This is a genomic window from Rhodococcus sp. WB9, from assembly GCF_007558985.1.
In the GTDB taxonomy this organism is placed as follows: Bacteria; Actinomycetota; Actinomycetes; order Mycobacteriales; family Mycobacteriaceae; genus Rhodococcus_F; species Rhodococcus_F opacus.
Genome location: NZ_CP041769.1, coordinates 1,065,145 through 1,178,728 on the forward strand (window position 1 = coordinate 1,065,145; position 113,584 = coordinate 1,178,728).

The 113,584-nt window shown below is 66.1% G+C and carries 109 protein-coding genes and 2 pseudogenes (2 of these 111 running past the window's edge); 52 read left to right on the top strand and 59 right to left on the bottom strand.

Annotated elements, in window-relative coordinates:
* Positions 1-924, top strand: the 3' portion of a protein-coding gene (locus FND50_RS05130) for an acetyl-CoA C-acetyltransferase (RefSeq protein ID WP_144284970.1). 225 nt of this gene lie to the left of the window's left edge; the window shows 924 of its 1,149 coding nt (coding positions 226-1,149); its start codon lies beyond the left edge, outside the window; the stop codon is at positions 922-924.
* Between the two features lie 39 nt (positions 925-963).
* Here the strand turns inward: FND50_RS05130 and FND50_RS05135 are convergent, their stop codons facing one another.
* The gene (locus FND50_RS05135; protein WP_144284971.1) at positions 964-2,226 is read right to left on the bottom strand and encodes an ATP-binding protein; all 1,263 of its coding nucleotides are present in this window, start codon (positions 2,224-2,226) and stop codon (positions 964-966) included.
* A 141-nt stretch (positions 2,227-2,367) separates the two neighbouring features.
* Here FND50_RS05135 and hypA point away from each other — a divergent pair, with 141 nt between their 5' ends.
* The 11 genes from hypA (at position 2,368) to FND50_RS05190 (ending at position 11,159) form a co-directional block, all read left to right on the top strand.
* Entirely contained in the window at positions 2,368-2,697 is a 330-nt protein-coding gene (gene hypA / locus FND50_RS05140; RefSeq protein WP_005244680.1) for a hydrogenase maturation nickel metallochaperone HypA, read from the top strand.
* 5 nt (positions 2,698-2,702) lie between these two features.
* Positions 2,703-3,536, top strand: coding sequence for a hydrogenase nickel incorporation protein HypB (gene hypB / locus FND50_RS05150; protein ID WP_186301239.1), 834 nt, complete (start codon positions 2,703-2,705; stop codon positions 3,534-3,536).
* A gap of 160 nt (positions 3,537-3,696) precedes the next feature.
* Positions 3,697-4,752: a hydrogenase expression protein HypE gene (locus FND50_RS05155; protein WP_144284973.1), complete on the top strand. Its 1,056-nt coding sequence runs from the start codon at positions 3,697-3,699 to the stop codon at positions 4,750-4,752.
* Positions 4,753-4,810: 58 nt separating this feature from the next.
* The gene (locus tag FND50_RS05160; protein ID WP_007300863.1) at positions 4,811-6,604 is read left to right on the top strand and encodes a nickel-dependent hydrogenase large subunit; all 1,794 of its coding nucleotides are present in this window, start codon (positions 4,811-4,813) and stop codon (positions 6,602-6,604) included.
* A 10-nt stretch (positions 6,605-6,614) separates the two neighbouring features.
* A complete protein-coding gene (locus FND50_RS05165; protein WP_186301240.1) occupies positions 6,615-7,571 on the top strand; it encodes a NifU family protein in 957 nt (318 codons plus the stop codon).
* Positions 7,571-8,215: a DUF5947 family protein gene (locus FND50_RS05170; protein ID WP_144284975.1), complete on the top strand. Its 645-nt coding sequence runs from the start codon at positions 7,571-7,573 to the stop codon at positions 8,213-8,215. The genes FND50_RS05165 and FND50_RS05170 overlap by 1 nt, the downstream gene beginning before the upstream one ends.
* A complete protein-coding gene (locus FND50_RS05175; protein WP_144284976.1) occupies positions 8,212-8,859 on the top strand; it encodes a DUF6084 family protein in 648 nt (215 codons plus the stop codon). Before FND50_RS05170 ends, FND50_RS05175 begins: the two co-directional genes overlap by 4 nt.
* A complete protein-coding gene (locus FND50_RS05180; protein WP_144284977.1) occupies positions 8,856-10,265 on the top strand; it encodes a hypothetical protein in 1,410 nt (469 codons plus the stop codon). Before FND50_RS05175 ends, FND50_RS05180 begins: the two co-directional genes overlap by 4 nt.
* Positions 10,262-10,381, top strand: coding sequence for a DUF6893 family small protein (locus tag FND50_RS37725; protein WP_016884051.1), 120 nt, complete (start codon positions 10,262-10,264; stop codon positions 10,379-10,381). The genes FND50_RS05180 and FND50_RS37725 overlap by 4 nt, the downstream gene beginning before the upstream one ends.
* Before the next feature lie 7 nt (positions 10,382-10,388).
* Positions 10,389-10,901: a hydrogenase maturation protease gene (locus FND50_RS05185; protein ID WP_144284978.1), complete on the top strand. Its 513-nt coding sequence runs from the start codon at positions 10,389-10,391 to the stop codon at positions 10,899-10,901.
* 3 nt (positions 10,902-10,904) lie between these two features.
* Positions 10,905-11,159, top strand: coding sequence for a HypC/HybG/HupF family hydrogenase formation chaperone (locus FND50_RS05190; protein ID WP_144284979.1), 255 nt, complete (start codon positions 10,905-10,907; stop codon positions 11,157-11,159).
* Here FND50_RS05190 and FND50_RS05195 read toward each other — a convergent pair.
* The 7 genes from FND50_RS05195 to FND50_RS05225 all read right to left on the bottom strand — a co-directional run bounded on the left by FND50_RS05195 (position 11,156) and on the right by FND50_RS05225 (position 17,523).
* Entirely contained in the window at positions 11,156-11,950 is a 795-nt protein-coding gene (locus tag FND50_RS05195; protein WP_144284980.1) for a hypothetical protein, read from the bottom strand. The two genes, FND50_RS05190 and FND50_RS05195, sit on opposite strands and share 4 nt — an antisense overlap.
* Before the next feature lie 12 nt (positions 11,951-11,962).
* A complete protein-coding gene (locus FND50_RS05200) occupies positions 11,963-12,616 on the bottom strand; it encodes a hypothetical protein (RefSeq protein WP_260850910.1) in 654 nt (217 codons plus the stop codon).
* The gene (locus tag FND50_RS05205; RefSeq protein ID WP_144284981.1) at positions 12,616-13,353 is read right to left on the bottom strand and encodes an SDR family NAD(P)-dependent oxidoreductase; all 738 of its coding nucleotides are present in this window, start codon (positions 13,351-13,353) and stop codon (positions 12,616-12,618) included. The genes FND50_RS05200 and FND50_RS05205 overlap by 1 nt, the downstream gene beginning before the upstream one ends.
* 10 nt (positions 13,354-13,363) lie before the next feature.
* Positions 13,364-14,146 carry an SDR family NAD(P)-dependent oxidoreductase gene (locus tag FND50_RS05210; protein WP_144284982.1) on the bottom strand — a complete coding sequence of 261 codons (783 nt, stop codon included), beginning with the start codon at positions 14,144-14,146 and terminating at the stop codon, positions 13,364-13,366.
* Between the two features lie 31 nt (positions 14,147-14,177).
* Complete coding sequence (locus FND50_RS05215; protein ID WP_144284983.1) at positions 14,178-15,530, bottom strand: MFS transporter; 1,353 nt, start codon at positions 15,528-15,530, stop codon at positions 14,178-14,180.
* 80 nt (positions 15,531-15,610) lie between these two features.
* The gene (locus FND50_RS05220; protein ID WP_005244664.1) at positions 15,611-16,492 is read right to left on the bottom strand and encodes a polysaccharide deacetylase; all 882 of its coding nucleotides are present in this window, start codon (positions 16,490-16,492) and stop codon (positions 15,611-15,613) included.
* Positions 16,493-16,503: 11 nt separating this feature from the next.
* On the bottom strand, positions 16,504-17,523 hold the full coding sequence (locus FND50_RS05225; RefSeq protein WP_144284984.1) for an asparaginase: 1,020 nt from the start codon (positions 17,521-17,523) through the stop codon (positions 16,504-16,506).
* Between the two features lie 130 nt (positions 17,524-17,653).
* Between FND50_RS05225 and FND50_RS05230 the strand changes: the two genes are divergently transcribed.
* Positions 17,654-18,679: a LacI family DNA-binding transcriptional regulator gene (locus FND50_RS05230; RefSeq protein WP_144284985.1), complete on the top strand. Its 1,026-nt coding sequence runs from the start codon at positions 17,654-17,656 to the stop codon at positions 18,677-18,679.
* Positions 18,680-18,693: 14 nt separating this feature from the next.
* Here the strand turns inward: FND50_RS05230 and FND50_RS05235 are convergent, their stop codons facing one another.
* Positions 18,694-19,671: an NAD(P)-dependent oxidoreductase gene (locus tag FND50_RS05235; protein ID WP_144284986.1), complete on the bottom strand. Its 978-nt coding sequence runs from the start codon at positions 19,669-19,671 to the stop codon at positions 18,694-18,696.
* Positions 19,672-19,706: 35 nt separating this feature from the next.
* Here FND50_RS05235 and FND50_RS05240 point away from each other — a divergent pair, with 35 nt between their 5' ends.
* Complete coding sequence (locus FND50_RS05240) at positions 19,707-20,354, top strand: ScbR family autoregulator-binding transcription factor (RefSeq protein WP_144284987.1); 648 nt, start codon at positions 19,707-19,709, stop codon at positions 20,352-20,354.
* Here the strand turns inward: FND50_RS05240 and FND50_RS05245 are convergent.
* Positions 20,351-21,298 (bottom strand): ScbA/BarX family gamma-butyrolactone biosynthesis protein, encoded by a 948-nt coding sequence (locus FND50_RS05245; RefSeq protein WP_144284988.1) that lies wholly within the window; start codon positions 21,296-21,298, stop codon positions 20,351-20,353. The two genes, FND50_RS05240 and FND50_RS05245, sit on opposite strands and share 4 nt — an antisense overlap.
* Positions 21,299-21,393: 95 nt before the next feature.
* On the bottom strand, positions 21,394-21,966 hold the full coding sequence (locus FND50_RS05250; protein WP_144284989.1) for a hemerythrin domain-containing protein: 573 nt from the start codon (positions 21,964-21,966) through the stop codon (positions 21,394-21,396).
* Between the two features lie 442 nt (positions 21,967-22,408).
* Here FND50_RS05250 and FND50_RS05260 point away from each other — a divergent pair, with 442 nt between their 5' ends.
* From FND50_RS05260 to FND50_RS05270, 3 genes are read left to right on the top strand one after another with little or no spacing between them, the layout of a single operon-like run.
* Entirely contained in the window at positions 22,409-23,428 is a 1,020-nt protein-coding gene (locus tag FND50_RS05260) for a hypothetical protein (RefSeq protein WP_144284990.1), read from the top strand.
* Positions 23,429-23,437: 9 nt separating this feature from the next.
* Positions 23,438-24,598: a phosphotransferase family protein gene (locus FND50_RS05265; RefSeq protein ID WP_186301241.1), complete on the top strand. Its 1,161-nt coding sequence runs from the start codon at positions 23,438-23,440 to the stop codon at positions 24,596-24,598.
* A gap of 8 nt (positions 24,599-24,606) precedes the next feature.
* Entirely contained in the window at positions 24,607-25,116 is a 510-nt protein-coding gene (locus FND50_RS05270) for a hypothetical protein (RefSeq protein ID WP_144284992.1), read from the top strand.
* Positions 25,117-25,145: 29 nt separating this feature from the next.
* Here FND50_RS05270 and FND50_RS05275 read toward each other — a convergent pair whose 3' ends face one another.
* The 6 genes from FND50_RS05275 to FND50_RS05300 form a co-directional block, all read right to left on the bottom strand.
* On the bottom strand, positions 25,146-25,937 hold the full coding sequence (locus tag FND50_RS05275) for a helix-turn-helix transcriptional regulator (protein ID WP_144284993.1): 792 nt from the start codon (positions 25,935-25,937) through the stop codon (positions 25,146-25,148).
* Entirely contained in the window at positions 25,924-27,069 is a 1,146-nt protein-coding gene (locus tag FND50_RS37545) for a helix-turn-helix transcriptional regulator (RefSeq protein ID WP_313905304.1), read from the bottom strand. Before FND50_RS37545 ends, FND50_RS05275 begins: the two co-directional genes overlap by 14 nt.
* A 214-nt stretch (positions 27,070-27,283) precedes the next feature.
* The gene (locus FND50_RS05285) at positions 27,284-27,799 is read right to left on the bottom strand and encodes a hypothetical protein (RefSeq protein WP_144284995.1); all 516 of its coding nucleotides are present in this window, start codon (positions 27,797-27,799) and stop codon (positions 27,284-27,286) included.
* A complete protein-coding gene (locus FND50_RS05290) occupies positions 27,799-29,019 on the bottom strand; it encodes a phosphotransferase family protein (protein WP_144284996.1) in 1,221 nt (406 codons plus the stop codon). The genes FND50_RS05285 and FND50_RS05290 overlap by 1 nt, the downstream gene beginning before the upstream one ends.
* Positions 29,020-29,031: 12 nt before the next feature.
* Positions 29,032-30,033, bottom strand: coding sequence for a hypothetical protein (locus FND50_RS05295; protein ID WP_260850911.1), 1,002 nt, complete (start codon positions 30,031-30,033; stop codon positions 29,032-29,034).
* A gap of 29 nt (positions 30,034-30,062) precedes the next feature.
* Positions 30,063-31,448: an MFS transporter gene (locus FND50_RS05300; protein WP_144284997.1), complete on the bottom strand. Its 1,386-nt coding sequence runs from the start codon at positions 31,446-31,448 to the stop codon at positions 30,063-30,065.
* Between the two features lie 369 nt (positions 31,449-31,817).
* On the opposite strand from FND50_RS05300, the gene FND50_RS05305 reads away from it, so the two are divergent.
* Positions 31,818-33,035, top strand: a complete 1,218-nt coding sequence (locus tag FND50_RS05305) for an IS701 family transposase (RefSeq protein WP_260850912.1) — start codon at positions 31,818-31,820, stop codon at positions 33,033-33,035.
* A gap of 139 nt (positions 33,036-33,174) precedes the next feature.
* Here the strand turns inward: FND50_RS05305 and FND50_RS37550 are convergent.
* The 8 genes and pseudogenes from FND50_RS37550 to FND50_RS05345 all read right to left on the bottom strand — a co-directional run.
* A pseudogene (locus FND50_RS37550) lies at positions 33,175-34,788 on the bottom strand (PucR family transcriptional regulator); the annotation flags it as partial.
* Positions 34,789-35,029: 241 nt separating this feature from the next.
* Positions 35,030-35,494, bottom strand: coding sequence for an SDR family NAD(P)-dependent oxidoreductase (locus FND50_RS05315; protein WP_144284999.1), 465 nt, complete (start codon positions 35,492-35,494; stop codon positions 35,030-35,032).
* Positions 35,491-36,426: an acyl-CoA dehydratase activase gene (locus FND50_RS05320; RefSeq protein ID WP_144285000.1), complete on the bottom strand. Its 936-nt coding sequence runs from the start codon at positions 36,424-36,426 to the stop codon at positions 35,491-35,493. The genes FND50_RS05315 and FND50_RS05320 overlap by 4 nt, the downstream gene beginning before the upstream one ends.
* On the bottom strand, positions 36,426-37,700 hold the full coding sequence (locus FND50_RS05325) for a 2-hydroxyacyl-CoA dehydratase subunit D (RefSeq protein WP_397494134.1): 1,275 nt from the start codon (positions 37,698-37,700) through the stop codon (positions 36,426-36,428). The genes FND50_RS05320 and FND50_RS05325 overlap by 1 nt, the downstream gene beginning before the upstream one ends.
* A gap of 95 nt (positions 37,701-37,795) precedes the next feature.
* Positions 37,796-38,938, bottom strand: a complete 1,143-nt coding sequence (locus FND50_RS05330; protein ID WP_397494136.1) for a 2-hydroxyacyl-CoA dehydratase subunit D — start codon at positions 38,936-38,938, stop codon at positions 37,796-37,798.
* 165 nt (positions 38,939-39,103) lie between these two features.
* The gene (locus tag FND50_RS05335; protein WP_144288977.1) at positions 39,104-39,934 is read right to left on the bottom strand and encodes a PaaX family transcriptional regulator C-terminal domain-containing protein; all 831 of its coding nucleotides are present in this window, start codon (positions 39,932-39,934) and stop codon (positions 39,104-39,106) included.
* Between the two features lie 62 nt (positions 39,935-39,996).
* A complete protein-coding gene (locus tag FND50_RS05340; RefSeq protein WP_144285002.1) occupies positions 39,997-41,049 on the bottom strand; it encodes a nitronate monooxygenase family protein in 1,053 nt (350 codons plus the stop codon).
* Positions 41,050-41,117: 68 nt separating this feature from the next.
* Positions 41,118-42,746 (bottom strand): AMP-binding protein, encoded by a 1,629-nt coding sequence (locus FND50_RS05345; protein WP_144285003.1) that lies wholly within the window; start codon positions 42,744-42,746, stop codon positions 41,118-41,120.
* Between the two features lie 345 nt (positions 42,747-43,091).
* Between FND50_RS05345 and FND50_RS05350 the strand changes: the two genes are divergently transcribed.
* Complete coding sequence (locus tag FND50_RS05350) at positions 43,092-43,883, top strand: SDR family NAD(P)-dependent oxidoreductase (RefSeq protein WP_144285004.1); 792 nt, start codon at positions 43,092-43,094, stop codon at positions 43,881-43,883.
* A gap of 81 nt (positions 43,884-43,964) precedes the next feature.
* Here the strand turns inward: FND50_RS05350 and FND50_RS05355 are convergent, their stop codons facing one another.
* From FND50_RS05355 to FND50_RS05380, 6 genes and pseudogenes are all read right to left on the bottom strand, one after another.
* Positions 43,965-45,662 carry an FAD-dependent oxidoreductase gene (locus FND50_RS05355; protein WP_144285005.1) on the bottom strand — a complete coding sequence of 566 codons (1,698 nt, stop codon included), beginning with the start codon at positions 45,660-45,662 and terminating at the stop codon, positions 43,965-43,967.
* Positions 45,663-45,699: 37 nt separating this feature from the next.
* Complete coding sequence (locus FND50_RS05360; RefSeq protein ID WP_260850914.1) at positions 45,700-47,298, bottom strand: molybdopterin-dependent oxidoreductase; 1,599 nt, start codon at positions 47,296-47,298, stop codon at positions 45,700-45,702.
* Between the two features lie 413 nt (positions 47,299-47,711).
* Positions 47,712-47,813 (bottom strand): annotated as a pseudogene (locus tag FND50_RS37730) (hypothetical protein); the annotation flags it as partial.
* Between the two features lie 47 nt (positions 47,814-47,860).
* On the bottom strand, positions 47,861-48,739 hold the full coding sequence (locus tag FND50_RS05370) for an acyl-CoA dehydratase activase (RefSeq protein WP_144285007.1): 879 nt from the start codon (positions 48,737-48,739) through the stop codon (positions 47,861-47,863).
* 20 nt (positions 48,740-48,759) lie between these two features.
* A complete protein-coding gene (locus tag FND50_RS05375; protein ID WP_144285008.1) occupies positions 48,760-50,085 on the bottom strand; it encodes a 2-hydroxyacyl-CoA dehydratase subunit D in 1,326 nt (441 codons plus the stop codon).
* Between the two features lie 30 nt (positions 50,086-50,115).
* Entirely contained in the window at positions 50,116-51,279 is a 1,164-nt protein-coding gene (locus FND50_RS05380; RefSeq protein ID WP_144285009.1) for a 2-hydroxyacyl-CoA dehydratase subunit D, read from the bottom strand.
* 423 nt (positions 51,280-51,702) lie between these two features.
* Between FND50_RS05380 and FND50_RS05385 the strand changes: the two genes are divergently transcribed.
* Genes FND50_RS05385 through FND50_RS05400 form a run of 4 tightly spaced genes read left to right on the top strand, consistent with a single transcriptional unit; the run spans position 51,703 to position 56,640 of the window.
* Positions 51,703-53,085 (top strand): MFS transporter, encoded by a 1,383-nt coding sequence (locus FND50_RS05385; protein WP_144285010.1) that lies wholly within the window; start codon positions 51,703-51,705, stop codon positions 53,083-53,085.
* Entirely contained in the window at positions 53,082-53,894 is an 813-nt protein-coding gene (locus FND50_RS05390) for an SDR family NAD(P)-dependent oxidoreductase (RefSeq protein WP_144285011.1), read from the top strand. Before FND50_RS05385 ends, FND50_RS05390 begins: the two co-directional genes overlap by 4 nt.
* 1 nt (position 53,895) lies before the next feature.
* Entirely contained in the window at positions 53,896-55,785 is a 1,890-nt protein-coding gene (locus tag FND50_RS05395) for an AMP-binding protein (protein WP_260850915.1), read from the top strand.
* A gap of 9 nt (positions 55,786-55,794) precedes the next feature.
* The gene (locus tag FND50_RS05400; protein WP_144285012.1) at positions 55,795-56,640 is read left to right on the top strand and encodes a PaaX family transcriptional regulator C-terminal domain-containing protein; all 846 of its coding nucleotides are present in this window, start codon (positions 55,795-55,797) and stop codon (positions 56,638-56,640) included.
* 14 nt (positions 56,641-56,654) lie between these two features.
* Here FND50_RS05400 and FND50_RS05405 read toward each other — a convergent pair whose 3' ends face one another.
* The 5 genes from FND50_RS05405 to FND50_RS05425 all read right to left on the bottom strand — a co-directional run bounded on the left by FND50_RS05405 (position 56,655) and on the right by FND50_RS05425 (position 62,175).
* Positions 56,655-56,909 (bottom strand): hypothetical protein, encoded by a 255-nt coding sequence (locus tag FND50_RS05405; RefSeq protein WP_144285013.1) that lies wholly within the window; start codon positions 56,907-56,909, stop codon positions 56,655-56,657.
* 74 nt (positions 56,910-56,983) lie between these two features.
* Positions 56,984-58,420 carry an aldehyde dehydrogenase gene (locus tag FND50_RS05410; protein WP_144285014.1) on the bottom strand — a complete coding sequence of 479 codons (1,437 nt, stop codon included), beginning with the start codon at positions 58,418-58,420 and terminating at the stop codon, positions 56,984-56,986.
* Between the two features lie 35 nt (positions 58,421-58,455).
* The gene (locus tag FND50_RS05415) at positions 58,456-59,562 is read right to left on the bottom strand and encodes an NAD(P)-dependent alcohol dehydrogenase (RefSeq protein WP_144288979.1); all 1,107 of its coding nucleotides are present in this window, start codon (positions 59,560-59,562) and stop codon (positions 58,456-58,458) included.
* Positions 59,563-59,620: 58 nt separating this feature from the next.
* Positions 59,621-60,850 carry an NAD(P)/FAD-dependent oxidoreductase gene (locus FND50_RS05420; protein WP_144285015.1) on the bottom strand — a complete coding sequence of 410 codons (1,230 nt, stop codon included), beginning with the start codon at positions 60,848-60,850 and terminating at the stop codon, positions 59,621-59,623.
* 2 nt (positions 60,851-60,852) lie between these two features.
* A complete protein-coding gene (locus tag FND50_RS05425) occupies positions 60,853-62,175 on the bottom strand; it encodes a cytochrome P450 (protein WP_144285016.1) in 1,323 nt (440 codons plus the stop codon).
* 334 nt (positions 62,176-62,509) lie between these two features.
* Here FND50_RS05425 and FND50_RS05430 point away from each other — a divergent pair, with 334 nt between their 5' ends.
* Positions 62,510-62,830: a 2Fe-2S iron-sulfur cluster-binding protein gene (locus FND50_RS05430; protein WP_144285017.1), complete on the top strand. Its 321-nt coding sequence runs from the start codon at positions 62,510-62,512 to the stop codon at positions 62,828-62,830.
* 15 nt (positions 62,831-62,845) lie between these two features.
* On the opposite strand, the gene FND50_RS05435 is transcribed toward FND50_RS05430, so the two are convergent.
* Together FND50_RS05435 and FND50_RS05440 are read right to left on the bottom strand one after the other, a co-directional pair.
* Positions 62,846-63,823 (bottom strand): LuxR C-terminal-related transcriptional regulator, encoded by a 978-nt coding sequence (locus FND50_RS05435; RefSeq protein WP_186301242.1) that lies wholly within the window; start codon positions 63,821-63,823, stop codon positions 62,846-62,848.
* Positions 63,816-64,946, bottom strand: coding sequence for a LuxR C-terminal-related transcriptional regulator (locus tag FND50_RS05440; RefSeq protein ID WP_144285018.1), 1,131 nt, complete (start codon positions 64,944-64,946; stop codon positions 63,816-63,818). Before FND50_RS05440 ends, FND50_RS05435 begins: the two co-directional genes overlap by 8 nt.
* Positions 64,947-65,195: 249 nt before the next feature.
* Between FND50_RS05440 and FND50_RS05445 the strand changes: the two genes are divergently transcribed.
* Both FND50_RS05445 and FND50_RS05450 read left to right on the top strand, forming a co-directional pair.
* Complete coding sequence (locus FND50_RS05445) at positions 65,196-65,975, top strand: enoyl-CoA hydratase/isomerase family protein (protein WP_144285019.1); 780 nt, start codon at positions 65,196-65,198, stop codon at positions 65,973-65,975.
* Positions 65,976-66,083: 108 nt separating this feature from the next.
* On the top strand, positions 66,084-67,769 hold the full coding sequence (locus FND50_RS05450) for an AMP-binding protein (protein ID WP_144285020.1): 1,686 nt from the start codon (positions 66,084-66,086) through the stop codon (positions 67,767-67,769).
* Positions 67,770-67,833: 64 nt separating this feature from the next.
* Here the strand turns inward: FND50_RS05450 and FND50_RS05455 are convergent, their stop codons facing one another.
* Both FND50_RS05455 and FND50_RS05460 read right to left on the bottom strand, forming a co-directional pair.
* A complete protein-coding gene (locus tag FND50_RS05455; protein WP_144285021.1) occupies positions 67,834-68,250 on the bottom strand; it encodes a MaoC/PaaZ C-terminal domain-containing protein in 417 nt (138 codons plus the stop codon).
* A complete protein-coding gene (locus FND50_RS05460) occupies positions 68,247-68,699 on the bottom strand; it encodes a MaoC family dehydratase N-terminal domain-containing protein (protein ID WP_144285022.1) in 453 nt (150 codons plus the stop codon). Before FND50_RS05460 ends, FND50_RS05455 begins: the two co-directional genes overlap by 4 nt.
* Before the next feature lie 62 nt (positions 68,700-68,761).
* On the opposite strand from FND50_RS05460, the gene FND50_RS05465 reads away from it, so the two are divergent.
* On the top strand, positions 68,762-69,937 hold the full coding sequence (locus FND50_RS05465) for an acyl-CoA dehydrogenase family protein (protein ID WP_144285023.1): 1,176 nt from the start codon (positions 68,762-68,764) through the stop codon (positions 69,935-69,937).
* Positions 69,938-69,939: 2 nt separating this feature from the next.
* The gene (locus FND50_RS05470; RefSeq protein WP_144285024.1) at positions 69,940-71,895 is read left to right on the top strand and encodes an AMP-binding protein; all 1,956 of its coding nucleotides are present in this window, start codon (positions 69,940-69,942) and stop codon (positions 71,893-71,895) included.
* A 65-nt stretch (positions 71,896-71,960) separates the two neighbouring features.
* On the opposite strand, the gene FND50_RS05475 is transcribed toward FND50_RS05470, so the two are convergent.
* On the bottom strand, positions 71,961-72,722 hold the full coding sequence (locus FND50_RS05475) for a FadR/GntR family transcriptional regulator (protein WP_012691748.1): 762 nt from the start codon (positions 72,720-72,722) through the stop codon (positions 71,961-71,963).
* Positions 72,723-72,839: 117 nt separating this feature from the next.
* Here FND50_RS05475 and FND50_RS05480 point away from each other — a divergent pair, with 117 nt between their 5' ends.
* The 15 genes from FND50_RS05480 to FND50_RS05550 all read left to right on the top strand — a co-directional run bounded on the left by FND50_RS05480 (position 72,840) and on the right by FND50_RS05550 (position 88,492).
* On the top strand, positions 72,840-73,919 hold the full coding sequence (locus FND50_RS05480; protein WP_144285025.1) for an acyl-CoA dehydrogenase family protein: 1,080 nt from the start codon (positions 72,840-72,842) through the stop codon (positions 73,917-73,919).
* Positions 73,920-73,991: 72 nt separating this feature from the next.
* Positions 73,992-75,158, top strand: coding sequence for an acyl-CoA dehydrogenase family protein (locus FND50_RS05485; RefSeq protein WP_016882310.1), 1,167 nt, complete (start codon positions 73,992-73,994; stop codon positions 75,156-75,158).
* Complete coding sequence (locus FND50_RS05490; RefSeq protein WP_144285026.1) at positions 75,158-75,907, top strand: SDR family NAD(P)-dependent oxidoreductase; 750 nt, start codon at positions 75,158-75,160, stop codon at positions 75,905-75,907. The genes FND50_RS05485 and FND50_RS05490 overlap by 1 nt, the downstream gene beginning before the upstream one ends.
* A complete protein-coding gene (locus FND50_RS05495; RefSeq protein ID WP_144285027.1) occupies positions 75,907-77,100 on the top strand; it encodes a thiolase family protein in 1,194 nt (397 codons plus the stop codon). Before FND50_RS05490 ends, FND50_RS05495 begins: the two co-directional genes overlap by 1 nt.
* Positions 77,100-78,338 carry an acetyl-CoA hydrolase/transferase family protein gene (locus FND50_RS05500; RefSeq protein WP_144285028.1) on the top strand — a complete coding sequence of 413 codons (1,239 nt, stop codon included), beginning with the start codon at positions 77,100-77,102 and terminating at the stop codon, positions 78,336-78,338. The genes FND50_RS05495 and FND50_RS05500 overlap by 1 nt, the downstream gene beginning before the upstream one ends.
* A gap of 19 nt (positions 78,339-78,357) precedes the next feature.
* Positions 78,358-79,275 carry a hydroxymethylglutaryl-CoA lyase gene (locus tag FND50_RS05505; RefSeq protein ID WP_144285029.1) on the top strand — a complete coding sequence of 306 codons (918 nt, stop codon included), beginning with the start codon at positions 78,358-78,360 and terminating at the stop codon, positions 79,273-79,275.
* Positions 79,276-79,320: 45 nt separating this feature from the next.
* A complete protein-coding gene (locus FND50_RS05510; RefSeq protein ID WP_144285030.1) occupies positions 79,321-80,079 on the top strand; it encodes an SDR family NAD(P)-dependent oxidoreductase in 759 nt (252 codons plus the stop codon).
* A gap of 103 nt (positions 80,080-80,182) precedes the next feature.
* Positions 80,183-81,040 carry a 1,4-dihydroxy-2-naphthoyl-CoA synthase gene (gene menB / locus FND50_RS05515; RefSeq protein WP_144285031.1) on the top strand — a complete coding sequence of 286 codons (858 nt, stop codon included), beginning with the start codon at positions 80,183-80,185 and terminating at the stop codon, positions 81,038-81,040.
* 116 nt (positions 81,041-81,156) lie between these two features.
* A complete protein-coding gene (locus FND50_RS05520; protein WP_144285032.1) occupies positions 81,157-81,942 on the top strand; it encodes an enoyl-CoA hydratase/isomerase family protein in 786 nt (261 codons plus the stop codon).
* Between the two features lie 5 nt (positions 81,943-81,947).
* Positions 81,948-82,919 (top strand): EamA family transporter, encoded by a 972-nt coding sequence (locus FND50_RS05525; protein WP_144285033.1) that lies wholly within the window; start codon positions 81,948-81,950, stop codon positions 82,917-82,919.
* The gene (locus tag FND50_RS05530; protein ID WP_144285034.1) at positions 82,920-84,110 is read left to right on the top strand and encodes a CaiB/BaiF CoA-transferase family protein; all 1,191 of its coding nucleotides are present in this window, start codon (positions 82,920-82,922) and stop codon (positions 84,108-84,110) included.
* A gap of 78 nt (positions 84,111-84,188) precedes the next feature.
* Positions 84,189-84,998, top strand: a complete 810-nt coding sequence (locus FND50_RS05535; protein ID WP_112300226.1) for an enoyl-CoA hydratase/isomerase family protein — start codon at positions 84,189-84,191, stop codon at positions 84,996-84,998.
* 5 nt (positions 84,999-85,003) lie between these two features.
* Entirely contained in the window at positions 85,004-85,855 is an 852-nt protein-coding gene (locus FND50_RS05540) for an enoyl-CoA hydratase/isomerase family protein (protein WP_144285035.1), read from the top strand.
* 36 nt (positions 85,856-85,891) lie between these two features.
* Positions 85,892-86,926: a phosphotransferase family protein gene (locus FND50_RS05545; RefSeq protein WP_144285036.1), complete on the top strand. Its 1,035-nt coding sequence runs from the start codon at positions 85,892-85,894 to the stop codon at positions 86,924-86,926.
* Between the two features lie 36 nt (positions 86,927-86,962).
* On the top strand, positions 86,963-88,492 hold the full coding sequence (locus FND50_RS05550) for a long-chain fatty acid--CoA ligase (protein ID WP_144285037.1): 1,530 nt from the start codon (positions 86,963-86,965) through the stop codon (positions 88,490-88,492).
* Positions 88,493-88,510: 18 nt separating this feature from the next.
* Here the strand turns inward: FND50_RS05550 and FND50_RS05555 are convergent, their stop codons facing one another.
* From FND50_RS05555 to FND50_RS05570, 4 genes are all read right to left on the bottom strand, one after another.
* Positions 88,511-89,248: a PaaI family thioesterase gene (locus tag FND50_RS05555; RefSeq protein WP_260850916.1), complete on the bottom strand. Its 738-nt coding sequence runs from the start codon at positions 89,246-89,248 to the stop codon at positions 88,511-88,513.
* A 146-nt stretch (positions 89,249-89,394) separates the two neighbouring features.
* Positions 89,395-90,291, bottom strand: a complete 897-nt coding sequence (locus tag FND50_RS05560; protein WP_144285038.1) for an SDR family oxidoreductase — start codon at positions 90,289-90,291, stop codon at positions 89,395-89,397.
* A 29-nt stretch (positions 90,292-90,320) separates the two neighbouring features.
* The gene (locus FND50_RS05565) at positions 90,321-91,457 is read right to left on the bottom strand and encodes an acyl-CoA dehydrogenase family protein (protein ID WP_144285039.1); all 1,137 of its coding nucleotides are present in this window, start codon (positions 91,455-91,457) and stop codon (positions 90,321-90,323) included.
* Between the two features lie 88 nt (positions 91,458-91,545).
* Positions 91,546-92,352, bottom strand: a complete 807-nt coding sequence (locus FND50_RS05570) for an enoyl-CoA hydratase-related protein (protein WP_144285040.1) — start codon at positions 92,350-92,352, stop codon at positions 91,546-91,548.
* Between the two features lie 350 nt (positions 92,353-92,702).
* Here FND50_RS05570 and FND50_RS05575 point away from each other — a divergent pair, with 350 nt between their 5' ends.
* From FND50_RS05575 to FND50_RS05595, 5 genes are read left to right on the top strand one after another with little or no spacing between them, the layout of a single operon-like run.
* On the top strand, positions 92,703-93,947 hold the full coding sequence (locus tag FND50_RS05575; protein ID WP_144285041.1) for a phosphotransferase family protein: 1,245 nt from the start codon (positions 92,703-92,705) through the stop codon (positions 93,945-93,947).
* Complete coding sequence (locus FND50_RS05580) at positions 93,947-94,492, top strand: hypothetical protein (RefSeq protein ID WP_144285042.1); 546 nt, start codon at positions 93,947-93,949, stop codon at positions 94,490-94,492. Before FND50_RS05575 ends, FND50_RS05580 begins: the two co-directional genes overlap by 1 nt.
* Positions 94,493-94,528: 36 nt before the next feature.
* Positions 94,529-95,836: an MFS transporter gene (locus tag FND50_RS05585; RefSeq protein ID WP_144285043.1), complete on the top strand. Its 1,308-nt coding sequence runs from the start codon at positions 94,529-94,531 to the stop codon at positions 95,834-95,836.
* 27 nt (positions 95,837-95,863) lie between these two features.
* Positions 95,864-96,877, top strand: coding sequence for a hypothetical protein (locus tag FND50_RS05590; protein WP_144285044.1), 1,014 nt, complete (start codon positions 95,864-95,866; stop codon positions 96,875-96,877).
* 42 nt (positions 96,878-96,919) lie between these two features.
* Positions 96,920-97,714, top strand: coding sequence for an IclR family transcriptional regulator (locus FND50_RS05595; RefSeq protein ID WP_144285045.1), 795 nt, complete (start codon positions 96,920-96,922; stop codon positions 97,712-97,714).
* A gap of 144 nt (positions 97,715-97,858) precedes the next feature.
* Here FND50_RS05595 and FND50_RS05600 read toward each other — a convergent pair whose 3' ends face one another.
* Positions 97,859-98,380 (bottom strand): thioesterase family protein, encoded by a 522-nt coding sequence (locus FND50_RS05600; RefSeq protein WP_144285046.1) that lies wholly within the window; start codon positions 98,378-98,380, stop codon positions 97,859-97,861.
* 45 nt (positions 98,381-98,425) lie between these two features.
* Here FND50_RS05600 and FND50_RS05605 point away from each other — a divergent pair, with 45 nt between their 5' ends.
* On the top strand, positions 98,426-98,977 hold the full coding sequence (locus FND50_RS05605; protein ID WP_144285047.1) for a TetR/AcrR family transcriptional regulator: 552 nt from the start codon (positions 98,426-98,428) through the stop codon (positions 98,975-98,977).
* A 51-nt stretch (positions 98,978-99,028) separates the two neighbouring features.
* On the opposite strand, the gene FND50_RS05610 is transcribed toward FND50_RS05605, so the two are convergent.
* The 3 genes from FND50_RS05610 to FND50_RS05620 all read right to left on the bottom strand — a co-directional run bounded on the left by FND50_RS05610 (position 99,029) and on the right by FND50_RS05620 (position 102,705).
* Positions 99,029-100,045 carry a hypothetical protein gene (locus FND50_RS05610; protein ID WP_144285048.1) on the bottom strand — a complete coding sequence of 339 codons (1,017 nt, stop codon included), beginning with the start codon at positions 100,043-100,045 and terminating at the stop codon, positions 99,029-99,031.
* A complete protein-coding gene (locus FND50_RS05615) occupies positions 100,042-101,313 on the bottom strand; it encodes an MFS transporter (RefSeq protein WP_144285049.1) in 1,272 nt (423 codons plus the stop codon). The genes FND50_RS05610 and FND50_RS05615 overlap by 4 nt, the downstream gene beginning before the upstream one ends.
* A 129-nt stretch (positions 101,314-101,442) precedes the next feature.
* Complete coding sequence (locus FND50_RS05620; RefSeq protein WP_144285050.1) at positions 101,443-102,705, bottom strand: acyl-CoA dehydrogenase family protein; 1,263 nt, start codon at positions 102,703-102,705, stop codon at positions 101,443-101,445.
* Positions 102,706-102,855: 150 nt separating this feature from the next.
* Between FND50_RS05620 and FND50_RS05625 the strand changes: the two genes are divergently transcribed.
* Both FND50_RS05625 and FND50_RS05630 read left to right on the top strand, forming a co-directional pair.
* Positions 102,856-103,308 (top strand): MaoC family dehydratase, encoded by a 453-nt coding sequence (locus tag FND50_RS05625; protein ID WP_144285051.1) that lies wholly within the window; start codon positions 102,856-102,858, stop codon positions 103,306-103,308.
* Between the two features lie 20 nt (positions 103,309-103,328).
* Positions 103,329-104,360, top strand: a complete 1,032-nt coding sequence (locus FND50_RS05630; protein WP_144285052.1) for an NADPH:quinone oxidoreductase family protein — start codon at positions 103,329-103,331, stop codon at positions 104,358-104,360.
* Here the strand turns inward: FND50_RS05630 and FND50_RS05635 are convergent.
* Complete coding sequence (locus FND50_RS05635; RefSeq protein WP_144285053.1) at positions 104,323-105,369, bottom strand: phosphotransferase family protein; 1,047 nt, start codon at positions 105,367-105,369, stop codon at positions 104,323-104,325. The genes FND50_RS05630 and FND50_RS05635 overlap by 38 nt on opposite strands.
* A 123-nt stretch (positions 105,370-105,492) precedes the next feature.
* On the opposite strand from FND50_RS05635, the gene FND50_RS05640 reads away from it, so the two are divergent.
* Positions 105,493-106,278: an SDR family NAD(P)-dependent oxidoreductase gene (locus tag FND50_RS05640; protein WP_144285054.1), complete on the top strand. Its 786-nt coding sequence runs from the start codon at positions 105,493-105,495 to the stop codon at positions 106,276-106,278.
* Positions 106,279-106,301: 23 nt separating this feature from the next.
* Here the strand turns inward: FND50_RS05640 and FND50_RS05645 are convergent, their stop codons facing one another.
* From FND50_RS05645 to FND50_RS05685, 9 genes are all read right to left on the bottom strand, one after another.
* Positions 106,302-107,012, bottom strand: a complete 711-nt coding sequence (locus tag FND50_RS05645; RefSeq protein WP_144285055.1) for an SDR family NAD(P)-dependent oxidoreductase — start codon at positions 107,010-107,012, stop codon at positions 106,302-106,304.
* Complete coding sequence (locus tag FND50_RS05650) at positions 107,009-108,334, bottom strand: CdaR family transcriptional regulator (RefSeq protein ID WP_144285056.1); 1,326 nt, start codon at positions 108,332-108,334, stop codon at positions 107,009-107,011. The genes FND50_RS05645 and FND50_RS05650 overlap by 4 nt, the downstream gene beginning before the upstream one ends.
* A 5-nt stretch (positions 108,335-108,339) precedes the next feature.
* Positions 108,340-109,260, bottom strand: a complete 921-nt coding sequence (locus FND50_RS05655) for an LLM class flavin-dependent oxidoreductase (protein WP_144285057.1) — start codon at positions 109,258-109,260, stop codon at positions 108,340-108,342.
* 89 nt (positions 109,261-109,349) lie between these two features.
* Positions 109,350-110,132, bottom strand: coding sequence for an SDR family NAD(P)-dependent oxidoreductase (locus FND50_RS05660; RefSeq protein ID WP_144285058.1), 783 nt, complete (start codon positions 110,130-110,132; stop codon positions 109,350-109,352).
* A 45-nt stretch (positions 110,133-110,177) separates the two neighbouring features.
* Positions 110,178-110,501 carry a non-heme iron oxygenase ferredoxin subunit gene (locus FND50_RS05665; RefSeq protein ID WP_260850917.1) on the bottom strand — a complete coding sequence of 108 codons (324 nt, stop codon included), beginning with the start codon at positions 110,499-110,501 and terminating at the stop codon, positions 110,178-110,180.
* 42 nt (positions 110,502-110,543) lie between these two features.
* Positions 110,544-111,047, bottom strand: coding sequence for an aromatic-ring-hydroxylating dioxygenase subunit beta (locus tag FND50_RS05670; protein WP_144285060.1), 504 nt, complete (start codon positions 111,045-111,047; stop codon positions 110,544-110,546).
* 60 nt (positions 111,048-111,107) lie between these two features.
* Positions 111,108-112,421 carry a Rieske 2Fe-2S domain-containing protein gene (locus tag FND50_RS05675; protein ID WP_144285061.1) on the bottom strand — a complete coding sequence of 438 codons (1,314 nt, stop codon included), beginning with the start codon at positions 112,419-112,421 and terminating at the stop codon, positions 111,108-111,110.
* On the bottom strand, positions 112,418-112,705 hold the full coding sequence (locus FND50_RS05680) for a hypothetical protein (RefSeq protein ID WP_144285062.1): 288 nt from the start codon (positions 112,703-112,705) through the stop codon (positions 112,418-112,420). Before FND50_RS05680 ends, FND50_RS05675 begins: the two co-directional genes overlap by 4 nt.
* A gap of 11 nt (positions 112,706-112,716) precedes the next feature.
* Positions 112,717-113,584: the 3' portion of an NAD(P)/FAD-dependent oxidoreductase gene (locus tag FND50_RS05685; RefSeq protein WP_144285063.1), read on the bottom strand. Its footprint extends 329 nt past the window's final position; only the last 868 of its 1,197 coding nucleotides appear in the window; the start codon falls outside the window, past its right edge; the stop codon is at positions 112,717-112,719.

Genomic DNA, 113,584 nt, shown 5'->3' on the forward strand with positions numbered 1-113,584 from the left:
TACCCGGAAGAAGTCCCAGGGGTCACCGTCGACCGGCAGTGCGGGTCCAGTCAGCAGGCCGTGCACTTCGGTGCGCAGGCGATCCTGAGCGGCACCGCCGACCTGATCGTCGCCGGCGGTGTGCAGAACATGAGCCAGATCCCGATCGCCTCGGCGATGGTGGTCGGTCAGCAGTACGGATTCGACACCCCCTTCGGCGGATCGACGGGCTGGACGGAACGCTACGGCGACCAGGAAGTGTCGCAGTTCAACGGCGCCGAACTGATCGCGGACAAGTGGGACATCAGCCGCGAGGAACTCGAGCGCTGGGCGCTGCAGAGCCACCAGCGGGCGCGGACGGCCATCGCCGAGGGTCGCTTCGACCGCGAGATCGTCCCGTTCGGTGACGTGACGACGGACGAGGGGCCCCGCGAGACCAGCCTCGAGAAGATGGCCGCCCTGAAGACCCTCACCGACGGGGGACGTCTCACGGCCGCGGTCGCGAGCCAGATCTCCGACGGCGCGAGCGCGGTGCTGCTGGCCTCACCGGAAGCGGTCGAGAGGTACGGCCTGACCCCCCGGGCCCGCATCCACCACCTGAGCGCCCGCGGCGCCGACCCGATCTTCATGCTCAGCGCGCCGATCCCGGCCACGCGCTACGCGCTGGAGAAGACGGGTCTGAGCATCGACGACATCGACCTGGTCGAGATCAACGAGGCATTCGCACCGGTCGTCCTCGCGTGGATCAAGGAGATCGGCGCCGATCCGGCGAAGGTCAATGTCAACGGCGGCGCGATCGCCCTCGGCCACCCGCTCGGCGCGACCGGCACGAAGCTGATGGCCACACTCCTCAACGAACTCGAGCGCACCGGCGGCCGCTACGGTCTGCAGACCATCTGCGAGGGCGGCGGCACAGCCAACGCCACCATCATCGAACGCCTGTGAGTACTTGTTAACCGCCGGCGGTTAACAAGTACTCACAGGTCAGGTGCGGGCATGACCGGCGATGTCCTCCGTGAACGCCCGCATCATCTCGGCGGTGAGGGTGGGACGCACCGTGCCGATCACGTCCAGATAGTCCTGGGTGCCGGCATGGCAGCGTCCACCCGAATCGACGCTGCACTCGAAGGTCGCCTGCGCCACGGTCCGTGCCGCGTGCGCGACATCGGCGGGCGTGTAGCCCTCGGTCGCGGCGACGAGGGCGGACACGTCGACCTGCTCGTTGCCGAGGTACCGCTCCCACAGGGCGTGTCTGGCCTCCGCGTCCGGCGCGCCGATCGGCAGCACGTAGTCGAAACGTCCGTGTCGAAGGAACGCATCATCCAGTGCTCGAACGGAATTGGTGGCGCACACCAGTAGCCGCCCGCCGCGTTCGCGGAAGTTGACGATCGACTTCAGCAGTTCGTTCACCACCCCGACGGACTGCGACCCGGGCCGGCGCCGCGCCGCCACCTCCTCCACCTCGTCGATGAAGACGACGACGTGCTCGAGTTCGCCCATCGACGTGAACGCCTCCCCGAGGCCGGCGGCGAGACCGCTCTCGGCGGCCGCGAGCCGCGACGGGAACAGTTCGACGAACGGCCAGCCGAGCCGGCTGGCGATGGCACGCGCGAACGTCGTCTTCCCGGTTCCCGGCGGCCCGAACAGCACCACCGCGCGGGGTGCTGCCACCCCGTGGTCGGCGGCCAGCGCCGGCCGTGACAGTGGGAGCACGATCTTGCGTTCGATCAGCGATTTCTCCCGGGTCATGCCGGCGACCTGTCTCCACAGTCCGGCGGGCGGTACCGCACCGCCGAGCGTCGCCAGAAGCCCGGCCGTGCGGGGCGACACCGTTCCGAGCTTCTCGTAGTACGTGACTCCGGTGCGGGCCGTGAATCCGGAATTGGTCAGCGCCGTCGCACCGGTCTCCCCTTCGGGGAGGAGGGCGGTCACCCGTCGCACTCCTCTGGCGAGGAGCCGGTGCTCGAGCTGCGACAACAGGGCGCTGCCGAGCCCCTGCCCACGCCATTCGGGATCGAGGGAGATCCGCATGACCCAGGCGCGGTCCTCGTCGACGCGAGCGGCCGCCGTCCCGATGATGTGCCCGTCCCTCGTCGCGACGACCGCGGGGTGACGATTCAGCAGACTCCCGACCACGTCCGAGAGCGCGAACAGGGGCAGTTGGTCCGTGGTGGTGGAACTGCTGTCCATGCGCACGACAGCCTCGAGATCTTCCGGTTCGAAGTCTCGGATGGTCCAGGCGTCCATGCGCCCTCCCTGTAGTGGATGGCGGATTCCTCAGACTACGTCTGCCGTGAGTACTTATTAACCGCCCGCGGTTAATAAGTACTCACGGGCGGGAAGCGCTACGCTCGAATCCACAGGTGACGAGTCCTGAACGGGGCCGTGATGCACGAGTTGGCAATCACCCAGAGCGTCGTCGACGCCGTCTGCGAGACCGCCGCGGGACGGACGGTCCACAGTGTGCGCGTACAGGTGGGGGCGTTGACGGCCGTGGTCGCCGATTCGATGCAGTTCTGTTTCGAACTGGTCACCGAAGGGACCGTCGCGCACGGTGCCCGTCTCGACATCGACCACACCCCGGGCGGCGCGCACTGCCGTGAGTGCGGCGAGGATTTCGCGCTCACGGACCTGGTGTTGCTGTGCCCGTGCGGAAGTGCGGACGTGGAGGTCACGTCGGGTCGGGAACTACGAATCCTCTCGATGGAAGTGAGCTGACGCAAATGTGTGCCACCTGTGGATGCGGAGACGAGACCGGAACCAGGATCACGGTGCCCCACGAGCACCCGCACGACCACGATCATTCGCACGACCACCATCATTCGCACGACCACGAGCACCCGCACGACCACGACCACCCCCACGACCACGACCACGACCACCCCCACACTCACGAACACCCCCACGAGCACGCGACCGAGACGGTGACCCTCGAGCAGAAGGTGCTGGCGAAGAACGACCTCACGGCGGAGCGCAACCGGGGCTGGCTGGCCGGACGTGGGGTGCTCGCGCTGAACGTGATGAGTTCGCCGGGGTCGGGGAAGACGACGCTGCTCGAACGCACCATCGCCGACATCGGTGGGCGGCGGCGCGTCTCGGTGGTGGAGGGTGATCAGGAGACGATGCTCGATGCCAACCGCATCAAGGCGACGGGATGTGCTGTGGTGCAGGTGAACACGGGCGCCGGGTGCCATCTCGACGCCGAGATGATGCGGGACGCGCTGACCGCCCTCGACCCCGAGCCGAACTCGCTGCTGTTCATCGAGAACGTGGGGAACCTCGTCTGTCCGGCACTGTTCGATCTCGGTGAGAAGAGCAGGGTGGTGGTGATCTCGGTGACCGAGGGGACGGACAAGCCGCTCAAGTATCCGCACATGTTCGCGGCGGCGAACCTGGTGATCGTGAACAAAGCGGACCTATTGCCGTACGTGGACTTCGACGTCGATCTCTGCACGAAATACGCCCGGTCCGTGAACCCCGACCTGCAGATGATCACGTTGTCGGCGACGACGGGCCAGGGCATTGCGCAGTGGTACGACTGGATTGCGAAGCAATGACGCTCCTACACGACCGGGCGGAGCCGGGCGGTGCGACGCGCCGAGGACCGTTGACATCCGCTCGGCGGCGGAGCTAAATAAATATCAGCGCCACACAGGTGGGCCGACGGTCGACTCCGGTGGCGACAGGAGTTGTGTTCACTCCGGAAAGCGACCTGATATGCCGACACAGGAAGCAATCAACGCCGAGGACACCCTGATTCACGTGCTGTGGATCAATGCGGGACTCAGTTGCGACGGCGATTCGGTGGCCTTGACGGCTGCGACGCAGCCCAGTGTCGAGGAGATTGCTCTGGGAGCCCTGCCGGGCCTGCCCAAAGTGGCCGTTCACTGGCCGCTGATCGACTTCGAGAACGGCCCCGAGGGCGGCGCCGACGACTTCCTGGAGTGGTTCTGGAAGGCGGATCGCGGCGAGCTCGAACCGTTCGTCCTGGTGGTGGAGGGTTCCATCCCGAACGAGCAACTTCACGACGAGGGGTACTGGTGCGGTTTCGGCAACAATCCCGAGACCGGTCAGCCGGTGACGACGAGTGAATGGCTCGATCGTCTCGCTCCGAAGGCGACGGCGATCGTCGCGGCCGGGACGTGCGCCACGTACGGCGGTATCCACGCGATGGCGGGTAATCCGACCGGTGCGATGGGCGTTCCCGACTATCTCGGCTGGGATTGGAAGTCGAAGGCGGGCATCCCCATCGTCTGCGTTCCCGGCTGCCCGATCCAACCGGACAATCTGTCGGAGACGCTGACGTATCTCCTCTACATGGCCACCGAGCAGGCGCCCATGATCCCGCTCGACGACGCCTTGCGTCCGCAATGGCTGTTCGGTGCCACGGTGCACGAGGGCTGCGACCGCGCCGGCTACTACGAGCAGGGCGATTTCGCCACCGAGTACGGCTCGCCCAAATGCATCGTGAAGCTGGGGTGCTGGGGTCCCGTCGTCAAGTGCAACGTCCCGAAGCGGGGCTGGATCAACGGTGTCGGTGGGTGCCCGAATGTGGGCGGTATCTGTATCGGGTGCACGATGCCGGGCTTCCCGGACAAGTTCATGCCGTTCATGGACGAACCCCCGGGCGGCAGGATCTCCACCGCGGCGTCCGGACTGTACGGGTCCGCCGTTCGGAGTCTCCGCAAGATCACCAAGACCACCTTGGACAAAGAGCCGCACTGGCGCAGTCGCGGTACGAAACTGACCACGGGCGCCACACGCACCTGGTAGTCCCGCTCGGGGTCTCGGGCGGGTAGTCCGCCGGCCTCGAACACTGAGAGGTACGTCGATGACAACGATCATTCCGGAACCTTCGCACAAGTCGGAATCCGACGGCCTGGTCGAGATGGCGTGGGATCCGATCACGCGCATCGTGGGCAGCCTGGGCATCTACACGAAGATCGACTTCAAGCAGAAGGAAGTCGTGGAGTGCCACAGCACCTCGTCGATCTTCCGCGGCTATTCGATCTTCATGAAGGGTAAGGACCCGCGCGACGCCCACTTCATCACGAGCCGCATCTGCGGTATCTGTGGTGACAATCATGCGACGTGTTCGTGTTATACCCAGAACATGGCCTACGGCGTGCAGCCGCCGCACATCGGCGAGTGGATCGTCAACCTCGGCGAGGCCGCGGAATACATGTTCGACCACAACATCTTTCAGGAGAACCTCGTCGGTGTGGACTTCTGCGAGAAGATGGTCTCCGAGACCAATCCGGGGGTGCTCGCGCAGGCCGAGAAGACCGAGGCGCCGCACGCCGGTGAGCACGGCTACAAGACCATCGCCGACATCATGCGTTCGCTCAACCCGTTCACCGGTGAGTTCTATCGGGAGGCGTTGCAGGTCAGCCGGTGGACGCGAGAGATGTTCTGCCTCATGGAAGGTCGGCACGTCCATCCGTCCACCCTGTATCCGGGTGGCGTGGGCACCGTCGCGACGATCCAGTTGATGACCGATTACACGACGCGTCTGATGCGCTACGTGGAGTTCATGAAGAAGGTCGTCCCCATGCACGACGACCTGTTCGACTTCTTCTACGAGGCGATGCCCGGCTACGAGAAGGTCGGCCTGCGCCGGACGCTCCTCGGCTGCTGGGGGTCCTTCCAGGATCCCGCGGTGTGCAACTTCTCCTACAAGGACATGGAGAAGTGGGGACGGGCCATGTTCGTGACGCCCGGCATCGTGGTGGACGGAAAACTGGTCACGACGTCCCTCGTCGACATCAATCTGGGTATCCGAATCCTGCTGGGCAGTTCGTATTACGACGACTGGACCGATCAGGAGATGTTCGTGAAGAACGATCCGCTCGGAAACCCGGTCGACCGCAGGCATCCGTGGAACCAGCACACCAACCCGCACCCGCAGAAACGTGACATGGAGGACAAGTACAGCTGGGTGATGTCGCCGCGGTGGTTCGACGGCACCGATCACCTTGCGCTGGACACCGGCGGTGGGCCGCTGGCCCGGCTCTGGAGTACTGCCCTCGCCGGCCTCGTCGACATCGGGTACGTGCAGTCGACCGGTCACAGCGTGAAGATCAACCTGCCGAAGACCGCGCTGAAGGGCCCGGTCGAGTTCGAGTGGAAGATCCCGCAGTACGGCAGCAACACGATCGAGCGTGACCGGGCGCGGACCTACTTCCAGGCGTACGCCGCGGCGTGTGCACTGCACTTCGCGGAGAAGGCGCTCGCCGAGATCCGGGCCGGACACACGAAGACGTGGGAGAAGTTCGAGGTCCCCGACGAGGGAATCGGCTGCGGCTTCACGGAGGCGGTGCGCGGAGTCCTGTCGCACCACATGGTGATTCGCGACGGCAAGATCGCGAACTACCACCCGTATCCGCCGACGCCGTGGAACGCCAACCCCCGCGACAGCTTCGGTACGCCGGGGCCGTACGAGGACGCGGTGCAGGGTCAGCCGATCTTCGAGGAGAACGACCGGGAGCACTTCAAGGGCATCGACATCATGCGGACCGTCCGCAGTTTCGATCCCTGCCTGCCCTGCGGTGTGCACATGTATCTCGGTGAGGGAAAGACGCTGGAGAAGCTGCATTCTCCCACCCAGTCCGTGACCGGCGAGTGACGGGGTACGCATGGAGAGTGGCGGATCGGAGACGTGGGGGAGTGACGAAGTAGGAGACGACCCCGATCGGTGGCGGACAGCCGGCGAGAGGATCGACAGCCTGTTGGACGCGAGTTCGACAGGTGGCTCGGTGGCACGTGATCGCGCCGAGCAACTGGTCCGCGAGGTGGTCGAACTCTACGGCGCCGGGTTGCAGCGCGTCCTCGAGATCATTGGTGCCCGCGACGACGACCTCGTCGAACGACTGGCCGCCGACGAACTCGTCGCGAGCCTGCTGCTGGTGAACGGGCTCCATCCGCACGACGTCGAGACGAGGGTCGCCACCGCACTCGACAGTGTGCGCCCCTATCTGGGATCCCACGGCGGTGACGTCGAACTGCTCGGTGTGGTGAACGGTGTGGTGCGGCTTCGGCTGACCGGCAGTTGTCAGAGCTGCCCGTCCTCGGCGGTGACGTTGGAACTCGCCGTCAAGGACGCCGTGCTGGCGGCGGCACCGGAGACCGTGGACATCGAGGTGGTGGGTGCCACCCCCGCGGCCGGCTCCGGGCTGATTGCCGCGGAATCGCTGTTCTCCCATGTTCATCCGAACGGAACGGACGGGTCGAGTGGCACGGGGACGTGGATCTCGGTGCCCGAACTCGAGGACCTCGCGCCCGGGGAGGTGGCCGGGTTCGCCGTCGCCGGGCTCCCGATTCTCGTGTGCCGGATCGGGGAGCAGCTGTTCGCCTACCGCGACCGCTGCGCCGCCTGCACCAACTCGCTGGCCGGGGCCACCCTGCAACGAAAGGCGGGCGGGCAGGTGGGGGACGCGGTGCTGCGCTGTCCGTCGTGCCGGGCGCACTTCGACCCGCGCCGGGCAGGACTCCGTCTGGACGCTGACGCGGACGCCGAAACGCTGTCGCCGCTTCCGGTCCTCGTGCGTGACGGCGTCGTCTCCGTCGCGGTGCCCGCCGCGGAGGTGGCGTGATGAGCCCTTCGGGGAACGGGCTGCGCATCCTGCAGCGCATCGCGTCCGAGCGACCCAAACCGGTGGTCGGGGAACGGTGCGACATGTGCGCCGTGCCGATCGCCGACGCCCATCAGCACGTCGTGAACGTCCAGGACCGGCAACTGATGTGCGTGTGCCGCGGGTGCTACCTGCTGTTCACCGACGAGAGCGCGGAACTGCGCTTCCGGGCCGTCCCGGAACGCTACCTGTCGTTTCCGAACTTCGAACTCGCACCCGGACGCTGGGACGAACTGGAGATCCCCGTCGGGCTCGCGTTCGTGTTCCGGAACTCACTGCTGGCCAAGACCGTCGCGTTCTATCCCGGTCCGGCGGGCGCCACCGAATCGGAACTGCCCCTCGACGCCTGGGACGGCGTGCTCGCGGCCAACCCGGCGCTCGGCCAACTCGCCGCCGATACCGAAGCGTTGTTGCTGCGGGTTCCCGAGCACGGCGACGGCGATCCCGAGTGCTATCTCGTCCCCATCGACGCCTGCTACCAGTTGGTGGGCGAGTTGCGGCAGGTGTGGCGGGGGTTCGACGGCGGCCAGGACGCGCGCCGGGTCATCGACACGTTCTTCGAGACGGTGCGTGCGCGCAGTCGCGTCGCGAAGGAGCCGACGTGACCGAGTTGTCGTTCCACGTCGAAGACGTGTTCCCGGAACCGTTCGCGGTTGCGCCGAATCTCACTGCGCGCGTGGTGGTGACGGAGTCGAGCGGTGCCGCCGTGCATGCGATGGCCGTCCGGTGCCAGGTCCGCATCGACCCGCAACGCCGCCGCTACACGGACGGCGAGGCGGAGGGTCTCCTCGATCTGTTCGGGCCCCGCGAACGGTGGACGGCCACGCTCAAACCGTTCCAGTGGATGCAGACCGGCACCGTGGCCCAGGGGTTCACCGGGTCGAGTGTGGTGGAGTTGCCGCTGCCGTGCACGTACGACTTCGAGGTGACCGCCTCGAAGTATCTGCACGCCCTGGATCAGGACGGGTCGACGGTGCCGCTGGTGTTCCTGTTCAGCGGAACGGTCTTCACGCGGGGGGTCGCCGGGTTCGGGGTGGAACGGATCCCCTGGGACCGGGAATCGACGTTCGATCTGCCGGTCGCCGTGTGGCGCGAACTCGTCCAGGCGCACTACCCGAACACGGGGTGGGTCCGTCTCGACCACGACACACTGGCGGCACTGGCGAAATACAAGGCAGCACACGGACTGCTCGGACTGGACGTCGCCATCGCAAACCTGCTGCAGGGAGCCGGGGAGGTGATCGCGTGATCTCCCCGGCGTCCCTGCAGCGTGTACGAGCCGTCGCCGACGCGGTGCTCTACGAGGGCTACCTGCTGTATCCGTATCGCGCGAGTTCGTCGAAGAACCAGTCGCGGTGGCAGTTCGGCGTCCTCGGGCCGCCGGGTGCGGCGGAATCGGGAGTCGGCGAGGAACCGCGGCTGTCCTGTCAGACGCTGATGCGCCCACACCCGGGTCAGCGGCCCGGCGTCTGCGTGACCGTCCGTTTCCTGCAACTGCAGGTGCGTGAGGTCGAGAAGGCCGTCGGGTCCGGATTCGAACCGGTCGGTGAACTCACCGTCGCCGGCCGCAGCTGGCTGTCGTGGGACGAGGCGGTGGAACGCGAGATCGACCTGGGTGCGGCGTACCCGGGCGAGGAGCTCGAGGACTGCAGGCTCGATGTGGACGTCGAGGGTGGAGTGGACGTCGAGGAGTTGCGCGAGGACGACGGCACCCTCGCCGGGCGCGTGGTGCGGACCAGATGGCCGCTGCGCGCCGTCGTCCGGGTCGGCAGTGACCGGCACGGCGGATTGGACCTGCTGCGGGTGTCGATCGAAAACGTGAAGATCGACGCGATCGGCACGTGGTCGAAGGATTCGGCCATCAGGCACTCGCTGATCGGTGCGCACCTGATGCTGGCTGCGGAGGACGCCGAGTTCGTGTCCCTGCTCGAGCCGCCCGACGACGCCGCGCAACTCGCGTCGACCTGCAGGCAGGAACGCTGCTACCCCGTGCTGGCCGGGCTGCCGGGGGAGACGGACCTCGTCCTGGTGTCGCCGATCATCCTGTACGACCACCCGGAAGTGGCCGAGCAGAGCGACGGCGCCCTGTTCGACGCCACGGAGATCGACGAGATCCTCACGCTGAGGGTCATGACGCTCACCGAGGAGGAGAAGCGTCAGGCCCGCGCCACCGATCCTCTCGCCGCCCAGATCATCGACCGCTGCGAGCAGATGTCGCCGGCGACGCTCGCCCAGATGCACGGCGTCCTGCGAAACCCGCACTTCCCGGACCCCGACGTCGCCGAGCGCGGCCTCCCCGACATGGGTCTCGTCCCGGAATTGACCGACGACCTGCCGTGGTGGGATCCGGACGCCGACACCGCCGTACGTCCCGACGTCGACGGCGTGGTCGTGAACGGCGTCCGGGTGGCGAAGGGCACCGTCGTGCGGATCCACCCGTCGCGGCGCGCCGACGCCCAGGACCTGTTCTTCGCGGGACAGTTGGCTCGCGTGGTGACCGTGCACGCCGACGTCGACGGTGGCACCCACGTCGGCGTCGTGCTGGTGGACGACCCTGCGTCGGAGTTGCACGAGTGGTACGGGCGGTATCTGTACTTCGCCCCGGACGAGGTGGAGCCGGTCTCGGCAGACACCGGAAAGGATGGACAGCCATGAAGATTCTCGGAGAGATGACCACCGCGGCTCTGGCGTTGGTCGCGGTCGCGGGCGTTGCGGTCGCCGTCATCGCGATTCCCGACATCAGACGATATCTGCGTATCCGGAAAATGTGAGTCGCACGTGACGGTGGGCAGGCGGGTTCTGGTTGCCGGTGTGGGCAACATCTTCTTCGGCGACGACGGATTCGGTCCCGAGGTGCTGCGCGGTGTCGCGACGAGGTCGCTGCCGCCGGGAGTCCGCGCCGTCGATTTCGGCATCCGCGGAACACATCTGGCGTACGAACTGCTAGACGGGTGGGGTGCGCTGCTGCTCGTCGATGCCGTCCCCGATCGAGGTGAGCCGGGGGTGTTGAGGGCATTCGAGGTGGGTCCGGATACCGCCGCGGCGGCGCCGCTCGACGCGCACAGCATGGATCCGGGGGCGGTGTTCGCGAGTCTGCGCGCGCTCGGCGGAACCCTTCCGCGAACCGTGGTCCTCGGCTGCCAGGTGGAGAACACCGCTGAGGGAATCGGGCTCTCACCGCGGGTCCAGGCCGCCGTCGACGCGGCCGTCGACACGGTGTTCGAGATCGTGGATCAACTGCTGGAGTCCGAGTCCGCGGCAACGCTGCAACCGGACAGGACGGAGGGCTGAATCATGTGTCTCGGTATTCCCGGTCAGGTGGTGCGCATGCTGGAGGGCTACGGCAACCAGCTCGCGCTCGTCGACGTCGTCGGTGAGCAACGCAAGGTGAACGTCGGGATGCTCCCCGAGGACGTCCGCCTGGAACCGGGCGACTGGATCGTCATCCACATGGGTTTCGCGATGGAGAAGGTGGACGAGGCGGGCGCGGAGAAGGCGATGGCGGGTCTGGAGATGATGGGGCGCTCGCGGACGGCGGACGAGAGTTAGCCCTGCGTCCCGGCGTGATGGGGGTCCGGCGTCCCGGCGACGAAGTCGCGGGCCCGGTTCCAGCGCGCGTGGTAGCGCTCGTCGAACCGTGCCTCGGAGCGGGCCAGCCGCTTCGGCCGGGTGCGGTAGCGGCGCACCGCCCACCAGGAATCCGGCTTGGCCAGGCGGATCGCGCCGACGATCGCGACCGGCTGGAACACGACCCCGACGATCCCCGTGACGAACTTGCCCTTCAGCAGGCAGATCACCGAGATGCCGAGCGTGACGAACAGGTACCCGATCGACACCCACCATTCGGTGGTGCCGATCCGTCCGGTCACGAGTTCGGCGCCGCCGATCATCAGGCCGGTGATCATCAGCGCGCAGAAGATCGCGTCCACCGACTTCCGGCCGGCGGTGCTCCAGTACACGTCGTCGAGGTGCACCCACAGCGCGAACTCGTCGAACGTGAGCGCGAGGCCGACCCCGAACGCCGCCGCGAAGATGTTCAGCGCCGTGCCCTCCGGGGTGGTGGCGATGAGCGCCACTCCGGCGAGGGTCATGAGGAGGATCCCGAGCACCTGGTGGTGGACGTGCACGCCGCCGACGGTGATGTCGCCGATCAGACCGCCTTCCGGCTCCACCGCCTCGTCCGCGTCCGCTGCTCCCGTTTTCGCGCGGATCCGGCGGGTGATGATCCGGGTGACGACGAACGTGACCAGCACCGCGACGAACAGCCACATCACCGGATACAGCACCACTACGCGGCTGTCGCCTTCGGTGTCCACGATGATCTCGGTGTGAAGGGCCATCTCGACACTCCGTCAGGTGGGGGACATGATCCTCAATCTGGGTATACACCTCGTGCGGTGGTCGGCGGACGAAGACGGGACGTTCGGTGCGACGGCGAATCCGAGTCCGTGCCCGTCCCAGGTCTGGAGGGTGACCACCGAGTCGGCCAGAGTGATGCGGGCGTCCAGGCCGCGTCCGTCTCCGCGGCCGTGGGCCAGCATGCCGGACAGCACGATCGCGCCGCGGGTGGCGGAGTCGAATTCGAGGACGGCGGTGGGTGTTCCGGTGCCGTCGTGCACCTCGGCGACTCGCACGTGGAAGCAGTGGGGCGCAGCGAGATGTTGCCCGACCTGCTGCCGGGCCAGGGCAGGCGTGTCGGCGGTTACCGACAGGGGTGTCCGCCGGTCGGGGAGCGGCTCCGGCTCGTCGAATGACTCCGGCAGACGCATGTCTTCCCAGGTGGGTTCGGGCTGCCCGCACGCCAGCAGGCCCGACCACAGTTCGGTCATCGTCGCCGCGACCATCGTCCGCCCGGTGGGCGAGGCCACGGTCCAGCCGCTGGGGGTGGAGCGGACCCGCGCCGCGGCCGACCCGACGAGCCGGGCCACCGCCTCCCGCTGAGTGTGTGTGCGGATGACCGGGCTCAGCCAGTCGCCCGCCTTCGCTCCCGGGCATCCGCCACACATCAGGGCATCACGTCCCCACTGTTCGGGCCGAGGGTCTGGCCCACGTACAGGTTCCCGCCGGGGTCGGACGCGAGGAGCACGGCGGTGGGTGCCACCTCCCGGGGTAGTCCGAATCGGCCCAGGGGCAGTTCCGCCCGCTTGGCGACCTTCCAGTCCTCGGTGATGCCGTCGACGAGCGGGGTCTCGATCGGCCCCGGCGCGATGGCGTTGACCAGGACGTTGTGCTGCGACACTTCGAGTGCCAGCGATTTGGTGAGCGCGATCGCCCCGGCTTTCGCGGCCGCGTAGTGCGCGAGTCCCACCCCGCCCTTGATCCCGAGTTGCGACGCGATGTTGACGATGCGCCCCTCGCCCGCGGCCACCATCGCCGGAACAGCGGCCCGGCACATCAGGAACATCCCGGTCAGGTCGATGTCGATCGTGCGGCACCACAAGTCGAGTGACATGTCGGCGACCTCGGATTCCTCGAGGATCCCCGCGGAGTTCACGAGCACGTCCACGCGTCCGAGTGCTTCGACGGCGCCGGCGTAGGCCGCGCGCACCGACTCCTCGTCCGCGACGTCGACTCGGACGGCGGCCGTGGCCCCGAGTTCTTTCGCCGTCAGCTGCGCCGCCGCTTCGTCGACATCGGCGATCATCACGTCTGCGCCCTCGGCGAGATACGCCTCGGCGATCGCGCGGCCGATACCGCTGGCTCCGCCCGTGACCAGCGCCCGTCTACCGTCTAGAACTCCCATGATCGTTCTCCTAGTCCTGCATCTTGGTGGTGAGGCCGCCGTCGACGACGATGGACTGCCCGGTGAGATAGCGTGATTCGTCGCTGACGAGGAACCGGATGACGGTCGCGATCTCGGCGGCCGTCCCGACGCGTCCCCACGGAATCTTCGCCCCGGCCGCCACCAGACCGTCGGGGCCGAGTGAATTGACCGGATCGGACGACTGCGGAGTCTCGATCAGGCCCGGAACGATGGCGTTGGAGCGGATCCCGCGCGGCGCGAGTTCGACGGCGAGGGCGCGGCTGAGACCGAGCACGCCGGCCTTGGCGGCCGAGTAGTGCGCGTGCTCGCCCCACCCGTAGACGCCGCCCGCGATCGAGGAGATGGAGATCAGCGAGCCCGGCCCGTCGATGCGGGTGGCGGCGGCGCGCAGGGTCCGCATCACACCGGTGAGATCGACCTGCAGCATGTCGGACCAGGCGGCGTCGTCGAGTTCGGCGATCGCGTTCTTGCGTAGGACACCGGCGTTCGCGACGGCGAAGTCGAGCCGCCCCCATTCTGTCAGTGCCCGCTCGGTGAACGCCTCGACCTCGCTGGTGGACCGCACGTCGACGTCGTGGATCACGCCGTCGCCGCCGACGCTCTCGACGCGGCGCAGCGTCTCCTTCGGGTCGTGGGGGTCGCCGGGGAAGGTGCCGATGACCACCCGGACACCCACCTCGGCCAACGCGACCGCGGTCTCGCGGCCGATGCCGCTGGCCGCGCCGGTGACGACGGCGACCCGGTCCTTCAGATTGTCGAACGGATTGAGCATGAAAGTTCCTGTCGTAGTGCGGGATACACCGCTATCCGGCGGTGATCGCGACCTTCTTGGCGAACAGCATCACGAGGCCGGACGCGAAGGTGCCGAGAGCGCCGACCCAGAACGCCGCGGTACCGAACCCCACGTTGGCCGACACCATGGCGGTGAGGAGGAAGCCGCCGATGATCGCGCCCGGTTGGCTCATGGCGCCGATGAACGTGGCACCGGTGGCTCGGCAATCGGTGGTGTAACACTCGGCCATGAAGAAGTTCATCGCCGAGTACGGGCCGAGGAGGAAGAACAGGCCGAACATGTAGGTGGGCAGGACGAATGCCGCGGACGACGGCCCGAGCAGCATGAGCGCGAACAGGATTCCGCCGACTATCCAGCCGGCCACGATCGCGTTGCGGCGTCCGAATCGGTCTCCCGCCCAGCCGTGGAAGAGGTACCCGAAGATGCCGACGACGTTGGCGAACACGACGAGCAGCAGCGTGAAGTTACCCGAGAAGCCCTTGCCGTCCTCGAGGACCGTCGTGCCCAGCACGCTGAACGTCTGGATGCCGAACCAGTTGACCATCCACGCGAGCGACAGGACGATCGTGTTGCGGCGGTTGGCGCCGTGGAAGATCCGGGCGAGCGAGCTCGATTCGGAATGCTCGATGCCGTACTCCTCGGCCAGGACCCGGGCCTCGTCGGACTTTCCGGCCTTGCGCAGCCGGCGAATCCGATCCTGGAGATCGAACTGCGGCGACTCCTTCAGCCGTGCGCAGACGAACGCGATGACCAGGGCGGGGAGGGTGGCGACGAGAAAGACGATGCGCCAGTCGTCCGGTCCCACGATCGAACCCATCAAGGCGACGAATCCGGCGGCGAGGAGTGCGCCGAGGGGCCATCCGGTCTGGACGAACGAGTAGATGAATCCGCGGTGCTTGCGCACGGCGTCACTCTCGGAGACCGCGTAGATTTCGTTGAGATACGTGGCATTCACGGCCTGTTCGGACAGTCCCATGCCGCCGATGGACTTCGCGGCGACGAGGCTGAACGCACCGCCCGAGGCGGCTGTCGCGGCGGAGGACAGCGCCGTGCCGCCTACGGTGATCATCATGCCCTTGCGTCGTCCGAGCCGGTCGACGAGCGGGCCGACGCCGAGCACGACGATCGCCGTCCCGATGCTGACGAACGTGGAGATGAGCAGCGCGTGCGAGGAACTCCAGCCGAAGTCCTCCTTGACCCGGGGGAGCAGGGTGCCGAACAGGATGAAGTCGTAGACCGCGACCGTCCAGGCGAGGAACGCGATGATCGTGGACTTACGGGTTTCGCGGATGCTGAAGCGGGGGAGTTGCTTGGTGGGACCGCCGGTTTGCGATACTGGGATTCCCTCGGCTGTCTGGCTCATGGGTGTCCTTCCGGGACTGATGATGTCGGATGCTGGGGGCGGCGGTGGGAGTGCGGGCCTGCACCCCACCGCCCTTCAAATCAGCTCTGGCGCGGGAAGCGTTCCTTGAAGTCGTTCACCATGTGGTCGAACGTCACCCACTCGACGCCGTCGTGCTGGTTGATGTACTCGATGAGGCGTTCGAGCATCAGCAGCGACTGCGGCCGGCCCGACACGTCGGGGTGAATCGTGACGGGGAAGATCGCGTAGTCCATCTCGCGGTAGACCCAGTCGAACTGGTCCCGCCACATCTCCTCGAGGTGCCGCGGGCTGACGAAGCCGTGGCTGTTGGGGCTGGACTTGATGAACATCTGCGGCGGCAGATCGTCGAGCAGCCAGTTGGCCGGGATCTCCACCAGATCGGTCTCCTGGCCGCGCACGAGCGGCTTCATCCACGTCTCGGCCGGCTGGCTGTAGTCGATCTTCGACCAGGAATCGCCGACGCGCACGTAGTACGGCGTGAAGTCGTTGTGCATGAGGGAGTGGTCGTACTTGACGCCCCGCTCGATGAGCAGTTCGTTGGTGACCTTGGAGAATTCCCACCACGGCGCCGTGTATCCGGTGGGCTTGCTGCCGGTGAACGATTCGATCAGTTCGATGCTGCGATCGAGGATGTCGGTTTCCTGCTGGCGCGTCATCGCGATCGGGTTCTCGTGGCTGTATCCGTGGATGCCGATCTCGTGCCCGGCCGCGACGACCTGCTCGATTTCGCGGGGGAACGTTTCGATGGAGTGGCCGGGCACGAACCAGGAGGTGGTGATGTCGTACTTGTCGAACATCTTCACCAGGCGAGGCACGCCCACCTCACCGGCGAACATGCCGCGGGAGATGTCGCCGGGGGAGTCTTCTCCGCCGTACGAGCCGAGCCATCCTGCGACGGCGTCGACGTCGACTCCGAAGTTGACGTAGATCTTCTTGGACATGCGTACCTCTCCTACTGGTCGGTCTGGTTCGCCGTGGCGTGGGGCACCACGGTGGGGTGGGTATGGGTGCGGACGACGTCGGCGACGTCCGAGGGTGAGGACACGGCGACTGCCGCGGCGAGCAGGACCCGGGCCTGCGCCGGCCGCAGGAGACCGGCAGTGAGCGCGCCGACCTCGGCGAGGTCGGCGCCGCCACCGTTTCCGTAGCGGGGAACGATGTCTCCGTCGGCGACGCGCGTGGCGACGACCACCGGGATACCGGCCGCAATGCAGTCGCGGGCTCCGTCCACGAACGTCTTGTTCGCGTTGCCGATCCCCGTCGCCTCCAGCACGATTCCGCGGGAACCCGCGTCGACGGCGGCGTCGAGCAGGGCCCGGTCGGCGCCCGGATGCACGGCCACGATGTCGACCCGGGGGAGCGCGTCCGGTATCGGAAGAGGCTGGGGACGAACCGGTCTGGCGAAGAGCGTCAGGACTCCGTCGACGATCCGGCCGAGAGGTCCGGTCGCGCCGTTGTCGAACGCGTCCAGTGCGGTGGTGTGTCTCTTGCGCGTCCCGGCGGCCGTGAAGAGCCGGCCGTCGAACGCGATCGTCGTGCCGAGGTCGTGGGCGCGGTGGTCGGCGGCGACGGTGATCGCGTCCCGCACGTTGCGCGGCCCGTCGGAATCCGGCTCGCCCGCCGTAATCTGCGCACCGGTGAACACGACCGGACGCGGATCGGCGTGGTGGAGTTCGTGCAGGTACGCGGTCTCCTCCATCGTGTCCGTTCCGTGCGTGACCACCACGCCGGACACCGACGGGTCGCGGAGTGCGGCCACGATCTCGCGCACGATGACGAGTTGATCGGCCGGTGTCAGCAGGTAGCTACCCGTGGTGAGAATGTCGCGGCCCTCGATCTCGACGTCCGTCGGAGCGGACGTGCCCGCCGCGTCGAGTAACGCCGACACGTGATCGGAGGCCACGGCCTTTCCGGCCGGGTCGTTCCGGGACGCGATGGTCCCGCCCGTGCCCAGCACGACAACCTTGCTCATGACTTCCCTTCGGGTTGCGCAAACGTTTGGCTCAAACGTTTGGGTACATTAGATTCGTGACGGCGGCCACGTGTCAAGAGGGCCCGGGTTACGTTTCACAGCGTTTACACGGCGTGGAAGGATCGACATCGTGGGGAATCCGAAGAAGCCGCGCGCCACACTGCGCCTGATCGCCGACGAGCTGGGCGTCCATGTCTCGACGGTGTCGCGTGTGCTGAACGGAACCACCGAACCCGGAGTGCGCGCCGCGTCGGCCGCGACCACCGAACGCATCCGCGCACTGGCGGACAGTCTCGGCTACCGGCCGAACCCGCACGCCGCGAGTTTGCGCACCAACCGCAGCAACCTCATCGGCGTCCTCGTCCCCAGGCTGTCCGACTACGTGCTCGCCACCGTGTACGAGGGGATCGAGGAAGCGGCCGAGGAGGCCGGCCTGTCCACGTTCGTCACGAACTCCCTCGACGATCCGGACAATCAGTCCGCACGCACCGACATGCTCCTGGCGCGGCGAGTGGACGGACTCATCTTCGGCGATGCGCACATGGACCACCGCTTCCTCGACAGCGTCGCCGAACGGGGAACACCGTTCATGCTCGTCTCCCGGCGTTCGGGTGAGTACCCGTCGGTGACCTGCGACGATCGAACAGGGGGCACCCTCGCCGCCCGGCACCTCCTCGACCGCGGCCACGAACGGGTGGGCATCATCGCCGGTCTGCCGTTCGCCAGCACGACCGTCGACCGGTCCGGCGGTTTCGCCGAAAACTTCGCGGCGGCAGGATGTCCCGTGCCCGAAGAGAACATCGTCTACACGGGATTCGACGCGGCAGGCGGGCGCCTCGGCGCAGTGGAACTGCTCGCCCGCGAGCCCGCCCTGACGGCGATCTTCGCGACCAACGACTTCGCCGCGATCGGTGCGTACGGCGCCCTGCGCGACGCGGGACGCGAAGTGGGCCGGGACGTCGCGGTGATCGGCTACAACGACATTCCGCTGTCCGCCGAGATCACCGTCGCCCTGACGACGATCCGGTCACCGATGCACGCAATGGGCCGGCGCAGCGTCCAGAAACTCGTCGAACTGCTGGGCGGCGCCGAGGTGACGTCCGAGCGGCTGGCTCCGGAACTCGTCGAGCGGGCGTCGACGGACTTCCGCCTGTAAGCGGACGGAACCCGTCACGCCGGGAAGTGCTCCAGGGGACCGTGGCCGACGGTCGAACCCGTGGCGGTCCAGAGGCGGGTCGGGTCGTACCAATGGTCGCGGCCGATCAGGTCGAGGTGTCGGTCGGTGAGGCCGCGCCGGGCGCCGACGGTCGTCGCTTCGCCGAAGGTGAGACTCGTGGCCGGCAGCCGGAGACGACCCGCGTTCGCGAGTGCCTCCCCGAGTTCGCGGACGGTCACGGGGTCGGGGTGGCAGGCATGGAACACGTCGCCGGGGCGCGCTGAAGGCTGCGCGGCGAGGGCGGCGAGGAGCCGGGCGAGATCGTGCACTGCGATGATCGAGATCCGGGATCGTCCCTCGTCGATCCAGGCCCCCAATGCCTCGAGGATCCGGATGAGGCCGGGAACGAACCAACGGTCGCCGGGGCCGTGGACGAAGCCGGGCCGGACGACGCAGCCGCCGTGGGCGAGGACCCGGTGTTCGGCGGCGAGCCTGCTCGCGCTCAGCGCCGAGACGGGCACGGGCGCGGCCTCGTTCTCACCGATTCCGCTGTGCGGCCCGGACCCGTACACGCCGATGGTGCTGACGTAGATCACCCGGCCGACGCCGTTCCGGGCCGCGGCGGCCAGCAGATTTTCGGTGCCCTCGACGTTGACGGCGGCGCAGTGCGCCGGGTCGGTCCCGGTGTAGGAGGCGGCGTGGATCACCACATCGGCTCCGGCGAGCGCCGCCGTCAGACTTCCCGGGTCGGTCAGATCCGCACGCGCGAACACCACGCCCGGTATGTCCGGATGCTGCGGGCCGCGAGCGACCGCGATGCAGTGGATTCCGGCCGCTGCCAACGCCGTCGCGACGGTGGATCCGACGAAGCCCGTCGCTCCCACGACCGCGACACGCAACGGGGCCGACGGTGTTCGGCCATTCTCCGACACGGTCGACGCTGGTACCGTCTCTCCGGGCAACGGGCGAGTGTTCCGTCCTTGCATCGTCATCGTTCTTCTCTCGTGCGGCAGGGAAAGGTGTGAACGTGGTTCAGCAGGCGCGTGCTGCGGCGACTCGACAGCAGATCGTCCGCGGGGCGGCGGAGATGTTCGAGAAGTCGGGTTTCGAAGGAGCCAGACTCGGCAACATCGTCGAGAACGCCGGAATCACGAAGGGGGCCTTGTACTTCCATTTCCGTTCGAAAGAGGATCTGGCGCGTTTCATCATCGGTGAGCAACACCGGATCTCCATCGCGTCGGTCGAGGCGATCGGCCGCGAGCCGGTGTCGGCGATCGAGCAGATCGTGATGCTGTGTCACGAGATGGCCCGGCAGATCGTGAACGACCCGATCGTGCGGGCCGGTATCCGGATCACCCTCGAACTCAGCGCCGACGACCAGGGCCCCGCGGACCCCTATCTCGACTGGATCAACAGTTGCGAGATGCTCGCCACACGAGCCGTCGAGCAGGGGGACCTCCTCGCGGACATCGACCCGCCGAGGCTGGCACGGTTCGTCATCGGTGCGTTCACCGGTGTCCAGACCGTCTCCCAGGTGCTGACGCAGCGCACCGACCTCGAGCAGCGCGTCGACGACATGTGGGGGTTCCTGCTTCCGGGGATCATGCCCGCGACCCGGCACCTGGACATCGCCCGGGTCCGGCGGGCCCGCTGGATACCGGACGACGCCGACTAGCTGCCCGCACATGCGCTCACCGCGGTAGGTGCGAGCGCCGCGGTTCCGCGCACGACCGCCACGCCGCCCTGCCGTATCGACCCGGTGACGGACAACGCACCGTCGTCCACCGCGTCCAGCCGGATCGTGGTCCGTTCGTCGAGTTCGGCGAAACGGTGGAACGTGGCTCCCAGGGACGCGAGGTGCGCGTCCGGGAGCCCGAGCCGGGCACGGGCCGCCTGCCGGATCGCCTCGAACAGCAGCATCCCGGGAATGTGATCACACGGATGGTCGAACAGGACGGGGTGTGCGGTGTCGACCCGCAACTCCCACTCGTCCCGGGCGCGCTGCGGCCCGAGGACCACGTGCGCGTCGTCGAGATGACCGACCAGACCGGATCGGACGGGGTCCGGGCACCGGGGCGCCCCGACGGTCCGCGGCCCGCGATCACCCCACCGGGCGCGTGCGTACGCGGCCGGCGGGAAGATGGCCGCGTCGCCGGTAGCGGCGCCGACCTGCTGCCCGCCGCACCGGAACCGGAGGTCGACGCGGAACGCTGCGAGCGCGTCGCCCCGGTAGGCGTGCCGCGACACGGCGACCTCGACGATCACGTCGGCAGCCGCGACACCGACCTCGAGCGCGTCCGGCATCGCGGAAACCTGCAGGTGCTGCATGACGAACCGGTTCGGCAACGGGACCCGGTAGCGGGTGTGACCCAGGTAGATCGCGGTCTGCCGGAGCGTTTCCGCCAGCAGCATGGTGTCGTAGCGCCCGCCTCGGGCGCGGTAGAAGCCGTGCAGCCGGGGCCACTGCGCGGCGAGAACGAACCGATCCGGCTCCGGCAGCGGGACGCAGTCGGTGAGGAACACCTCGGACACGGATTGCCGGTGCACATACCTGCGCGGCACGGTCCGCTCGAACGACAGCGGGGGCAGATCGGGAACCGGCCGGGAAACTCGCGCCACAACCCCACTCCCCACAGAACCGGTCGGCCCGATGCCGCGGACCGCCGAACTATAGAACACAGACCGCGCGGTCTGTGATGTGGGGGAGTGCGTCGTTACCGGCCCTTCAAGCTTCCGATCCGAAGCGATCCCGCGCTGCTGTCCTCGTCGAGCCCCTCTTCGACCTCCCGGACGTACTCCTGCGGATCCTTGTCCGAGGTGTCCACATCCCTCGTGGAACGGTGAACGAGGAAGTACTCGGCGAAGCGTCGCCCGAGCGATTCGCGAAGTTCCGCTGGGGCGGTCCGGAAATCTGCCAGCCCCTCGCGTTCCTCCTCGGCCATGTGCTCATCGTTGGCCCGGCGCGTTCGGCCGACAGCCGCCCACCACTCCTCGGAGAGGATCGGATACCCCGCCGCCACACGGACGCCGTCGCGGATGTCGTTGTGGTCCCCGATCGCGTCGAGGGTTTCCTCCTCCGCGGCCTCCTCGCCGACGCGGAGAAGTTGGGGATAGAAGATTTCCTCTTCGGCCGCGGCATGCAGATCCAGGCGTTTCGCCAACGGGGTCCACACCGCCTCGACGGCAGTGATGTCCACCCGGCGGCGAGCCTTCAGTTCGTCCAGCGCGGCGAACTGTCGTCGGAACCACTCGTGGTCGTCGAAAATCAACTCGATGATGTCAGCCATGATCCGCCTCCGATCCAGCCACCGACAACAGGTACCAGCCATGGTAATTGGGAATCCGGCACCCTTTCTCGGTTCGCGCACGCGAAATTGCGCCCGAATTCGTGCGCGTGAGCCGAGAAGGAGTGCGTCTGCCGGATCACGCTCCGTCACGGAGCGGGCTGCTGCAGTCTCCGCAGCTGCTGCTCATGCTGTTCCGCGGCGATGGCGACGTCCGACGCCTGACCGGTGCAGGACGTCCGCGGTTCGCGCTAGTGGACCGCGGCGTGCGCGGCCGTAGGCGACCGGGCACCTCCCCGCTCCTCGTGTGCTTCGGCCCCTCACCCGGAGGGAGTAATCGCGATTCCGTACGGGGTAATTCCGGCAGGATTTGTAGCGTCGATCACATCGTGATGTTTACGGTCGCCATGACCAGATCTTGCGCCGCGAAAATTGAGGAGCCGTTGTGATCACCGCTGCTGATGTGGATTACCACCCGAGTGAGCCGTCGGCTCGTACCTGGGCCGAGACCATTGTCTTGGTCTTTTCTGTTCCGGAGGCCGGAATCCTCGGCAACGCTTATGTTTTGTCCCGGCCGAATGTCGGGGCGACCATCTCGTCGGTGGTCGTGCATTCCGGTATCTGCACCCAGCCCTACGCGATCGACTTCACGGACCCCCAAATGCATGTACCGGCCCCCGAGGTGTTCTCGAAGTTCACGCTCGAGAGCGGCTTGAGTCTCGAGGCGACGAACGCTCCCCGCGACTTCCGTGTGTCGTACGAAAACGCGCTCGGGGCCTGTCGTTTCGACCTCCAATTCCAAGGCCTGCACGAACCTTTCGATGTGCACGACGCCACGCAGAACCCGCTCGTGGCCGGCACGGACGGCCCCATCGACACCGGTCTGGGTGACGTGTGGGCCAACGGGCACTACGACATGATCGGGCACGTGACCGGCACCCTCGAACTGCGTGGGAAGGAGTACCAGGTCGATTGCTTCGACGGCATGGACCGGAGTTGGGGGCCGCGCGCGGAGCTCGGACACAGTGGCGCCGCCTGGATCCACGTGACGCTCGGTCCCGACTTCGGCCTGCACCTGGGGATGGCCCTGGGCATCCGGAACGGTGAGGTGTTCTACGACGGTCTGCGCTTCGGCTACGTCGTCGAGGACGGCGAAGTCTTCGGGATCACCCATGCGACCGTCGAGGCCTCCCGCGTCGACTTGATCGCTGTCGACAACCACATCACCGCGGTAGACGTCCGCGGCAAGAAACACGAATTCTTCGGTACCGCTGTCGGGGGCGCACCGTGGTACAGCTTCAGTCCCGCCTACGTCAGTTGCCAGAGTCTGTTCCGTTACGAGGTCGGCAACCGGGTCGGGTACGCCGAGGCGACGGACGTGCTGGGGCTCGAGTTCCTCGCGGAACGCATGTCGAGTTCTGGCCGGCTGCGCCCCGGTGCCGCATCCGACGCGAACGGAGCATGAAACATGGTGATGACAACGCCCACTTCCCGCGCGGCCGTGCGTGTGGAGCACACGATCGACGCCGTACTGCGTCGCAAGATGCAACGGCGGGGGACCATGGTCCACGAGCAGCCCGCGATCGACGCGGTGTCGGAACGTCTGCGGGAGTTCCTCTCCCAACGGATCGACGGCACATTCCTCATCGAGGGCATCGGCCGACTCGCGGGCGGTGCATCGAAGGAGCAGTTCGTCTTCGACCTGGACTGGGTGCGGAACGGGCAACGCAGGCAGGACCGCATGGTGTTGCGGATGGATCCGCCGGGATCGATGGTCGAGACTCCGCGGCTGCGTGAATTCGAGGTACTGAAGATGCTCGGCGGTGTAGTGCCCGTCCCGCGCGTGTTCTGGGCGACCGAGGACGCCGCCGAACTCGGTGCGCCGTCGATGATCTGCGGCTACGTTCCGGGATCGGCTAGCGCCAAGGCCGCCGTGAAGACGGCGTCGGGGCTCGGCACCGTGTATGGCGCGGCGTTGCGTCCGATCCTGGGACCCCAGTTCGTTCGTCACCTCGCGGAACTGCACCGGTTCGATTGGACTCCCCATGATCTCCCCTCGTTCGAGCGTCCGCGGGCCGGGACGACCGACGCGATCGACTGGCGACTTGCGGCCACCGACCGTGCCTGGCAGGAAGACTCGTTCGAGGCGCATCCGGTGATTGCCCTGACCCAGCAGTGGCTGTGGGAACGACGGCCGCCGGTCGATCACGTGTCGGTGATTCACGGCGACTACCGCAACGGCAACTTCCTGTTCGACGAGGACGACGGGACGATCACCGCCCTGCTGGACTGGGAACTGACGTATTTGGGCGACCGGCACCACGATCTCGCCTACGCAACGATGGAGGGATGGGGTGAGCACGACCCGGCGACAGGACAGTTCTACTGCTCGGCGTTGGTGCCCCGTGACGACATGATCGCGGAGTACGAGAAGTGTTCGGGTCTGTCGGTGGATTCGGAGCGACTCGAGTACTACACGGTCCTCAACATGTACTGGGCGGCGGTTGCTCTGGTCGGTACCGGGCCGCGAAACGCGGCCGAACGCCTCACCCACCTGGATTCGATGCAGACATTTCTCGGCGGGCTCGGCGCCTTCTACCTCGACCAGTTGCTCGCTATTGTCGGTAAGGACTAGGAGTTTCCATGATTCCCACTGTGGCACAGCAGATCAGCGCTGTTCGTAACACGATCGGGAAGTCGGTGTTGCCGGCGCTCGATCCGGGTGATTCCTTCGCGGCCGAGCAGGCCGGACTCGTACTCGCCTGCCTGGATTGGGTACTGGACGTGCAGGCGTTCGAGTACCCGTACGAGCTCGCCGAGCACACCGACACTCGTCGCACTCTCACGGCCCTCATGGAACTGGATTCCGAGTTCGCCGACGAGTGCCGCGCGCTGCTCGACGAAACGGATTCTCCCGCGACGGATTTGCTGGAACTACGACAACAGGTGCGTGATGTGAAAGAACTCGTTGCGCGCGGGTATCGGAATCTCGCCGCCGCCGATGGGCCCAACGCCGAGTCAGCTCATCGCATCGTGGCCGAGGCTGCCGCCCGGCAGTCCGAGCGGGAACTCGCCTGGTGCCGCATGACAGGTTTCCCCCAGGGCGACGTGCTCAACGTCGGTGAGGTACTGAGGGCCCAGCGGCGCGAATGACAGGTGCCGGGCCGCGACACTGGAGCGGTCTACGGCGTGTCCGTGCCGGCATCGAAGCGCGCGATGAGTTCGGTTCGATTGGCGACGCCGCACTTGCGGAGCACCCTTTTGACGTGGGACCGCACCGTTTCCACGGAGATGACCAGACCCGCGGCGATCGCGGCGTTCGAGGCACCGGTCAAGACGAGTGCGAGGACGTCGCGTTCCCGAGCGGTCAGCGGTTGGAGCACGATGGACGAGTTCGTGTCCGGGGTCGGGGAGGGGGCGGGAGCAACCAGCGTGTGGGCGGAGTCCTCGAGATTCCAGAGCGTGTGCAGAAGCTCCCGCTGACGGTGGTGCCGCCGGTCGAGGGCAGCGCATTCGAGAGCGGCGCCGACCAATCCCGCGAAGGTGAGCAGCGCGTCGACGACGACGTCGTCGGGTGTGGAGCCGACCTGGATCACGCCGGCCGGGAGGCCGCCGATGTCGACCCGGAACGCTGTATACCCATTGTGAGCGAAGACTTCGGGGATTCCGGTGCGCTCCGGACCGTCGAGTTCGGTGAAGACTACCTCGTCGCAGATGGCGATAGCGGCCGCGCCGGGGCACACCGCGCGGATGATGTCGTCGACTGTGTTGGCGCCCTGCAGGACGGATACTGCGGACTGCAGCAGGTGTGTTGCCGCTTGCAGTCGTTCGAGGTCTTCGGCTTGTGTGCGGTCCTGTCGTTCGATCAGCTCGACGAGCCGGATCGCCTCATCGTGCGGTTCGGCCGCGGATTCATCCGCGAGATCGGTGAGAATACGGTCGATCTCGTCGGTCAGCGCGTCATTGTCGGTCATGCGAACCTCGGCAGGTTTCTTGCCCGGGTCGGTGCAATGTCCTGTACAGGACTGCTGCTTCGGCGCGGGTGGCCACACCGAGTTTGCGGTAGATCCGCTGGACGTGGGACTTCACCGTGCCCTCGGAGACGAACAATGCTCCTGCGATGTCCGCGTTCGGTGTGCCGTGGGCGACGAACTCGAATACTTCGTGTTCTCGCACGGTGAGGGCAGCGCAGTGGGAAATTCCGACCGCGCCGCTCGCGCAGCCGGGACGGTCGGCTTCGGTGCCGAGCGCCTCGGTGAGACTGAGCTGTGACTGCTCGAGTTCCGCGAGAGCGGACAGGATCGCCGTCATCTGTTCTGTCACCCGGTGGCCGCGGGTCGTGATGGCAGACCGGAGGGTTTCCTGTTCCGCGGTCAGCGCGCACACCGCGGCCGCCGTCTGCAACGTGATCATGTCGGACTCGTCGACTTCGGCATCGTCATGGTCTGCATGAAGCAGTGCTGTCACTCGTCCGGCGGCAACCACCGGTACCGCGAGATATCCGCGTGGTCGCGACAATTCGACGAGCGGGCGATAGGTGTTGCGATAGATATCGATCGGATCCACGGCGATTCCGCGTCCGCTGCGGAACACCTCCTCCTCTCGCGGTGCGGCACCCGGGGGGAGTGACAGAGCGGCCACCGCACGGCGCAGAGGAGCGAACGAGTCTTCCAGTTCGGGATGAATCGCGATCGTGGTGGGAGACCAGCCGGAGGTCGTGGCCGGGGAGTACACCGACTTCCGGAAGCCCAGGTCACGGCACAACCGGTCGGTCACGACATACGGACGCTCGGCCCGCGACACCCCGCGTAGATTTGTGAGAAACGCGCGAAAGCCCGTGAGCTGAGATCGATGGTCCGCGATCCGCCGCGCCTGCCGCCGCCGCTGAATCACTTCGATCTCCTGGAGAAATTCTGCAGCATTGCGGATTTCGCCGGCATCTCGCAAGCCCGACCGCAGGTGCGAGAGAAGGGCCTGACGGGTCCATTCGAGAGTGAGGGAGTCCTCGCCGGATTGCGCTGCCAGTTCCGCCGCCGCTTGGGAGTCGCCTCTCCGGACGGCGAGGTCGAACAGCGGGGCGAGTCCGCCGTCAGCGGGTTGGTTCATCGCAATACCCATTTCCTGCGAACAGTGTCCAGCGACCTGCGGGGTCCTGCGACCTGAGGGCAGGAACTCCCGGGGCGCGTGGTCGTCCGATACGCCCTGCTCCTTCGAACTTTGGCCTGATCATAATGCCAAATGATGGGATGCGGCAAGGGCCACTCGTCCGACGCGGCGTCCGGGCCTCACGTCCTCACGGCGTGAGGCCCAGACCGCCCGCCTACAGGAATTCGTCGATACTCCGGAGTTTCTCCGGTGCGGCCTCGAACCCGAAGGGTGCGTACCAGGACCGCTCGAACGCGAGGAGGTCGCGTGACGCCGCGGAGACCCAGGTGCTCACCGCCAGTCGGACCTCGTCGGGAAGTGACTCGTCCTGCACGACGGTGCTGACGGCGGCGGCCAGGGTCGCGCCCAGCTCGATGAGCTCCGTCGTGCCGGTGGACGCGGACTCGCGAGCGCTCCGGCTTGCATCGATGTGTTTGGTGAGATCGACGATTGCCGGGATCGATCGGGTGGGGACCCGCGTCAGCACGCCCTCGGCCATCCGGAGATACTCGCCGAGTTCGAATCTCGACCGTTCGTGGATCCGGTAGATCCGCGTGCGCAGGAACTCCAGGTAGTCGGCAACGAGAGGCAGCTGCTCGGAGGCGAGCGGATCGGCCGGGTCCACGGCCGGCGCGACCGAGTCGAGTAGCGACTTGCGCAGGGCGCCGAGTGCGTTGCGCGAGTGATCCATCACAGCACCTCTTCCAAGAGAGTGTTCAGTTCGTCCGCTGCGACCGCAGACATGCCCTTGACGCGACACAGAACGACGTCTTGATGCGACTTGCCCAGCTTCGCAACCCGGTGTGCGGAGGCCATCGTGGAAACGACGATCTGGTACGCGTTGAGGATCTTGTAGAAGGTGAGTTTCTCGGAGTCCACCGGCAGACCGGTGGCGGCTTCGTAGCGTCGGTAGAAGTCGTCCTCCGGGATCAGCCCGCACACGAGGTACCGACCCTGCTCGTCGTAGTGGCCGAACGTGGATTGCGTGGTCCAGGCGAGGTCGCGGTGACGGTCACCGAGATGGCCGCGTTCCCAGTCGAGCCAGGCCGTGATCTCCAGGGCGTCCTCGTCGTACAGGAAGTTTCCGCTGCGGTAGTCGCCGTGAACGACACTCACGTGATCGAGGACGGGCAGGTGACCGAGCATCCAGTGCTCGGCCACGTCCATCAGCGGCACGTCGGCCGCACGGTCCTCCACCCAGGTCCGGCGGGCCTGATTGAGCAGCCACCGCGCCGCGTCGTCGGTTCCCACCCGGGGGCGGGCGAGGCTGGTGAACTCCGCCGAGGACAGATCGAACGTGTGGAGGGCGGCCAGGTAGGACACGAATTGATCGGCGAGACGCTCGCGAGTGCCGGCACCGAAATTCGTGCCCAGGCCGCTGATCCTGCCGGTGGTTGTCGCCGACGGCTTGGTGACTCCCGAGACGTAGGAGTAGATGAGCGCGGGCTCGGGAAAATACTCGCCGTCGACGTCGATGAAGCGTGGTTCCGGAACGGGAACGACGCCCCGTACCGCGCCGACGAGTTCGAACTCGCGCAGGCGACTGGTGGCGTTCGACCCTTCGGCCGGGTCCATGCGGACGACCAACCGCTCACTCGTCCATGATTCGGACTCCTTGCGGTGCAGTGTGAATCCCATCTGCACCTTGGACACACCGCCGGTGAACCATCGGGCATCGGAGACTCGGAAGGGGCCGTCGAGGCGAGCCGACAGAAACGTCTCGACACATCGGGTGAACTCGTCGAGGTCCATTCGCCGGTACGAACCGAGTGCGCGACGGTTCATCTTGCGGGTCAGTGTCCGGTCGACTTCGGGCTCGGTGGGGTACCGCGTACGGAGACGTTCGATCTGCGCATCGGTCGGGGCGTCGGCCCAGTCCCTGTCGGGCAGGGACACAGAAGTGCTGGTCATCTGAGTTCGCTCCTACTTCAGTCGGCCGTGACGGGACATCCGCTCGGCCAGGTAGTCCAATCCGAATATGTCTCCCATCTCGCCGTAGCCGACGGCGGAACCTCGCTCGTACCGGAACAACGACTGGTAGCAGACGTGGGACGGGTTGAACGTGTACCACGGGTGTCCCGCGATCGCGCTGCCGAAGAACTCGTGTTTCCTGCCGCGGACATCGGTGGCCGTGACGTGATTGCTGAACGCGAGCATGTCGACGCGCTCCGCCTCGATCGTTCCGTCGATCAGGCCGAAGACCTCACCGTTCTCGACGACGTAACCGAAGCGGATCTTGTCGTAGAACACCTGGCCGCGTTCGATCCGCATCGGCACAGCCATGTGCATCGCGAAGTCCTCGCCGAAGTTGATCGAGACCCAGGAGACCGACCGAGTGCCGACCTCGGGACGGGGTCCCCAGCTGTGGTCCATGCCCTCATTGGATTCGACCTGGTACGTCTTGCCCCGCAGTTCCAGTTCGCCGCGGATGCGGCCCTTGACTTCGAAGTGCCCGTTCTCCCACTCGTTGCCCTTGCGTGAGTCGTTCGCGGTTTCGCGGTCGAGTTCGAGGAGCGGATTCTGGTTGGGGTCGTGCGGGTCGAACGGCTCGTGCAAGCCCTCGAAGGTGAGGTCGAAACTTGCTGCCCCCAGGGCGTTCTTGTACTGCATGTGGTAGTTGCGGGGGCCGTCCGAGGACACGGTCAGGCCGTTCTGGAGGGAGTAGTTGCTGAACGAGTCGGGGCAGGGCAGGTGCATCTGGGGGTCGGTGAAGTCGACTTCGTACGGTTGGCGGCAGAATCCCTCGGCCAGGATGACCGAGGACAGGGTGACGCCGAGGTTCGGCCGGGCCAGCACGTAGGCGTTGCCGAAGATTCTCGCTTCGGGTACGGAGATGATCAGAACGGTGGTTTCGGTCCAGGTCTTGTCGGTGAGGTCTCGGGTATGGAATTCGGTATCGGCGTGCGTGATCACTGCATTGTCCAATCGTGTGTTCTGACGGTTCAGTCTGGTACTCAGTCGTGTTGCAGCTGTTTTGTTTTCGAGAGTGTTGGTGTGGTCGGTCGGAGGGTTTTCGAGACGGCGATCATGATGAGCCCGCCGATGCCGAGGATGATCGCGCCGACGAGAAACGACAGCCTGTTGCCGGCCTCGCCCGGGAAGGCGTCGCGGATGATGCCGAACATGTAGGGCGAGACGAACCCGCCGATGTTGCCGATGCTGCTGATCAACGCGATCCCGGACGCCGCGGCGGCGCCGGAGACGATCTTCGGTGCGGTGGTCCAGAAAGTCGGGATGGTGGCCATCGAGCCGATGGTGCCGACGCAGATCGCGATTGCTGCGATGTACGGACTGGAGGACACCGTTGCGGCCGCGATCACCCATGCGCAGGCGCCGGCCAAGGTCGGAACGACGAAGTGCCACATGCGTTCCTGGGTGCGGTCCGAACTCCGGGAGATCAGCACCATGGCGATTCCCGTGAACACGTACGGAACCGCGGCCAGGTATCCGATCCCGGTGGTGCCGACCGTGCCTCCGGTCATCTCCTTGATGATCGACGGGAGGAAGAATCCCATGAGATAGATGGGCACGACCATCGAAAAGTACACGGCAGCGAGCATGAGAACCCGGTAGTTCTTCAGTCCGGCCGTCCAGTGCGGATGGCCGGTGCCGCCCCCGGTGTCGGCAGGGTCCTCCTGATCGATCTTGGCGGTGAGCCACTGTGCCTCAGAGGCGTTGAGCCAACGCGCATCGCCGGGCTCGTTCGGGAGGAACTTGACGATGACGGCGGCGAGCAACAGGCATGGCAGGCCTTCGGCGATGAACATGAACTGCCATCCGGCCAGGCCCCACAGATTGACCGACATGAGAGTGCTGGTGAGGGGAGACCCGATTGCCGAGGCGACGGGAATGGCGAGGAAGAACAAGCCGAGGATTCGTCCCCGGTTCGCCGAGGGCACCCATCGGGTGAGGTAGTAGACCACTCCCGGTAGCAGGCCGGCTTCCGCGGCGCCGAGGAGGAAACGCATCCCGTAGAACATCCAGATGTTCTCGACCAGCGACATCAAGGCAGTCACGAGGCCCCACGTGATCATGATGCGGGCAATCCAGATCCGGGCCCCGATGCGATGGAGTGCGATGTTGCTGGGAACCTCGAAGAGGACGTAGGCGATGAAGAAGACTCCGGCACCGAGACCGAAGGCGGCTTCGGACAGGCCGAGATCGTTCTGCATCTGCAGTTTGGCCACGCCGATGTTGGTGCGGTCCACATAGCTGAGCAGCGCAGCGAGGAACAACATCGGAACGATCCGGAACGAGATCTTTCGCGAAATACTCGAACCGGGAGCGTAGTCGGTTGTGTGTTCGGCGGCGTTCGGCCGACGGTGGTTGTCCATGGTCATCTGAACCTTCTGAGGGTGGAAATCGCGGACTGGGTGCAGATCCCAGCGGAAGTGACGACGTCACCGCGAACCATAAGAACGGCGGGAATCGCAGGACAACGCTCTGCCCAGCCCCTATCGGTATCGCGGGTGAATCGCTGCTGTGGATGCCGACAGCACCGCCCCGCACGGATGCTTGCCAACCAGAGGCGAATGCAGTAATGGGGATTCCGGCCTTCCGATGCGTAGATTCGGACATTCGGTCTCGTGTCGCGAGGTAGGTGGGGCCGGCGGCGCGGTCGTGGACGCATCCGAGCTGTCGAGTGCTCGACATCACCTGTAATGGTGGGGTGTTCCGAAACTGTGGCCGATGTACTACAACGACAGATCGTGATGAATGAATCGGGTCAGGCGCACGACGCGGGAAGTCGCGACCGCGGACCGGCGCGTGCCCTCCCGCGGGGCTTCGCGGTCTTCTGCGCGCAGTTCGCCCCTCGATTCCCCCGTGTCGAGCCACGTCGACGGATGCCGGCCTACGTCTACGGACTCCTGGGTGGCGTCCGGCGCAAGAACGGGTGGACGCAAGCAGAGGCGGCGGGAGAGGCGCGCCCGGAGGGCATGCAGCGGTTGCTGAACGCGGCATCCTGGGACGAGGACGGCGTGCGCGACGACACGCGTGGGGTGGTGGTCCAGGCGGTCGGCGATGTCTGGCAGGGACGGTTGATCGTCGGTGACCTCTCATTCCGGAAGCGGGGCAGTCGGTCTGCCGGGGCGGCGCCTCAGGTGTCGGAGGAGACCGGAAGGTCCGAGAACGCCCAGACCGGAATATTCCTGGCGTACGCATCCGAGGCCGGTGTGGGCCTGATCGACCGCGAGCTGTACCTGCCGAAGGAATGGACAGACGACCGGGACCGCTGCCGAGCGGCGGGCATCGACGATTCGGTGAGATACGAGAGCCCGGCAGAATTGGCCCGGGCGATGATCGACCGGGCTCTCGACGCAGGGGTGCCGTTCGTCTGGGTCACGGCGGGCGTGACCTACGGCCGATCGGAGCATCTGCGGAGATCACTGGAGGAGCGGGGTGTTCCCCACATCATCGAGGTGCCGGGCGACTGCCGGGTGACCACGGCAAACCTCCAGGTCCGCACCGTCGACACCGTGATCGACGAACTGTCGGAGACGGTGTGGCACCGGCTCAGCCACGGCGACAGTGCCGGCGGGCATCGCGTTCGGGACTGGGCAGCCGTCGATCTGCACAGGTCCGGACAGCGTCACGGCAGCTGGTTGCTGGCCGGCCGATCGATCACCGATCCGTCCGACATCACCTATCACCTGTGTTTCGGGCCGGTCGGCAGCATCCTGTCCGAACTTGCCCGGGTAGCCGATGGGCATCGGGCAGCCGAGGGGTGCCTCCACGCGGCACGGACGGAGTCAGGTCTCGCGGACTATCAGGTCCGCGGGTACAGGGCGTGGTACCGGCACGTCACTCTGTCGATGGTGGCGGCCGCGTACCTGTCGGTCCTGGATGCAAGAACGACGGATGCGGGCGACTCCTCGCATGTGAGGACGGTTCGTTCCCGGCCGAACGCGGTGGCACCGTGGTGGTGAGACAGGGTTCGTCCGCCGCGTCGGCCGTGGTGGTCGTTTCGTCAGCGGTATCGAGCGCGGGGTGGCCCTGGAAGCGGAGAATCAGCAACGCCGTCTGGATGCTCAACTGATCCGCCGCGTCGCCGACCACGTCGAGGCCCGTCAAGGCGTGAACGCGCGAGAGGCGTAGCCGCACGGTGTTTTCGTGGACGCCGAGATGGCGCGCGGCACCACGCGGACTCCGGCCGGCGTCGAACCAGCACTGCACGGTACGCAGCAGACTGTCCGTGCCGGGCGCATCCCGGAGGAGGGGTCCGAGAAGGTCGTCGACGAACCGCCGCACGGCGTCGAGGTCACCGTTGGCCAGAAACACCCGGGCCGGCCCCAGATCGTCGACCGCGAGGATTCGGTGCGCCGCAGGTGGCGTGAAGCGGTCGGCGCACTGGACGACTTCGCGGGCCTCACGGTATGCGCGGGAGAGTCCGGCCGGTTCGCAGACCGCGGACACACCGGCGATCATTCCCGGGGATCGGCACACCGCCGCGGCCGCTCGAGTGAGCGCATCCTTGACCTGCGACACCGCAATCACGGACGCGACGTCACCTGCGGCCTCGACCAAGAGGATCACACCCTCCGACCCTCGGGTCGACAGCACCTCGACACCGAGGAAACGCTCGACGTGTTCGGTGACGGCTCGGTCGAATCCCTCGGGCTCCCCGTCCGTAGCCCGTACGAACACCAGCACGCGGTGTGCCTCGGTGTCGACGCCGAGGTACTCACCGCTCGCCGCGAGATCCTCGCGAGCGCCCGTACCGAGGATCATTTGTCGGGTCAACGTGGACTTCGCATTCCACGCGACGCGGGCGATACGTCGTTGGATCAGGAACTGGGCGCCGATACGACGTGCACATCGCGAGGCGGTGTACTCGTCCGTCGGGCGGAGCGGCGTGGGATGTTCGTCGATCACGAGCCAACCGAAATGCTCACCGCGCTCGGCAATCCGGGTGACGATCTTTCGGCGGATCAGCTCGGTCGTCGCTCCGGCGGCGAGAACGATGGGTTTCGATCCGGCAGCCGCATCCGACGGGTAGGACTGGAGAATCGTCGCGAGGGTGGGCATCGAGGCTCGTCCAGACGAGTGTGGACCGGCAGCGGCGATCATCCGCTCCCGCCTGTCGAACAGGACCACGGACTTCCCCGTCAACTCCGCGCAGACCTTCACGATCGCGGACATGGTGTCGGCGACGGCGACGGCATCGTCGAGCCGTTCCACCACCGCGGCACGCTCGTCGGCCAGCAGCCTGCCGTGCTCGAGGTCCCGCCTGCGACGGCGCTGCTCCTCTGCGTCGAGGACAGCGGCCGCTGCGGAATCGACAAGCGAGCGCATCGAGTCGAGCGCAGCAGAATGCAGGGTGGTGAACTCGGCATCGGGCCGCGGGTCGGTCAGGAGAAGGACCCGGACGGGATCCGATGATGGATCGGACAGCCGCAACACCACGATTCGCGCGGAATCGTGGAAGCAGGTGCCTGTCAGCGCACTGCCCGCGGCAAGGATCGGCTCGGTGGACGCCAACGCTCGACGAATGAGCGGATCACCCGGCGGCACTCGCAGTCCCGCGGCCGGGAGTCCGCTGTACGGAAGCGGAATGAACCTGCCACGGGCCCCGTCTTCCACCAGCACGCAGGCGGTCGCAAAATCAGCTTGCGCAGCGGTGCGACTGAGCAGTTCGTCGAGCAGACGCAGGTAAGGCGGAATCGACGGGCGATCAGTCATGGCTCCTCACTCGAGGCGGCGCACCAAGGCGGCAAGCCATCACCGTGTGATGAGTGCTCGTTCATGGCTCGATCGATTCCGGTGCGACAGTTCTTCCAGCATTTGGACTGACCATAAGTCCTGATCGTAGATACGGCAAGAGCGACTCAGCGAGTTCTACTCGGGTGACCGATACCGATTTCTGCGCGCCGCAACCGGGTGGCGTGTCGGTTCGGCCGCGGTCAATATTGCGGACCCGGAACTAGTTGTGTTCCAGTCGGGCGAGCACCTCGTTCGCAACGACGAGATCCTCGTCGACGGCGACCCACCGGACACGGACACCGCCGGAATCGGACTCGCAAGTCCCGCCGACGTGCACAACCGTTCCGTGGCCGAGTGCACGCATGGATTTCAGTACAACATCCGTGACGGCATTGTCGCCGGGTAGACAGTTGATGAGGATGTCGGCGTCACCGAGTGACGCTGCGAGTTCCGCGACCACTCGACCGGCGTCATCGTTCGACGACAGATTCCCGGCTCCAGACAGCGCCCAAATACCCGACGCCGATTCGAACAGCCCTCTCGCCGCAATTTCACCTTGCTTGACGTCGCAGCCGATCAGACCGATGCGCTGTGCACCGAGCTTGACGAGTCGATGCGCGATCAGCAAACCGAGTCCGTGATCACCACCCACGACGAAGATCGTGGAGTCATGCACGGGGTTCACGTCGTGGTCCGCACCGTCAGCGGAATCGAGACGTGGCTGTGGTCACCGGCGGTCCCGTCGCAACCGGCGCACTGGGGAACTATTCCCGCTGCCCGCGCGGCCAGTTGTTGCTTGGCAGCGCCGTCACGCGATTCGGTCGGGGCGACCGATCCTGCGTACTCGTCCCGTGCCAGAAGGCCGGCGCCGTAGGCCCCTGCGATCTGTGGCTGCTCGAGCAGTTCGAGAGGGTGACGCAAAGCCAATTCGAGGTAATGCCTGGCTGCCGCGTTCTGGGCGACACCGCCGGTCATCACGGTCGGCGTGGCCTTGCCGACCTGGGCGACCAAGCCGAGGGTTCTCGCGGCAACGGCTTTGTGGACCGAGGCGGCGATATCCGACTTGGCTTGCCCCTGAGCCAGGAGAGAGATCACTTCCGTCTCGGCGAAGGTCGCGCACATGCTGCTGACTTCCAGGCCGTCGGCACCCGCCAGCGCAAGACTGCCCACCTCCTCGACGTCGACTTCCAGTGCACGGGCGAGCACGTCGAAGAAACGACCGGTCCCGCTTGCACACCGATCGTTCATGGCGAAGCGATCCACCAAACCGTCGGAGTCGACTGCGATGACTTTGCTGTCCTGCCCGCCGATATCGATGACCAGACGGACCCCCGGGTACAGGGCTGCTGCTCCGCGGGCATGGCAGGTGATCTCGGTGAATGACCGGTCGGCGCCTGGAACGAGCTTGCGGCCGTAACCCGTGCTGACAGTCCGTCGGATGTCGTCCCGAGTGACGTCTGCTGCCGTCAGCGCCCGGTTCATCGCGCGTGTCACTGCATCTCTGCTGACCGCACCCATCTGTACGACGCTTGATCCGACCAACGCGCCGTCCTGGTCGACGATGGCAGCCTTCGCCGTCGTCGAGCCGAGATCAACCCCCATCACGTACCAGTTCATCAGGCCAGCGTCTTCATCCGCTGCACGTCGATGGCCTCCAACATCGCCTCGAGGCGGCTGTCGAACAGCTCATCGTTGTAGAACGACGCGTCCGCGACGTCGCCTTCGAAGACGAACGACTTGACCCCGCGTTCCCGTTCGGCTGCCTTGGCAAGCATCGACTGTGGATTCGTCATTGCTCGGCACGTGCGAGTCGAGTGGAACGCGATACCGTCGATGGAGTACTGGTCGAGGCGCTTGAGCAGCAATTCCTGAAGGTTCTTGAGCCCGTGGTTCAGTGGGCACAGCAGGTAATGCTGCCCCATCCCGCGCAGCGGAGTGTCGACATCGATGAGTTGCGGTTCCTGCCAGAAGGATTCGTGTGTGTAGCGACCGGCGACGACGGCGACGTCGTACTCGGCGAACTTGCGGGTGAGGAATCCGAGCTTGTTCCAGTTCATGATTCCGTCGAAGTACACACGGTACCGCTCATTTGCCACAGCGGAGACTCCGTCGACGATTCGCTGTTGGATCTCGGCCTTCACACCTGCGAAGTAGTCGACGAGTGCCTGATTGCCGGGGAGGAAATTGATGGGTGCGATGCTGGCAACCCAGTCCCAGTACGTCGCCGGAGTCGGTGCGAGCGTGCACAGTTCCATCGCTTCGAGACGTAGCTGAGATGCCTTCTTGATGTAGGACATGCTCTCGCTCAGCGCATCCCAGTCGAACGGGCGCCCGGTCTGATGCTCGAGGAAGCCGACCAATTCCCGTAGTTGGTCTTCTACGTAGGTGCTGACCTCGTTCCACTCCTCGCCCCGCATGTATCCGGCGTCGGGCTTGTTGCCCCACAGCATCGGAATCGACACGTTGAAGATGGGGAGCTTTCGGTCGAAGACGCGGTAGGTCATTGCGTCCCATTGCTGACCGGTGCTGCAGCCTGCGTACCCGTTGACGAAGAAGTCCGGTGCGGGAAGTTTGGCTGCCAGTTCCTGCTGATCGAGCATGCCGACGACGCCGCTCTCGCGTTCGTTGACGTTCTTCTGCGTCAAGACAGCGCACCCGAGATGAGTGCGAGCGTACGAGCAGAGCTCACCGATATAGCCGTACTCGGAACCAGCGGCCTGGGCCGGCTCTTCGAGGTGCTGCGCTGCGAGGCGGGCAGCGAAGGCCTCACCGTGGCACCACTCGAGGCCTGCGGCCTGGAAGATGGGGTTGAGGGCGGAACCGTTGTACCAGACGACGTGCTTGCCGCGCTCCTTGGCGGTGAAGATGTTCTCCCAGTAATCGGCGGTCATCTTTCCGCCGACTCGGGTGCTCGTCAATCGGTTGGTCTTGTCCTTCTGGGGTGTTGCGATCGACACTACGAACTCCTTCGAACGTGGGTTACGAATCAGGCAGGAACGGGTGCAGCATGACGACGGATGCGTTCGATGAATGTCTCCATCTTGGTCCGCAACGTCTCCACCGGAATGCCTTCGTGTTCGGTCTCGATCAACAGCGACGGAACACCGTGTTGGTCGAGCGCCTTACGTAACTCCGGGTAGTACAGCATGTGCGGTTCACAGAATTTGGCCATCAGTACGACAACTCCGACCGAACGGCTCTTCGCAAGCGAATCGAGCAGATATGTGTCCCAGTCAACCTCGCTGGTGACGCGAGTAGGGCACGGGGCGTTGATGTTTCGCTGCATGTACCACGTCGACAGCGCCTTCGACGGATCATCACTCTCGGGGACATCGGTGGAAATGTATCGGTAGCCGGTGTACAGGTCGTCGTCCACGACGAGTCCGCCGGATTCCTCGATGACGTCGAGGATCTCGGCTTTGGGTGCGTGGCAGAAATGGCCCGAAAGATGCAGTCGCACCAGGTCATCCGGAGCATGATCGCGCATCACGAGTCGATCGAGCAGTGTCTCGAGGACGGCTGTGTGCTCCTCGATATCCATGACCATGCTCGATTGGACGAGAAGTTGCATCTCGCCGGCAGTGATGCGTGCCAGGCCTGATCGGCGTAAGTCGTAGAACCGACGGAGCAGGCGACGGTTCGCATTGAACAGTCCGATGCTGTGTGCGAGGTCCTCGTCGGTCACGACAGTGCCGACGACGGTTTCGATCTCGGTCTTCAGCTCGCCGATTCGACTGTCGACGCGGGGTTTGGTCCAGGCATCATCCATCGCACTGGTGAACTGCGCGAAGTGCACCGGTTTTCCGGGCCGTGCATAACGGATGGCATCGACGGCACCGAGAAGTTGAACGCAGTGGTCGGCAGCGACGAATCCGTCGAACACGTCGAGTTCGCCGATGGCCGCCTGATCGGCGACGCTCCTGGTGTATCCGCAGTAGAACTCGGCGAGCATGCTGCGACCCTCGGTGATCGCTGTCTTGCTCTCTTGGACGATCACCGGCAGGGCGCCTGCTGCATGCACGATCTCCGACGGAAAGTTCATGGGGAACGAGCCGATGACGGGTCGTCGATGTGTGTCTTTCCAATTCTGTGCGTACGAAACCGGATCGTCGGCGACAGTTCGTAGCATGGCCAGCGAGGGTGCGTGGAGTTCGCTCACTGTTCTCCTTCAACTTCCTGAAGTGAAACGCACCGTAACGGCGCTGCCTAGAACTATACATTTCTGGACATGTGCTGTCGAGAAATGTAAAACGAAATCTGGGCAGACGTATGCCAGGACGCGGTGAGTCCGTGTTCAGTCCAGGCGCGCTACGGAGAGCCAATGTGCGTGGGCTGCCGGTGCCCACTCGGTGCGGAAATCCTGGAGTCGTTTCACGGCCCCGAGGCCGGGCCAGTCGGGCAGGAGGGCGTCCGGCAGGTGCGGATCCATGTAGGGCGTCTGCCGGAGCGCGTCCACCAACTCGAGGTGGGCGAACAGTGCAGCCTCGCCCGACAGGCCTTTTTTGTCTGCGAACCTGGTCAGCAGGTCGTCGTAGTCGTCGGCGATTTTCTCGAGGTCCCACGAACGGTGCACCAGCTCGTCCTCCGAGATGCCGGCGGCCGCGGGCGACCCGATGAAGGAGACGGTGTTCGGCGACAGTCCGAGGGAATCGATGACCTCCGTGGCTTCGGCCAGTCGATCAACGTGCGGCGTGACCCACACGCCGGGACTGGGGTTGCCGAAGCCGGCCCACCGGAATGCCGCATACAGTTTCTTGCGTACGGCGCGGTGCGACTCGGGAACAGGAGCGATGACGACGAGCCACCGGCCGTCCCATCGCCCGGCCCGTGACGCGTCCGGGAACACGCGCCTCGTGCCTTCGATGAACAGCTGATGGCCTCGCTCGGTGAGGCTCCACTTCGTCTCGCGACCGTCTCGTGTGGCGGTGATCAGGCCGGACGCACCTGCGCGAGCGATTGCCTGCCTACTGGCAGCCTCCCCGAAGCCCAGGCCGGTGAGGGCATAGAGCAGCGCCGCCGTCCGTACCGGTCGACGGTACGGAGCGACGAACTCGCCGAGAATCGAGATGAGTGCGGAACGCGCGCTGCCAACCGAGGTCGACCCCCCCGCCGCCGGCTTCGACATTGATTCGGTCACGGCGGACATGCTATCTGCGACCACGTGAACCACCGCTGCCAGGAATCTGCTCAGGCCGGCACCGGCACCGGTGTCGGCAACGCAGATGCGAGTCGGCGAAGGATATCGGCCGCCTCGGACGCCATGCGAGGGACGAATTCGGCGATATCGATGATGTCGTTGATCGCGGATGCCACCTGCCCGGTCAGGACCAGGCCGTCGGTGACATCGCCGTCTGTCTGAGCGCGCTGCATCGACTCGATCTTCCACCGTGTGAGTTCGACGGTATCGAGGATCTCACCCGCCGACTCCTGGTGGTTCGTGAGCTTCTTCGATGCAGCATTGCGCAGGCCTCGGCACGGTCCGTAGACACCGTCGAATGCGACGTCGTCTCCCTCACCGGCGTCGAGAAGCGCCTGGATATACGCGGGATGCCAGTCGGAGTTCGCGGTGCTGGCGATGAACCGAGTCCCCATCGCCACACCCTCTGCGCCCATCGCCAGCGCCGATGCGAGGCCCCGGGCATCGCGGGCACCGCCGGTGAGCAGAACCGGAACGTCGACGGCTTCGGTGACGCTGGGAATCAGTACATAGGAGTGAACGGCTTTGCTCGGTGCGTGGCCGCCCATCTCGAATCCTGCCGCAATGACCACGTCGACGCCGGCCTCTGCTGCCTTGACTGCCTGCCTCGTGGACCCCACCTTGTGTTGGTGGATCATGCCGGCGTCTTTGACCAGCCCGATGTAGTCGCCGGGGAAGCCCGCCGAGGTGGTGAGTACGGTCAACTGGTCGGCTAGTGCCGAATCTGATCGCCGAGCCTCGAGCACTGTGCGGATGTAGACGTCGGTGAACGGCAGTACGGTGCCGTTGCCGTCGACACCGACCGGAATGTTCACCGCGAACGGTTTGCTGGTCAGGGACGCACACTCCTCGATGTGTTCGCGGAACGTGCGTGCGCCTGCCTCGATGTCGGTGGGCATGCCGGGCATCGAGACCGTCCCCAACCCGCCTGCGTTGGAGACGGCGGCCGCGAGTTTGGGAGTCCGGAACGGGCCGAGTCCTTCCTGGACGATCGGGTGGTCGATTCCGATCAGGCGCGTATACCGGTTGGTGATGGGATGCATGAAGGGCTCCTGCCGGGAAGTGGGGTGTGAGTAGTTCTACAAAGTAGGTGCGTTGACACCTCGATACGTCAACTCACGTCCGCGCGCTCGGATGCCGACGCCAATTCGCCGGCGATGATTCGGTCGCGCAGCCGGAACTTCTGAATCTTGCCGCTCGGCGTCATCGGGAACTGGTCGGTGAAATACCAGAGTGAAGGCGCCTTGTGTGCCGAAATACGTTCGCGACACCAGGCTTTGAGTGCGGAAGGGTCGGGCTGATCGTGGCCGTCGTGAAGTCGGATAACGGCCCCCACCTGCTCGCCCCACCGTTCGTCTGGCACGCCAACGACGATGACGTCGGCGATCGACGGGTGCTGGAACAGTAGCTCCTCGATCTCGCGTGGATACAGGTTCACGCCGCCGCGGATTATCACCTCGGTCAGGCGTCCGGTGACCTTGATGAAGCCTCGGGTATCCATGGTGCCGAGATCTCCCATGTGCAGCCATCCCTCGGCGTCAATGGTTGTGGAGGTGGCATCGGGCATCTCGTAATAACCGAGCATGTTCTGGTAGCCGCGGCAACAGATTTCACCCTGTTCACCGATCGGCAGTGCGTCACCCGTCAGTGGGTCCGCGATCTTGACCTCGAGTTCGGGCAACGGTTGACCGACGGTGGTTGCTTGATCGACCGGATCGTCCGTGACGCGGGTCTGGCTGATCACTCCGTGCATCTCGGTCTGTCCGAACAGGATCGTGAACTGGCAGCCCAGGCGGTCGATGACTCGGTGGATCAGGCTCTCGGGCACGGTCGCGGCTCCGGACAGCACCGTGCGCAGGCTGGAAATGTCCCTCGTCTCCAGATCCGGGTGTTCGAGCAGCGCGATGAGCATCGTGGGGACCATCAGCGAGTGCGTGCCGTTGTAGGTTTCGACCATTTCCAGAGTCTGCGCGGCATCGAATGCAGGGAGTACGACGTAGGTGCCTCGCTTCGAGAAGGTGCCCAACTCGGTGACAGCGCCGCCGCCGATGTGGTACATCGGCATCGCATTGATGCACACGCCGCCCTCTTCCATGTCGGCGCGGTCGAATACGAAGTTGGCCTCGTTGATGATGCCCTTGTGGTGCAGTAGGGCACCCTTCGGGAAGCCCGTCGTTCCCGACGTGTATTGGATCTGCACGGGATCCATGGGGTCTACCTCGGGCAATTCCTTCGTGCTGTCGGCGGCATCGACGAACGACCGCCACGTGCTCGTGCTGACGATCGTATGCAGCCCGGGAAGATTGGGCCGGATCTCGTCGATGATCGACCGCAGATCGACTCCTCGGTAGGAATCGCGATAGAACAGCGCCACGGCGCCGGCCTGCTTCAGCACGTACTCGAGTTCGTGGGCGCGGTAGGCAGGATTCGCCGCGACGACGACCATCCCCGCCATCGCGACGGCCTGCTGCAGGATGACCCAATCGGCACTGTTCGGAGCCCAGATGCCGATCCGATCTCCGGGCTCGCACCTGGTCAACAGTGCCTTGGCGACCGACTCGACCTCGGCCAGCAGTTCGCTGTAGGTCCATGAGGTCCGCTCGCTGGGGTCCGGAACGGCATCGACCAGTGCGATACGGTCCGGCACTGTGCTTGCCGCTTCGCGAAGCAATCCACCGAGGGTGATGTCGCGAACTCCGGTGCTGGGAGTCGACGGCCACAGTGACAGTTCTGAGTGCATGGTGCGTAATCCTGTCGTCAGCGTTTGAGAGTGGACGTGTCGTTTCGATACGCGGTACACGAGACTTCTCGACCCTTTGTTGCCTCTATCACACACTGAAGTAATACATTGAAAACCGATTTGCGTCCAGCATTGTCATACAAGTATGTCGGCGAACCGCGCAGTGCTGTGAATGCCTCCGGTGCCGGCGATTACCTCATCATCGATCAAAAATGACCAAGCCATCCGAGTCTCTGGCGCCTCTTCAGGAATGTGTTGCACTGTGTTTATACTCTACATAAATTTCCATGACACATCAATATCTGTCAACCAAGGTGCGGTAGCACCGTCTCTGGAGGTAAGTGCATGTCCTCATCCACGCTGGTCCGGCCGTACGAAGAGTCCGGAGTACTGATCGCCGGTGGCACGTCGGGTGTCGGCCTCGCGACGGCTCTCGGCTTTGTTGACGCGGGCGTACGCCGCATCGTGTTGCTCGGTCGAAACGAAGAGCGAGGGAAAGCCGCAGAGCGAACGGTCCAGGATCGGTGTTCGGATGCCGACGTAACCTTCATCGCGACTGATGCATCCGACATCGGCCAGGTGGAATCTTCCGTCGCCGCGGCTCACCGGGCGTTGGGATCGGTCGACGTTCTTGTGAACTCCACAACCACGTCCTACCGGCCTGAGCTGCTGCACCGTACTCCAGTCGCCGACATCGGGGGCATCCTGATGGGGCAGGCCCTGCCCCCGATGCTGATGACCCGGACAGTGCTGCCGTTGATGCAGCAACAGGGAGGGGGAAGCATTGTCAACATCGCGTCGGATGCAGCCAAGGTGCCGACGCCCGGTGAGAGTGCCCTCGGGGCCGCGATGGCCGCGATCGTCATGTTCACGCGGGTTACCGCGATCGAAGCCAAGCGCAACGGTGTGCGAGTGAACGCGGTGACTCCCTCACTGATCGATGGCACACCAACAGCGGCCAATGTGCTCAGCGATGGTTTCAGCAAGTCGCTTTTCGAGAAGGCTTCAGCTCAAGCACATCTCGGGGTGGCTGTGCCCGAGGATCTCGCGTCCCTCATCGTGTTTCTCGGCGGGCCCGACGCAGCTCGTCTGACCGGTCAGACGATCAGCGTCAACGGCGGCATCTCTGCCTTCTGACACACCATGAACCTCACCCTCGCCACCCTGCCGGCGCAGAGCGATCGCCGCCAGGGTGGCTGAGGCGGTGATGGCGCAGCGTCAGGAAGATTGGGCCCGAACCAGCATGCCGTCGATGTCGACGATCTTGACCCGCGGGCGTCCCTCCCGCTTCCCCGCGGTCCGTTCGAACTGATCGATGGCCTGCCAACCTTCGAAGTCGATCGATTCCGGCCTGCGTTCTCGCACGAGATCCAGCAACGATCGGCGATCGTGCGCTGGAGCTGTGAGCCGTCCGTTCGCGTGGTCGTCGAGAAGACTGGTGACCGTTTCGATCGAGCAGCGCCTGTTCGTGCCGATGACGCCGGAAGGACCACGTTTGGTCCACCCGGTTACGTACACGCCCGTCCGAGTTTCTCCTGTACTCGGATCCACAACCCGACCGTTGTGGTTCGGAATGATTCCGTGGTCGATGTCGAAGGGAAGGCCGGGCACCGGGCGGCCCCGGTAGCCGACCGACCGTACGACGAGTCCGCACTCGAGCACATCTGTGATCTCGGTCGGCCGGATGCCGGAACGGCCGTCATCGTCAGCGACCATCTCATTGCGTCGCAGGCGAATTCCTCGAACGCGATCGTCTCCGAGGATCTCGACTGGGGATGCCAGGTAGCGCAGCACTATTCGTCGCGGGGCGCTACCTGCGGGTCGTAGGGCGAGCTCATCAGCAACCTGCGCCTTCAGGGTTGTCGGCGAATAGGCTGGATGGTCGATGTCGTTCTGTGTGGGGTGGACTTCCATCGCGGGACAGTCGAGGGTTAGCTCGACCTCGGATGTCAATCCGGCGAGCCCCAGCAACTCGGGTGTCGTGTACGCGGCGTGCGCCGGGTTGCGGCGGCCTACTACAACGACCTCACGGATGCCGCTGCCGGCCAGCGCCGACAGGGCATGGCCGGCGATATCCGTGCGTGCCAACTCCTTGACGTCGCGTGTGAGGATTCGTGCGACATCCAGCGCCACATTCCCGTTGCCCAGTATCACCGCCCGCTCGGTGGACAGGTCGAACTCATGGTCTGCGTGATCGGGATGGCCGTTGTACCACCCGACCAGGTCGGTTGCCGACATGCTTCCCGTCAGGTCTTCTCCGGGAATGCCCAGTCGCTTGTCGGCGGGCGCACCTACCGCGTAGATCACCGCATGGTGGTGGGCAAGGAGTTCGTCGTGGGTGAGGTGCGTGCCGATCTCTACCCCGAGGTGGAAGAACACTCCCGGCCGACGTGCCATTCGCTCGAAGGTCCGGGTCGCGGACTTGGTGTGCTGATGGTCCGGTGCAACTCCGTAGCGAACCAGGCCCCAGGGCGTGGGCAGACGGTCGAAGATGTGGACCTCGACGTCGAGACCCGGCGTGGTTGTCAACTCGTCCGCCGCGTAGCAGGCGCTCGGCCCGGACCCGACGATCGCCACGCGCAGCGGGCCGGCTGATGACCCGTTGCGGTCGGATCGTTCGCGCGCGACTCTTTCGCGCCTGTACTGCGTGCGTGTCGAGTCGCGGAAGTAGTGCGCGTTGAGGTCCGCGTACCGGGCGGTCGCGGGGGTGAGAGCCGAGTCCGGGACGATCGCGTCCACCGGGCAGACGTCGACATCCGTGCATGCCCCGCAGTCGATGCAGGTCGCAGGATCGATGTAGAGCATTTCCGCGCGAGCGTAGTCTGGCTCGTCAGGCGTGGGGTGGATGCAATTGACTGGGCAGACGCTCACACAGCTCGCATCGTTGCAGCACTGTTGGGTGATCACGTGTGGCATTGAGCGTCGATTCTGTCGATCGAGACGGGAATGTTCGTCATTCGCGGCTGCCCGGTGTATCGGTCGAACTTGTCGGAGACGGAAACGAGCCGGCTGGGGCTGCTGCCGACTGCCCATACTTCCTCGGCGTCACCAGGGGGTCCGTAGCCGAACGCCATCGACACCGTTCCGGTTCGTAGTGCTGATCTTTCATTGCCACAGCGGTGATGGAGGACAGGTCCGAACTGATACGAACGAGCGCGCCATCGGATACACCGAGCGCGGTCATGTCGTCAGGGTGCAGGTAGGCCGGGTTGTAGGGGACTCCGCGGTGGGTTCGATCGATGTTGCAGGAGGAGTTGTAGACATGGAGGTGTCGTCGGCATAGGAGACGGTACGGCCGGTCCGACCGGGGTTGCTCGACGACGCCGGCATGTCCGGCCAACTGGGCGAGCATCAGGCCGTTGCCTACGTCGAGGCGATCGAGCACGTCGGGGTCGCCTGGTTGCACCTGTAGGAGGCGGGTCGTCCGAGTCATTCCGTCAGGATGGGATTTGACCTCCGACAGGGGGATGGCGGAACCCTCGGTCAGGATGTCGATGAGTTCGTCGGTTGTCGAGACGCCGTCGATCGGCCGAGGGGGAGAAGACGGACATCCGAACGGCGATACCTCGACCGGATATCCGAGTCGTGTCATGAGCCCGTGGAAGAACCGCCACTCTTCGATGACATCGGACCCTTCGGGGCGCTCGACAACCGCAGGCGAATACTGTGCGTAGGATTGCCCGATTCCATAGCCCGTTCCCCTCGCCGCGAGTGCATCGAGAAACACGGTCGTCGACGGCGCCTCCAACGGCATCGTCGGTGCGATCACGTAATCGGCCACACGGGCCGAAGCGGAATACCACGGGTCGATCTGGACGAACAATTCCAGGGACTCGAGCGCCTCGACCGTCCGCCGCTGATCCGGGAACGCGACGGCCGGATTACCTCCCCAGCTGATCAGCGCACGCACCTGCCCCTCTCCCGGGGTGAGAATCTCCTCCGGCAACGTTGCCGTCGGCATCCCGGCCCGGGTCTTACGCAATCCGCGAACCCGCACCTCGCCCGGCAACCCCCAATCGGCATCCGGAGATGTGGCCTGGGCGACAGGAACGTAGGAGGGGAGCAACGTAGGTGAGGCCGAAACGGTCTCACCCGCTCGCAGCCAGCGTCCGCACAAGGTCTCGAGGACGAGCACCAGGTACTCGACCAGAGTGCCCTCGCCAGCCATGTTCGGTCCGGTTCCCGCCATGGTGTAGCCGCGTTTCGCGTTGGCGTAGCAGCGGGCGGCGGCGACCAGGTCCGAACCGGCTATCCCCGCACGCCGCGCCACGTCGTGAGGATCGAACCGGGCCACCGCCGCGGTCAACTCCGGAAGGCCGCGCACGTGCCGGGCTACGAAGTCCCGGTCGAACAGGCTCTCGTCGATGACGATCCTGATCATGGCCGCGAGAATCGCGACGTCGTGCCCGGGTGCCGCCTGCAGAAACCAATCGGCGTGTTGTGCCACATCGGTCCGGCGCGGATCGACGACGATGAGTTTGCACCCCCGGGCAACAGTGTCCAAGAGCCATCGTTTGGGTGAGCCCGCCGGAAAGCCCGTGCAGGTAACCATCGGGTTGATCCCGATGAGCAGGATGGCCTCCGGTGCGTCGAACCCCTGGGACGGGGCGGACCAGTACCCGAGGAGGGATTGCGCGACCTGTTTTCCTCCCTTGTCGATGGTATTCGGTCGAACCTCATATCGGAGCCGAGGGCATCGAGCAGGGCGTTGTGCAGTGGTGCTGCAGTCGGCGCGGTGGTGATGTGTGCCATCGTCCCTGCATAACTGGCGATCGCCCGAGGTCCGTACCGGTCGCGGATGTCCGCGAGTTTGGCGGCGATCTCGTCCATGGCCTGTTCGACGGGGACACACTCATGGCCGTCAGGGGCCCGCACCAGCGAATGCACGAGACGATCGGCGTGCCGGAGGTATTCGTGCTGCGATCGTCCCTTCACGCAGGTGTATCCGCCGTACACCTGATTGCGGCTGTTCCCGTGGATCGCGGTCGCGACTCCGTCGTCGACGTCGACGAGTATCGAACAGTGGTTGATGCAGATCCGGCAGAAAGAGTTTCGCGTGTGCTTCATTGATCTCCTGGTGCAGCTACGGCTGTTCAGCAGGTTGGGCGACCGCGTTATGACGCCCGTACGGTCGGCATGTGTAGCTCGATCGAGCCAGTGCAGTCTCCGCACGAGTGGGCCGGCGGTGTAGTGGGTGAGAGCTCGACGTCCGGGGGCGAAGCCGCGTTGCCGCGCGTCTCGAGCGCGAGGAGAGCTGCACCGTAGGCGCCGGTGATCCGCGGGTCCGGCGGGACGTCGATGCGCACCCCCAGTGCCGAGCTCAGGAAGTGGACGGCCGCGGCATTCTTCGCCACCCCACCGGTCATCACCACCGGTGTCTTCTTGCCTACCTGAGCAATCAAACCGAGTGTCCGAGCGGAAACCGCTCGGTGAACGGAGGCGGCTATGTCCGTCCGCTCGCACCCGCTTGCGAGCAGCGACACGATCTCGGTTTCGGCGAAGGTTGCGCACATGCTGCTGACCTCCAGGTTCTTGTCACCCGACATGGCGAGGTCGGCCAGCTCGTCGACCTCGCACTCGATGGCCCTCGCGAGTACCTCGAAGAATCGTCCCGTGCCGCTGGCACATCGGTCGTTCATTGCGAAGTCCTCGACGAGTCCATCTTCGTCCACAGCGATGACCTTGCTGTCCTGCCCACCGATGTCGACGATCAATCGGACACCGGGACAGAGTGCTGCGACGCCGCGCGCATGACAGGTGATCTCGGTGAACGTCCGCCCGATGCCAGGGACAAGCCGGCGACCGTAGCCGGTGCTGATGGTGGCCGTGATCTGCGACGGCGCCACCGAGGCCCGGCCGATAGCGTCGTCGATCGCCTGCCGCATTCCAGCTCGGCTCACGGCGCCCATCTGAACGGCGCTCGCGCCCAGAAATGCTGCGGACCCGTCGAGGATGACGGCCTTGGCGGACGTCGATCCCAGGTCGACTCCCATGAAGTATTCCGTCACCTCGATCAGACCCGGCTTCGGCGAAGGTCGATGCCCTCGAGCATGGCCGTCAGACGGCCTTCGAGGATCTCGTCCTTGTAGAAGGATGCGTCGGCGACGTCACCTTCGAAGAACATCGAGGGTATTCCGAGTTCTTTCTGTGCCGACTTCGCGAGTAGGTGCTGGGGATTGGTGAATGCTCGGCAGGTACGGGAGGCGTGGAAGACGATTCCGTCGATTCCGTAGTCGACGCAATCGCGGTTGGTGAGGTGCTTGAGCGTCTTGACACCGTGATTCGTCGGGCACAGCAGATAGTGCTGCGCCATGCCGAGAATGGGATCTTCCGTGTCGATCAGGTGCGGTTCCTGCCAGAACGCATTGTGCGTGTACCTCCCGCAGACCACGGCGACGTCGGCGTCGGCGAATTTGCGCGACAGCCAGCCGAGCTTGTTCCAGTTCATGATGCCGTCGAAGTAGAGACGGTAGCGTTCGTTGCGGACGCCGGGGACGGCGTGGTCGAGGCGGTACTGGACTTCGGCTTTGACATCGGCGAAGTACTGGACCAATTCCGGTCCGGCGGGCATGAAGTTGATGTGCGCGATGCTGGCGATCCAGTCCCAGTAGGTGGCCGGAGTCGGGGCGGCACGGCACAGCGCCATCGCCTCGCGACGTAGCTCCGAGGCGCGCTTGATGTAGGACATGTTCTGCCGTAGGACATCCCAGTCGAATGGCCGGCCCGTCATCGTCTCGAGGAAAGCGATCAGTTTGTGCAGTTGATCCGCCACATAACGGGACGCCTGCTCCCATTCCTCACCGCGAAGGTAGCCGGCGTCGGGCTTGTTGCTCGGCAGAAAGGGGATGGAGACGTTGAAGATCGGCACCTGCTTACCGAATACACGGTACGAAATCTCGTCCCACTGCTGACCGGTGCTGCATCCTGCGTACGCGTTGACGAAGAAGTCGGGTGCGGGCAGGCGCGAGGCAAGCTGCTGTTGGTCCACGAGACCCACGATGCCGCTCTCGTCCTCGGCCTTGGCTTGTTTGGTGAGGACTGCGCAGCCGAGATGCGTTCTCGCATATGAACACAACTCACCGATGTACCCGTACTCCTCACCGGCGAGCTGAGCCGGCTTCTCGAGCTGTTGTGCGGCCAGACGTGCCGAGAAAGCTTCTCCGTGACACCACTCGAGTCCGGCTGCCTGGAAGATCGGGTTCACGGCTGAACCGTTGTACCAGACCACCTGCTTGCCGCGTTCCTTCGCCGTGAACAGGTTCTCCCAATAGTCGCCCACCATGTTGGTGGCGGTCGGGATGACGATCTTGTTGGAATTGCCGAGCGTGGGGACTGACACAGTACATTCCTCCGGAGGTAGGTGTGGGTGCTAGACGGTGGACAGTTGCTTGCGTCTGATTCGCTCCACCAGCGCTTCCACCCGGGTGCGGACGGATTCCATCGGCAGACCCTCGTGTTCGGTTTCGATGAGAAGCAGTGGAATCGATTTGGATTCCAATGCTTTCCGCAGCTCCGGGTAGAAGAGCATGTGCGGTTCGCAAAACTTCGCCATCAGGACGATGACGCCCTGCGCGCCGCTGGCGTCGACCGAGTCGACGAGGAACCGGTCCCAGTCCACTTCGTGCTGAACCCGAGTCGGGCAGGGTACGGCGGTGTTGCGCCGGAGGTACACCGACGCGAGTGCTTCGAGTGGGTCGCCTTCAGGGTCTATATCCGTTGATACATAACGTGTTCCGTGGAAAAGGTCGTCATCGACCACAATGGCTCCGCAGTCCTCGATGACGTCCAGGAGTTCAGGTTTTGGGGCATGGCAAAAGTGGCCGGAGAGGTGGATGCGGATACGGTCGTCGCGGGGCACGTAGTTCGAGTCGCGCATCACGTCGCGAAGCAGTTCTGTGTGCTCCTCCTTGTCCATGATCATGCTGGACTTGACGAGGACCTGGAGCTGGGCGGACGTCAGTCCGGCGTCGCCGGACCGCCTGTTCTCGAAGATCGTCCGCATCAGGCGCCGGTTGGCGTCGAAGATGGCGATGCTTCGCGAGAGATCCGCGTCGGAGATCCTGCGATCGGCGAACCTCTCGATCTCGCTACGAAAATCTTCCATCTTTCCCAATACCTGCGGAAATGCCCAATCATCGCTCATCGAGGACATCAATTGGCCGAAGTAGACCGGCTTGTTCGATTCGTCCTCGCGCACGACATCGATGGCACCCAGCAACTGAATGCAATGGTCGGCATGGAAGAAGCCGTCGTAGACGTCCAATCGGCCGAGTGCTGCTTGATCGGCGACGTTGCGGGTGTAGCCACAATTGAACTCGCCCAACAAATTCCGGCCGACGGTGATCGGTTCACGGTCTTCTTGAATGATCACGGGAAGTACGCCTGCGGCGTGTGCCAGCTCGGCGGGGAAGTTCATCGGAAAGACGCCGAGTGCTTTTCTCCCGGTGCGTTCCTTCCACTGTGCGACATAGTCGGTCGGCCTATCGGCTACGGCGCTCATGGTGCGCATTGCCTGCGTGAATGTCGACGGCATGGTTCTCGCCCGTCCTTCTCTCGTGTAGCTCATGGCGCTGGACCCAGGTACGCGTCTTTGGCTGTGGCGTACCCGACAGGTGCGATCATGCGCCCAATTTTCACATCTTGCAACTAGATGTTCAAAAATATGTACAACGTTGCAGCTAGATGCGTTACTCTGATGAGCGCAAGGCTGATGTGGAGGGCTGCTGATGTGCGACCTGAGGTCATGGGAGGAGTGCGTGATGGCTAGCCGCAGGCTCGCACGAATGAGTGAAATCCGTTTGCCTGCAACAATCCTCGAGGAAATCCGCCCCAAACGTCCACTTGACGAGATGCACGTCACATTTTATGGTCATTCCATTCATGGACTGCTTCACAATCGATGCCGCGGTCGATACTTCGCCGCGATCCTTCCCCTTCCAGTGCTCCAGGAGAAGTTATGCCTTCGTCCCTGCCTCCCGACACAGTCACGCCACTATCGAAGACGACGTCCCGCCGTGCGTCTCTTGCGGCCTTCTCGGGATCGGCGATCGAGTACTACGACCTCGTCGCCTATGGAACTGCCGCCGCCCTCGTCTTCGGCGACCTCTTCTTCCGCGACGTCAGCACTCATGTCGCATTGCTGCTGTCCTTCGCCACCTTCGCCGCAGGATATGTAGCTCGTCCACTCGGCGGGCTGTTGTTCGGCTACATCGGTGACAAGTACGGTCGCCGGACCGCAGTGCTACTCACGATCTCCGTGATGGGCGCCGCGACCGTGTGTATCGGTATGCTTCCGACGTACGACTCGATCGGTTCATTTGCCCCGATCCTTCTGGTCGTTCTACGAGTCCTGCAGGGACTGGCGGTCGGCGGTGAACTGGGTGGAGCTGTCCTGATCTCGGTCGAACATGCCCCGAAGGGCAAGCGTGGCTTCTATGGCAGCTTCTCCACTGCGGGCGCGCAGGGCGGAACCCTCCTCGCGACGATCGTCTTCGCCGTCGTCACGCTGATGCCGGACGATCGGTTCAATTCCTGGGGTTGGCGGATTCCGTTCCTGCTCAGTGCCGTCATTGTTCTCGTCGGAATGTTGATCCGCCGCGGTCTGGACGAGACGCCCGACTTCAAGCAGAGTCAGGCCGACCGTGCTGCTTCGTCCTCTGACGCGGCTGCGGTCAAGCACAATCCGATCCGTGACGCGCTGTCCAAGCATCCTATGACGATCCTCGGTATCACGTTCATCATGGCCGGAATGATGTCCATCTGGTACGTCATCACCGTGTACAGCCTCAGTTATGCCGTCAACCAGTCGGGTATCCCTCGAACGAGCATGTTGTGGGTGGTCTCTGCAGCAACGCTGGTCGTCGTCCTCATGAACCCGGTATGGGGGGCACTCTCCGACAAGGTCAGCCGGAGCCGACTCATCGTCTTCGGTTTGCTCAGCGAGGCCGTACTTCTGTTCTTCTACTTCGCCATGCTCGGCGTCGGCAACCTGGCGCTGGTGTTCATCTCACTCATCCTCGTTGCGGGGCTGGGGCACGCGGTGGTCAACGGTATCTTCCCGGCCTTCGTCGTGGAGAGCCTGCCTGCCGCTGTGCGATATACCGCGGGGTCGTTCGGAATGCAGCTGGCGGCGCTGGTTGCCGGCTTCGCACCGCTGGTCGCGACCGCGCTCGAGCCCACCGCCGGCGGTGTCTGGACCGTCAGCGCACTGTGCCTCGCACTATGCGCTCTCGGCGCCTTCAGTGCCGCCTACATCGTCAAGATTCACGCTCCGCAGCAGGACTCGGCTATCACGCAGACATCTCCGTCATCTTCAATGAAAGCGAGCAACGTACAATGAACGCTCCCCACACATCCCAACTGTCCGCGCAGCGCGGGTACGACTTTTCCGGCTCGGGCATCCTCATCGCGGGTGGGACGTCGGGGGTGGGTCTCGCCACCGCGCGATACTTCGCTGACGCAGGAGCGACGAAGCAGGTGCTGGTCGGTCGCAACGAGCGTCGCGGGAAGGACGCACTTGCTCGACTCCAAGAGGCGAACCCCGAATGCGACGTCCTGTTCGTCGCCGCGGATGTCAACGCTGCCGGCGCAGCGGACGAAGTCGTCCGACAGGCGCAGGAACATCTCGGTGCAGTCGACATTCTCGTAAACTCCACTGTCGCTCAATATCAGCCCACGTTGCTGCACGACATCGAACCCGACAAGTTGATCGACATTCTGGTCCAGCAGGCAATTGGACCGATTCTGATGAGCAGGGCCGTCGTGCCCGTGATGCGCGAGCGCGGACAAGGCGCGATCGTCACCATCGCGTCGGACGCCGCGAAGGTCCCCACCCCCGGAGAGACCGGAATCGGTGCCGCGATGGCTGCGATCGTGACGTTCTCGCAAACGCTCGCCGTCGAAGCCAAGCGGTACGGTGTTCGTGTCAACGTTCTGACGCCGTCGCTCATCGTCAACACCGGATCGTACGATCGGGCCATGAGTGCGGATTTCAGTAGGAAGATATTCGACAAGATTGTCTCACAGGCTCAGCTAGGTCTCACCGAGCCCGAGGATCTGGCCGATGCGATTCTGTTCCTCGCATCTCCGCTTTCGCGCAGAATTACAGGACAGGTAATCAGTGTGAACGGTGGTATCTCCGTTGTCTGAAATGAGCACACGTGCGGCCTTGGTGCGCCGCCGTGTCTGGTCGCGCGAGGACATCCTCGACGTGGAACAGCACCGACACCAGCACCTGCTACCCGGCTCGACAATTCACGCATGCCTTACCGAATCGGCTCGTCGGCACCCGGACAAGAGCGCGTTCCTGCATCTCGATGGTCCGGACTTCCTGACCCCGACCCGAGATGTCACGTATCGCGAGCTGCTGATCGGGGTGGAGGCATCGGCTTCGGTGTTCCTCGAGCGTGCTGCGGACGCGCCGAGCGTGGTCGCCGTGATGGTTCCGATGGTGCCCGAGGGATTGTTCGCCACCTGGGGTGCTCAGCGGGTGGGTACGGCCGTGCCATTGAATCCCTTTCTCGAACTTGCCTCGCTCGTCAACATCCTGAATCTCACCTCTGCGACCGTCCTGGTCACGACCGGCGCGATCCTTCGAGAACGCGGTGTGGACGTCGCTGCGGTTCTGGCGAGTGTCCCGACACTGCGAGATGTCCTTCTCGTCGACGGCGACGACAGCACGTTCACCGCAGCATTGACCGAACACCGCGGCCGGACCGTCGACGTCGAGGACGACCCAGACCGGGACGCAATGGTCATGCCCACCGGGGGAACTACGGGAGCGCCGAAGTTGGTGCGCATGTCGCAAAGCGGCCAACTCGTCGTTGCGTGGAACGTCGGAGCCCTGATGGGTTGCGAGGAAGATGCCGTGGTCGGCCACGGGATGCCGAACTTTCACTGCGGCGGAAGCATCGCGCTTGCCCTTCGATCGGTTGTCTATGGACAGACGTTGCTGACATTGACGTCCGGAGGCTTCCGCTCGCGGGACGTTGTCGAGAACTTCTGGGCGATCGTCGAGCGATACCGTATGACGTCGACGATGGCCACCCCGACGACAGCATTCGCGATCTTGAACGCGGCGGGCGCGCCGAAGGGCTCGACGACGCTGACCGATTTCCACGTCGGTGGTAGCACAGTGTCCACAGCTCTGATCCGGACGTTTCACGATCGGTTCGGAATATGGCTGCGTGAATGTTGGGGAGGTACAGAGTTTCACGGAACGATCACCGGACATCCGAACGACGGTGTCGAGCCGCGCGTGGGCTCGGCCGGCCGGCCCCTGCCGCACTCCCAGGTACGCGCTGTCGTTCTCGACATCGACGGTCAATGGAGTCGGGACTGTGAACCAGGGGAACTGGGAGAGTTGCTGATCGGCGGGCCGACTGTCAGCCCCGGATACCAGGATGCGCACCTCGATGCCGGCTTCTTCGTGACCGGTGTGCCCGGCGGAGGCGTGTGGGGTCGGACGGGCGACCTCGGAACGGTGGACGACGACGGATTCGTCTGGGTGTCGGGACGCAGCAAGGATTTGATCATCCGTGGTGGTCACAACATCGATCCGCGAGACATCGAGGAGGCGCTGGGCTCGCATCCGGCGGTAGAAGTGGTGGCTGCGGTAGGTCGACCGGATCAAGCGAAGGGGGAGATGCCGGTCGCGTACGTTCAGCTCAAGGCCGGGTCTGTTGCCGAGTCCGCCGAACTGTTGCAGTTCTGCCGAGAACATGTGCAGGAGAAAGCGGCTACCCCAGTTCATGTCACGGTACTGGATCGGCTGCCGCTGACTCCCGTCGGTAAGATATCGAAGCCTGCGCTACGAGCACTGGCTTTTAAGGACGAGGTTCGTCACGTCGTTTCGAGCTCGAGCCGGGCACCCGTAGTCTGTGATGTCGCACTCGACGACACCGGTCTTCGTCGAGAAGTGACCGTGACGCTGACACCCGCGTCGGCGTCGAGCGTCGACATCGAGTGCTTGGAGGAGAAGTTGGGGGCCTACGAGTTCTTGTCGCGAGTCGAAGTGAGTACATTCGTTGCGACACAGTAGGAGGACTCGTTGATAGCGTCGAACCGTCTTGCACAGCAGCCACTGCCGCCGCCGAGTGCGCGGTCGATGCTGTTGACGGTCATCGGTGAGTTCTTGTACGACACCGAAGAGGGAGCGTGGACCGCCGCGCTGATGAAGGTCCTCGGCGGGATGGGGATAGAGGATCACGCTGCACGGCAATTGCTCTCACGTGCCGCATCCGCCAAATGGATCAAGCGTGAACGCATCGGCCGTGGGGTGCGCTGGCACCTCGCCGACCACGGTCGCGCGTTGGCCGCCGACGGCATCAAGCGGTCGCATGCGTTTCTCGACGGACCGTCGCCGTGGGATGAGGAATGGCTCGTGCTGACGATCACGGTGCCGCAACGCAAGAACTCGGTTCGCAACCGTCTCAACGGAGGCCTGACGTGGTTGGGGATGGGCAATCCCACGCCAGGAGTGTGGGTGACACCGCACGTCGACAGGGCGCGAGAACTGAGCGAATTGGTCTCGACGCTCGGTCTGTCCGAATCGGCACTTGTTCTCACCGGCAATCTTCGCCCGGGAGGGCTGGGCAACCACGAAGTCGTCGATCGGGCCTGGGATCTGACCGACCTTGCCGCGAGCTACCAGACACTGCTCACGCAGGACGGTGCATCCGAGCCGGGCGACGACGATGAACTGCTACTTGCCTACATCGAACTCGTAAGCCTGCAACAGAGGTTCATGCGGCTCGACCCACAACTCCCCAAGGAACTCTTGCCCGAATGGATCGGTCGTGATGGCGCTGTGCTCTTCCAGCGACGCCGCGAACAGTGGTCGGCGCAGGCGCATGCGCACTGGCTCAGGGTCGTCGAGGAATCCGCACCGAGATAGTTACGGTGGTCCGGTCACCCCGCAGCGCGGACGCGCGAGTACGACCTCTTCCTGCCCGGCCGTGGGGGTGCGAGTTTCGTCGTGCACAGTTCGTCGAGTCGGTGCTTGACGCTGTCGTCGATGGTGGGGTGGTGGGTGAGGAGACGGTGCAACCGGCGGTAGAACACGGCCGGGAACACGCCGAATTCGGGGAGGATGTGTTCGTCTCCGCCGCCGAAGGGTGCCCATTTGACCGCGAAGTCGAGCATGTCGAGTTCTTCCCTGGTCACGACGTCTCCTTCTCTCGTTTGTCGTGTATGCGGGTGCGGCCGTGCGAAAAGTCGCACGGCCGCACCCGGCCGGGTCATCTCACGTCGAGGTAGATGCTCTTGAGCTGCTGGTAGCTCGCGAGGCCCTCGGGTCCGAGTTCGCGGCCGAGGCCGCTGTCCTTGATGCCGCCGAAGGGGGCGGTGGGGTCGTTGGAGTAGCCGTTGATGCCGACGGTTCCGCTGGCGACGTTGCGGGCGAACGCGGCGCCGCGTTCGGGGTCGGCGGTCCAGATGGAGCCGCCGAGTCCGTAGTCGGAGTGGTTGGCGATGGCGATGGCCTCGGCTTCGTCGGTGTAGGGGATGACTGACAGGACGGGGCCGAAGATTTCTTCCTGGGCGATGGTGTGGCCGGTGTCGACGTCGGCGAAGACCGTGGGTTCGACGAACCAGCCGTGGTCGATGTTGTCGGGTCGTCGGCCGCCGGTGGTGACGCGGCCGCCGTCGGAGCGGCCCTTGTCGATGTAGCTTTCGACGCTGTGCCGTTGCCGGGCGGAGACGAGTGGCCCCATCTGGGTGGTGTCGGACAGTGGGTCGCCGACCGACAGGCCCCGGGCGAGGTCGGTGATGGTGTCGACGATCTCGGTGTACCGGGAGCGGGGTGCGAGGACGCGGGTGCCTAGCCAGCAGATCTGGCCGTTGTTGAGGAGCGTTGCTGCGTAGAAGGATTCGAGGTTCGCGGCGAGGTCGGCGTCGTCGAGGATAACGGCGGCGGATTTGCCGCCGAGTTCGAGGGTGACGGGGCGGAGCAGTTCGCCGCAGGTGCGGGCGATGGCGCGGCCGGCGCCGGTGGAGCCGGTGAACGAGACCTTGTCGATGCCGGGGTGGGCTACGAGGTAGGCGCCGAGTTCCCGGCCGCCGGGGACGACGTTCAGTACACCGGCGGGCAGTCCGGCGGCGATGGCGGCCTCGGCCATGAGGAACGCGTCGAGCACGGTTTCGGGGGAGGGTTTGAGGACGACGCTGCACCCGGCGGCGAGGGCGGGGGCGAGTTTGAGGAACGTGATGGCCTGCGGCACGTTCCACGGGACGATGGCGCCGACGACGCCGATCGGGGAGCGGGTGACGAGGGTGGAGCCGCCGAGCATGCCGGGCCGGATCTCGTCTTCCTGCTGCGCCGCCATGTCGGCGTAGTAGCGCAGCAGCACGGGTGGGAAGCCGCCCTCGAACTGCCGGGCGAGGGTGATGGGCATGCCGTTCTGTCTGCTCACGCGGGTCGCGGTGTCCTCGGCGCGGGCTTCGAGTTCGTCGGCGAAGCGGCCCAGTACCTCGGCGCGCTGCGCTGCGGTCCATGCGGCCCATTCGGTGAGTGCGGCGCGCGCGGCCTCGACCGCGTCGTCGATGTCGGTCTCGGCGCCCTCCGGTACCGAGCCGATCTGCTGCTCGGTGGTGGGGGAGATGACCGGGATGGTGGAGGCGCCGGACGGGCGGGCCCATCCGCCGCGGATGTAGAGATCGGGGTAGTCGATCGTCATCGGGTGTCCTTCTCGGGAGGTTCGGTGAGGGGGTGTCAGTCCTGCACGAGCACGGGTTTGAGGACCTCGCCGCGGTGCTGGGCGTCGATCGCGTCGTTGATCTTCGCGAACGGGAACGTGGTGACGAGTTTGTCGAGCGGGAACCGGCCGGCCTGGTACAGCTCGACGAGTTCGGGGATGAACTCGTCGGGGACGCTGTCGCCCTCGATGATGCCGGTGATCGTCAGACCCATGGCAAGGGAGTTGATGATGTTCAGCGGCACGGAGGATTCGGGGTCGGCGGGCACACCGATCAGGCCGACTTTGCCGTGGAAGGTCATGGCGCCGATGAGTGATTCGATGACGGCGGGGATGCCGGAGGTGTCGATGGCGTAGTCCACGCCGGCGGGGAGGATGGCGCGGACCTGCTCGGCGACCGGGCCGGCGGCGGGGTCGAGGGCGTGGGTGGCACCGAGTTCGAGGGCGAGGTCGCGCCTGGACTGGTGGGGTTCGACGGCGATGATGGTGGTGCAGCCCTGCACGACGGCGCCCATGACGGCGGCCAGCCCGACCGATCCGGCGCCGGCGACGAGGATCGCGGATCCGGGGCGGCAGTTCAGGGAGCGCATGACGGCGCCGGCGCCGGTCTGGATGCCGCAGCCCAGCGGTGCGAGGAGTTCGGCGGGAACGTCGGTGGGAACTTTCACCACGTTGCGTTCGAACGCCAGGCTGTAGGTGGCGAACGAGGACTGCCCGAAGAACAGGCCGGTCAGGGATTCGCCGTCGGGGGTGGTGATCGGGCCGGTGCCGTCGTCGCGGACGCCGTCGTAGGCGAGGTGCATGAACTGGTGGCAGTAGGAGGGTGCCCCGGTGGTGCACGAGGGACAGGTGCCGCAGCTGTTGAAGGTGATGGCGACGCGGTCGCCGGGGGCGACCTTGGTGACGCCGGTACCGACTTCCCGGACGATCCCGCAGCCTTCGTGGCCGAGGACGGCGGGCAGTGCGGTGGGGAGGGCGCCGTCGCGGGCGGCGAGGTCGGTGTGGCAGATGCCGACTGCCTCGATTTCGACGAGCACCTCGCCGGCCTTCGGCCCGTCGATGGTGATAGGTTCGAGGGTGAACTCGGTGTGCGGTTCTCTCGCGACTGCTGCGAGTGCTTCCATCGTCATTTCTCCATGTCTTGTGTGGGCGGCCCGGTGAGGACGACCGGAATCGAAATGCTCAGAGAACGGCTTCCCGCAACGAGATGGCGGGATCGGCGAGAGCGGTGGGATCGACCTTGCTGCGATTACCGATGAACTTCTTACCAGCCATGAATTCGCTTGCAGCATTCACGGTCTCGACAGCCACCGGAATCCCGTCGCTGTCGAGGTGGAACAGGGCGAAGGACGAGTCGGACGGGTTGCCACGCAGGACGGCCCTCGTGTCCGGGCCGACCATCCCTGCCATCTTCATCTTCAGGTCGAACTGATCCGACCAGAACCACGGCACCTCGTGCGGCGACAGCGGCGTCCCGGTGATGACCGACGACGCCTGCTTTGCCTGTTCGACTGCGCTGGGGATGCTTTCGAGTCGCACCATCTTCCCGAGCGTGTCGTGCAGGCGGTAGGTCACGTCGCCGATCGCGAGGACGTGCGGATCACTGGTGCGGGCCGAACCGTCCACGACGATCCCGGCGAGGCACTCGATGCCGGACTCCCGGGCCAGTGCGTCGTTCGGGATCGCGCCGACACCGACCAGTACGAGATCGCACGGGATCTCGGTTCCGTCGCCGAGTTCGACACCCGCGACGCGACCGCTCTTCTCGGTGATTCCTCGGACCTCGGCACCGGTGAGGATGCGAGTGCCGCGGTTGCGGTGGAAGTCGGTGAGAGCGTTCGACAGTTCGGGACTCGCGACCCGCGCCAGCACCCGGTCTTCCCGTTCGATCACCGTGACCTCACATCCGCGAGCGCGCGCGGAGGCGGCGACCTCGAGACCGACGTACCCACCACCGATGATGGCGAGAGTCGATCCGGTGTGCACGGCCTCGCGCAACTGCGTGGCGTCGCCGAGGGTACGCAGGCTCAGCACATTCTCGAGATCGCTTCCGGGGAGCGTCAGCGTCCGCGGCGCGGCGCCCGTCGCGAGAACGAGTGTCGTGTACTCCAGGACCGTGCCGGACGCCGTCGTCGCGGTGCGGGCGTCCCGGTCGATCCGGACGACCGGATCGCCGAGGAGTGTGTCGATCTCGTTGTCGGCGTAGAACGATTCCGGCTTGAGCCACTGGACGAACTCGTCGTCCGCGTACTTCTTCGACAGCGGCGGTCGGTGATAGGGCGGATGGGTTTCGTCCCCGCACAGGACTATCCGGCCGTCGAATTTCTGCTGCCGCAGCATGCCGGCGAGAGTGCCGCCGGCATGCCCGGCGCCGACGATCACCACGGTGGGTGCTGTTTGTGACGTGACCATGGTTACCGGGTGAACTCGATCTGCACGGGCATGTTCTTGAGCCCGCCGACGAAGTTGGTCTGGATCATCTTGGTGTCGTCGACCAACTCGACCGACGCGATGTGGGGAAGCAGTTCCTCGAACATGATCCGCAGTTCCAGCTTCGCCAGGTGCTGGCCGATGCACATGTGCGGGCCGTAGCCGAACGCGATGTGCTTGTTGGGCCTGCGGGTGATGTCGAACGTGTCGGGGTCCGGGATGACGTCCGCGTCCCGGTTGCCCGACTGGTACAGCAGCATGAAGCGGTCGCCCTTCTTGATGTCGCGACCGCGCAGCGTGTAGTCCTGCGTCGCCTGACGCATGAAGTGCTTCACCGGCGACGCCCAGCGCAGCGATTCGTTGACGATGTGCGGTGCGAGCGCCGGGTCCGCCTTCGCCTTCGCGAGGAGTTCGGGGTTGCGGCCGAGTTCGAGGATGCCGCCCGCGAGGGTGCTCGAGGTGGTGTCGTGACCGGCGGTGGCGATGGCGATGAAGTAGCCGTAGGCCACCTCGTTCGGGTAGTACTCGCCGCTCTCGTCGCGTGCCACCGAGATGATCGTCGCGAGGTCGTCTCGCGGGTTGGCCCGCCGGTCCTGCAGCAGCCGCTCGAAGTAGGCGTAGAAGTCCTGAATCGTGGCCACCCACTGCTTCGCGGCGGCGTCCGGGGTGAGCGGTTCGACGTCCTCACGCGCGGCGTCGGGATCGGCGGTGCCGAAGAATTCCTGCGTGAGGGCCATCATCCGGGGTTCGTCCGACTCCGGTACCCCGAACAGGCTCATGATGACGTGCAGGGGGTAGTGGAGGGCGAAATCCTTGACGAAGTCGATCCGGCCGTCCGTCTTCAGCAGCCGGGTGACGGCAGCCTTGGCGAGGTCGCGGATGACGGTCTCCCACTGGGCGAGGTTGGTGGGCCGGAACCAGTCCAGCGCGATGTCCTTGATCGCGGTGTGCTCCGGCGGGTCAAGGTAGGTGAGGGTCTCGAGGATGCGGAGGCTGCCGTTGTTGATGCTCTTGGTGAACGCGTCGCCGGCCTGGTTCGCCAGGATCGGGTTGACGGAGCCCTTGTCCTCGCCGCCGGCACTCGTGAAGATGTCGGGCTGGCGCTCGATCTCCATGATGTCGGCGTGCTTGCTCACCAGCCAGATGGGGTCGTACCCCTCCACTTCGGCGCGCCCGAGCGGGTTGTTCTCCCGCAGCCAGCGGTAGGCCTCGAACAGCGCGTCGTTGTCCCGGTGTCCCTCGGGCAGGACCACCTGGCGGGCGACGGCGTCCGGAATCAGTTCCGTGACCTGCTCTGTAGTGCTCATCAATTCCCCTTCGTGGTGCAGTGAGATGCGGCGCCGAACGTTGCGGCGCCCTCGCCGACTGGAGTGAGTTCAGCCTGTCAGCTGTGAGAGTGAGGGGCATCACACCATTGATCGATAGTTGTCCACCTAACGGGGGATGTATGCCGCGTCACCCCTGCATGGACGCCGAGAATCACCCCGCTGGAGGGGGGTAATCAGTCGAAGTGGTGATGTGCCCGGCCAGTGACCGGCGACACAATTTTCGATATGAACTCGGCCGGACCTTTCTGGGTTCGGCGAGCCGCCCGCGAGAGGGCCGCGCAGATGTTCACCGGACGACCCGAAGGAGATCGCCATGCCCACCGTCGTTTACAAGCTCCCGGACGGCTCGACGTCGCCAGTCGACGTCCCCGCCGGCCAGAGCGTGATGGACGGGTCGGTACGTAACAACCTGCCCGGCATCGTCGCGGAATGCGGCGGTAGCTGCTCGTGCGCCACCTGCCACGTGTTCCTGGACGACGATTCGAGTGCGGCGTTCGGCGAGCCGACCCTGGAGGAACAGGACCTCCTCGAGTTCCTCGACGGTGTCCAGCCGTGTTCGCGTCTCGCCTGCCAGCTCGTGCTGACGCCGGACGTGGACACCGTCACGGTGACCGTGCCGTCCTCGGACGCCTGACCGATCCGGCCGGGTTCACCGGGTCGGGGACTGATACTTCGCGATCAGCTCGGCGCGGTTGGTCGCGCCGAGTTTGCGGAGGATGCGTTTCACGTGGGACTTGACCGTGTCGACGGTGATGACCAGTTCGGCGGCGATCGCGGAATTCGACGCCCCGGTGAGAATCAATCGGACGACGTCGGCTTCGCGTTCGGTCAGTGGTTCGAGCAGGCGCTGCTGGGCAACGTCGCGGTCGGACTGCGACGGTGCGAGATCGGACGCGCCGCGGGAGGGTGCCGCGTCGACGTCGGGGTCGCCGGTCCACCGCCGGGCGCTCTCGCGCAAGAGCGCATTCTGACGCTCACGACGCGACTCCAGGCCGACTCGCTCGAAGTGCCCGCCGAGCACTTCGGCGAACACCCCCAGGGCGTGGCGTCGTGACCCGTCCAACACCGCGCCGACGTGAACGAGCGCGGCAGGAGTCCCGTCGACCACGACGGGGGTGGTGGTGAAACCGTGCGCGCCCAGCAACTCTCGCAGCTCGGCGGGAGCGGGGGAACCCACCGTGACGGTGTTCGTCTCGAGCGCATCCGCCTCGGGCGAGCCGTCCGGGAGACCGAACTCGGAGGGCAGTGCCGGCATCGTGTCCGGGGCGGCGCTGAACGCGGCGACGGGAATGATCCGGTCGCCGTCGAGGCGTGAGAGGACAACCTTGTCCACGGAGCAGAGTTCCGCGACGCGCTCGCACGCGCGCTGCATGAGTTCCGCGCTCGAGGCCGCGTCGTCCAATGCCCGGACGGCGCGATCGATGCCCGTCGCGACCGCGCCGATCTCGGCGGACCGGATCGCGTCCGTGGCGTTTCTGCGGTCGAGGAGATCGACGAGGAGCCTGCCGAGTTCGGTCGAACGGTCCGGATCGGCCGTCCGCATCTCGGAGAGGATGTCCGTGATGGCGCGATCGGTGTCCGTGGTGTTCTCGTCCGTGTGCGGTTCGGGGTGGGGAGCGTCAGCCACCGGACACCGTCTTGGCGTTGGCGCACAGCGCCGCTACCTCGGCTCGCGTCGAGACGCCGAGTTTCTTGAAGATCCGCTGGACGTGGGACTTGACGGTGCCGTCGGAAATGCACAGCCGACGGGAAATGGTGGCGTTGGTTGCCCCTGTCGCCATCAGCGTGAGCACCTCGCGTTCGCGCGCGGTCAGCGCTTGCGCGCGCGGCATGATCGGTGCCTGCGAAAAGTCGGTGGACGCCCCTGTCCGGGGGAGTTCGGCGGCGGCCGATTCCGGCATCGTGACGGGTGCCTGCTCGAGGTGCCGCAGTGCCTGGGTGAGCCGCTGTATCTCGGCGTCGACGTGCTCGTTTCGGGTGTAGATCTGCTGCCGCAGGTCGGCGCGTTCCTTCGACGAGGCGCAGGCGCCCGCCAGCACCGTGACGAGGTGGACGTCGGTGTCGGACAGGCTGTCGCTCTGGCGGTCGACGTGGATAATCGCCACCGCGCGGGCGTCGACGACGACCGGAACGGCGAGGTATCCGGCGGGTCGCGACAGGTCGATGAGGGGCCGGTACGTGTGCCGGTAGGTGTCGACGGCGTCTACGGCATACGGCCGGCGTCGCCGGACCAGTTCGGCCTCGCGGGGGGCCTCGCGCAGCGAGATCTCGCGTCCGTCGATGGCCGTGGCGAGTTCGTGGAAGTCCCCGGTCAGTTCCGGGTTGACCGCCAGCGCGGTGGGAGACCAGGTGGAACCGCGGACCACGGAGAACATCGCCTTGCCGTATCCCAGGCTGGTGCACAGTTCCCGGGTCACGACCTCGGCGAGGTGATCCGCACCGGCATCGAGCGCACGGACAACCCGCTGCAGTGCCTCGAACTGGGCGGTGTGCACGCTCAGTCGGCGGGCGATGTTTTCGCGACTCGCGGCGTCGAGTTCTGTCACGAGCTCCGCGAGGCGCAGGGTGCGCTCGGGGGAGTCGACGCCCTCACGCAACTTCCGGGCCGCGAACGCACGGATCACCGTGAGGTCGGGTTCGCCGTCCGCCAGCCGGATCAGGTTCGGCTCGTTGCCGAGAAGCTCCTGCAACTCCGCAACCGCCTGCTCGGCAAGCTCGGCAAGCTCGAACGAACTCGTCGAAATGACCACTCACCACTCCTCGCGCCGTGGCCGCGCACGGATGACGACGACACCGTCGTCCGTTCCTGTGACCCAACGCACAGTATAGAGAAGGTGTCACCTGGGACGTTGCTGCACCGTCCACGGCCTCACTCCAATGTATATGGTCAGTCCAAATACGTCACGCATTCTGCGAAAGTGATTCGCGGCGGTTCTTGTCTCGGGTGCGACCGTCGTACTAGGGTCGAATGGTACGACCAAAATGGAAGGATCGACCTAATGGCGCACCCCGTGCGATACGACGTCGACGAGCATGTCGCCGTCCTCACTCTCGATCGTCCCGAAACCCGCAACGCGCTGTCCGACGACCTGCTCGACGAGCTTCTCGCCGCGCTCGAACGCGCCCGGGACGACGGCGACGTGCGGGTCGTCGTGCTGGCGTCGTCGCACGAGAAGATCTTCTCGGCGGGCGGCGACCTCAAGGCGTTCGCGAGCGAGACGCCCACGATCGTCAAATATGCCGGGCTGGATCGCTTCCCGCGGCTGTATCAACTCATCGGCGGACTCGGCAAGCCGGTGATCTGCGCGGCTGGCGGCGACGTGCTCGCCGGAGCGTTCGGCCTCGCGCTCGCGTGCGATTTCGTGCTCGCCAAGGAGTCGGTCCGGTTCGGGTGCCCGGAGATCAACGTCGGCGTCTTCCCGTTCATGATCTCCGCGCTCATCTACCGGAACGTCGGGCGGCTCAAGGCGAACGAGCTGATGATGTACGGCGAGCTCATCACGGCCGCGGACGCCCTCGAGCTGGGGTTGGTGAACCGGGTGATTCCGGACGACGACTTCGATGCCGAGGTCCGGGCGTGGGCCCGCCGCCTCGCGGGCAAGTCGCCGCTGTTGATGCGGCTCGGGAAGGAGGCGATCAACAACACGCGCGACATGTCCCTGCCGGACGCTCTCGCGGCGCTGCAGTCTCAGCTCGCTCTCGCGTTCACGACCGAGGACATCGTCGAGGGGGTCACCGCGTTCCGTGAAAAGCGTTCTCCCGTATGGAGCATGCGTTGATCGCGCGACTTCGAACTCGTTGCACTTTCGGTCTAACCATTATATTGTGAGGGCCAACACAGAGTTCTTCATTACCTCTTCACATCTGCGCTCAGAGGAAGGCTTCCCATGGCGTTCGCATCGGTCACCGATCGCTATTCGGACGAACAGATCCGAGAGTTCTATGCCACCGGGCAGTGGCACCGCGACACCTTCTTCGACATGCTCGAGGTCCAGGTCGCCGAGCGGGGCGACCGTGTCTTCCTGACCGACGACACCAGTGGCGGCATCACCTTCCGGGAGTTGCGGGAACAGGCGCTGAGCCTGGCCGTGGGACTGCGACGCCACGGGATCACTGTCGGTGACCGGGTGTCGGTGCAGGTTCCGAACTGGATCGAATTCGCCGTCATCTCCGTGGCGTTGTCGCGACTGGGCGCCGTCCTGGTGCCGATCATGCCGATCTACCGCCGCGACGATGTCGAATACATCCTGGGCAACGCCGGTGTGCGGCTGGCGATTACGCCGCAGAATTTCAAGAAGTTCGACTACGCGGGCATGTACACCGAGATCCTGGGTGCCGTCGACTCGCTCGAGGACGTGGTCGTCGTCCGCGGGAACGGCGACCTGCCGAACCGCGCGATGTCGTTCGAGTCGCTGTTCGCGGAGATCGGCCCCGAGGAGGCGATCGCGGAACTCGGGACCGGCGTCGGGCCGGACGAGCCGTTCGTCATCGTCTACAGCAGCGGCACCACGTCCCGCCCCAAGGGATGCATCCACACGTTCAACACGATCGCCTGTGGATCCCGTCTGCTGGCCAAGGGATTCGCCTACACGCCCGACGACGTGCAGTTCGGCCCCTCGCCAATCACGCACACCACCGGCCTGGTCACCAGCATCGTTCTTCCGCTCATGCACGGCGCGGCGTCGCATCTCATCGAGGTGTGGGAGCCTGTCCGGGGGATGGCGCAGATCAGGGAGCGCGGGTGCACGGTCGCCGTGAGTGCCACGACGTTCCTGCAGATGCTCATGGACGCCTACGACCCCGCAGTGCACGACATCGGCAGCATGCGGCTGTGGGTGGCGGCCGGCGCCCCGATCCCCGCCAGCTTCGTCACGAAGGCGGCCGAATTGTTCCCGAGCCTGCAGGTACTCAGCCTGTACGGCCGCTCGGAAAACGTCACCACCACCATGTGCACGGTGCGCGACGAGCCCGAGCGGTCGCTCACCTCGGACGGGCGTCCGCTGCCGATGCAGTCGGTGAAGGTCGTCGACGAACTCGGCAACGAGGTTCCGCGCGGCGAGGAAGGTGACATCGCCTACAAGGGCGCCATGCACATGCTCGGGTATCTCCACAACGCGGAGGAGACGGCCAAGCTGTTCACGCCGGACGGCCACTCCCGCTCCGGCGATCTCGGCCGGATGGACGAGGACGGCTACGTGCGCGTCACCGGCCGCACCAAGGACATCGTGATCCGCGGCGGAATGAACATCAGTGTCCGTCAGGTCGAAGACCTCCTGGCGGCGCATCCCGCCGTCCGCGGTGTCGCCGCGGTCGCGATGCCCGACGAGCGTCTCGGCGAGGCGGTGTGTCTCTACCTCGTCGCAGCGCCCGGCTACGGCGACATCACGCTCGAGAAGATCAAGACCTACCTCCTCGAGCAGGGAGTGGCGATCCAGAAGGTTCCGGAGCGGCTGGAGATCGTCGAGGCTCTGCCGACGACTGCCACGGGCAAGATCCAGAAGAACGTGCTCCGTGCGCAGATCGCGGCCAAGATCGAGGCCGACCGGCAGCAGCGGGCACAAGCCGTCAGCTGATCGGATGACAAAGGGGGCGAAGCCGATCGGCTTCGCCCCCTTTCGCGTGGTTGGAGCGGAGTGATCAGGTCGCGGCCACCACGACCGTCGCCGATCCGGTGACGACCGGGCCCTTGTCGCCGGAGGCGACGAGATCGAGTGTCGCCAGCGACTCGCCATTCGCCTCGGCGATCGTTACCACCGTGCCGCCCAGGGTCAGGGTGTCGCCCAGGAAGACCGGCGCGACGAACCGGACACCGAAGGAGCGCACGTGCTCGACGCCGAACGTGTCGGACAGCCATCCCGCCAGGATCCCGGCCTGCATCTGCCCCATCGCGATGACACCGGGAAAACCCGATGTGGCGACGAACCCGGGATCGTGGTGCAGGGGATTGAAATCGCCTCCGGCGCCGGCGAATCGGACGATGTCGGTCTGGCTGACGGGGCCGACCACGCGGGTATCGGGGGCGTCGCCGACGCGGACCTTGGCAGGTGTTCTCATCGCTGTTCTCCTCGTTCGATCAGGACCTCCTCGAGCCGCACCACGGGTTCGCCGTCGGCGTCCCGGTACTCGGTCTCCAGGGTTACCACGCGCATCGTCCCGCCGCGCTTGCCCTCTCGCTGTACGTCATCGACGACGCGCCGGGTGCCGATCACGTGGTCGCCGGCGGTGAGCGGTCGCAGGTACGTCCACGTGACCGAACCGACCACCACCCGCGCGAGGGCCAGGCCCAGCGAGTCGACGAACGCGCGCTGGTCGCGCTGGTGTCCGGCGACGACCGTGTGCGTGAGAGTCGCGGGCACGTAGTCGAATCCGGCGTCGCGCGCGGCGGCCGGATCGGTGTGCACGGGATCGGTGGTGAACGTCGCGCGCGTGAATTCGCGGATCTTGCCGCGTTCGACGTCGTATTCGACGCGGTCGACGACGCCGGCGGGGAGTGGGTCGGACATCCGGGCCTCCTTTTTGGACTGACCTATAGTATCATTGAGCCTAAATTCGTGAGGAGGGTGCAATGGAGCTCGCTGATTCCCCAGACGAGGCCACATTCCGTGCAGAAGTCCGGGAGTGGGCCGAGAAAGCGGTGCCGACGCTGCCGTGGCCGGAACCGGTCGATTTGGTCGACAAGGTGCCGTTCTGGCAGCAATGGCAGCGGCTGCTCTTCGACTCCGGCTACGGCGGGATGTCGTGGCCGCAGGAGTACGGCGGCCAGGCCGCCGACCCGATCCGCAAGGCCATCTTCACTGAAGAGATGGACCGGGTGGGCGCACCGGAGCGCCTCAACACCATCGGTGAGGATTTCGCGGGCCCGACCATCATCGACTTCGGGACACCCGCTCAGAAGGAGCGGTTCCTCCGCCCCATCCTGACCGGCGAGGAAATCTGGTGCCAGCTGTTCTCCGAGCCGGAGGCAGGATCGGACCTCGCCTCGCTGCGCACCAAGGCCACGAAGGTGGACGGGGGCTGGAAGGTCAACGGGCAGAAGATCTGGACCAGCCGCGCACACATCGCGGCCCACGCCATCCTGCTCGCCCGCACCGGCGGCGGACCGCGGCACAAGGGCATCACCTACTTCCTGGTGCCCATGGACAGTGAGGGCATCACGGTGCGCCCGCTCGCCCACATGCTCGGCGAAGCGGAATTCAACGAGGTGTTCCTCGACGACGTGTTCATTCCCGACGAGCTCGTCGTCGGGGAGGTCGACGGCGGCTGGAAGGTCGCGATGGGCACGCTCGCCTACGAGCGGGTGGCGATCGCGACGGGTCGCGTCAACACCAAGCGCGCCGTCGGTGACATCGTGTCGGACATCGCGGGGATGACCGACGACGCGGGCCGCCCGCTCGGCGAAGACCCGGTGATCCGGCAGAAGGTCGCCGACCTGTACGGCCGCGCACTCGTGCACTACCTCATCGGCCAGCGCGTCATCACCCTCGCGGCAAACGACGGCCCACCGGGGCCGGTCACGTCGATCGGCAAGCTGTTCTTCTGCCCCCTCGTCGAGGAACTCGCCGACTTCCGGTTGTCCCTCGAACCGGTCGGCGGGCAGTTCGCCCTCGACGACGAGCGGCAGGAGACGGCGCGGTGGCAGCGGCTCGCGTACCAAGCCCGCGGCACTGCCATCGCCGGCGGATCCACCTTCATCCAGCGCAACATCGTTGCCGAGCGCATGCTCGACATGCCGAGGAGCTGACCGTGTCCGACTACACCTGGCACCCCACCGACGAGTACGTCGAGAACGCCAACGTCACCCGCCTCGCCCGCGCCCATGGTCTGTCGGGCCTGGGCGAACTCCGCGCCCGCTCCGTCGCCGACGTGCGGTGGTACTGGGACGCAGTGGTCCGCGATCTGGGCTTGCCGTTCCAGACCCCGTACCGCGAGGTGCTCGACACCTCCCGCGGAATCGAGCATCCGGACTGGTTCGTCGGGGGCAAGACGAACGTCGTCGACGCGTGTCTGGGGCGGTGGCTCACCGACCCGGCGGCCGCCGACCGGACGGCCGTCGCGCACGAGGCGGAGGACGGCACGGTCCGCAGCCTGTCGTATCGCGAACTCGCGGCGGACGTCGAACGCGCCGCGGCAGGGTTGCGGGAACTCGGTGTCGGAAAGGGTGACGCCGTCGCCCTGTTCCTGCCGATGATCCCCGAGGCGGTCGTGTCGGTGTACGCCGTCGCGCGGCTCGGGGCGGTGCTGGTTCCGCTGTTCTCCGGCTTCGCGCCGAGCGCGATCGCGTCCCGCATCGTGGACGCGGACGCGAAGGTGGTGATCGTCGCGGACGGAACGGTGCGGCGTCGCAAGTCCGTCACGATGAAGCCTGCTCTCGACGAGGCGCTCGCTTCGTGCCCCACGGTGCAGTCGGTCGTCGTGGTCGAAAACATCGGCACCCCAGTCGATTCCACCGGCCGCGACATCTCCTGGGCGAAGCTGCTCGGAAACGGCGGCGACCCGGGTCCGGTCGAGGCGATGGACGCCGCCGAGCCGTTCGCGCTGGCGTACACGTCGGGCACGACCGGTAAGCCGAAGGGCGCCGTGCACACGCACGCCGGGTTCCTCGTGAAGACGGCCAGCGAGGTGGCGTACTCGTTCGATCTGACGCCCGGTGGGGTGTTCTGCTGGATCACCGACATGGGCTGGATCATGGGGCCGCTGTCGATCGTCGGCACCCACGCCAACGGCGGCACCCTGGTGTTGTACGAGGGTTCGCCGGACGTGCCGGACACCGACCGGTTGTGGCAACTCGCGCAGCGGCACCAGGTGACGATGCTCGGGGTCTCGCCGACGCTGATCCGGACCCTGCGCGGGCGGGAGACGGACGTCGCGGCACGATACGACCTGTCCTCGGTGCACACGATCGGGTCCACCGGTGAGCCGTGGGACCCGGACTCCTACGAGTGGCTCGCTCGGGACGTCTTCGGCGGCCGGGTGCCGGTCATCAACTTCTCCGGTGGCACCGAGGTCGGCGGCTCGTTCCTGGCACCGTATCCGGTGGAGCCGATCCGCAGCTGCTCTCTGGGCGGCCCGTCCCTGGGTATGGATGTCGACGTCGTCGACGACGCGGGACGGTCGTTGCGCGGCGAACAGGGTGAACTCGTCTGCAGGCAGCCGTGGCCGTCGATGACCCGCGGGGTGTGGAAGGACGAGGAGCGCTATCTGGAGGCGTACTGGTCGACGTTCCCCGGCATGTGGCGGCACGGCGACTACGCCCTCGTCGACGACGACGGCCAGTGGTACATCCGGGGCCGATCCGACGACGTGATGAACGTGGCGGGAAAGCGTCTCGCGCCGGCGGAGGTCGAGGCCGTGCTGACGGCGCACCCGGCGGTGTCCGAGGCGGCGGCGGTCGGTGTCCCGGACCCGAAGAAGGGCGAGGCGGTGTGGGCGTTCTGGGTTCCCCGTGCGGACGCGGACACGGCGGACATCTCGGCCGAACTGGTCGCCAGGGTCGCCGCGGAACTCGGAAAACCGTTCGCGCCGAGCGTCGTTCACCGCGTGTCGCGTCTGCCGAAGACCCGGTCGGCGAAGATCCTGCGGCGGGCGGTGCGCGCTGCCGCCCTGGGGACCGACCCGGGTGACCTGTCGGGTGCCGAGAACCCGGAGGCGATCGACGAGATCCGCGCCGCGGTGGCGGGCGGTAGCGACCACGCGTCGTGAGTGACGACGAAGGCCCCACACCGCACGGTGTGGGGCCTTCGTCGTCGACACGGCAAACGGGACTGCTATTCGTCGAGTGGGATATCGGTGCGCTTCTCGAAGTCCTTGATCGACTCGGCGTAGGAGTGGACGTGCCGGCTCATGCGACGCACGGCGGCGTCGGCGTCCTTGTCGCGAATGGCCTTGGTGACGGAGCGGTGCGCCTTGACGGTGATCTCGCGGACCTTGTCGTCGATGAAGCCTTCGTTCTCGGTCGCGGCGTAGATGGCCCGCGAGAGCGAGATCATCAGGCCCGACAACAGTTCGTTGTGGCTGGCGCTCGCGACGGCGACGTGCCAGTCGATGTTCGCCTGCAGGAAGTCGTCGAGGCTGTCGCCCGCGCCGGCGATGTCGTCGTTGGCGGCGTCGAGTCGCGCGAGGTCCTCGTCGGTGCGATGGCGGGCGGCGAGTTGGGCGCAGAACGGCTCGATCGCCTCGCGGGTCTCGAGCAGGGCGGCGAGGCGGATCTGACGACCGCGGATGAGCAGGGCCACCGTGTCGGCCATCGACTGCTCGCCCGGTCGCTGCACGAAGGCGCCACCGGCCCGGCCAGCCTTGATGCGCACCAGTCCCTGCACCTCGAGGATGCGCAGGGCCTCGCGCACGGTGGTGCGGCTCATCTTCGTCTGCACGACGAGTTCGCGCTCCGGCGGCAGCGGTGTGCCCTCGACGTAATCCCCACTGAGGATGCGCTCACGCAATTCGTTGGCGAGGACGTCCGACGCCTTCGGTACCTCCATCGGGGTCAGCTGAATGGAGGAACGTCCGTTCCGGGTGGTGTTCGGCACGGCTGGTGGCATGGCTCCCCGCCCTCTCTGGTCTAACGGTCAGACCTAATATACCATTGGGTTCTCGCTGCATTCGTCTTGCAGCCTATTCTTCGTCTCATCGAGAGGACCAGTTCTATGCGCTGGGAACTGTCAGAAGAGCAGGAAATGTTCACCGAAGCCCTGGACGGCTGGCTCGGGCGGTTTGCCGCTCCGGCGAATGTCCGCAAATGGGGTGAATCGGGAGATCCTGCCGAATTCGAGCAGAAGTTCGTCGAGGAAGGCTGGTTCTCCGCCGGCCTCGGCGAAGACATCGGTGGTCAGGGCGGTGGTCTACTCGAACTGACGTTGACCGCCGAGGCACTGGGCCGGTACGCCGCGCCGTCGAGTGCCTGGACCGCGTCCGTCCTCGCCGCACCCCTGCTGCCCGCCGATGTCGCCACCGACGTGCTTGTGGGCGGCGGGTTCGCGGCCGTAACCGTCGACGCGACCCGCCCGTTCGGGCTCGCCGACTCGGTGCGCGTCGACGACGCCGGTGTGCTGACCGGTCGCGTGTCGACGGTGCTCGGCGCCGAACGAGCGAAACTGCTGGTCGTCCCGGTGGCAGCGGCCGAAGGAACCGCTGCCCTGTACCTCGTGCGCACCGACGACGCGAGTGTCACGGTCGAACCGCGCCGCTTCCTCGACCCGTCCCGCGCGGCCGCCGACGTCCGGTTCGACGGCGTCGCCGGGCAACGCCTCGACATCGAGGCGGCTCCTGCGCTCGAGGACGCGGGGCTGCGCGCGGCCGTGCTCGTCGCCGCGGACTCGCTCGGCGCGATGGACCGCATGCTGGGTCTCGCCGTGGACTACAGCAAGCAGCGCCAGCAGTTCGGTGTCCCGATCGGGTCGTTCCAGGCCGTGAAGCACGCTGCGGCAGGCATTCTCGTCTCCGTCGAGGCCGGGCGGTCCATTGCGTACTACGCAGCGTCGTCGGTCGATCTCGGGCTGGACGATCGTGCGATGCACGCCGCCGTCGCCAAGGCGCAGGTGCCGCGCAATGCGGTGCAGGCGGCCGACAGTGCTCTCGTGATGCACGGCGCCATCGGCTACACGTGGGAACACGATCTGCACCTCTACTACAAGCGCGCCAAGCTCGACGAGAAGTTGTTCGGTGGCCCGGACGTGTGGAACGAGCGCCTCGCACGGGATCTGCCCCTGCTGCCGGCCACCGGCTGATTGGCCGTTGACTTTTTGGTCTGTCCTTTAGTAACTTAAGTCCAAAAGGAACCAACGACGACGGGACGTGCTGTGGACTTTGATCTGACCGAGGATCAGGCGACGATCCGAGATGCGGTGCGAGAGCTCGCCGGCAAGTTCGACGAGCAGTACTGGGTGGAGAAGGACAGCGAGCACGAGTTCCCCACCGAGTTCTACGACGCGTTCGCCAAGGGCGGCTGGCTCGGCATCACCACGCCGGAGGCGTACGGCGGGCACGGGATGGGCATCACCGAGGCCTCGATCCTGCTCGAGGAGGTCGCCGCGTCCGGCGCCGGCATGAACGGCGCGAGTTCGATGCACCTGTCGATCTTCGGGATGCACCCGGTGATCGTGCACGGCTCCGAGGAACTCAAGCAGCGCACGCTCCCGCGGATCGTCGACGGCGACCTGCACGTGTGCTTCGGTGTCACCGAGCCCGGTGCCGGCCTCGACACCACCAAGATCACCACCTTCGCGCGGCGCGAGGGCGACAAGTACATCGTCAACGGCCGCAAGGTCTGGATCTCCAAGGCGATGGAGTCGGAGAAGATCCTTCTCCTCACGCGCACCACGAAATTCGAGGACGCGAAGAAGAAGACGGACGGACTCACGCTCTTCCTCACCGACCTGGACCGCTCGAAGGTCGACATCCGCCCGATCAAGAAGATGGGGCGCAACGCGGTCACGTCGAACGAGTTGTTCATCGACAACCTCGAGATTCCCGTCGAGGACCGCGTGGGTGAGGAAGGCAAGGGCTTCAAGTACATTCTCGACGGTCTCAACCCGGAGCGCATGCTCGTCGCGTCCGAGGCTCTCGGCATCGGCCGGGCCGCCCTGCGCCGGGGCGTCCAGTACGCCAATGAGCGTGAGGTGTTCGGCCGGCCCATCGGCATGAATCAGGGCCTGCAGTTCCCGCTCGCGGATTCGCTCGCGCGACTCGACGCCGCGGAACTCGTTCTGCGCAAGGCGACATGGCTCTACGACAACGGAAAGCCGTGCGCCCGTGAGGCCAACATGGCCAAGTATCTCTGCGCCGACGCCGGTTTCCAGGCCGCGGACCGCGCCCTGCAGACCCACGGTGGGATGGGTTACTCGGAGGAGTACCACGTGGCCCGGTACTTCCGCGAAGCCCGCCTGACCAAGATCGCCCCGCTCAGCCAGGAGATGGTCCTCAACTACCTCGGCGAGCACGTCCTCGGCCTCCCCAGGAGCTACTGATGTTCGAACTCACCGGAAAGTCCGCACTCGTCACCGGTGCCGGCAGCGGCATCGGCGCATCGGTCGCGCACGCCTACGCCCGCGCGGGTGCGGCCGTGCTCGTCACCGACGTCGACGGCGACGCCGCCGCCGCGGTGGCCGCGGAGATCACCGCTGCCGGTGGCTCGGCGAAGTCCGCGGCCCTCGACGTCCGCGACGGCGAGGCCGCCGCCGCTGCGGCGGAGCAGGCCGCCGCGCTGAACGACGGCACACTCAACATCCTGGTCAACAACGCGGGCGCCATCGCGCCCGCGATGTTCCCGAACCTCGAAGAAGACGACTTCCGCCGCATCGTCGACATCCACCTCGTCGGCAGCTTCGTGTGCAGCAAGGCCGTCCTCCCGTACCTACCTACCGACGGCAGCGGGCGCATCATCAACGTCACCTCCGCCGCCGGCCTGGTGGGCACCATCGGGCAGGCCAATTACGGTGCCGCGAAGGCGGGCATCATCGGTCTCACGAAGTCGCTGGCGCGTGAACTCGCCAAGAAGCAGGTGACGGTGAACGCGCTCGCCCCACTCGCCGCCACCAAGATGACGGAGAACATCCGCAGCAACGAGAAGCTCGCCGCCAAGACGCTCGCGCGGATCCCGTTGGGCCGCTGGGCCGAACCGGAGGAGATCTCGGCCAGTTTCGTGTTCTTCGCGTCCGACGGCGCGGCGTACATCACGGGCCAGGTGCTGCCCGTCGACGGTGGAACGGTGATCTGATGGCCGACAAGCGCAACCCTTTCCAGCGCTCCGCCCGTGAAGTGATCATCGCGGAATCCGCCCGTACGCCGATGGGCAAGTCGCACCCGGACCGCGGCTGGTTCCGCGACACCCATCCCAACGACATGCTCGGCGCGGTGTACACCGACCTGATCCGCCGCAGCGGCCTCGACCCAGCCGTCGTCGAAGACCTCGTGATCGGCTGCACCGCACCGTTCGGCGAGCAGTCCCGCAACATCGGCCGCAACGCCTGGCTGCAGGTGGGTTACCCGCCGGAGGTCCCGGCCGTCGTTTTGGACCGTCGCTGCGGATCCGCCCAGACCGCGGTCGAGATGGGCGCCGCCCTGGTCGGTTCCGGCACCCACGACGTCGTTCTCGCCGGCGGTGTCGAACACATGGGCCACGTGCCGATGAACTCACCGGCCAAGATCTCCGAACTGTACGGCGACCCGTGGCCGGACGCGCTGCGCGACCGATACGACTTCGTGAACCAGGGCGAGAGCGCCGAACTCATCGCCGACCGGTGGGAGATCTCCCGGCAGGAGATGGACGAGTTCGCCGTCCGCTCCCATCGCCTGGCGACCGAGGCCATCGAGGCAGGCCGTTTCGACGCGGAGATGATCCCCCTCGATCTCGCCGGCGAGACCCGCTCCAGCGACCAGCCGGTCCGTCCCGGCACGAGCCTCGACAGCCTCGCCGGGCTGAAGACGGCGTTCCGCGCGAACGGCCGCATCACGGCGGGCAGTTCGTCGCCGATCTCGGACGGGGCGGCCGGTGTTCTGCTGGCCTCCCGCGAGGCGGTCGACGCGCACGGACTGCAGGCCCGGGCGCGGATCCTCGATCAGACCACCGTCGGGGTGGACCCGATCATCATGCTGACCGGTCCGATCCCGGCCACCCGGAAGTTGCTCGACCGCAACGGGATGAGCATGAACGACATCGATCTCTTCGAGGTCAACGAGGCGTTCGGTTCGGTCGTCCTGGCCTGGGAGCGGGAACTGAAGCCCGACATGGACCGGGTCAACGTCAACGGCGGTGCGATCGCGCTCGGACACCCGGTCGGCGCGACCGGCGCCCGGCTCATCGCCACGATCGTCGCGGAACTCGAGCGGCGCGACGCCGAAATCGGCCTGGTGACCATGTGCTGCGGCGGCGGCCTGGGAACTGCCACCCTGATCCAGCGGATCGACTGATGATCGACCTGACACCGCACATCCGGCCCGGCGACGGGATCTGGTGGAGCCAGACGAGCGCGGAACCCACCCCGCTCGTCCACGCCCTGCTCGACCAGGTCTCGTCGATCGGCCCGGTCCGGGCGTTCGTGGGACTCACCTGGAATCGGCGGTTGACGAGCGAATTGCCCGACGAACTCTCCGTCGTCTCCTACGGTGGCCTCGGCGAACTCCGCCGTCTCGCCCGCCTCGAGGTCGTGCCCTGCCATTACGGGGCGCTGCCGCGGCTGTTCGCCGAACGGCGGCTGCCGTGCGACGTCGGCTTCGTGCAGGTGTCACCGCCGGACTCCGCCGGGAACTGCTCGCTCGGGGTCGGTGTCGACTACATCGCGGACGCACTCGACCACACACCGGTCCTCATCGCCGAGATCAACCGGCGTATGCCCGTCACTCTCGGCGCACCACGAATTCCGTTGTCGCGGTTTGCCGCGGTGATGGAGACCGACCGGCCGCTGCTCGAGGCGCCGGACCGCGAGCCCGCCGCGGTGGAACTGGCGATCGCACGGAACGTCGCCGATCTCGTGGCGGACGGAGACACGATCCAGATCGGCGTCGGGACGCTGCCGTCCGCCGTTCTCACCGCCCTCGAGGGACACAAGGACCTCGGGATGCACTCGGGCATGATCTCCGACGCGGCGCTCCGGCTGATCGACCGCGGCGTCCTCACCGGGGCGCGGAAGGAGATCGACCCGGGACTGCACGTGACGGGAGCCGCGCTGGGAACGGCGGCGCTGTACGACAGGTTGCCGGGACTTCCGGTTGCGTTCCGGCCGGCGAGTTACACCCATGCGCCGCAGGTGCTCTCGCAGTTGCGGTCGTTCGTGTCGATCAACTCGGCGATCGAGGTGGACCTGACCGGGCAGGTCGGCGCGGAGCTGCGCAACACGACCTACGCCGGTGCCGTCGGGGGCCAGGTGGACTTCTCCCGGGCCGCGGCGATGACCGGCGGCCGCTCGATCATCGCGATGCGCGCGGATTCGCGGGGGGAGTCGACGATCAAGACGGCCCTGGAATACGGCGCGGTCACCACCGCCCGGGCCGACGTGGACTTCGTGGTCACCGAACACGGTGCCGCGGCGCTGCGCGGGTGTTCCCTCCCCGAGCGTGCGCGGCGCATGATCGCGGTGGCGGCACCCGAGCATCGCGAGAAACTGGAATTCGAACTCGAGGAGTACGACCTTGCGTCCGCAACGGAGTGAGAGGAAAGGAGTCGACGCCATGGCGCGTCCCCAGCAGGTCCAGATTCGTGAGGTCGGTCCGCGCGACGGTTTCCAGAACGAACCGGAGCGCATCCCGACCGGCGACAAGGTCCGGTTGATCAACGCTCTCGGACGGGCGGGATTCACCCGGATCGAGGTCGCCAGTTTCGTGCGACCCGACGTGATCCCGCAACTCGCGGACGGGGTGGAGGTGCTCGAACGGATCGACGTGCCGGACACCACGAAGCTGATGGTGCTCGTCCCCAACAGCAAGGGGCTGGACAACGCACTGAAGGTGCGCGACAAGTTCCACGAGGTCGCGATCTTCGTGAGTGCGTCGGAGACCCACAACAAGAAGAACGTCAATCGCACCGTCGACGAGACCATGGCCGACAACGACGTCATGGCCAAGCGGATCGTCGCCGAGGGTCTCGACTGCGCCGCGGTGATCGCGACGTCGTTCGGGTGCCCGTTCGAGGGCAAGGTGGAGCTGACCCGGGTACTTGACCTGGCCGAACGGTTCGCCGAGGCCGGGGCCACCGAAATCGGTTTCGGCGACACCACCGGCATGTGCAACCCGGCCTATGCGTCGGAGTTCTTCGCCGCGGCGCTCGACCGGCTGCCCGGCGTCGAGGTGACCGCCCACTTCCACAACACCCGTGGGCAGGGTCTCGCCAACGCGTACGCGGCACTCGAGGCCGGATGCGCTAGCTTCGAATCGAGCTTCGGTGAACTGGGCGGCTGCCCCGTTCCGGCGGGCTCGACGGGCAACATCGCCACCGAAGACCTCGTGAGCATGTTCCACGAGATGGGCGTCGAGACGGGTCTCGACCTTCCACGGGTCATCGAGGCGGCACGGGAAGCGCAGTCCGTGCTCGGCCGCAAGCTCACCAGTCACTCCATCGTCGCCGGCCCCATCGAGTGGGCCCGGCGCTGACACCGGCCGACCAACAATTCACGAAAGACACAGACGGAGAAGAACATGAGTAATCGAGTTGCATTCGTGACCGGCGGTGCGCAGGGCATCGGCAAGGGTATTTCCGACGCACTGGGCGCCGCGGGCTTCCGTGTGGCCGTCGCCGATCTCAACGTGGAGGTCGCGGAGGAGACCGCCGCCGGTATTCGCGACGCCGGCGGCGAGGCGATCGCCGTGCCCGTCGACGTCACCGACACGGCGTCCGTGCAGGCGGCGGTGAAGCAGGTCGCCGAGCAGTTCGGCCCGGTCGAGATCGTAGTCAACAACGCCGGCTGGGACGACTTCATGCCGTTCCTGAAGACGGACGAGGCGTTCTGGGACCGGATCCTCGACATCAACTTCAAGGGCCAGCTGCGGGTCATCCAGGCGACGGTCCCGGGCATGGTCGAGCGCGGCTTCGGCCGGGTCATCAACATCGGTTCGGACGCCGGCCGCGTCGGCTCGTCGCTCGAGGCCGTCTACTCGGGCGCCAAGGGCGGCATCATCGCCTTCACCAAGACCCTCGCCCGTGAGGTCGCGACCAAGGGCGTCACCGCGAACACGGTGTGCCCCGGCCCGACCGACACCCCGGCGCTGCGCAAGTTCGCCGACAGCTCGGGACAGGACGCCGACAAGGTGATCGGCGGTATGACCCGCGCCGTGCCGATGAAGCGGCTCGGCCAGGCGACCGACATCGGTGCCGCAGTGGCGTACTTCGCCTCCGACGCAGCCGAATTCGTCACCGGACAGACCCTGTCGGTCAGTGGTGGCCTGACGATGTCCTGACGGACACCGATTTGAAAGGTGCGGCCCGGTTTCCGGGCCGCACCTTCGGCATTCGCGGGGTCGGACGGTAACGATCGTTTACGGATGTGCCTATGATCGTGGCATGACGAACAACGGTGAATCAACGGATTTCGTGTCCTGGACGGCGGTCGGGGAGTTCGAGGACATCCGACACGAGCACAGTGGTGACGGGATCGCGAAGATCACGATCTGCCGGCCGGAGGTGCGCAACGCGTTCCGTCCGCAGACGTTGATGGAAATCTCCGAGGCTCTCGTCGACGCCCGTGAGGACTCCTCGGTCGGTGTCATCGTTCTGACGGGAGAGGGCCCCGACGCGTTCTGTTCGGGTGGCGATCAGCGGGTGCGCGGCGACACCGGCTACCTCACCGAGCCCGGCAAGGCGGGCAGTGTCGGCCGGTTCCACGTCACCGACCTGCAGATCCAGATCCGGCGCCTGCCGAAGCCGGTCGTGGCGATGGTCGCGGGCTACGCGATCGGCGGCGGGCACATCCTGCACCTGGTCTGCGACCTGTCCATCGCTGCGGACAACGCCCGGTTCGGTCAGGTCGGGCCGAAGGTCGGGTCGTTCGACGGCGGCTACGGCGCGGGGTTGCTCGCCGAACTCGTCGGGGTGAAGAAGGCCAAGGAGATCTGGTTCCTGTGCCGTCAGTACGACGCGCAGGAGGCGCGCGAGATGGGGCTGGTCAACACCGTCGTCCCGCTCGCCGACCTGGAGCGGGAAACAGTGCAGTGGTGCCGCGAGATGCTCGAGCTCTCACCGTTCGCGCTGCGGCTCATGAAGGCGAGCTTCAACGCCGCGGAGGACGGCATGGCCGGTATTCAGCAGCTCGCCCACGACGCGAATCTGCTCTTCTACTCGACGGACGAGGCGAAGGAAGGCCGGGAGGCCTACAAGGCGAAGCGGCGCCCCGAGTTCGAGAAGTTCCCGCGGCGACCCTGATCTTCCATTTCGGTCCGACAATTAGTATGGTTGGGTCAATACCCTACGTGAGTGGCAATGCGTCCCCGGGCGCACATTGCCACTCACGTGGGACTGGACCGAGAAGGATGGTGTGCATGTCGGAAACCGCAACGCCCGCAGTCGCGTGGAGCGACGTCGACGCCGGCGTCATGACGATCACGTTGCAGCGTCGGCCGGCGAACGCCCTCGGGCTGCCGATCATCGACGGCCTGAACGCGGCGCTCGACGCGGCCGATGCCGACGGCTCGGTGAAGGTGATCGTCGTCCGCTCGGACATTCCGGGCTTCTTCGCGGCCGGTGCCGACATCAAGCACATGTCGTCCGTGGACGCGGAGTCCTTCACCGCATACGGCGATCGGCTCCGTGGGGCACTCGACCGGCTCGCCTCGGCCGACCGCATCTCGATCGCCGCGGTGGACGGCCTCGCGCTCGGCGGTGGCCTCGAACTCGCCATGGCCTGCACCCTGCGGGTCGGCGGCGCGGACGCGAAGTTCGGGCTGCCCGAGGTGAAGCTGGGGCTGATCCCCGGAGCCGGTGGAACACAGCGCCTTCCGCGTCTCGTGGGTCGCGGCCGCGCCCTGGACATCATGCTCAGTGCCCGGCAGGTCCTCGCCCCCGAGGCGCACGCGATCGGTCTGATCGACCGGCTCGTCGACGCCGGCGCCGCGACGGACGCCGCGCAGGCGCTCGCGGCCGAACTCTGCACGATGTCGCTGCCCGCGCAGCGCGCCGTCATCCGCACGGTCGACGCGTCGTTCGACACGCCGATCGAGGATGGCTTCGCGTTCGAGGTCGCCCAGGAGCAGGATCTGTTCGAGAACGGAGAGGCGAAGGAGGGCATCACCGCCTTCCTCGAGAAGCGCGCTCCGCGCTTCTCCTGAGCGCCATGTCGTCCGGGCGTGCCGGAAGGGGTGCGATCGCGCTCGCCCTGTTCCTCGTCTATGTGATCTGGGGATCGATCTACCTCGCGATCCGTCTGGTGATCGAGGAGGTCCCGCCGCTCGGCTCGATGGGTGCACGGTTCCTGCTCGCCGCCGTGTTGATGGCCGCGTTCCTGGCCTGTCGCGGCGGCTGGCGGCGGCTGCGCCTCACCTGGCGTGAGACGGCAGGTGCCGCGTTCCTCGGTGTGCTGCTGCTCGCCTGCGGCAACGGCCTGACCTCGGTGGGCCAACTGCACGGAGTTCCCTCCGGGGTGACGGCGCTCCTCGTCGCGATGGTGCCGCTGTGGATCTGCATCTACCGCACCCTGTCCGGCGACCGGCCGCGGGTGCTGGAACTGGCCGGTGTCGGTGTGGGACTGATCGGTCTCGCAATCCTGGTGCTGCCGCACGGCGGTGACCGGTCCGGACTCCCGCTCGTGGGTGTGGCCGTCATCGTGCTGTCCAGTCTGTCGTGGTCGTTCGGGTCGTGGATCAAGCCGCGGATCTGGCTGCCCGACGACGTGTATGTCAGTGCGATGTACCAGCTTCTGGCAGCCGGCGCGGCGATGGCGCTCGCATCGATCGCGACGGGAGAACGCCTGGACGGCGAGATCGGTCCCCGAGCGTGGGGTGCGTTCGGCTACCTCGTGGTGTTCGGCTCGATCGTCGGGTTCACCGCGTACGCCTGGCTGCTGCACCACGCCCCGCTGCCGCTGGTGGCCACCCATACGTATGTGAACCCGGTGGTCGCGGTGGCGCTCGGATCGGTCGTGCTGTCCGAGCCCGTCACTCCCGCGCTGGTGGCCGGGGGAGCGGTGGTACTGCTGTCGGTCGTGCTGGTCGTCAGCGCGCATGCCCGAACGCGACCGTCGGGGGATTCCGCCACGAACGGTTCCAAGGTATTATTATCGGACCAAAAATTGGCGGGAGGCGGGTAGATGTCGCAGGACACCGTGAAACGCTCGTTCACCGGACCGCTGTCGGGCCTGAAGGTGGTCGAGATCGGCTCGATCGGACCCGGGCCGTTCTGCGCCATGCTGCTGGCCGATCTCGGCGCCGACGTGATTCGCGTGGACCGTGCCGCCGGTGCCGGGTTGGTCGGCCCGAACGCCGACTTCCGCGCCGAACTGCTGCACCGCGGTCGCCGCTCGGTCGCCGTCGACCTCAAGCACCCGGACGGTGCGGAGGTGGTGCTCTCGCTCGTAGCCGACGCCGACGTCCTGATCGAGGGCTTCCGCCCCGGAGTCGCCGAGCGACTCGGCATCGGACCGGACGAATGCGCCGCACGGAACCCCGGGCTGATCTACGGCCGCATGACGGGTTTCGGGCAGGACGGACCGCTCACGCAGCACGTCGGCCACGACATCAACTACGTGGCGCTGAGTGGCGCCCTGTCGCTCATCGGCCGGCAGGGTCAACCGCCCACCCCGCCGCTCAGTCTGATCGGCGACTTCGGTGGCGGGGGAATGGTTCTCGCCCTCGGGATCGTGTCCGCACTCTTCGAAAAGCAACGCTCGGGGCTCGGGCAGGTGATCGACGCCTCCATGGTCGAGGGCGCCGCACTCCTCGCGACACCGTTCTTCGGGTTCGCGCAGACCGGAACGTGGGACACGGAGCGCGGCACCAACATCGTCGACAGCGGCGCGCCCTATTACGACGCCTACGAGACCGCCGACGGAAAGTGGCTGGCCGTCGGCGCGATGGAACCGCACTTCTACGCCGACCTGGTGGCACTTCTGGACCTGCCCGACGACCTGCCGGACCAGAACGACCGTGCGCAGTGGCCGCAGATGAAGAAGATCTTCGCCGACGCCGTGCGCGGCCGCACCCTCGCGGACTGGCTCGACGCCGCCGAGGGGCGCACACCCTGCATTGCGCCCGTCCTGGACGTCGACGAGGCACCGTCGCACCCGCACCACGTCGCGCGCGGAGCGTTCATCGACGTCGACGGCCTCGTCCAACCGGCGCCGGCACCCAGATTCAGCCGGACGCCGGCGACGCTGGACCGCCGTCCGCCGGTGCCCGGCGAACACACCACCGAGATCCTGACCGACTGGGGGATCGGGTCCGGCCGCGTCGCCGACTGGCTGCGCTCGGGCGCGGTGCGCCAGGCCGCTACAGAGACCTGACCGGCCGGACGCGCCGCGCCCGGACCACACACTGACGGCGATCACCTGGAATCGCCGAACTTGAGAAGGAGTGAACTCGTGACCGAGCCCACCACATGGGAGACGTTCACGCTCGAGCGGCCGGAACCCGGCATCGCCGTCGTGACGTTGAATCGCCCCGAACGTATGAACTCGATGACGAACACCATGTTCGTCGAACTGGAGAAGGTTGCGCTGCAACTGGATCACGAGCACGACCTCCGTGTCGTGATCCTCACCGGCGCCGGTAAGGCGTTCTGCGGTGGATTCGACCTCGACGACGCCGAAGGGCTGTCGTCGCTGACGCCGATGGGGATGCTGGACCAGCAGGAACTGGCGGCGCGGGCACTCGCGGCCATCCGCAGCATCCGCGTCCCGGTCATCGCGGCGGTCAACGGTGCGGCCGCGGGCGGTGGACTGTCCCTGTCGCTCGCCGCCGACATCCGGATCGGCTCGCCGGCGGCGCGGTTCAACGCGGCGTTCGTGCGGATCGGTCTCTCGGCCGGCGACCTCGGTGCCTCCTGGCACCTGCCCCGGCTCATCGGTCCTGCACGGGCCGCGGAGTTCGCCTACACCGGCCGTTTCATCGAGGCCGTCGAGGCCGAGTCCCTCGGGCTGCTGAACGCCGTCGTTCCGGCCGAGTCGTTGCTCGACGAGGCGCTCGCGATGGCTCGCCTGATCAGTGCGAATTCCCCTGCCGGAGTGCAGCTGTCGAAGCGTGCCCTCCACGCGAACATGGAGGTGTCGTCGTATGCCGCCGCGCTGGAACTCGAGAACCGCGGTCAGGCGCTGCTCACCCGCGGCGAGGACATGCCCGAAGCCCTGGCGGCGTTCAAGGAAAAGCGCAACCCGAAGTTCACGGGGCGGTGACCGGCATGACGCAGACGGAAACGCGGGAGAATACAGCGGTGCTGAGCAACTACACGCCGCCCCAGCTGGAGACCCTCACCCTCGAGGTGATCGAGGGCAAGATCGCCGTCCTCACGATCGACCGGCCCGACCGGATGAACTCGATGACCGTGAAGATGTTCGAGGAGTTCAACACCGCCGCATACGCATTGCGGGACACGGACGCCCGGGCGCTGATCATCCGAGGCGCGGGCGACCGGGTGTTCTGTGCCGGGTTCGATCTGGACGAGATCTCCGTCATCACCGAAATGGGTGTCCGCGAGTTCCTGAGGTTCCAGGAGACCGCGACCGGTGGGTTGGCAGCGCTGTACCACCTGCCGTTCCCCGTGATCGCGGCGATTCACGGTGCCGCGGCGGGAGGCGGGATGGCTCTCGCTCTCGCCGCCGACATCCGCCTCGTCGCGCCGACTGCGAAATTCAACGCGGCGTTCGTCAAGGTCGGTCTGTCCGTGGGTGAACTGGGCACGTCGTGGAAGCTCACCCGGCTCGTCGGGCCGGGTCGCGCGGCAGAGATCTCCTACACTGCGCGCTTCGTCGGCGCCGAGGAAGCCGCCCGGATCGGGTTGGCCAACCTGGTCGTGCCGAGCCAGGACCTGTTCGACGAGGCCGTCGCGATGGCCGAGGCAATCGCCTCGAACTCCCCGGGCGGTGTCAGGATGTCGAAGCGGGCTCTGCAGCGGAACCAGGAAGTCACGTCGTACTCGGCGGCACTGGAGTTGGAGAACCGGGGACAGGCGCTGCTCACCCGGTGCGCCGACATGCCGGAGGCGCTTGCCGCGTTCAAGGAGAAGCGGGCGCCGCGCTTCACCGGCCAGTAGGTATCAACGAATGAGAACACGGATGGAGGCGAGCGCATGACCTGGGAATGGACGCCCGACACGCTTGGTGCGCTGGAGACGTTCCTGCGCGATCGGGGCATCACCGACGGCCCGCTGACGACGTCCCGGATCGGCGACGGGCACTCCAACCTGACGTTCCTGGTGTCCGACGGGGTCCGTCAGGTGATTGTCCGCCGTCCCCCGCCTCCGCCGGTTCCGCCGGGCGCCCACGACATGCTGCGGGAGGCACGCCTCGTGGGCGGCCTCGCGGGCAGTGGCGTGCCGGTGGCGGACGTCCTCGCCGTAGGCCAGACCGGTGACGTGCTCGATGTCCCGTTCTACGTCATGGATTACGTTGCGGGGCCGGTGGTTACCGTCGAGACCCCATCCGCGTTGAGCGCGCCCGCAGATCGGCGCCGCATCGGGGAGGCGCTGATCGACACCCTCGCCGCGCTGCACGCGGTGGACTGGCAGGCCGCCGGACTGGGTGATCTCGGACGGCCCGAGGGATTCAACGAGCGTCACCTGCGCCGCATGGGCAGGCTGGTGGCAGCCGAGGACGGGACACCGCCGCCGGAGTTCGCGGACATCGACGCGTGGCTCGGAGCCAATGTGCCCGCCGAGTCCGGTGCGGCGATCATCCACAACGACTACCGCATCGGCAACGTCATCCTCGCCCCGGACTCGCCGGGACGTATTGCCGCAGTGTTGGACTGGGAGCTCGCGACGATCGGCGACCCCCTGTTCGATCTCGGCTATTTCCTCGCGTCCTATCCGGTCGAGGGGGAGCAGCGGACCCCGACCGAAGACCTCGGTGTGGCGGTCCTCGAGGAGGGCTACCCGACCCGCGACGAATTGGCCCAGCGGTACGCGGCCGCTACCGGCGCCGACCTGTCGAACCTGAACTGGTACACGGCACTGGCCCTGTGGAAGCTGGCGGTGCTGTACGAATACGGGCGCCGCCGGGCCGTCGCCGGAGTCGGTGATCAGTACTACCGCGACGGGGCACTCGTGCGTGCCTTCCTCGACGCCGCCCACCGCGCGGCCGGGCTGGCATCGTCCGTGGTCTGACCCCTGTGTCAACGCTGTCTCAGAAGGGATGTGTGCATGGATCCGATCGGGCTGGCCACCTGGCTGCGCCGCCGCGCCGAGCGGGACGGAGACCGGGCCGCACTCAGCTTCGCCGGTGAGACCCTGTCGTTCGCCGAACTGCAGCACCAGATCGAAGGCTTCGCGGACGTGCTGGCCGCGTGCGAAGTCGGCGCGGGCGACCGCGTGGCCTACGTCGGTTTCAACCACAGCCGGTTTCTGGTGGCACTCTTTGCGACCGCTCGACTCGGTGCGGTATTCGTGCCGCTCAACTTCCGGTTCACGGGTAGCGAACTCGCGCACAATATTCAGGACAGCGACGCCCGTCTGCTCATTGCCGACCCCGAGCACACGTCCCCCGTCGACGACGTGCGCGACGGCCTCGGCGTGCACTGCTGGCTGCGGATCGGCGAGGGCGCGGACGGCTGGGAAGGAATCGACGACCTGCTGGCGCAGCGACCCCGCCACGTCGGCGAGGTCGCCGTCGACGCAGATTCGCCCGCCCTGATCCTGTACACGTCAGGAACCACAGGAAGGCCGAAGGGCGCCGTACTCACGCACCGGAACCTGTGGACCAACAACGTCAACTGGATGTTGGCGGTGAACTACAACGCCGAGCACGTGGCGCTCACGTCGGCGCCCCTCTTCCATTCCGGTGGCATGTGCGTTATGACGCTCCCGACACTGATGGCCGGTGGCCACGTCGTCGTCCACGAGCAGTTCGACGCGGGGACGCTGCTCGACGACATCGAGCGGTATCGGGTGACATCGCTGTTCATGGTGCCGGCCATGATGTTGTTCGCGAGCAAGCACGAGCGCTTCGCTACCGCAGACTTGTCGAGCGTCCGCATCATCGTCGCGGGTGCGGCGCCGGTCCCCGAGCCGATGCTGCGGTTGTACGGGGCGCGCGGGATTCCCGTGAGTCAGTGCTGGGGTCTGACCGAGGCGGCGACCGGTGCGACCTTCCTGGGGACGGACCGCGCTCTGGACAAGCTCGGGTCGTGCGGCACCGCCGGCATGCTGAACGAGGTGCGGCTGACCGACGCCGACGGCAACGCGGTGACGACGCCGGGCGTGCACGGAGAACTGTGCGTGCGCGGCGACACCGTGACCCCGGGATACTGGAACATGCCTGAGGAAACTGCCGCCGCGCTCGGCCCGGACGGCTGGCTGCGCACCGGTGACGTGGCCTACCAAGACGAGGACGGCTATTACTACATTGCGGACCGGCTCAAGGACATGATCATCAGCGGTGGTGAGAACGTGTACCCCGCGGAGGTCGAGAGCGTGCTGTACGGCCATCCGGCCGTCGCCGAGGTCGCGGTGATCGGTGCCCCGGACGATCGATGGGGAGAACGTGTGGTGGCGGTGGTCGTCCTCGCACAGGGAGCGCGTCTCGACCTGGAGGCCCTCCGGGAATTCGCCGGCGCCGAACTGGCCCGGTACAAGCTTCCCCTCGAATTGCGCATCGTAGACCTTCTCCCTCGGAACACGACCGGGAAGGTCCTCAAGCACGAGTTGCGTGCGATGAGCGGCACCGGCGCCTGACTGTTGGCACGACGACGGTCACGCGCGATGACACGTGACCGTCGCTGTGGTGCAGGTTTTTCCGGAATGATTGCGCCCGACCACCTGGACGACGGCGAAGGTGCGGCCGCGGTAGATCACTCTGGGCGCGAAGGTGATCGGTTCGGTGCCCGGGCAGGGTCGGGCGTACGACATGGCGATCGACGTCGTCCGGAACTCGGCCTCCGCTGTCACCGCGGAGTGGCCGGCGATCTCGGATGCGCACAGGAGGACCCCGCCGTGGACGTTGCCCAGCGGATTGCGGAGTGATTCCGACGGTTCGAGCTCGAGGCCGGCGGAGGCGTTGTCCCGCCTGTGGTGGGCGCCGAGCAGTTCGATGATCGAGCAGGCACCCGCTCCGGCCCAGGTGATGTCGTCGGGCAACGATCTGGACGGAATCTCCGCGGCGACGAAGCGGAGCCGGGCACTTCCGATCGCCACTACCCGTCCGGACTCGTCGACGATCCGCCCACTCGCCAGGCCCCCGTCCGGATCGACGGCGACGACTTCGCTCTCTGCGCGGAGGATCGACCCGTCGAGCGCAGGGCTGCGGGAGAAGTCCAGGTGAAGTTCCGTCGTGACGGACCAGTGCCCGGCCGGGGCGCGGGCGGTGATCGGGTCCCCCGTGACGTCGTCCATCAGCACACCGAGCGCACCGCGGCACGGAATCCCCCGTTCGTCGGAGAGCCATGGTCCGGTCGTCATCGTGGACGTGCCGTGGGTGGCGTCGCCGGTCACGGGTGTTACTCGGAACAGTGCTTCGGCACCGGTTGCGACGAAGGGGAGTGCGGTGACTCCTCGATGGTCATGTCCCTCCTGGACAGACGGAGAAGGCCTGCCGACGGACGCGAGTGTCGTCGGCAGGCCTCCCTGATGCGTGTGGGTCAGACTCCGCGCTGGGCCTTCGCGGCTTCGCTGGCGGCCTTGCTCTTTTCCCGGGCGGCGGCCCAGTCTTCGTTGCTCATCGACGTCAGTCCGGCGAAAGTGCCGGGGCCGGCGAGCATTTGGCCGCCGTCCATGGCGATGGTCTGGCCGGTGAGATAGTCGCAGGCGTCGGAGAGCAGGAAGATGGTGAGGTTGGCGAGTTCCTCCATGGTGCCCATCCGGCCCATCGGCACCTGGTCGGCCTGGGTGGCGCCGACGGCACTCTTCTCGGTGGGGTTGAGCATCTCCCACGCGTAGTCAGTCGGAATCGGTCCGGGGGCCAGCGCATTGAGGCGGATGCCGTAGCGCGCCCATTCGACGGCGAGCGACATCGTCATCGAGTGCACGGCAGCCTTCGCCATCGCGGACGGGACGACGAACGCGGAGCCGCTCCACACCCAGGTGGTGAGCGTGGACAGGACGACGCCCTTGGTTCCGCCTTCGATCCAGCGGCGGCCCGCGGCGTGGGTGGTGTTGAACGACCCGTTCATCACGGTCGACGTCACGGCTTCGAAGGCGCGGGGGCTGAGCGATTCGGTGGGGGCGATGAAGTTCGCGGCGGCGTTGTTGATCACGCCGGTCAGCGGGCCGTGCAGCGTCCAGATCTCGTCCATCGCGGACGACACGAGTTCGGCGTTGCGGACGTCGACGGTCTGCCAGTGCACCGAGCCCGGTCGGGAGACGGATGCCTCCGCGGCGGCCTCTTCGAGGACGGCGGGCCGGCGGCCCCACAGGTGGACTTCGGCGCCGTGGTCGACGAGGTGGCGGGCGACGCCGCGACCGAGTCCGGTGCCGCCGCCGGTGATGAGCACGCGCTTGCCCGCGAGGGCGTCGGACGCGAAGGGGGATGTGGTCATGCGCTGGTCCTAATGGTCGGGAACGAGGGCTACAGGCCCAGGCTCTTGCTGATGATCTCGCGCTGAATCTCGTTGGTACCGCCGTAGATCGGCGGCGCCAGGGAGCGGCGGACCTGTTCCTCCATGCCGTATTCGCGGGTGTAGCCGTAGCCGCCCATCATCTGCATCGCCTCGAGTGCGGTCTTTTTCGCGATTTCGGTACACCTCAGCTTAGCCATCGAGCCCTCGCGGTTGAGGTTGTCTTCCTCGCCCGCGTCGATCCGCTCTGCTACCTCGTACACGAAGGATTTCGCGAAGGCGATGTCCGTGGCTAGATCGGCGATCCGGTGCCGGATGGCCTGGAAACTGCTGATCTTCTGGCCGAATTGCTCACGCTCGGTGACGAAGGCGATCACGTCGTCGAGTGAGCGCTGGGCGCCGCCGAGTGCCATCGCTGCGATGATGAGGCGTTCGACGCTGAGTCCCCGCATGAGGTGGCGCCACGCCTGGTTCGGTGTGCCGACGACGGCGCTCGCAGGGACGGCGACGTCGGTGAAGTACAGGTCGTTGCAGGTCCGGGCCTCCATGGTCTTGATTTCGTGAATTTCGAGGCCGGGCGTATCGGTCGGGACCATGAACAGGGTCAGGCCCTGGTGTTTGCTGCCGGTGTTGTCGGTCCGGGCGAGAAGCAGGATGTGCTCGGCGACGTGGGCCGCGGAGATCCACGTCTTCTGGCCGTTGATGACGTAGTGGTCGTCGACCAGTTCCGCCTTGATCCGGACACCACCGAGGTCGGAACCCGCGCCGGGCTCGCTGAGGGCGATCGCCTCGAGCTTGCCTGCGGCCATGTTCCCGACGATGGTGCGCTTCTGCTCCTCGGTGCCGTAGCGCAGGTAGGTCTGGGCTGCCGTGAGGCCGGTGGAATAGGCGGTGATGGGTGCGAGGCCGCGTGCGGATTCTTCGAGGAAGATGCATTCCTCGACCATTCCGGCGCCGCCACCGCCATACTCCTCCGGTAGTGAGACGGCAAGCCAGCCGAGGCCGGCGAACTTGTCGAGGATGAGGGGGCTGTTCGCCACGGTGCCGCCCTCGGTCAACAGGTCACGTTGCTGGAGGGTCTTGCATTCGGCGTCGCAGAACTCGCGGACGGCGACCGCGAACTCTCGTTGCTCTGGGGTGAAACGCATGTGGCCTGCTGCTCTCTGTGACGAGTCCTGGGAAGTGAGTTGCCGGACGGCGAGGCGGGAGACAGCCCCGCCGTCCGGAAGTCATGGGTCAGGCGCCGCGGAACTTGGAGAAGTCGGGCTTGCGCTTCTCGTTGAATGCGCTGATGCCCTCGATCGCCTCGGCGGACTCACCGAACAGCTTGAGGGTCGAGTAGGCCATGTTGCCCTGCGCGATGAAGTGCTCGGTGTCGGCGTTGAGGGACTGCTTGAGCACCTTCAGCGACGTCGGCGACAGCTGCAGGATCTCGTCCGCCCACGCCCGGACCTCGGCCCGCAACTGGTCACCGGGCACGACCTTGTTGACCAACCCCCAGTCGAGGGCCTGCTCGGCGCTGTAGCGGCGGCAGAGGAACCAGATCTCCCGGGCGCGCTTCTCGCCGATCGCGCGCGCCAGGTAGCCGGTGCCGAGGCCGGCGTCGAATGATCCCACGCGCGGGCCGTTCTGCCCGAAGATGGCGTGATCGGCGGCGATGGACAGGTCGCACAGCAGGTGCAGCACGTGGCCGCCACCGACCGCGACGCCGTTGACCGCGGCGATCACGGGCTTGGGCACATCGCGGAGCACGCGGTGCAGCGCCTCGACCTCGAACAGGCCGCTGTCGGACGGGCCGTAGTCGCCCGTCTCCATGCGCTGCTTCTGGTCGCCACCCGAGCAGAAGGCCTTCTCGCCGGCGCCGGTGAGCGCGATCGCCCCGACCTCGGAGCTGCCCCAGGCCTTCTTGAACGACTTCACCAACTCGTCGACCGTCTTCGCGCGGAACGCGTTGTACCGCTCGGGCCGGTTGATCGTGATCCAGGCGAGTCCGTTCTCGACCTCGTACGTCACATCCGTGAAGTCACTCGTGAAGTCACTCATCGACCTGTTGGTCCTTTCGTGTTGCCCGCGGAGCGCCAGCCCCGCGAAGTTCTTTTGGTCTTACCTTATGACGAAAATAGCGCTGATAACGAGCGTTTTCAAGAGGGACGGTGAAAAACTCTGCGACCTGCGACTATGGTGCGGAGTTGGTCTGCATTATCTGCCGAGGACCTGGTTGCCGCGATCCCATCCTCTGCACAGCAGAACCTTCTGTACGTGTGTGCCCGGTCACATTAGTGTTCCGGACGTCGAGGCGACGACCGCCCGACTCGCAAGGCCCAATCTCCCGGAGAGCCGTGCTGTAGCGCTCCGGTCACGGCGTGTCCCGCCATGAGCGTGATGAGGAAAACATGAAAGCAACCATCCACCGGGATCGGCAGATACCCGGACTGATCGCAGACGCCGATCGCGACGCGCCCACGCCCGAGGTCATCGAGGGGCTTCGCGCGCGGTTCCCCACCGAAGCCGAATACGACAGGATGCTGACCCGCAAGATGGAGCGGCGGGCCGACGACGGGTACCGCAGCTTCGATCTCGGCCTTCTCACTGCGGCACTCGGGAACATGCTGAGAGACGTACTGCCGTCTTCGCAATTCGAAGTGCGGAACGCGCGGTGGCTGACGGGCGGAGCGTCGAAGATCCAGATGGGATTCACCCTCCGGTACGACCACACTGTGGACGGCGAAGTGACCGAGAACCTCGTTCTGCGCATGGAGCCGCCGGAGTCCCTGAATGCCACCAGCAGGATGCGGGAATTCGAGGTGATCAACGCCCTCGCCGGAACGGTGCCGGTGCCGACCGTCCGATGGGTCGACGAAGACGGCAGGTGGTTCCCGGAGCCAGCGCTCGTCTATACCTGGGTGCACGGATCCGCGAAGCCGAGCCGCGCCCAGAGCCGGATCGCCGGCATCGGCATCAACTTCGGTCCCGAACTCCGCGACGTCCTGGCGCCGCAGTTCGTCGATCTCCTCGCGCGAATTCACACGTTCGATGTCGCGGCAGCCCCACTGGACCACTACGAGATGCCCGCGGTGGGCGGCACCGAGAGCGCCCTGTGGCAGTTGAATCGGGCGAGACGGGTGTGGGAGGAGGACAGAGGCGAATACCTTCCGCTACTCGATGTGGCGGAAGGCTGGCTCGAGGACAACCTGCCCATCCTCGACCGTGTCAGTCTCGTCCACGGCGACTATCGCGGTGGGAACTTCCTGTTCGACGAGGACAGCGGATCCGTCACGGCCATACTCGACTGGGAGCGCAGCTTCCTCGGCGACCGCCACCGCGACCTGGCGTGGGCGACGCTGTACCCGTTCGGCCACCCGTCCGAGGACGGTGCGGAGTTCCTCGCGACGGGTCTGCTGCCGACCGCCGACTTCTTCGAGCAGTACGAGGCGGCATCCGGCCTCACCGTCGACCCGGACAAACTGACGTTCTACCGGATCCTGAACGAATATCAGTCCGTCGTCACCGCGCTCGGCTCGGCCTACCGCGTCTCGAAGCTCGGGAAGACCCACCAGGACGTCCTGCTGACGGGACTCGAGGCGACCGGATATCTGATGGCGCATCAACTCGGCACGGATCTCGAGGAGGTTCTCTGATGGTGAACAAGTCCGCGAACACATTCGACGCGGCCGCCCGCTCGCTACGCACGACGGTGACACCGGCGCTGGGCGAATCGAACTCGTTGGCCGCCGAGCAGGTGCGGGTCATCGCCGGCGTGCTCGACTTCTACCGCGACCGCGCGCACCACGAGTATCCGCGGAAGCTGTACGAGTTCCGAACGTATCTCGCTCTGGCAGAGCGGCTCAGCGGCTACCGGGAAGTCGATCACGATGCCCGGTCACTGCTCGTGGACGCCCTCGAGGCGGCGCGTACCACCGACCGGCTCGCAGTCCCGGAATACGGACTACTCGACCGGGCGACGGACGAGCTGACACGAGCGATCGCCGGAATCGTCCGATCGGCGCGAACCACGGACCCGGCCTTGGGCGTCGAGGTCAGCCGCGTTGTGCTCGACCAGTCACGACCACTCGTCGAGATGCAGCGGTCGTGGTTCCTGCCCCAGGGTGTCGATCCGGACCCGGCTGCAGTCCCGCCGCTCCGCTCTCTGCTCGGCACCGCCGCCACGTCCCGCGTCCGCTAGCCGACGCACCGTCTGCCCCATGGATCAGGAGAAAACATGTCATCCGAGGTGATTTCCACCGCCACCGACAGTACGGTCTCGAAAGACGTTCGTCGGCGCGCGATCTCAGCCGCCAGTTTCGGAACTTTCGTCGAGTACTACGATTTCGTCATCTACGGCTACGTGGCGACGTACATCGCGCAGGCCTTCTTTCCCACGGGGAACTCGTTCGTCAGCCTGTTGCTGACCTTCGGAGCCTTTGCCGCCAGCTTCGTGGCACGCCCCCTCGGCGCGGTGATCTTCGCGCCGCTGGGCGACCGGTACGGCAGGAGAGTCGTGCTCTCCGTCGTCATCACGCTGATGACCCTCGCCACGGCAGGCATCGGTGTGCTGCCCACGTATTACCAGATCGGTGTCGCCGCACCGGTTCTCCTGACAACGCTGCGTCTCGTGCAGGGACTCTCCGCGGGCGGTGAATACGGCGGGGCGACGTCGCTCATCGCCGAATTCGCGCCGCCTTCCCGGCGGGGCTTCTTCGTCGGATTCATTTCGCTGACAGTGGGTGGGGCGATGCTGTTCGGATCGGGAACGGCGATGGCGCTGACCCGGACCCTGTCGCCCGAGGCGATGTCCTCGTGGGGATGGCGATTGCCACTGCTGCTGTCGCTGCCGCTCGGGTTGATCGGCCTCTACATCCGCTTCCGGCTCGAGGAAACCCCGGCGTTCACCGCCCTGTCCAGGGAGGGGCGCGTGCAGAAGTCTCCGCTGCTGACGACACTGCGACGGGACTACCGTTCGGTGCTCATCGGCATCGGTATCGCGGCGACCAACTCGTGCATGATGGCGTTGTACTTCATTTACATGCCGTCAGCGCTGAAGCAGTTCACGGACTTCTCGGCCGCCGACGCGCAGTTGATCACCTTCGTCGGTTTGGTCGCGTATTGCGTTGCAGTGCTTCCCTTTGCGCGACTGTCCGACCGAGTGGGACGGATCCCTCAACTGCTCGTGTCGTCGGTCACGCTGATAGTGCTGATCTATCCGTCGCTGGTGATGCTGTCGAGCGGTGTGCTTCCACTCGCGGTCGGCGTGATGGTGGTCGTCACCCCCGTCGTCGCCGCGAATATCGCGGCGGTGACCCCACTGCTGTCCGAAATGTTCGAGACCGACACGCGGTACACGGGACTGTCCCTCGGATGGCAGATGTCGACGACCCTCTTCGCGGGCCCCACCCCGGTCATCCTGGCGGCACTCGCCGGCCTCGGCGGTGCGACCGTCCCGGCCTACTACGCGATGGCCGTGGTCGCACTCACGGTGATCGCGGGCATTTTCGCCGCCCGTACGGCCGCACGATCCCGAACCCACTAGATCAATCAGAACTGAGGAATGAGAACAATGGCATTTGGCGCCGAGCATTTCGAGTACCAGAATCCCCCTGAAGCAGATCATCTGTGGGTCGAAACGATCCTGTTTCCGATCGTGATACCGGAGGCGAATCTTTACACGCTGATCTACACGAACGTGCGCCCGAGCCTCGGGGTGATGTGGAACCAGGTCATGGTCTGCGGCTCGCTCACCGACACCCGAGCGGAACTGTTGCACTACAACGAGAATCCGCATCTTCCCGCGCCGGCATCGTTCACGCGGATCGATTCGCCGATCGGACTGTCGATCGATTCGGTCGACGCGCCGCGCAAGTTCCGCATCGACTACGTCGCCGACGACGGCACCGAGATCCACGTCGACTGGGTGAATCTCATGGACCCGTTCGACATTCACGATCCGCAGCACAGCCCACAAGCGGGCACGGCCGCCGATATCCACGCCGACCTGGAGCCGGGCGCACGCAAGGTGATCGGACACGGGGACGCCACCGGCCGTGCGACCGGTACCATGATCGTCCGCGGCCGCGAGTACGTCGTGGACTCCATCGAGCGGATGGATCGGAGCTGGGGACCGCGTGACCCCATGAAGGCCGGGAAGCCGAACCACATCGTCTCGGCGACGTTCGGCGAAGACCTCGCCTTCCACATGATCTGCCCCTGGAACCCCGAGGCGGCGAATCCGGACGCATTCCAGCTCTCGCACGGATACGTGATGGACAACGGCGAGGTGTATGGGCTCACCGACGAACTCGAGATGATTAGCACACACCTCGGGATGGTGTGTACCGGCATCGACATGACGGTCACCGACGTGCGCGGGAGGAAGTTCCGACTCCAGGCCACGCCGAACGTCGGGGCGCCCTGGATCGCGGCGCCGACCGCGATGGTGCACAACGCCATGATGCGGTGGACATACGCGGGCCGCGACGGGTACGGGGTGGTCATGAGTACCCGGCACCTGTCCGAGTTGAACAGGAACTTCGGCCGGTTCCAGGCCGACACCCGCGGGCTTGTCTCCGTCTGAGTGTCCTTCTCGGATGCTGCGACGCCGAACTATCATCCCGGTATGAAGACGAGGCCGATCAGTAAGCCGACTTACATGATCGAGTCCGTGCACAATGCGCTTCTGTTGCTGAACGCAGTTCGCGACCACGGCAGCCTCCGGTTGAAAGACGCCGCGGAGGAGATCGGCGTGGCCGAGTCGACCGCCCATCGGTTGCTCGCCATGCTGATCTACCACGGCTTCGTCGTGCAGGACGAGTCGCGGAGGTACCTCCCGGGGCCGTCGATCGGGGTCGGACCCACCGGGTCGTCCTGGACCCGGACATTCCGCCATGCGTGCCTCGACTCGATGCACGAATTAGCCTCGCTGACGGGGGAGACGGTAAATCTCGTCGTGCGCACCGGCATCGAATCCCGGGTGATCGGAGCCGTCGAGTCGGAGAAACTGCTCAGGGTCGGTAATCGTCAGGGGCATGTTCCACCTGCCCGCACGTCGGCCGGCGGCCGAGTGCTGCTTGCGCAACTCGACGACTGTGCACTTGCGGATCTGTACCAGTCGGACCATGCGCTGTCGGCCGACCGGCTGGCGCCTGCGGAGTTCGCCCTACTGCAGAGGGAATTACGGGCTGTGTCCGAGAAGGGGTACGCAACAGCGGTGGATGCGGTCGAGGTCGGCTTATCGTCCGTCGCCGTCTGTCTCCGCAATGGTGAGGGGGACGCTCTCGGCGCCCTGGTCGTCGCGTTGCCGACGACCCGCCTCCGGGCCGGCATGGAGGCGGGAGTCGTTTCCCAGATGCGCAGAGCAGCAGCGGGAATCGAGTCGCGTATTCGTGACCTGAGGCCGTCCGACACCATGTGAGTTGGACACCGACCACGTCATCGGCGTGGACCGGGCATGGGCGATGCGCGCTCACTTTTTCGGTTCACGCACCTCCTGTCGGTGCCCGGAACGTGTGCGGGAACCGAAAAGGTGCGCATCTGCCCCGAGCGGTCGGAACGACGCTCAGGCCCGGGCACGGGCGCGGATGCCCATGGCGCCGCAGACGGGGGCGGGCCAGGTGACGTCGGTGCGGGCGACCTCCAGGTCGACCGCACCGGCGACGTCGTCCGCGAAGGGCACCACCCGGCGGCTGGTGAGGTCGACGTGGGTGGCGGTGACCTCGAGGGTGCTGGCGAGGCGTTCGGTGGTGTCGTCGACGAGGAACGCCATCGCGTGCACCACCTTGTCGGAGCGGGCGACGATCCGCGCGTGCACGGACACCCGGTCGCCGACGTGAACCTCCGCGTAGTAGCGGATGTGGTGCTCCGCGGTGAAGAACCCCTGGCCGTTGGTGGCGCGGTAGTCGTCGGTGATCCCCATCCGGTCGAATACCTCCGCGATCGCCTGCGCCTCGAGGTCGAAGTAGTGGCGGATGTTCATGTGGCCGTTCTCGTCCTCGTAGGCGGACGGAACGAGCACGGGTCCGCACTCGCGGGGCAGTGCGACCACCTGGCGGTAGGAGGGGATTTCGGCTGGTATCGTCATCGATCCACTATAACGATCGTTCACAACCGGTGCTAGAATGGCGCGGTGGACCGGAACCGGAAGATCCTCGACACTGCCGCAGAGCTGTTCTACGAAAAAGGCTTTCACGGTACGAGTGTCGATGAGCTGGGGTCTCGTGCCGGCCTGAGCGGTCCCGCCATCTACCGTCATTTCTCAGGCAAGGACGAGATCCTGGCCACCCTGTTCGACGAGGCGATGGACGAGTTGATCGGCGCCACCGAACCTGTGCACGACGACGCGGAACTCGATCTTCAGCGGATGATCCGGCACCATGCCCTCTTCGCGGCCCGGCACCGCCATCTCGTGAACGTCAGCCAGCGTGAAGACCGGTCGCTGGTCGATCCGTGGCGGAAGGCGATCAATCGCCGGCGCAAGCAGTACGTCCAGAGCTGGGAGGCTGCGGTGGCGCGGTCGATCCCCGCCGCATCACCGGCGGAGGTGTCGGTGGCCACCCAGTCGTGCCTGGGCATGATCTTCTCGATCGCGTACTGGCCGGCCAAGGTGACCCGCACGGCCGGGCTGGCCGACCACATGGTGCGGATGGCGAGCGAGGGTCTCGACGCGTTCCGCGACTAGCACACTGCCCCTGCACTGTCGGCGGGTGCAGGGGCAGTGGCACGCATCGGACTACGCCGCGATGCTGGCGCGGTACGCGTAGGACGACGACCGCGACAGCGCGAACTCGAAGATCCCGTACCCGGTCTGCCCGTCCCACTCGAACGTGCAGCACCGGTCGGTCAGGGCCGAGTCGAGAGTCTTCGGCCCCACGGTCCCGTCCAGTGGGTAGACGTCGAACTCCTCGTGGTCGCGGCCCCGGACCTTGCCGTGGTGCCCGCCGTAGCCGCCGCCCGCCATGTAGCCGCCGCCCGCCGAGGCATCAGCGTCGACGCGGTAGGTGGCGCCGCCGGCGGTCACGATCTCCACCGTTCCGGAGGCCAGGTCGTTGCCCGAGGTGAACACCAGGTCGTGCCGGACGTCGGTGATGTCGTCGAGTCGGCCGTCGTCGTGCATGACGGCGCCCTCCAACAGGATCCGTCCGCCCACGCGGTCCTCGACGAGGAGGAATCCGAACGTGCGGTCCGGGAACTGGGCCTGATACCAGATGTGCAGGCCCTGGCCCCCGGACATCGTGCGCACGCCGCGCGAGCGGTCCCGCAGGCCGTACCAGCCGCCGACGTCCGTCGTGGTTCCGTCGAGGCTGAGAGTGCCTTCGTAGCGACCGGGTTGGAAGAGGTGATCGAATGCGGTGACGTTGCCGTCCGTGTTCTTCACGTCCACCGATCCGAGCCAGTACGGCGCCCGTGCGCGCCAGAGCAGATCCAGTACGAGTCCGGTCTTGTTCTCGCCCAGTTGGATTCGCCAGGTTGTGTTGTCCTCCACGGTTTCCCACGTCAACGGTCCGACTGAGGCGCCGTCGGTGTCGGAGTGCTCGGTGGAGAAGCGGAGATTGCGCTGTTCGGACTCCGTGGTGAGGACGACGAAGCCGTCCACGACGTTCCGCGGCGGGTAGACCCCCGCGCCGAGGATCACCGACGGTGCAGCGGTTCCGTCCGGGTGGAGATTGAACATGAACCGGTCGAAGAACTTCTCCGGCATCTCCTCGGTGCTGCGCGTCACCAGGGCGTCGTGAAATCCGTCGGTCATACGTGCTCCTTCTGTTCTACGGTCACATTGTCGGCGCCGATTTCGCGATGGTCCAGCGTGAAGCGGTAGGAACCCATCATCAGCAGGCACGCGATGGCGACGCCGACCAGGACGATGATCGGAAGCGCGCCGGCACTGTAGGAACCGGTGGCGCCGTAAACCTGCCCGAGCAGGAAGATGCCGAACGCCGACCCCTGCGCGTACAGGAAGTAGATGAATCCCAGCACCCGGCCGTAGGAGTGCTTGGGGAAGTACCGGCTCACCATGTAGGCGGCGAGATCGCCCTCGGAGCCCAGACCCAGACCGATCAGGGCGGCGCCGGCGAACAGTACACCGGTCTGCGAGGACGTGATCATGAGGAAGACGCCGACTCCGCACAGGGCGAAGATGATCGAGCCGATGACGGGGGCGTAGAACCGGTCCAGCAGATAGCCGACCAGTAGTCGTGCTCCGATCGACGCGAGGCTCAGCACCGACAGGATGGACACGGCGGTGCCCTGGCTGATGCCCTTGTCCGTCGTCATGGGCACGACCTGGGACATCAGGCCGAACGTCGCCGACGACACGAAGAAGATGGCGACGGACAGCAGCCAGAACTGCCGGTACTTCTTCGCGATGGTGAGCAGCGATTCCCCGGCCATCCGGCCCTGTTGGCGTGCGGCCACGCGCTCGGCCTCGTGTTCGGCGGGCATGCGGGTGACGAAGGCGTAGACGGCGGCCGGGATGACCGTGCACAGGGCGCCGATGACCAGGAACGCCATCCGCCATCCGCCGATGCCGAGCATCCAGTTGGCCAGATACGGCATGAGTACTCCGCACGAGCCGAGGCCGGCCATGAGGATGCCCAGCGCCATGCCGCGACGGTCCTGGAACCAGGCGCTCACCACGGTCGAGTGCGCCACCGGGTTCACGGCGCCCGCGCCGGCGCCGATCACGACACAGAGCAGGTAGAAGACGAGTTGATTGTTCGGCAGCGCGGCCATCAGCATCAGGCCGATTCCGAACGCCAGCGACATCGGAACCGAGGGGATCTTGGGCCCGTACCGGTCGATGAGGAAACCCAGGATGACGATGCTGATGCCCACCAGCACCGTTTCGATGGACAGGCCGTTGCTGATGACGCTTCGTTCCCAGCCGAACTCCTGGGTCATGGGCTTGCCGAGGATGTTGAACAGGACGTTGACCGCTGTCGTGCCGAACAGCAGAGTCAGAAAGCCTGTGACGACGTACCACCAGCGGTTCAGATGCCGCGTGGACTCTGTGCTCATGGGAGCTCCTGTCGATCGATGTCGATGGTCGAACAGTGGACTTGGGGTGCGGGCGAGCCACCTGAGTGGCGCTCGTCACAGCATGAGAGCATATGGACTGGCCAAATGTAAAGGACAGACCAAACTGGGCTAAGCGGTTCCCACAGTCGTTCCCCGCGGTGATCCGAAGTCGAACATCCTGCTCGCGATGCGGCGCAGCTGCAGTTCGTCGGTGCCCTCGGTGATGCGGTAGCGGCGGTGGTGGCGGTAGATGTGCTCGAACTGCTTGTGGCGGGTGTATCCGACACCGCCGTGGATCTGGATCGCGCGGTCGGCGGCCCGGCACGCGAGCTGGTTGCTGCGCAGATTCACCATCGCGACCTTGTCGGTGACGGCCGTCTTCCCGAGCTCGTCCATCATCGCCGCGGTCTTGTAGATGGTGTTGCGGATCAGTTCGGCGTCGGTCTGCAGTTCCACCAGCTGCCACTGGACGCCCTGGTGTTCGTGCAGCGCCTTGCCGAAGACGACCCGTTCCTGCGCGTACCGCACGCTCTCGTCGATGCAGTACTGCGCGGCGCCGAGCGACGAGGCCGCCTGCCGGATGCGGTTCTCGTGAACGAACAGCTGGGCGCAGTCGAGTCCGCGGCCGACCTCGCCGACCACGGCTCCCGCGGGCACCCGCACGTCGTCGAGATGGACCTCCGAATGGTCGCTGGGCATGTTGAACGTCCAGTGGTTGAACGGCACCGAGAAGCCGGGCGCGTCCGTCGGCACGAGGAACGCGGTGATCCCGTCCGCCTTGCCCGCCTGCCCCGACGTGCGTGCGAACACGAGGTCGACCTCGGAACAGTCGACCAGGCTGTTGAAGCGCTTCGCCCCGGTGATCACCCAGTCGTCGCCGTCGCGCCGGGCCGTCGTCTCCAGATACGTCGCGTCGCTGCCGTGCCCCGGCTCGGTGAGTCCGAACGCGATCTCGATGTCACCGCGGATCAGCGGTTCGAGGTACTGCTCCCGCTGCTCGGGAGTGCCGTATTCGTGCAGCACGAGGGCGAGCGGCAGGTTCGCGACCACCGACGCCTCGTCGGAATGCGGGAAGTGCAGACCCGAGCCCCGGGTGAGGAGGTGTTCGCGGACGACGGCCATCGCGAGGTTGCTGCCGTCGTTCCCGCCGAGCGCCTTGGGCAGCGGAAACCGGAAGAAGCCGGCGGCATCGGATCGACGCCGTGCCTCGAGCAGCAACTCGCGCCATTCCTGCTTCGGAAACCCGTCCCGCTCCCAGTCGGTGCGGGCGTACTCGCGGCGGTGGTCGAAGAACTGCGGGTGCTCGGCCTCGAGCGGTGCGATCTCACGGTCGATGAACGCGTCGAGGTCGGTGACGAACTGCTGCACGTCGTCGGGAATGGTCCAGTCCATGGGGCGTCCTCCGATTCGGGATCCGATGTCTCGGACGCTAGGGAGCGACGGGATCCGCGGCCAGGAGGTCGGCGCGCCGCACTGTTGATTTCTCCAGTGCGGTCAGGACGACTCCACCGATCGTGGGGAATTCCGTGGTTGCATGCGGGAATGCTGAAGCTGAACGGTATCGACGAGTTGGTCGCGAGGGTCGGCACCGACCTCGGCACGACGGACTGGTACGACGTGACCCAGGACCGCATCATGGCGTTCGCGCACGACACCCAGGACTTCGAGCGAATCCACCTCGACCCCGAGCGGGGCCGGGAGGCCGGATTCGGCGGCACGATCGCCCACGGGATGTTCACCCTGTCGCTCGGGCCGAAGTTCCTCTACGAGATCTTCGAGATGAACGGGCACTCGTTGGGCCTCAACTACGGGTTCGACACGGTGCGGTTCCTGAATCCCGTCCGGGTCGGTGCACGGATCCGCATGACGGCGCGACTGCAGGATGCGCGGCCGATCGACGGCGGATACCGGTTCACGATCCGGCAGACCTTCCAGATCGAGGATTCCGACAAGCCCGCCTGCGTCGCGGACGCGGTCGTGGCCTACTTCCACTGAACACGAGGAGAGTGACGTCCATGCGCGCAGTCGTCGTCGAGGAACTGACCGGCCCGGAGGCCGTCACCTTGGCAGAAGTACCGGAACCTGTCGGCGCCCACCCCCGGGCGGACGGACAGCGGCTTCTGGTCGACGTGCACGCCGCCGGTCTGTCGTTCATCGACCCGTTGCAGACCTGGGGCAAGTACCAGAACGGCGTGCCGACACCATACGTATGTGGCAGCGAATTCGCCGGTGTCGTGGTCGAGGCACCGGCCGGCACCGATTTCCGGCCGGGCGACCGGGTCGGGGGAATCGTCTGGCACGGAGCACTCGCCGACCGTGCCCTGGCTCTGCCCGACTACACGGTGAAGCTCCCGGCGGCGATGTCGTTCGTGGAAGGGGCTGCGCTGTACATGAATTACTCGACGGCCTGGTACGCGCTGCATCGAGCGCAGGTTCAGCCGGGGGAGTACGTCCTCGTGCACGGCGCCGCGGGCGGGGTGGGCACCGCCGCACTCGACCTCGCCAAGACGTTCGGCGCGAAGGCGATCGCTGTGGTCTCGAACGACGAGAAGGCCGCGGTGGCCCGGCGGTGCGGTGCACACGCGGTGGTCCGGTCGGACGGGCCCTGGCTCGACGACGTCCGCGACCTGACCGACGGGCGCGGCGTCCACGTGGTGATCGACCCGGTGGGCGGCGACCGGTTCACCGACTCGCTCCGCGCGCTACGTCAGGGCGGCCGACTCGTCGTCGTCGGATTCACCGGAGGTTCGATCCCGACCGTGAAGGTCAACCGCCTCCTGCACCGCAACCTCACCGTCACGGGAATCACCATGGACAACATGGAAACCGAGTATCCCGGGACGCTGCGGATGGTCCGGGACGCCGTCGAGACGCTCGCCGCCGAGGGACGGATCCGGCCGTACGTCGGGGCGACGTTCCCCCTCGAGCAGGCGGCGACCGCCCTGCGCGCGCTCGACGACCGCGCCGCGACGGGGAAGGTTGTCGTCGAGGTGGTGGTTCCGGGGGGCGTCACGCCCGAGGTGCCACCGGTGCCCCGAGGACGGTGAGTCCGCGCTCGATCACGTCGGCGAGGCTGTCGGCGGCGACGACCAGGGCCGGGTCCGGATCGGCGCGCTTCCGGTTGCGTTTGACGAAGACCGAGAGGGTCGACGCCGTCTTGTAGTGGCAGTAGGCGAGGAACCAGTCCAGGTCGGGAACCGGGACGTCACGCTCGGCGCGGTAGGCACCCAGTAGTTCGCCGCGGGACGGCATCCCGGTGCCGGCGTGGACATCGGTCGCGGGACGGGAACGCCGGAACCGGTGGACCGGGTCGGTGTGCATCAGCAACCACGCCAGATCGGTGCGGGGGTCGCCGACGGACCAGATCTCCCAGTCGATGATTGCGGCGAGGTCTTCGCCGGAGAAGAGCATGTTCGCGAGTCGGTAGTCGCCGTGCAGCAGGGTGGGTGCGACCGGTGCCGGGATCCGTTCCGCAAGGGCGGCATGGAGTTCGGCGTGCCGCGGTGCGATGTCGTCGTCGACGGTGTCGAGGAGTCGCTGCCAGCGGCCGAGTTCGTCCGCGACCGTGACGACGGGTTCGTCTCCCACGCCCAGCGCGACGGGGTCGAGGTTCTGCATCCGTGCGAGCATCCCGGCGGCCGCGCGGGCACGGACGGCGACCGTGCCGGAGGAGGGGGGAGAATCGGCGACGTCGAGGAGTGGTTCGTAGGACTGGCCGTCCACCAGCGTCATGGCGAAGAACGGTGGCCGTTCGGGTGTCCCGTCCTCCTCGAAGAGAATCGACGGTACGCGGACACCGGGCGCGGCGCAGAGCAGGCGGATGATGCGCGCCTGGCGGAGGACGTCGCGGTTGCGGACCGGGTCCAGTCCGGGCGGTGCCATCTTGAGGACGATGCCGGTGTCGGGCAGGCCCGGTCGGGTCAGCGTGGCCCGGTAGGTCAGACTCGACACGCCACCCGGCAGCGGCGTTGGCGCGGACACCACAGATCCCGGCCACACGCGGCCTGCCGTCGCGGTTGCCCGTGTGGTCAGCGAGTTCACGTCGAATTCCGTCACGAATCCACCATCGGACCGGCCCGTCGGTCCCGCAAGCACGGGCACGGCGGTCGCTGAAGAAATCTCCAGTGGCGGCTCGTGTGACTCTTCGGCAGCCACCCGAGGCCGTGATAGAGCTTGACAATGCCGAATACCGCCGATGACCGAAACATGCTGGAGCGATTCTCCTTGCGCGGGAAGGTGGCGATCGTGACAGGAGCATCCTCCGGTCTCGGCGTGGCCTACGCACTCGCGCTGGCGCGGGCGGGCGCGGACGTCGTCCTCGGCGCCCGGCGCGGCGACAAACTGGCCGCGACCGCGGAGTTGGTGCGGCAATACAACCCCTGCGCGGTGGCGGTGGAGACCGACGTCACGCAGGTGGATCAGTGCAATCGGCTCGTCGACGCCGCCATCGAGGCATTCGGAACGGTGGACGTCCTCGTCAACAATGCGGGCACCGGCGGCGAGTACCACCACGTGACGCAGGATCCGCCCGACCACTTCCGGTCCGTCGTCGACGTCAACCTGCACGGCTCCTACTGGATGATCCAGGCGTGCGCGCGGGTGATGGGCGCAGGCAGTTCGATCGTGAACGTCTCCAGCGTCATGGCACTCACGACGGCGAAGATGCCCGCCGCCGCATACAGCGCGAGCAAGGCGGCCGTCCTCGGCCTGACCCGCGACCTCGCCGCGCAACTCGGGCCGAGCGGCATTCGCGTCAATGCCGTTCTGCCGGGGGTCTTTCCGTCGGAGGCGACCGCGCACTACAGCGAGAATTACAAGCGCAAGATCATCGACGCCAAGATTCCCCTCGGACGCATCGGCGACCCCGAAGACATCGCCGCGGTCGTGGTGTTCCTGGCGGGCGACGCGTCCGCGTATCTGACCGGGGTGAGTCTCCCCGTCGACGGCGGCGTGCTGGTGAACTGAGCACCCCGCCCGGTGTCACCCCATCAGCGCTGCGCCACCGAGGACGTGACCGTGCGGGTGTTCAGGCCGTCGCCGGCGTCGACGGTGAGGAACTGGCCGGTGACGCTGCGGGCGGTGGGGGAGGCGAAGAACGCGACGGCGTCCGCGATGTCGGCCGGGTCGACGAAGCCGTTGGGCATCGATGCGAGCCACGCGTCCTGGATGTCCTGCGGCATGGACAGGATGCCGGAACTGGCGGTCATTCCGGGAAGGACGGCGTTGGCGGTGATGCCCAGGGCGACGTTCTCGGCCGCAACGGTCTTGACCAGACCGAGCAGGCCGGCCTTCGTGGTGCTGTAGGAGATCTGGGCCGGCATGCCCTGTGTGCCTGCGGTACTGGAGATGACGACGACACGTCCGTACCGCCGTTCCCGCATCCCCGGCAGGCACTGCTGGAGCACGCGGAACGTCCCGGTGAGATTGACGTCGAGATCCTTTCGCCACTTGTCGATCGACAAGCTGTGCGCGGCACCGAACATCGTCGTCAATCCGGCGTTCGCGACGTACACGTCGATGTCGTCGAGTGGCGGCAGTTCGTCGACGGAGATGTCGGCCTGATACGTGCATCCCGGTGAGCGGTCGAGAGTGACCACGTCCAACCCGTCGGCCTCGAGCCGCGCAACGATGGCCTTGCCGATACTGCCCTCGCGTGCGGCACCGGTCACCAGGGCCTTGCGGCGGCGCGGGTCGGTCATGCGGATCTCCATTCGTCGGGAAGCGGCGCGGAATCGTCCCTCGCGTCGGCGCAACGGCTTTCGATGTGGAAGGCCGGATGGTCGCGCAATCGGAGGACGAGAAGCGCGGTCTGGATGCTCAATTGATGGGATGCGTCACCGGTGACGTCGAGTCCGGTGAGGGCGTGCACCCGCGACAACCGGAGTCGGACCGTGTTCTCGTGCACACCCAATTGGATGGCGGTGCGGCGCATCCCGCGATTCTGCTCGAACCAGACGGCGAGGGTGCGAATCAGTTCGGTCGACGCGGCGTCGTCGTCCAGGAGTGGGCCGAGCATGTCGTCGATGAAGTGCCGGATCGCCGAGACCTCGCCGTTCGCGAGGAACAGCCGGGCCGGTCCCAGGTCGTCGACGGCGAGGACGCGGTCTCCCGTGCCGTGAGTGAAACGGTCGATGCAGCGCACCACCTCCCGCGCCTCCCGGTAGGCGCGGGCGAACGACTCGGGTTCGTACACCGACGACACCCCGGCAATCAGACCGCTCGCCGGGCTCAACTCGGCGGCCGCGGTCTCGAGCACCGACGTGATGCGCCCGACGACGGTGGCGGACGCGACCTGCGGTGGTGCCTCGATGAGCAGGAGGATTCCCTCCGACCCCCGCGTCGACAGCACCTCCAGGCCGAGGGCCCGCTCGGTGTACTCGGCGAGGGAACGGTCGAGATCTTCGGGCGCGCCCGAGGAATCGCGGACGTAGACCAGGGCGCGGTGTGCGTGGACGTTCACGCCGAGATACTCGGCGCCTGCCGCGAGATCCTTCCAGGCGCCGGAACCCCGGACGAGTTGCCGGGCGAAGTTCGACCGCGCGTTCCAGGCCACTCGGGTGATGCGACGCTGGGTGAGGAACTGCGCTCCGATGCGGCGGGCGCAGCGCAATGTCACGTACTCGTCCGTGGGCTGGAACGGCGTGGGGTATTCGTCCACGACAAGCCATCCGAGGTGTTCGCCGCGTTCGACGACGGCGCTGAGGAGCTTCCGCCGAGACAATCCGGTGCCGAGTTCGGCCGCCAGCAACACGGGGTCCGCGGTGGGCGGCGAGGCGACGGTGTGCCCACGCAGAATCTCTCGGAGTGGCGGGAACGTCGCCTGTCTACTGGCTCCGGGCCGGGTGGACGCGACGGAATGTCCCTGACGATCGAAGAGGGTCACCGTTTTGCCGGTGGTCTCCGAGCAGACCCGGACGATCGCGGACAGGCAGTCGACCGCGACGGCGGCGTCGTCGAGAAGTTCGTCGAACACGCTCAGCGGCAGATGCTTACGGCCGGCGCCCTCGTCTGCGGTGGACATCGACGTCAGCGATGATGCTCGAGGAGCAGCGCGCGGACCGAGGCCGTGTGCTCGATGGCCGCTTCCATCGACGTGGTTGCCGGCACCAGGGTGATGTTGTCGGCGCCTGCCTCGACGAAGGCACTGAGCCACTCGGCGACCTGCTCGGGCGTGCCGGCGGGGGCCAGGTGGCGGAACTTCTCCCGCGGCAACTGGTACAACGCCTGCATCTTGTCGCCGACCAGTCGATCCGCGGTCTCGGCGTCGGTGTCGAGTCCGCACCAGGCGTTGACGCCGAACGATTCGGGAGTCCGGTTCTCCCGCGCGGCCGCGTCGAGGATGGCGGTACGGGTTTCGGCGAAGCGTCGCGGGGTACAGAAGATGCCGAGCCAGCCGTCGCCGTAGCGCGCGGTCCGGCGGATCGCGGAGTCGCCGCGGCCACCGATCAGGATCGGGACAGCCGGTTGCGGCGCCGGCAGGATGCGTGCCCGGTCGAGGGTGAAGAACTCACCGTGATGCGTCACTTCCTCGCCGGTGAGGACGGCGCGCAACACCTCGAGGGTCTCGTCGAGTCGACGGCCGCGGGTGCTGGGGTCGACGCCGCTGTTCGAGATCTCGGAGCGGTCCTCACCGCCCACACCGGCACCTAGGACCAGCCGGCCGGGCGCTATCTGCGACAGCGTCGCGATCTGGCGGGCGGCGAGCATCGGATGCCGCAGTCCGAGCAGGTACACACCGATGATCACCGACAACGTGTCGTGGGTCGACAGCACGGACGTGGCCGACACCATGCCGTCGAACCCGGTCCCACCGTGGAAGCTGATGTGGTCGCCGACGGTGATGTGGTCGATTCCCGCCTCCGCCGCGGAATCGAGAAGAAGCCGCCGATCTGCGGGTTTCGGCACGAGGAGTGCATCGGTGACCGACAATCCCACTCTGATCGACACGCTGATCTCCTCTCTCATGCGAATGGACTGACCATAAACTTTCTACCCTGGCTGTGGCAAGGGCGGGGTGGACACCGGGCACGTCGCGGTCACAGCATCGAGCTGCCGCCGTTCACGCTGATCACCTGACCGGTCACGTAGGAGGCCTCCTCCGAAGCGACGAAGGCAACCGCCGCAGCGACCTCCTCGACTGTTCCCGGTCGATCCATCGGGATGAGGTTGCGCATCTGGGCGCCGAAGACCGCCATATCCTCTTTCACTTCGGGGGCCGCGGACGCCAACTTCGCGGCCGCCTCCGGCGTCTCGATCCACGCCGGGGCGACCGTGTTCACGGTGATGCCGGAATCCGCGAACTCGCGGGCGAGCCCCGTTCCGAAGGCGTGAACCCCGCCCTTCGCGGCGTTGTAGATCGCATGACGGTACAGACCGTTCCGCACGGACTCCGCACCTATGTGGACGATCCGGCCGTACCCGGCGTCGACCATGTGGGGGAGTGCTTCGAGCGTGGTGTACAGGGTCGTCCAGAGATTGCGGTCGATGGTGGCCCGCAGCGTCTCCTCGGTGTGATCGAAGGTGGGAAGAATGACACCGCCGCCCGCACAGTTCACCAACACGTCGACCGCGCCTCGCTCGGTGACCGTCCGCCGGACGAGATCGGCGGCGTCCTCCCGCCGCGATAGGTCCCCGACCACCGTTGTCACCGACGCCGCGTTGCCGGGCCGGAGGTGTTCGGCCACCGCCTCCACCGCGTTCGCACTGAGATCTCCGAGGACGAGATCCGCGCCCTCATCCGCGAGTCGCACGGCGATGGCGCGGCCGATTCCGCTGCCGGCCCCGGTGACGATCGCGGTCCGGCCTTTGAACCTGTTCATGTGGGGGTACTACCTTCCGCTGGAATGCGCTGGGCGCGAAACTGTTCAGTCTTCGTTCGGTGCGACGTACACCCGGCCGTCGGTCACCACGGTGCGGTACTTCTTCAGTGCCAGCACGGCGGGAAAGCACAGAGGCGCCCCGGTGCGGACGTCGAAGCGGGCCATGTGGAGCGTGCAGAGCACCTCGTGCCCCTCGAGTTCGCCCTCCTCGCCCAGCGACCACTTCTCGTGGCTGCAGGAATCGGACGTGGCGAAGAACTCGCCGTCGACGCGATAGACGGCGATCCCGCCATCCGCGTCCAACCGGAGGTTTTCGCCATCGGTCAGATCGTCCGCGTTGCACGCGAAGATCAGTGCTTCGGTGGACATTTCTGGTGCCATGGTCGGCCCTCTCGTAAAGCGCGGATGCGTTCAGATGATGAAGCTGATCTTGCCCTGGGGATCGAGCATGTCGTGAGCCAGAACGGCACGCTTTCGACGGATCAGGAACGACGAGTTCCGGGGGACGAGCTCGTACTCGTATCGGCCGACGTACGTGTCGAACTTGGCGGCCTTTGCCCGGTTGATGATGAAATTTGCGGTGACGGAGATCGATTCATCGGTTTCGTCGAGAATCTGCACGTTGCCGACGATCCGGCTCGTCTGAGAATGCGGAAACTCGGCGTGCGCTTCGGGCTTCTTGAGGCGGATCACGCGCTGTTCGAGCATGGTGCGACCGTCGTGGATGAGCGACCACGTGAGACCGGGGTCTGCATCCGGACGGTCCGTGGCGGGCACTTCGTACGTGCAATCGAGTGTGAACAGGTCGAGCCACTCCTCGAGCCGCCATCGATCGATCAGGCCGGCTTCGTGGAAGAGGAACTCTTCGACTGCGCTACGAGTGGTGATGGACGGTGTCTCCGACACGGAAGTCATAGGGATATCCTTCTGGCATGACGAGCTGCGTTGTGGATGATTCGGTGTGATCCAGCGAGGTCAGGCATCGACACCCTGTTTGTCGAAGGGGACGAAGGACGTTCCCTCGGTGGGGAGCTGTTCTCCGGTGATGCGCCTGTTCCATTCTCGCCACCACGACCGCATCTGCAGTTCGTCGTTGGCCGCCGGGACCGGCTTGCCCATTCCCTTCGACACGTCGGACCAGCCGACCTCGCCGCGTGCGCCGAACCCCTTCTGGGCCTGCTCGAGCGCCTCGACGTCGTCCGGGGTTGCGAGCCCCGCCGGTCCCCAGAACGTGAGCGCGTTGTTGATGCGATATTTGACGAACTCCTCGTCGACACCCTTGGGGATGATCTGCCAGCCGGTGACGAGGGTTTCCGAAGCGCTGACCGGGTAGAAGGTGCGCAGCGTCAATCCGAAGCTGAGGTCGATCAGGATGAGGCTGGGAAAGAACACCGAGTTTCGTGCGAGACCGAACATCGCGTTGGCGTAGTTCTCGCCGAAGGCCTGCTCGGCCTGCGACCGCAGGCCGGCGAGGGTCTGCTTGACGCTGTCGGTCGCCAGCGGCAGTGCGTTGGCCGGATACATCAGTGTTGCATGCCCGTTCGGGAACTCGGTGCCCATACCGGCCGGTGCCACACCGTTGACGGTGTCCTTACCGAGCATCGGGGGTGTGGCACCGAGCTCCATCATCATCTCGAAGTAGGTGTGGTGGACGGACTTGGCGTGATATCCGTCGATGCTGTTCTCGACGAGGAGCTTCCAGTTGGCCTTCAGCGAATACTTGTGCGTTCCCTCCAGGATGGCGACGCCTTCGGGGGACTGATCGGCTGCCAGATCGATGAAGTAGCGGGCTTCACCGAGGAACGTCAGCAGATCCGGTGCGTCGGGATCGAAGTTCACGAAGTAGAGCCCGCGGTAGGAGTCGACCTGTGCGGGGGACTGCAGACCCTTGTACACCGCTGCCGGCTCGCTCTTGTAGTCCTCGTTGCCGGGCACGTTGACCAGTTCGCCCGAGTTCCGGTACGCCCAGCCATGGTAGAAGCAGGTGAAGATCTTGGCGTTGCCGGAGCTGTGCCGGCAGACGGAGGACCCGCGGTGCAGGCAGGTGTTGAGCAGCACCCGGACGTCCCCGTGGCGGTCGCGGTTGAAGATCACCGGCCGGCCGCCGACGTCCCGGGTCTGGAAGTCGTTCTTGCCGGGAATTTCGGACTCGTGACCCACATAGAGCCACGTCTTGCCGAAAATCTCTTTTCGCTCGCGCTGCAACACGTCGTCAGAGGTGAAGGCTTCACGGTTGACCCGGAAGAGGTTGTTCTCGCGGTCGTCGATGATGAACTGCTCTGCGGTCATGAGGAGGATCCATTCTGGTGAGGTGTCGGGTTGGCTGCGGCGAGGTCTCGGAAGAGCCAACTGTCGGGATCGGAGCCCGTGGCCGGAACGACGAGAACCGCGGTGGGACCGATTGCCATCCAGTTTCTTCCGTCGTCGTCCGGTTCGGCGGGCAGAATTTCGACGGTCGTGAAGACCTCGTTGCTCAGGTCGTGGGTCCCGATGATTACGTTGACCTTGCAGCCCTCGGTCTCGATGTGAAGGATCTTGTCCGGGCCGCCTTTGAAATGCTCGATCTGACGCATGGGTGCCTTCCTTATCGGGCGGGAGTCTGTTCGCCGACGAGGTCCTCGAGACTCCCGCCGCGACGGTGGTTCTTGCGAAATGCAGCGACCATTCGGGCGTCGTTGACGCTGACCTGGGCGATCGGCCTGTGGTCGGCGTCGGTGTACACGGCGCGGAACCGGCCCTCGGTGATCGACCCCTCGCGATGGGCGAGTGCGCCGAGCGAGGGCATCCCGACGATCTGGATCCGGGAGCCGTACTGGTCGGACCACACGTACGGAAGCTGCGCGGCAGAGGGCTCGGCACCGGTGACGATCGCCGCGACGGCGTCGGCTTGCTCGCCGGCGCTGGTCCAGTGCTCGATCCGAGCAGTGACACCCAACAGTGGGTGCCGGCGCAGAGCGAGATCACCGATGGCGAAGATCGACGGGAAGCCGTCGACCTCGAAGCGGTCGGTGCACCGCACCCCGCCGTCGATGGGAAGCCCACTTCCCTCGAGCCACCGCGTATTCGGCACTGCGCCGACGCCGACGACGACGAGGTCGGCGGGTACTTCCGTTCCGTCGGCGAGCACGACTCCCTCGACCCGATCGCTGCCGACGAAACGCTCGACCCGCGCTCCGGTGACGAGCTTTGCCCCGCCCAGGGTGTGGATCGAGGAGATCTCGTGGCCGACCTCGTCGCCGAAGATGTGACTCATCGGGACGTCGAGTGCCTCGATCAGGGTGACGTCGAGTCCCCGCCCCCGCGCCGCGGAGGCGAATTCGGCGCCGATGAATCCGGCCCCCACCACGGCCACACGGGGCCCGCCGGCGAGAGCCCCTCGTAGGGCCGTCGCGTCGTCGAGCGTGCGCAGCGTGTGAACCCCGGCCGGAGCGTCCGGAATCGGCAGGGCGCGT

Bases quoted from the DNA above. Each gene is read 5' to 3' on its own strand.
- FND50_RS05585 (WP_144285043.1), top strand. From the start codon at position 94,529: ATGTCATCCGAGGTGATTTCCACCGCCACCGACAGTACGGTCTCGAAA.
- FND50_RS05455 (WP_144285021.1), bottom strand. From the start codon at position 68,250: ATGAGAACACCTGCCAAGGTCCGCGTCGGCGACGCCCCCGATACCCGC.
- FND50_RS05625 (WP_144285051.1), top strand. From the start codon at position 102,856: ATGCTGAAGCTGAACGGTATCGACGAGTTGGTCGCGAGGGTCGGCACC.
- FND50_RS05600 (WP_144285046.1), bottom strand. From the start codon at position 98,380: ATGACGATACCAGCCGAAATCCCCTCCTACCGCCAGGTGGTCGCACTG.
- FND50_RS05275 (WP_144284993.1), bottom strand. From the start codon at position 25,937: ATGACCGACAATGACGCGCTGACCGACGAGATCGACCGTATTCTCACC.
- FND50_RS05580 (WP_144285042.1), top strand. From the start codon at position 93,947: ATGGTGAACAAGTCCGCGAACACATTCGACGCGGCCGCCCGCTCGCTA.
- FND50_RS05575 (WP_144285041.1), top strand. From the start codon at position 92,703: ATGAAAGCAACCATCCACCGGGATCGGCAGATACCCGGACTGATCGCA.
- FND50_RS05550 (WP_144285037.1), top strand. From the start codon at position 86,963: ATGGATCCGATCGGGCTGGCCACCTGGCTGCGCCGCCGCGCCGAGCGG.
- FND50_RS05170 (WP_144284975.1), top strand. From the start codon at position 7,571: ATGAGCCCTTCGGGGAACGGGCTGCGCATCCTGCAGCGCATCGCGTCC.
- FND50_RS05235 (WP_144284986.1), bottom strand. From the start codon at position 19,671: ATGACGATGCAAGGACGGAACACTCGCCCGTTGCCCGGAGAGACGGTA.
- FND50_RS05360 (WP_260850914.1), bottom strand. From the start codon at position 47,298: ATGGTTACCTGCACGGGCTTTCCGGCGGGCTCACCCAAACGATGGCTC.
- FND50_RS05155 (WP_144284973.1), top strand. From the start codon at position 3,697: ATGCCGACACAGGAAGCAATCAACGCCGAGGACACCCTGATTCACGTG.
- FND50_RS37545 (WP_313905304.1), bottom strand. From the start codon at position 27,069: ATGAACCAACCCGCTGACGGCGGACTCGCCCCGCTGTTCGACCTCGCC.
- FND50_RS05420 (WP_144285015.1), bottom strand. From the start codon at position 60,850: ATGGTCACGTCACAAACAGCACCCACCGTGGTGATCGTCGGCGCCGGG.
- FND50_RS37725 (WP_016884051.1), top strand. From the start codon at position 10,262: ATGAAGATTCTCGGAGAGATGACCACCGCGGCTCTGGCGTTGGTCGCG.
- FND50_RS05380 (WP_144285009.1), bottom strand. From the start codon at position 51,279: ATGCCGTCGACATTCACGCAGGCAATGCGCACCATGAGCGCCGTAGCC.
- FND50_RS05410 (WP_144285014.1), bottom strand. From the start codon at position 58,420: ATGACGATCGACTACCCCGATCTCTACATCCGCGGCGGATGGGCCCGC.
- FND50_RS05330 (WP_397494136.1), bottom strand. From the start codon at position 38,938: ATGCTACGAACTGTCGCCGACGATCCGGTTTCGTACGCACAGAATTGG.
- FND50_RS05590 (WP_144285044.1), top strand. From the start codon at position 95,864: ATGGCATTTGGCGCCGAGCATTTCGAGTACCAGAATCCCCCTGAAGCA.
- FND50_RS05620 (WP_144285050.1), bottom strand. From the start codon at position 102,705: ATGGACTGGACCATTCCCGACGACGTGCAGCAGTTCGTCACCGACCTC.
- FND50_RS05200 (WP_260850910.1), bottom strand. From the start codon at position 12,616: ATGTGTGGCGGATGCCCGGGAGCGAAGGCGGGCGACTGGCTGAGCCCG.
- FND50_RS05135 (WP_144284971.1), bottom strand. From the start codon at position 2,226: ATGGACGCCTGGACCATCCGAGACTTCGAACCGGAAGATCTCGAGGCT.
- FND50_RS05480 (WP_144285025.1), top strand. From the start codon at position 72,840: ATGCGCTGGGAACTGTCAGAAGAGCAGGAAATGTTCACCGAAGCCCTG.
- FND50_RS05495 (WP_144285027.1), top strand. From the start codon at position 75,907: ATGGCCGACAAGCGCAACCCTTTCCAGCGCTCCGCCCGTGAAGTGATC.
- FND50_RS05630 (WP_144285052.1), top strand. From the start codon at position 103,329: ATGCGCGCAGTCGTCGTCGAGGAACTGACCGGCCCGGAGGCCGTCACC.
- hypB (WP_186301239.1), top strand. From the start codon at position 2,703: ATGTGTGCCACCTGTGGATGCGGAGACGAGACCGGAACCAGGATCACG.
- FND50_RS05670 (WP_144285060.1), bottom strand. From the start codon at position 111,047: ATGACTTCCGTGTCGGAGACACCGTCCATCACCACTCGTAGCGCAGTC.
- FND50_RS05615 (WP_144285049.1), bottom strand. From the start codon at position 101,313: ATGAGCACAGAGTCCACGCGGCATCTGAACCGCTGGTGGTACGTCGTC.
- FND50_RS05525 (WP_144285033.1), top strand. From the start codon at position 81,948: ATGTCGTCCGGGCGTGCCGGAAGGGGTGCGATCGCGCTCGCCCTGTTC.
- FND50_RS05160 (WP_007300863.1), top strand. From the start codon at position 4,811: ATGACAACGATCATTCCGGAACCTTCGCACAAGTCGGAATCCGACGGC.
- FND50_RS05680 (WP_144285062.1), bottom strand. From the start codon at position 112,705: ATGCGTCAGATCGAGCATTTCAAAGGCGGCCCGGACAAGATCCTTCAC.
- FND50_RS05650 (WP_144285056.1), bottom strand. From the start codon at position 108,334: ATGTCCACCGCAGACGAGGGCGCCGGCCGTAAGCATCTGCCGCTGAGC.
- FND50_RS05220 (WP_005244664.1), bottom strand. From the start codon at position 16,492: ATGTCCAAGAAGATCTACGTCAACTTCGGAGTCGACGTCGACGCCGTC.
- FND50_RS05390 (WP_144285011.1), top strand. From the start codon at position 53,082: ATGAACGCTCCCCACACATCCCAACTGTCCGCGCAGCGCGGGTACGAC.
- FND50_RS05460 (WP_144285022.1), bottom strand. From the start codon at position 68,699: ATGTCCGACCCACTCCCCGCCGGCGTCGTCGACCGCGTCGAATACGAC.
- FND50_RS05665 (WP_260850917.1), bottom strand. From the start codon at position 110,501: ATGTCCACCGAAGCACTGATCTTCGCGTGCAACGCGGACGATCTGACC.
- FND50_RS05645 (WP_144285055.1), bottom strand. From the start codon at position 107,012: ATGACCGACCCGCGCCGCCGCAAGGCCCTGGTGACCGGTGCCGCACGC.
- FND50_RS05510 (WP_144285030.1), top strand. From the start codon at position 79,321: ATGAGTAATCGAGTTGCATTCGTGACCGGCGGTGCGCAGGGCATCGGC.
- FND50_RS05570 (WP_144285040.1), bottom strand. From the start codon at position 92,352: ATGAGTGACTTCACGAGTGACTTCACGGATGTGACGTACGAGGTCGAG.
- FND50_RS05215 (WP_144284983.1), bottom strand. From the start codon at position 15,530: ATGAGCCAGACAGCCGAGGGAATCCCAGTATCGCAAACCGGCGGTCCC.
- FND50_RS05355 (WP_144285005.1), bottom strand. From the start codon at position 45,662: ATGCCACACGTGATCACCCAACAGTGCTGCAACGATGCGAGCTGTGTG.
- FND50_RS05225 (WP_144284984.1), bottom strand. From the start codon at position 17,523: ATGAGCAAGGTTGTCGTGCTGGGCACGGGCGGGACCATCGCGTCCCGG.
- FND50_RS05250 (WP_144284989.1), bottom strand. From the start codon at position 21,966: ATGGCTGACATCATCGAGTTGATTTTCGACGACCACGAGTGGTTCCGA.
- FND50_RS05265 (WP_186301241.1), top strand. From the start codon at position 23,438: ATGACAACGCCCACTTCCCGCGCGGCCGTGCGTGTGGAGCACACGATC.
- FND50_RS05425 (WP_144285016.1), bottom strand. From the start codon at position 62,175: ATGAGCACTACAGAGCAGGTCACGGAACTGATTCCGGACGCCGTCGCC.
- FND50_RS05660 (WP_144285058.1), bottom strand. From the start codon at position 110,132: ATGAACAGGTTCAAAGGCCGGACCGCGATCGTCACCGGGGCCGGCAGC.
- FND50_RS05290 (WP_144284996.1), bottom strand. From the start codon at position 29,019: ATGACCAGCACTTCTGTGTCCCTGCCCGACAGGGACTGGGCCGACGCC.
- FND50_RS05325 (WP_397494134.1), bottom strand. From the start codon at position 37,700: ATGACCGCCGATTACTGGGAGAACATCTTCACCGCCAAGGAGCGCGGC.
- FND50_RS05505 (WP_144285029.1), top strand. From the start codon at position 78,358: ATGGCGCGTCCCCAGCAGGTCCAGATTCGTGAGGTCGGTCCGCGCGAC.
- FND50_RS05165 (WP_186301240.1), top strand. From the start codon at position 6,615: ATGGAGAGTGGCGGATCGGAGACGTGGGGGAGTGACGAAGTAGGAGAC.
- FND50_RS05370 (WP_144285007.1), bottom strand. From the start codon at position 48,739: ATGGGAGTCGACCTGGGATCGACGTCCGCCAAGGCCGTCATCCTCGAC.
- FND50_RS05335 (WP_144288977.1), bottom strand. From the start codon at position 39,934: ATGTCGAAGCCGGCGGCGGGGGGGTCGACCTCGGTTGGCAGCGCGCGT.
- FND50_RS05500 (WP_144285028.1), top strand. From the start codon at position 77,100: ATGATCGACCTGACACCGCACATCCGGCCCGGCGACGGGATCTGGTGG.
- FND50_RS05545 (WP_144285036.1), top strand. From the start codon at position 85,892: ATGACCTGGGAATGGACGCCCGACACGCTTGGTGCGCTGGAGACGTTC.
- FND50_RS05560 (WP_144285038.1), bottom strand. From the start codon at position 90,291: ATGACCACATCCCCCTTCGCGTCCGACGCCCTCGCGGGCAAGCGCGTG.
- hypA (WP_005244680.1), top strand. From the start codon at position 2,368: ATGCACGAGTTGGCAATCACCCAGAGCGTCGTCGACGCCGTCTGCGAG.
- FND50_RS05675 (WP_144285061.1), bottom strand. From the start codon at position 112,421: ATGACCGCAGAGCAGTTCATCATCGACGACCGCGAGAACAACCTCTTC.
- FND50_RS05465 (WP_144285023.1), top strand. From the start codon at position 68,762: ATGGAGCTCGCTGATTCCCCAGACGAGGCCACATTCCGTGCAGAAGTC.
- FND50_RS05285 (WP_144284995.1), bottom strand. From the start codon at position 27,799: ATGGATCACTCGCGCAACGCACTCGGCGCCCTGCGCAAGTCGCTACTC.
- FND50_RS05540 (WP_144285035.1), top strand. From the start codon at position 85,004: ATGACGCAGACGGAAACGCGGGAGAATACAGCGGTGCTGAGCAACTAC.
- FND50_RS05640 (WP_144285054.1), top strand. From the start codon at position 105,493: ATGCCGAATACCGCCGATGACCGAAACATGCTGGAGCGATTCTCCTTG.
- FND50_RS05415 (WP_144288979.1), bottom strand. From the start codon at position 59,562: ATGGAAGCACTCGCAGCAGTCGCGAGAGAACCGCACACCGAGTTCACC.
- FND50_RS05595 (WP_144285045.1), top strand. From the start codon at position 96,920: ATGAAGACGAGGCCGATCAGTAAGCCGACTTACATGATCGAGTCCGTG.
- FND50_RS05530 (WP_144285034.1), top strand. From the start codon at position 82,920: ATGTCGCAGGACACCGTGAAACGCTCGTTCACCGGACCGCTGTCGGGC.
- FND50_RS05195 (WP_144284980.1), bottom strand. From the start codon at position 11,950: ATGGCCCTTCACACCGAGATCATCGTGGACACCGAAGGCGACAGCCGC.
- FND50_RS05350 (WP_144285004.1), top strand. From the start codon at position 43,092: ATGTCCTCATCCACGCTGGTCCGGCCGTACGAAGAGTCCGGAGTACTG.
- FND50_RS05430 (WP_144285017.1), top strand. From the start codon at position 62,510: ATGCCCACCGTCGTTTACAAGCTCCCGGACGGCTCGACGTCGCCAGTC.
- FND50_RS05210 (WP_144284982.1), bottom strand. From the start codon at position 14,146: ATGCTCAATCCGTTCGACAATCTGAAGGACCGGGTCGCCGTCGTCACC.
- FND50_RS05205 (WP_144284981.1), bottom strand. From the start codon at position 13,353: ATGGGAGTTCTAGACGGTAGACGGGCGCTGGTCACGGGCGGAGCCAGC.
- menB (WP_144285031.1), top strand. From the start codon at position 80,183: ATGACGAACAACGGTGAATCAACGGATTTCGTGTCCTGGACGGCGGTC.
- FND50_RS05190 (WP_144284979.1), top strand. From the start codon at position 10,905: ATGTGTCTCGGTATTCCCGGTCAGGTGGTGCGCATGCTGGAGGGCTAC.
- FND50_RS05320 (WP_144285000.1), bottom strand. From the start codon at position 36,426: ATGAACTGGTACGTGATGGGGGTTGATCTCGGCTCGACGACGGCGAAG.
- FND50_RS05450 (WP_144285020.1), top strand. From the start codon at position 66,084: ATGGCGTTCGCATCGGTCACCGATCGCTATTCGGACGAACAGATCCGA.
- FND50_RS05565 (WP_144285039.1), bottom strand. From the start codon at position 91,457: ATGCGTTTCACCCCAGAGCAACGAGAGTTCGCGGTCGCCGTCCGCGAG.
- FND50_RS05300 (WP_144284997.1), bottom strand. From the start codon at position 31,448: ATGACCATGGACAACCACCGTCGGCCGAACGCCGCCGAACACACAACC.
- FND50_RS05520 (WP_144285032.1), top strand. From the start codon at position 81,157: ATGTCGGAAACCGCAACGCCCGCAGTCGCGTGGAGCGACGTCGACGCC.
- FND50_RS05385 (WP_144285010.1), top strand. From the start codon at position 51,703: ATGCCTTCGTCCCTGCCTCCCGACACAGTCACGCCACTATCGAAGACG.
- FND50_RS05340 (WP_144285002.1), bottom strand. From the start codon at position 41,049: ATGCATCCCATCACCAACCGGTATACGCGCCTGATCGGAATCGACCAC.
- FND50_RS05270 (WP_144284992.1), top strand. From the start codon at position 24,607: ATGATTCCCACTGTGGCACAGCAGATCAGCGCTGTTCGTAACACGATC.
- FND50_RS05445 (WP_144285019.1), top strand. From the start codon at position 65,196: ATGGCGCACCCCGTGCGATACGACGTCGACGAGCATGTCGCCGTCCTC.
- FND50_RS05610 (WP_144285048.1), bottom strand. From the start codon at position 100,045: ATGACCGACGGATTTCACGACGCCCTGGTGACGCGCAGCACCGAGGAG.
- FND50_RS05345 (WP_144285003.1), bottom strand. From the start codon at position 42,746: ATGCACTCAGAACTGTCACTGTGGCCGTCGACTCCCAGCACCGGAGTT.
- FND50_RS05490 (WP_144285026.1), top strand. From the start codon at position 75,158: ATGTTCGAACTCACCGGAAAGTCCGCACTCGTCACCGGTGCCGGCAGC.
- FND50_RS05395 (WP_260850915.1), top strand. From the start codon at position 53,896: ATGAGCACACGTGCGGCCTTGGTGCGCCGCCGTGTCTGGTCGCGCGAG.